Raw genomic sequence first — 110,990 nt, 5'->3', positions numbered from 1 at the left:
GCCACCCGAGCCATCCACGCAGGTCAGGCGCCTGACCCGACCACAGGGTCGATCATCCCGCCGATCTATCAGGCATCCACCCATGTGCAGGACGGCATCGGCGGGTTCCGCGACGGCTACGAGTACAACCGCGCGGGCAACCCGACGCGCTCGTCGCTCGAGACGCAGCTCGCGGCGCTCGAGGGCGGGGCGAACGCCCTGTCGTTCGCGTCCGGGCTCTCGGCAGAGGACGCGCTGCTGCGCGGCATCCTGAAGCCGGGCGACCATATCGTGCTCGGCAACGACGTCTACGGCGGCACGTACCGCCTGCTCACCAAGGTGCTCGCCCCGTGGGGCATCGAGACGACCACGGTCGAGCTGTCGGACGTCGACGAGCTGCGCGCGGCGATCCGCCCGGAGACGAAGATCGTCTGGGTCGAGACGCCCAGCAATCCGCTGCTGAAGATCGTCGACATCGCGCTCGTCGCCGAGATCGCGCACGCCGCCGGTGCCATCGCGGTCGTCGACAACACCTTCGCCTCGCCGGCGCTGCAGCAGCCGCTCTCGCTCGGTGCGGACCTCGTCGTGCATTCCACCACCAAGTACCTCGGCGGGCACTCCGACGTCCTCGGCGGTGCGGTGGTCTTCGGCGACGATCGCTTCTACGAGCAGATCAAGTTCCAGCAGTTCGCGGTCGGCGCGGTCTCGGCCCCGCTCGACGCCTGGCTCACGACTCGCGGCATCAAGACGCTCGCGGTGCGTGTGCGTCAGCACTCCGAGAACGCGCAGGCCATCGCCGAATGGGCCACGTCGCGCCCGGAGTTCGCGACCGTGTACTACCCGGGGCTCGTCTCGCACCCCGGGCACGAGGTCGCCGCACGCCAGATGAGCGGCTTCGGGGGGATGCTGTCACTCGGCCTTGCAGCGGGTGCGGATGCCGCGAAGGCGTTCGCCGAGTCGACCGAGCTCTTCCAGCTCGCCGAGTCGCTCGGCGGCGTCGAGTCGCTGATCGGCTATCCGCCGGACATGACCCACGCCTCGGTGCGGGGCACCGCGCTCGCCGTGCCCGAGAACGTCGTGCGCCTGTCGGTGGGCATCGAGGGTGTCGATGACCTCATCGCCGACCTCGAACAGGGGCTCGCGCGCCTCGGCTGAGTGCTCGACCGACGTCCGCGGCGAGAGACCGCACGGATGCATGCTCAGAAGACGGATGGATGCCGAGACCGCGTGTTTCGGCATCCATCCGTCTTCTCGGCATGCAGGTGTGTTCGTCGCGGACTGCGTCGGTGTCCGGCGGGGCTGTAGCATGGAGACTTCGCCCAGATCGAATCGATTCGACCTCGCTCGCCGATCCGACTGCCTCAGCGACTCGCCTGATCCCCTCGAACTCCGGAAGGACCGTCGTGCCCGACGCTCCACGCACTGACTCCATCTCGACGACACCCGCCCCCGAGCGGACGGCCACCGGCAGCATCCGCATCCCGTCGGCGACGGGCGCGATCCGCACCCTCGGGTCGAACCCCGCCACGGCGCCGATCATGCTGCACCCCGGCGACTCGATCTCGAACGGCCGCCGCGCGCTGTACATCGTGCTGCTCGGGGCCCTCACCGCCCTCGGACCGTTCACGATCGACCTGTACCTGCCGGCTTTCCCCGTGCTGGAGCAGGACTTCGAGACGACGGCGGCGGCGATCCAGCTGACCCTGACCGGCACGATGATCGGATTCGCGCTGGGGCAGCTCGTGGTGGGGCCGCTCAGCGACAAGGTGGGTCGACGCATTCCGCTGATCGTCGTCACCGCACTGCATGTGCTGGCCAGTGTCGCCGCAGCCTACGCCCCGACCCTTCCCCTGCTCAGCGGTGCTCGTGTGCTCATGGGCGTGGGAGCCGCGGCCGGTGGCGTCGTCGCGATGGCCATCGTGCGCGACCTGTTCGGCGGTCGACGGCTGGTCGTCATGCTGTCGAGGCTCGCGCTGGTCTCCGGAGTCGCACCGGTGATCGCCCCGCTGATCGGCTCGTGGCTGCTCACGCTCATGCCATGGCGCGGCATCTTCGTCGTGCTCGCCCTCTACGGCGTGCTGATGCTCGTCTCGACCGTGGTGTTCATCCCCGAGACGCTCCCGATCGCGCGCCGCCAGGAGAAGGGCGGTGCCACCGTCATGCAGCGCTATCGGTCGGTGTTCTCCGACCGTGTGTTCATCGGCGTGCTGATCATCGGCGGCATGACGTTCTCCGGCCTGTTCTCCTACCTGTCGGCGTCGCCCTTCCTGTTCCAGCAGACCCACGGGCTGGACGCGCAGCAGTACGGCCTGCTCTTCGCCGTCAACTCCCTCGGCGTCGTGGCCGGCGTCCAGACGGCTTCGCGACTCGCCGCACGATTCGGCCCCCAGTGGGTCATGGCGTACTCCACGGCGGTGCTGCTGCTCGCCGGCGTCGCGATCATCGTGACCGACCAGCTCGGCCTCGGGCTCTGGGGCACGGTCATCCCGCTGTTCTTCTTCATGACGGCCTGCGGCTTCACCTTCCCGAACGTGCAGGTGCTCGCCCTCGACCGCCACGGCAAGGCCGCGGGCACAGCGGCCTCCGTCATCGGCGCCACGAACTTCGGTGTCGCAGGACTCATCTCGCCGGTCGTGGGATGGATCTCTCACGGCACCGGAATCACCGCCACGAGCATGGCATCGGTCATGGTCGGGTGCGCGGCGATCGGCATCCTTTCGCTGTGGCTGATCGTGCGTCCCCGGACTGTCGGCATGCTCGCTCCCTGATATTCAGCTCCCGACCGGCAGAATGGTTCGATGAGATCACGAACGCTGCTGTGGTGGGGAATAGGGATGCTCGTCGCGGCGACGCTCCTCGGGGCGGCGATCGTGTTCGGGTACACCGAGCCGCCGGGGTTCGACACCTGGTGGAATGACACGGTCAGCGCATCGCGCTCGGACTGGATGCTGTCGTTCGCGCTGCTGCTCGATCACATCGGCGGGGGCTGGGTCGCGATCCTCCTCGTGCCGCTGCTCGTGATCGTCGGTCTGCTGATCGCGCGGCGATGGCAGGCGGCCGTGTTCGCCGCGGTGGCTTTCCTCGTGAGCGCCGGAGCGGTGCAGCTGCTCAAGCACCTGTTCGGCCGTGCACGCCCGGAGGACATGATCGTGGCGAGCGATTTCGGTTCATTCCCGTCGGGGCATGCGGCCAACGCGGCGACGATCGCGATGGTGCTGTGGCTCGTGTTCCCCCGGGTATGGACGGCGATTCTCGGAGTGGCCTGGGTCGTCGCAATGGCGATCTCGCGCACTCTGCTCTCGGTGCATTGGGCCACCGACACGCTCGGAGGGGCGCTGGTCGGGGCAGGCGTGGTGCTCGTGCTCGGGGCGTGGCTGCTGCCGTGGGTGACAACGTCTCGGCGAGACGATCCGGCGGTCACCTCGGTAGGCTGACAGCTCACCCCACTCATCGAGGAGCAGCTGTGTCGCGCATCCGTCCGTATCGACCGTCCGATCGTGATGCCCTCTACGAGATCTGCGTCCGGACAGCGGATGCCGGTGCAGACGCGACCGGGCTGTTCTCCGATGACTCGCTCTGGGGAGACCTGTTCGCGGTGCCGTATGTCGAACGGCATCCCGATCTCGCATGGGTCGTCGAGACCGATGACGAGCGCGTGATCGGCTACATCGTGGCGACCGACGACACCGACGCCTTCGCGACCTGGTTCCGAGACGAATGGTGGCCGACGCTGCAGGATCGGTATCCGCAGGCCGCCGAGCCGACGAGCCGCGAAGAGCGGATGATCGAGCACGGCTATGCGCAGGCTCCGGGGCGCAATGCCAACGCCGCAGAGTACCCGGCGCACCTGCACATCGACCTGCTGCCCGAGACGCAAGGTCAGGGGCTCGGACGTGCGCTCATCGAGACGCTGTTCGACGAGCTCACCCGCCGCGGAGTTCGCGGGTTGCACCTCGGCATGGACCCGAACAACACGGGAGCAGCCGCGTTCTACGAGCGTCTCGGTATGACGCCCCTGCCTGCAGAGCCGGGCGGGCAGAGCTTCGGCGTGAAGTTCGCCTGAGTCGCAGACCGTCCGTTGTGCCCCGTCGTGCTCCGTCGGGCTCCGTCGGGCGGAGTTCACCGTGAGGGGAGGACGGATGCCGTCCGCACCTCCGCCCTACCGGGAGAACTCCGCCTGACGGGGTGCGGATGCCGGTGACGGCGGGACTCCGATCCTCGCTTCGCTCGGTTCTCCCCGAATCCCCAGTGCTCGATAAAAAGCATGAAGGGCCCCCGCTGGCGCGGAGACCCTTCATGCTTTTTGGCGGTGACGGCGGGATTCGAACCCGCGGTTGCTTGCACAACACACGCTTTCCAAGCGTGCTCCTTCGGCCGCTCGGACACGTCACCAGGAACAACCTGAACAGTCTATCCGATCGCACGGGCGACCTAGACCAGGCATCTCCGACGCTCCCCATCGGCGCCCACCGAGCGGGATGCCGTTGCACCGATATGCGATGCGTCCTTGCCTTGCGCTCGCACCGACGTACTTCTTAGCCTCGGGAGCAGACGCAAAGTCGTCATACGAATGCACTCCTGCGTCGATCGGACGCTCTCGTCCCAGAAGGATCTTGATGACGACTGTCGAAACCACAGCCACGACCAGCACGGCCTTGCGTGTGGCACTGCGCACTGCTCACTCCCGTTCGCTCGCTGATCTCGGGCTCAACGCGATCGGCCGCGCCCGATTCGGATGGCGTGATCGGTCGATCGGCTCGGTGGTCGAACGCGCGGGTGGGCGGTACTGGCTGCGCGTCGTCTGGTCTGCGAGAGGCCGGGCGCGTGGCGCCTGGTGGACCGGCAATCAGGACGCCTCGCAGATCGACGGAGTGGCGAAGCCGCGTCTGCTCGACGCGCGGGCCTGGGAGGAAGGGCCGCTCGTCTACCGCGCCGAACTGATGACCCTGCTGCCTGGGCGGGTCTGCGCGCCGGACGCCGTGCTCACCGGCACGCCCGGTCTCGACGAATCGTGGTGGGGAGAGCTGGAAAGCAGCCTCGACACCCTGTCGGCCGCGAGAACGGATCGGATGGTGCTCGACCCCGAGATCATCCGACGGCGGATCAGCGTCTTCTTCGGGATCGAGATGGACGTCGACCGAGACGACTGGGTGGCCAGCCACGGCGACCTGCACTGGAACAACATCCACCGAGATCCGTTCGCGATCGCCGACTGGGAGGCGTGGGGGCTCGCCCCCCGCGGATACGATGCCGCGTTCCTGCTCGGACACTCCTTGGCCGTGCCTCACGTCGCCGAGCAGATAGCCCGACGCTTCCGGCGAGACCTGGAATCAGAGGGTGGCATCGTGTCGCAGCTGTACGTGATGACGAAGCTGCTGACCCGCGCCGACGCAGGCGAGCACGAGCATCTGGTGCCAGCGCTCCACCGCCATGTGGGGCGCCTTCTCGGCACCAGGGTTCCGCTCGTTCGCGCGTCGCGCACTGTCACCGCCTGAGTGTCGCCGGCGACTGCCGGCGTCGAGAAGTCGTCGACGAGGTGCCGAATCTCGCAGATTCGAAAGCGATCGGAATGACGATATCGGCTCGAAAAGAATATATTGCAGCACATTCGACACATATATAGCCTCATATGAGTACGCACATTCACTCGAACGCAATTCGATATCTCTGGGGAGAAATGCACACCAGCTCGACGCAGGCATCGCGTGAAAGTCAGCGCCTCCGGAAAGCGACTGCTTTCACGCCGAATGCGAGCGCGGCATATCTTCGCGCATTCGCGGCGCCGGGTGTCTGCACCGCGGGTCGGTGGGTCGGCGCATGATGCCCGACAGCGGCGCGATCGCCGAACCGGAGCTCGTCGGAGCCCGGGCGCTCCGTGAATGGATCACCGGCGAGCAGGAGGAATACTCGCGCGTGTTCTTCGTCGAGAACGGTGCGTCGGTCGAGAGCGTCGTCGCCGCCGCCGGCGAAGGCGACCTGGTCCTTCTGCACGCGCAGAGCGGAGCCTATGACGGGCCAGCCCACGCCGTTCGCTACACCGGCGCTCTGCGCGAGATCGGAGACGAGCTGTTCTTCGGCGAGCGAGGCGTCGAGCTCCAGGACTATGTCGCTGCGGCGTTCGTTCAGATCGTCCGTCCGACTGCGGTGGGATTCTTCGACCGGAACAGCTGGCAGGCGTTTCTCGACGACGCGGAACTCGCTCGTCGTACGGGTGTCTTTCCTTCGGCATTGATCGATGCGCGGGTGCTCCTCGCGAACCGCACCGCTCTGGGAGCACCGGATGAACTCGCGGCTCCGACCGCGATCAGGGTGGGCTCGGACGGCCGGGTCAGCGTCGGTGTGTGGGGCGAGGTGATCGGCCACGTCGTCGAGCTGAAGACGGTGATCGAGTCCCCTCTGCCCCGTGCCGCGGTGTGGGGAGAATCGGAACTGAGACAGGCCGCCGCCGCGGACCTGACCAGCCGCGGATGGATCGGTCGCTACGTGAACGCGACGGATCTCATCAAGATGCTCGGCTTGGAGAACGGCATCGCGAAGATCTCAGGATTCGGCTGGTGGCTCATCGACGATGACCGCGCGGACGCCGAACCGCTGGCGTCGGATCCCTTCCTGCTCGAGACCCCGGACGGCTTCGTGCTCGCCGACACCACCACGTTGCGACGCCAGCTGCTGTCGCCGCTGACGGCGAAGGTCGTCGCCGCCACACAGACCTCGAGCACGCTGGAGGTGGCGGTGGATCGCTTGGCTCTCGAATGCGGCTTGTCTGCGTCTGATGCGAGCGCCCTGTGTCGGGAAGCTGCCGCGGTGCTCGACATCCACTTCGGCACAACAGCTGACGGGGCGCGCCGGATGGCGTCGGGAAGCGCTCGATGAACGTTCCGCATGCGTTATGGACGTCGATGCTGCCCGCAGACGCCACGTTCACGCGCGACGAGGTCGCCGTCGGCGCCGCCGGAAATCGCATCGAATTCGCGGACGGATCGACACGCCTCAGTGCGACGAGCGGACTCTGGAACGTCCCTCTCGGTTTCGGAAACAAGGCGGTCGCTGATGCTGTGAGCAGAGCGACGCATGATGCGTCGTATCTGACTCTGTTCCGGGCGCCGCATCGGTACGCTGAGGCCGCGGCCGAAGCGCTCATCGAACTCGCCCACCCGATCCGGTACAGCCGGGTCATCTTCTGCACGTCGGGAGGGGCAGCGAACGACTCGGCGATGAAGCTCGCGAGACAGTACTGGGCACAACAGGGAGCCGGATCCCGCTCGCTGGTCGTGGGTCTCAACGGCAGCTATCACGGCACGATGTACGGCAGCCACGCGCTCAGCGGCGACGACCTCCTTCAATCGGTCTACTCCGTCGACCGCAGGTCGGTGCGTCATGTGTCTCACAGCGATGACGGGGAGGAACTGGAGACGCTGCTGAAGCGCGAAGGCTCCAGAGTCGCGTCGGTGGTTGTGGAGCCCGTCCTGGGCAGCGGCGCGCATGCGCTGTCCGATGGGTTCATATCGCGACTCCTCGAGCTGCGCGAGGAGTACGGATTCCTGATCGTCGCCGACGAGGTCGCGACGGGCTTCGGACGCACCGGAACGATGTTCGCCACGGACGAATGGGGTGCGCCACCAGACATCCTCGTTCTGTCGAAAGCGTTGACGAACGGCGCAGCGGGCGCTGCCGTGCTGCTCGTGGGGGCACGCGTCGCGTCAGAGTTCGCACGTGGGGGCTGGACGTTCGTCCACGGGGAGACCCAGGCGGGGACGCCGGCCTGCGCGGCGGCCGTCGTCGCGGTGATCGAAGAGTTGCACCGCATCGACGTGGAATCGACGACGCGAGCGTTGGCGACCGACTTGTGGCGTCTCGCGAGTCGGCTGAAGTCCGATGGCGTGGTCGCCGAGGTGACGGGGCGAGGCTGTTTCGTGGGGCTCGCCCTTCGAAACCTGGACGCGAGTCGGCTCTCCGGGGCTGAGGTTCTCCGAGTGGTGGCCGCCATCGCAGAGAACGGCGTGCTGGTGCAGCCCGGCCCCAGTGCGATCCAGCTGATTCCGGCGTATGGGTTCGACGCGAGTGAGCTTCTCGAGATGGATTCTGCTGTGCGCGCTGGCGTGGCGCAGGTGCGGGAGCGTCAGCATGAGATCTGACTTCGCTGCACGGGTTCCCACGCTCTGGCACGGCCGCGGCATCGCGCGGCAGACGATCGCGCGGCTCGCTGCCGATCGAGAGCCCCTCGTGATCGCGGATTCGTCGCTCGCCGCATCGATGCTCGCCGGCCGCTCGGCCAGAACCATAGAGGTGGACGCTCGCTCGGTCGACGTCGCGGCTCTCGTCGGCATCGCGGAGGAGATCGCTCGACGGCCCCCGAGCGTGATCGTCGCGGTAGGCGGCGGAACTGTTCTCGACGCCACCAAGATCGCATCGCTTGCGCTCGCTCCGGGGCGGTTGTTCGACTTCGCCATCGAACGTGCATCGAAGTCGGCGCTGACCTTCTTGCCCGATGCGCCACCACCCGTGGAGATCGTCGCGGTGCCGACGACGCTCGGCACCTCATCGGAGACGAACAGCGTCGGCATCCTCAAGAACGAAACCGGCTATCGGCTCATCGTCGGCCGCGCGTTGAGACCCCGGCACGCCATCATCGATCCCGGCAACCTGGTGACCCTCACGCCGGCATCCGTCAGAGAGGGAGCACTCGAGGCCTTCCTCCGGCTCGCAGGCGCGGCGACGAGCCCGCGGCGAAGCTCGAGGGGGAGACGCGACGCCGTCGCTCTCGGGGGTGCACTTCTCGAGACGGCCTCCGGCGACGCAGCCGCTGCCGCCGTGCGCCTGCGTCTCGCTCGCCTCAGCGCGGCGACGCAGCGCAGTGCGGCGCTGAGGGGGCAGGATCCCTACAGCGCCCGCCACTGGTATGTGGCCAACGAAGTGGCCTTCGCGCTGGACGTCCGCAAGATGGTGGCCACAGTGGCGGTCATCGCTGCGGTCTGGCGCCGAGTGTGCTCGGGGGACCAACGATGGGGCGATCGCGAGAGCCTCGAAGAGTTCTGGATGAGCGTGGCCGGCGGCGTCGCACTGCCGCTCGACCCGCCGACCGGCATCGCTGCCCTCATCGAGCGCTGGGGGATCCCACGTCCGTCGCGGCCGACGGCTCAGAACCTGCGCCGTATTGCCGGTGCCACGGAAACAGCGTGGGGAAACCGCTACCCGATGCTCGCGGGTCTTTTCGCAGAGGACTTCTGCGATGTGCTCCGCGACTCCTACTGGAACGAAGGAGGTGAATGACATGAACGAAAGTGTGGAACGAATCCAGTTCCAAGAACTGGAGGGGATGGATGCCCCCAGTTGGGAGAGCTTCTATCAGGGCGCGATCAGCGCCCTGGTGCTCATAGGAATCGGCGCTGCTGCTGCGACGTGACCTCGTCGAGCAGACACAGATGAATCGGAGAGAGGTAAGCATGCACGCAACAATGCCGACCCTTGAGTTCACCGAACTCGAGGCAATGGAAGCGCCGGATGACGCCCTTGATTGGACCCGCGGATTCGCCGTCGGCGTGATCATCGGAATTCTCGCGCTGACATAGGAGCACCTTCGCAAGGCGTACCTAGGAGGTATGAAATGCAGACACAGTCGCTCGAGTTCCTGGAGCTCGAACACATCGATGCACCACTCGAATGGTGGGAGCACGCGAGCTACATCATCGCCATCATCGGCGGTGCGGCCGCGATCGCGACCTGACCGAAGGGGTGCGGGCCTGACACGCCCGCACCCCACTGATCCCCGCTGAGAGGTGATGCGTGAATGTCCAGTTCTCTAACTGAGGCCGTGGTGGCGAGACTCGCCGTGGTCGGAGCACTGCCGAAGGAGCAGGATCTGTACGCGGGTGCGGGCACCGATTTCTACGACAGGCTGGTCGGGTCCGACCGCGCGGAGATCAGAGAAGTGCTGGCGCTCGCGAGAGGCACCGTGGGGCCGATCCTCGATGTGGCGGCAGGGAGCGGGCGGTTGACCATCCCTTTGGTGCGATCGGGCAAGCGGGTGACGGCGATAGATCTCTCCGACGACATGCTCTCCCGCCTCCGTCGAGCGCTGCCCGACCACACGATGCTGGAGTGCATCGTCGCGGACGTGCGGGACTTCTCACTGCGGCAGCAGTTCGGTCTTGTGATCATGGGCGCGACGTCGATCACGCTGCTCGACGGTGTCGGCAGGTCCCAGCTCTACGCGAACGTGCGACGTCACCTCGCTCCGCACGGTGTGTTCGCCCTGACCGTGGCCGGAGGAGCCTCAGCGGAGAGCCTCTCGGTGTCGAGAGATCGAGAGATCGCTGTCCCAGGACCGGGCGGAGACGAGACCTATCTGTTCTCGCAGCAAGTGGAAGAGGGCGGCGCGGCACGTGTGGTCAACTGGGTTCGTGTCGCCGACCTGGCAGAGGGCGGCGACGTGACAGTTCTCACGAGCCGTCTGCGAGTTCTCGACCACGAGGTCCTCTCGAGAGAGCTCATCAACGCGGGGTTCACCGCTCCCGCCGTCTCGCCTGTTCGGACGCTCGGCGGTGAGGACATCGTTCTTCTCACCACGACGTCTGCGGCAGACCCGGAAGCGATGGATGACGATGCTTCGCGGTAGTTTCCCTCGACGCCGAGCGACTCGGTCTGCGGAAGACGCGCTCGCTGCTGACGCGTGCCCTGTCCTCTCGTCCGGCGTCGACTTCGAACAGGTGGCCGAGGACGGGACGTGGATCGCGATGCTCCACGGTGTGCCGTCATCGAGAGTGTCTCTGGCGGTCGTCGATCTGCTGCGCGCGATGAACGGCGAAACCGCACTTCATGATCTGCACCGGCGCTTCGCTGCGTCCGAGCCATTGGAGCAGTTTCTGATGCTGGCCCAGCGCTTCCGCGCCTGTGGACTGCTCGAGGGCGACGAGAAGCTCCCTCCCGGTCGAGTGGTCTATCGGCCCCCTTTCACTCTTCAGCTCGCGACGCTGCGCGCACCTGCGATCTTCGGTCGTCTGGACCGACTGACCGTTCCTCTCCCGCACCGAGCGGTTCTCGTGTCGGTGGCGGTTCTGGTCTGCCTCGGCGTTCTCGCCGCATCCGTTCAGGCGGATGAGCTGCGGGAAGCCCTCACCACGCCGGTGCCGCTCTCGGCCCTCGTGTCTCTCGTGGCAGCGCTTTCGCTCATGACCCTGCTGCACGAGAGCGCCCATGGCCTCGCGCTGACCAGATTCGGCGGCAGCCCCCGCCGAGCGGGCTTCATGCTCTTCTACCTCAGCCCCGCATTCTTCGTGGACGTGACAGACGGGTGGCGGCTCCCGGAACGCCGGCACCGCGTCGCGATCGCGCTGGCGGGCCCTGCGGTGCACGCTGTCATCGGCGCGATCGCGCTCCTCGCAGCGCTCCTGCTTCCGCATCCCGTGGTGCACCAGACGATGTTGCTCCTCGCCGTCTCCTGCGGGGCCATCGTTCTCATCAATCTGATCCCCTTCGTGCGGTTCGACGGGTACATCGCGCTCATGAGCGCTCTGGATGAGCCGAACCTCAGGGGTCGTACGATCCGCGACGGCTCGGAGTTCCTGGCCCGTCTGCTGTTCGGCGGTCAACGGTCGGCCAAGAGCCTGAACACGTGGTGGAGCGTGCCGTTCGGTCTCGCGAGCCTCCTCACCCCGGTAGTGCTGGTGGTGTTCGCCGTCACCCGCGTGGCTCGAGCGCTCGCCGGGGGCGGACCGGTGCTCGGTGTGCTCATCGTCGCTCTGGAAGGCGCCGTGGTCCTGACCGGCGCCGTGCTGCTCATCACAGCTCTGCGCCGCGTGCATCGTTCCGGAGTCGCGCGGCTCCGATTCTGGTCGGTCGTCGCCGCTCTGGTCGCAAGCATCGTGATCGCCGGTGCTGTGATTCCCGTGCCCGCGACAACCACCTTCGGTTTCGCCGTGCACGGCGAGCGCGTGATCCTCCTGCACGCCGGCGAGACCGCCGAGGCGGACGTGCCCGAGGGGGCGTCGGTGGCTCTGATGAGCAACGGCATCCTCGTGAATGAGCAGGTCGCCGACGGCGCGGTCAGGCGGCAGCGTCCCGAGCCGACGACGGTGCCGCTCGACGCGCTGTTCCCGATCACCGCCGACGGTGTGACGGTCCCGGCGGTGATCGTCGCCGTGGTGGATGTGTCAGAGCGGAGCGGGCCCCTCCCTTCGACGGGGCAGGCGCGAGTCGAAAACGGCGTGAGAAGTCTGTGGCAGACGCTCTGGGTGACCGGCGTGGCAATGCCACTGTCGTCGCTCCACAGCGGAGAAGTGGGAAAGGAATGAAGATGAACGACCACGCAATCGAGGTTCGAGGACTCACGAAGAGGTACGGGGACAGGGTCGCAGTGGAAGGGCTGTCGTTCGCGGTGCCGCACGGGTCGATCGTCGGCCTCCTGGGTCCCAACGGGGCGGGCAAGTCGACGACTCTGCGAACCATCGTCGGGCTGCTGAAGCCGACGAGCGGTGACAGCCTCATCGACGGGCTGTCGTTCTCCGCGCTCGACAACCCGGCCTCTCACGTCGGTGTCCACATGGACGGATTCGGCTTCGAGGGTGGCATCACCGCCAGGCGGCACCTGGAGATCTGCCGGCTCGCGGCAGGGGCGCCTCGTGGTCGGGTCGACGAGGTGCTCGAGGAGGTCGGCCTCGAGACAGATGCCCGTCGCCGGGTGAAGACCTTCTCGACGGGGATGGCCCAACGACTCGGGCTGGCCGCTGCTCTCATCGGCTCGCCGCGGACGCTCATCCTCGACGAGCCGGCCAATGGGCTGGACCCCGACGGCATCCGCTGGCTTCGCAGGTTCCTGCGCGGCTTCTCGGAACGCGGCGGCACCGTCCTGATCGCCAGTCACCAGCTCGCCGAGCTGGAACAGGTCGTCGATGAGGTGGTCGTCATCAAACGGCGTGCTCTCTTCGCCGGAAGGTTGGGCGACCTCGTCTCGAGCGAAGCCGACTCGCTCGAGAGCAAGTACTTCGATCTCGTTGAAGGGGCATCCGCATGAGGCAGACAATCCGCAGCGAAGCCCTGCGAGCAGTGAGCGGGTCGTCCATCCTGGCGGTCTACCTGGTCGCGGTCCTCATGCCCGTCTTCGTGCTGGTCTCGGACGGTTCACGGTTCGACCTCGCCGGCCTCGATTCTGCCGCGGCTACGTCCCTTCTTCTGGAGCCGCTGGCCTGGTCCGCCATCTCAGCGGCGTTCGTCGGCGCCTATGGTGTCACCCGCGAGTGCTACTACGGCTCGATGGACAGGACGCTCACCGGGGTCGGCTTCCCGCGCGCCTTCGCCGCCAAACTCGTCGCCGGCGCCCTCGTCGCGGTCGCGCTGTCGGTGTGCATCTTCGTGATCTGGACGGTCGGAGCCTCCGTCTTCCTCGCTCAGGAAGGTCTGACGCTCGCGCTCGCCGGAGGGACGTGGCGCATCTACGCCGGCGCACTGCTCGGCGTGGTTCTCGGTGCGTTCATCGGTGGAGCAATCGGCTGGATCACCAGAAACTACTATGTGACCGCAGCGATCGTTCTTGTCCTTCCGATGGCCGTGGAGTTCGCGCTGTTGCGCACGGCACCGGAGCTGGCGAGATTCTCGCCGGGTTTGGCGCTGGCCGCTCTGGGTGTTCCCCGATACCAGGACAAGCTGCTCGAGTTCGCGCCCGCCCTCTGCATCGCGCTCGCGTGGGCCGTCGCGCTGGTCGCCGTCGCATGGGGCATGGGACGGAAGAGGGCCGCGTGATCGGCCGAGCGTTCCGTGCTCAAGCCCGCAGCTTCGCCGGCGATGCCGTGCTGTTCTGGGTGGCGGTTGCGGGATTCGTGTTGTCGCTTTCCGTGGCGACGAACATCCCGCCGGAGATGGCGGATGCACCCGCCGACGTCCGAGCCGCTTTCGCCGCACCGTACCGGGCGGTGCTCGCGACCTATGGAGCGGTTCTCGCGGCAGCCTACGGTTCCTTCCGATACACCGTCGACCGGCGAGACGGTGTCATCGCTCAGCGTCTGATGCTGCAGCCTCGATGGGCGACTCTTCTCGTGAGGGTGCCCGCCTCCGCTGTAGGGGGAGCGATCGTCGCCCTCGCCGGCGCCGTCGGCGGACACGTGGCGCTGACCGTCGCCATGGGCGGTCTCCCTCCGGAGTGGTCATCGGTCGGACCCACCCTGGGGCTCGGCGCGGTGGCGGGGCTGTGGGGGCTGGGCGTGGGAGTCGTCGTGCAGGCTCATCTCGTCGCCCTCTTCATCGCCCCGATGTCGATGAGCCTGGCAGTTCTCGTGGCGATCTTCTGGAGATCCGGAGCCGTCTACCTCCCTCTCCTCACGATGCTCGAAGCCTTGCGGTTCGACGTCTCCGCCCTGGGAATCCTGCCGCACGAGAGCATCGACTCCACGACGGCGGTGCTCATGACGGCTGCCTGGGTGCTCGCAGCCCTCCTCGCCGCGGGGCTGTCGTTCATGAACCGCGATGTGAAGTAGCGGCCTCGAGTCACCGCCGCGAGGGCGCGCAGTCAGGTGGCCGACGTAAAATCGCTGAGTGGCAACACCCAAGATCGTTCTCTTCTACGTGTTCACCCCGCTCGCCGATCCGGACGCGATCCGGGTGTGGCAGCGCGACCTCGGCGAAGCGCTCGGGCTGCGTGGCCGGCTCCTGATCTCGAAGGACGGAGTCAACGGCACCCTCGGCGGCGACCTGCCGGCGCTCAAGAAGTGGGCGCGCTCGTTCCGGTCCTACGCCCCTTTCTCGCACGCCGACATCAAGTGGAGCGAGGGCACCGGAGTCGACGCCGACGGTCGCAGCGTCGACTTTCCGAAGCTCAGCGTCAAAGTGCGCGACGAGATCGTGTCGTTCGGAGCGCCGGGTGAGCTGCGCGTCGACGAGCAGGGCGTCGTCGGAGGCGGCACCCGGCTGACCCCCGAGGAATTGCACGAGCTGATGGGGGAACGGGGTGACGACGTCGTCTTCTTCGATGGCCGCAACGCGCTCGAAGCGCAGATCGGCCGGTTCCGGGGAGCCGTCGTTCCCGACACCGAGACCACGCGCGACTTCGTGCAGCTGCTCGACTCCGGGGCATACGACGACCTCAAGGGCAAGCCGGTCGTCACCTACTGCACGGGCGGCATCCGCTGCGAGGTGCTCTCGAGTCTGATGACCGCGCGCGGGTTCGGCGAGGTCTACCAACTCGAGGGCGGCATCGTCCGCTACGGCGAGCAGTACGGCGACGACGGCCTCTGGGAGGGCTCTCTCTACGTGTTCGACAAGCGCGGGTCCGTCGAGTTCTCGGATCATGCAGCGGTCATCGGCCAGTGCGCGGGGTGCGGCACGGCGACCAAGCGCACGGCGAACTGCCCCGACCTCGCGTGCCGCACTCAGTTCGTGGTCTGCGAATCCTGCGACTCCGTGCGCTGCGCCCTGCACGCTGCCTGATCGCGTCGGCGCGAACTCTCGGGCAGCCCGTGGCGCAGGTGGAGCTCAGGTGAGCAGTGGCACGTCGGTGCGTCGGCTCGCGAAGAGCGATCGCGGAAGCAGGAACGCGTGCAGCCTCGTCCACCCGTCGACGCTCCGGCGGAGCTGCGCCGTCACCTCGACGAGCGCGACGTCGAGATCTCGCACGGCACCGGCCGAGGGGCGAGCGTAACTGGCCTGCTCGACCGCGGCGACGAGCACCCGCATCGCCTCGGCATCCGCCCGGCTGTCTCTGACCAGATCGTCGCCGCGCATGCGGGGTGATTCGGCATCCGACAGGGGCACGCGGAGATCCTGCATCGTCGCGCGCAGCTCGGTCCAGGCCGCCCCGGCGTCACCGCGGCTCGCGCGCCCGCGTCGGACGATGCGCAACGCGAGACGGGCGAACGCGGGCAGCAGCACCACCACCAGCACGCCGAGCGTCGTCAGCACGACGGGAGTGGGGTCCAAGCGCCGGAGCTCGCCGGTCGCGCCCGCGTTGTCGCCCGCGTCCTCACGCTCGAGCTCCGGTCCTGAGCTCTGCTCGGTGCTCGGGGCAGCGGTCGGAGCCGGGGTGGCCGAGCCGCCCGAACCGCCGCCGGCGGTCGCCGCAGCGCTGAATGCCGTCGGAACCCCCAGAGACGCCGTCGGCTCGAAGGGCACCCAGCCCACGCCGGGGAAGAGGACCTCGGGCCACGAGTGCAGCTGGTCGCTGGAGACGGAGTACACCGCTTCATCGCCGCGCGTGGTCTCGGTCAGAGCACCGGGAAGATAGCCGACGACGATGCGCACCTCCATGTCGAGGCTCTCGGCCATGAGAGCGAACGCTCCGGCGAAGTGGATGCAGTAGCCGGACCTCACATCGAGGAACCGCGCCACCGCATCCGCGCCTGTGCCGTCGAAACCCTCATCGACAGGGGTCTCCAGCGAGTAGGCGAACTGACTCCGGAACCAGGACTGCAGTGCGATGAGCCGGTCGTAGTCGTTGGTGGCGTCAGCGGTGACCTCGGCGGCAGTGTCGCCGATGATCTCAGGCAGCTCGACGGGCTGCGTATCGGGGTCGACGATGGGCGAAGCGGCGGGGAGCGCGCGGATCTGCTCGAGAGTCGGCGACACCTCCAGGGATCGCACCGTGTAGTCGTTGCCGACGGCTTCGGCGCTGCGAGACGCGAGCGTGCGGTTCTCGGGACTCACCCTCCAGGTCGAGGGAAGCCCCTGCACGCTCGTTGCCGGGTAAGGAACCGGGAGCCACGAACTCGACATCCGGATCACCCGGATGGAGGTGTTCTGGTCGGTGGTCTCGATGTCGTCCGCCCATTCGGCGGGGCCGAAACCCTCGCTCTGCGCCTGCAGGCCGCCGCGATCCGGCTCCCACACGTTGCCGTCGAACGCCGACAGCGTCGTGAGTCGCAGATAGGGCGCGGTGTCGGCCGTCGTCGCCACCGTGAGCACCTCGACCGGGTTCGGCTGCCGCAGGTCGTCACCGAGCCGCAGCGACGCATCGACGGTGACGCCGGTACCCGTGCCTGTGAGGCTCGCCGACACGGGGAGGATCGGTGCGACGATCACGGTCGCCGCCAGCGCCGCGACTCCGACGCCCGCGGCGACCGCCACCGACGTGCGCCGCGGCGACTCGGGGTTCTGCGCCGCCGTGAATCGGAGCAGGACGAGGATCAGGATGCCGAGCATCACGAACCATACGACGTTGACTCCGCCGAGGGTGACGATCATCGGCACGGATCCCACGACCGCCGTGAGGAGGCTGGCCAGAATGGCTCCGCGCTGTGCGACCAGCTGGTCGAGCAGGACGGCGACGACGCCGAAGCCGATGCCCATCACGGCTTCGAGTCCGGGGGAGGCCGCGATCGGTGCCGCGCCGAACGTGATCTCCTCCCACGCGGAGGCTACGAGCGCCTGGAAGGTGAAGAAGGTCGCATCGGTGGGGATCACGCCGAACACCGCGGTGTCGCCCGCGACGAGCAGGACCACGGTGCCCATCACCGCCAGGATCTGGACGACGATGGTGACGAGGTCGCGTGCCCAGGCCGCACGACCGCGCATCAGCGTGCGCGACGACATGCCCGCGAGCGCGGTGACGACGATCACCGCGAGGACGGCGAACGACCAGGGGCCGGGTTCGATCACCGAGGTGAAGGGCCACATCGCGACGAGACCGGCTGCGGCGGCGAGCACCGACGGCACGACCGTGCCGGCGGGAAGCTCGTGCTCGCGGTGCCACGACAGGCCGGGTCCACGTTCGGCCCTTCGCTCAGCTCGCGACATCGGTCGCTCCCCGCTGCTCCGCGGGGCCGCCCACGCGGTCGGGGAGCACGTCTTCCCACGCCTCCGCGACGTCGTCGCCCAGTCGTGCGAAGCGCCACCCGTGCTGCTCGGCTGCCGCTGCGGCACCGCGATGCGGCGCCGTCGCGAACAGCATCGGGGCCGCGGCACCGGAGGGCCGCAGCAGGGCGGCATCCTCTTCGTCGATCTCGCCGGTGATGTAGACGAGCGGCCCGGGAGGAGTGCCGCCCACCAGGGTCATGATGTCGCGGGCATCGCCGCGGGGTCCGACCAGCGCGAGGGCGACGAGCAGACCGTCGCGGTCGTCCTCGTGGCCGCGCAGAGTGCCCAGCAGCGTGCCGCTGCTGTCGATCACGTCGACGCCGTATCCCTCCTGCACGAGGTGCACGGCGACGGAGGCGCACATCGACACAGCGGTCTCGAACGCGTGATCCTCGTCATCGCCGGGGCGTTCCCACCGCGCAGCGCTGCGGTCGAGGATCACGAGAGCGTCGGGGCTGGACTCCTCTTCTTCCTGCCGCACCATCAGCTGACCGCGGTGCGCGGTCGCCCGCCAATGGATGCGACGCATCGAGTCGCCGGGGATGTAACGTCGCGGCGACAGGTTGTCGCTGCCCTGCCCGAGGCGGCTCGACGAGGTGTGCGCGGTGCCGCCGGCCGCGCCGACCTTGACGGTCAGCGGCGCGAGGGTGAACACCTCGGGCACGACTGTCACGGAGCGGGTCTCTCCGAACGACTGCTCGCGTTGGGCGAGGCCGAACGGATCGACCGTTCGGAGCACCAGGGGGCCGATCGGCCAGACGCCGCGCCGCACACCGGTGATCAGGTAGCTCAGCTGGCCGGTCTCCGAGGGGTACTCGCCGGCCGAATCGCCGGTGACCGCAGGTGGGAGCACATCGCGCCAGAGTCCTCGAGGAACCCGCAGGGCACGCAGGGTGAAGCGCAGCGTGACGCGAGAGGTCTCCGACACCGTCAGCAGGTCGGTCGAGACCTGCCGCGTGACCGACCCGGCACGGCGGGGCAGCCGCACGGCGAGCACCGAGAAAGCTGTCAGTGCGAGGAGGAGGACGCCGATGTAGAGGAGGATCGGCGCGCCGATCATGTTGGCCGCTATCAGGCAGCCGAGACCGGAGAGGAGCGCACCCGTGCCCCGGAGGGTGAGGGATCGACGGCGAGGCATGGGGATGGGGATGGGGAGCGAAGGATCAGGAGCGCGAAGTCACGGGCACCCGCACGCGCTCGACGATCTGTCGGAGGGCCGCCTCGACGGGCTGAGCTCCGGCGCGATGCGCCCCGCGGGCAGGAAGAAGACGGTGTGCGAGAACGGGGATGATCAGCGCAGTCACGTCGTCGGGGATCACGAAGTCGCGACCGTCGAGCGCCGCCCACACCTTCGCGGCGCGGATCAGCTGCAGGGTCGCCCTCGGACTCGCGCCGAGGTGCAGGTTGGGGTCTGCGCGGGTCGCCTGAGCCAGAGCGACCGTGTATTCCTCGAGCGCCGGGGCGACATGCACAGAACGGGCCCAGGCGATCAACCCGGAGATCGACGCGGCGTTCGCGACGGCTCGCACTGCGGCGAGCGGATTCACCGTGTCGCGCTGACGCAGCATCAGGGCCTCCGCGGCCGCATCCGGATAGCCCATCGAGATGCGCATCATGAAGCGGTCGCGCTGCGCTTCGGGCAACGCGTAGGTGCCCTCCATCTCGAGAGGATTCTGGGTCGCCACGACGAGGAAGGGGTCGGGCAGCATATGCGTCGATCCATCGACCGTCACCTGCCCCTCTTCCATGGCCTCGAGCAGGGCCGACTGCGTCTTGGGGGACGAGCGGTTGATCTCGTCGGCGATGACGATGTGCGCGAACACCGCGCCGCGCTTGAACTCGAACTCACGATCGACGGGGTTGTAGACGCTCACGCCCGTCACATCTCCCGGGAGCAGATCGGGGGTGAACTGGATGCGCCGGACCGTGGCGTCCACGCTCGCCGCCAGGGCGCGCGCCAGCACCGTCTTGCCCACTCCGGGCACATCCTCGATCAGCAGATGCCCCTCGGCGAGGAGGCACACCAGCGCGCTCCGCACGGCATCCGGCTTTCCGTCGATCACCCGTCCGACAGACTCGACGATCGCCGACGTCTGCGCGGCGAACTGCTCGGCGTTGACGACGGACGGGGTCAGGGGCGGGTTCTCTGGCATGCGTTCCCTCTCACGTGGGCGCTGCGGTGCGCGTGATCTGATCGTAACCCGGCTGTCTACGGATGGGGTGGGAACCGACGTCGGGCATCAGCCCCAGACGCGAGCCCGGGGTTCCGCGGGGTCCACGCGGCTGTCGGCGCTGCGCGCGACGCGCAGCAGGGCGAGTCCCTGCACCCCGCTCAGCTCGTGCAGTGAGCACGTGCCGATCAGGGCCTGCCAATGGTCGCGGAAGCGCTCGGCGTCTCCGCGCCGCCGGGCGATCAGTCGAGGCACCGCGAGAAGCGTGCGTCCGGGGGAGAGATGGTCGGCGAGGCGTTCGAGCACCGGGACCCGCGGCAGCCCGGCCGCGTCGATGCGCAGCAGGAATCGGGGTGTGCGCACCGGTGCGAAGAGCTCCTCGACGGCATCGGCGATCACGCGTGCGTCGGTGGCGGAGCCGCCGAGCTCGAGGCGGATGCGGGTGGGATCGGCGTCGTCCGGCCGCGCGGTGATCGTCGACTCGTCGATCCGCCCGACGCGTCCTGCCTCTTCCAGCGTGCGGGCGACGGCGACCGCCGCGGCCCGGTAGATCTCCGCCGGCCTCGAGCGATCGCGCAGAGAGTGGACGAGCATGCGCACAGCGGATGCCGCCGCGGCGACACCACCCCCGATCAGTGCGAGCGCGACCCCGAGGGCAGGAGCGAAGGAGACCCCGGAGAACGCGAGCACGGTGACGAGGGCGCCTGTCGTCGCGGTGCCGGCGAGGAAGCCGCCGACCGCTCCCGCCCTCGCCGTCTGTGCGGCACGAAGCAGTGGGGCTCGAGCGGTGCGGCGGATCGCCACCGTCTCCCGCTCGTGGGCGCGGTACGGCTCGCCGATCCGCCATTCCTCCCTCGTCCGACTCCGAGAGGGCCACCGCGCGCGCACGAGGGCGTCGAGATCCGCGATCGACGTCGACGGGTCCTTGCCGAGCACACGCGTCCAGGCCTCGACGGCGGGTGCGGTGAGTGCATGGCCCAGTCCGCTGACGATACGGCCGTCGCGCTCTGCGCTCAGCCCCCACAGATGCGAATGCCGACGACGGAGTCGCAGGGACTCGGACGCGTCGTCGAGGTCGACATGCGAGGGGATCAGGCAGACGACCGACCAGTTGTGTGCGACCTTCTCGGGCCACGCCGGATCGAGCCTCAGGGTGCGCCCCCGCAGCTGCTGGGTGCCCGACGACGTGGCCACGGTCGTGAGATCGACGAGGGTGTTCACCGACGGGCAGTCCCAGCCTTCGCCGAGCAGCCCCCGGGTGCCGACGAGCAGGCGCACATCCCCTCGGCGGATCAGCTCGGACACGGCCCCGACCACTCGTCCGCTTCCGGCGGCGCGCACCTGAAGGTCGCGCACGGGGCCGACGCCCTCCGCGATGCCGATCCGCTCGCCGAGCAGATCGCCGAGCGCGACCGCGATGTCGGCCGCATCGTCCGCTCGGACGCGCAGGTGCTGCGAGGTGAGCAGCACGGGGCGCAGTCGGGAGGTGACGGCGTCGACGGCGAGGAGGCCGAACGTGCGGAGCGCCCCGGCGGGTGTGTCACCGGCCAGACCGCGGTTGTTTCCATGCTCGACGAAATCGGTCACGACGACCGCCCGGATCCGATCGCCGTCGGCACCCGCGAGCTCTCGGTGGAGGATCTCGACGGCCGCGTGGTCCTTGGCGGCGGAGAACGCCAGAGTGGTCTCGATCGGGTTCCGACCGCGTCGGATACCCCGGTCGGTCAGCGCGTACCCGAAGTCCGCGAGCGAGCGCCGCACGTACTCCCACTGGCGCATGGCAGCGGGATCCGAGAGCAGTCGCGTCTGGGCGAACCGTGACAGGACCGTCAGCAGGTCGTCGGTCGTGCACCGGTCGAGCAGGGCCGGCGGGATCGAGGTGATCAGCGGATGCTGCGGCGAGACCTCGCGCAGCACGAGAGCGCACGATCGAGTGAGGGCGAAGTCCGTCGCGAAGGCCCGGTCGAGGCGTGCGAGGGGAGTCTCGGCGACAGAGCCGTCCTGCGGGTCTGCGGGTTGGAGGTGCTGTTCGAGGTACGACAGCGCGTCGGGGGTCGACAGCACCTGCGTGATCAGGTCGTGCAGCAGCGATTCGTGCCGTCGGATGAACGCGGCCTCTGCGGGCAGGGGCTCGGTGAACATCACATGATCGCGATACGGAGCCAGATGGCCTTCCTTGACCACGGCGGGAGTCGGCACCTCGTAGTCGACCTCGCCGAGCAGGTGGCTGTAATTCTCGAACTCGGTCTCGTCGTCGGGCGACGGCAGGGTCGCGGTGAGGCCGATCAGCGTCGGCTCCGCGCCGCTCTCTCGGATGCGGGCGACCAGATAGGCCACCACGATCGCCCAGTGGTCGAGCAGGTGATGGCATTCGTCGAGCACGATCGTGCGCACCCCCGCCTCGACGAGTCGATCGATGAGGGCGACGGCGTTCGGGTGGAGCACGCGCGCGAGCTCCGACGGGCGCTGACGGGTGAAGCGCGAACGCAGGCGGCGCGCACGACTGCGGATGCCGGAGCGGTGACGGGCGGGGTTGTCGACCGCCAGCTCGGCGAGCCACGTCGCGGCATCCGCCTCGGTGCGGCCGCTCGCGACGAGTTCCTCCGTCCAGATCGCCCGGGCGAGGTCGTCGAAGGGCGAGCCGTCTCCCGTCACGCTGAGCAGCTGATAGGTGAGCACCGTCAGGTCCCCGAGACGCTCGGGATCATCCGAGACGGCCTCCGCGTGCGGCGCCAGCTCCGAGGCGGTGCGCACCCACTGATGGCGGATGGTCACCGTCGGCGACAGCACGAGAGTGCGATGGCCTTCGCGTGCGGCGAGCAGCAGGCCCAGCAGCGTCTTCCCGGAGCCCGGCGGAGCGACGATGTGCAGCGGGGCCGCTCCTCCCGGAGGGATCCGGTCGAGGACCTCGGCCTGGTAGGTGCGCAGCGTGCCCGGAAAGTGCCACGTCGACAGAGGAGGGGCGGCGACGGGATCCATGACCTGCCCAGTCTGTCAAAGAGCAGGGGCAGACATCGGCTAGACTTGTCGACGGCTCTCCGCGTGGCGGCATCCAGGCCAATTCCCCCAGGGCGGAAACGCAGCAAGGGTAACCGGGCTCTGCTGGGTGCGCGGAGAGTCACTTTCTTTTTGTCAGCGTCCTCCGGGTCAGTCCTGACAGGATCGTGACGTGACAAGGCCAGACGTGATCAGCACCGTCGATTCCCCGCGCTCCAGTGTTCTCGGCCGTTTCGCGGCGCCTCTCGTGCTGGTCACCCTGATGTGGGTCGTGCAGATCGTCGATGCGATCCTTCCCGGATCCTTCACGGGCTTCGGGCTCCGCTCGTGGGATCTCTCGGGCCTCGGGGGCATCGTGCTCGGACCTCTCCTGCATGCGGATTGGGCCCATCTGATCGGCAACACCGTGCCGCTCCTCGTGCTCGGCTGCCTGGTCGCGGTCGACGGCGCGCGTCGGTTCTGGACCGTCACCGCGTTCGCCGCCGTGATCGGCGGCCTCGGCACATGGCTCGTGAACGCGCCAGGGGCATTGACCGTCGGGGCGTCCGGGCTCGTCTTCGGGTACTTCGGATACACGGTGATGCGGGTCTTCGCGCCTGGTCGGGTGGCGCACCGAGTGCTCTATGCGATCGTCGCTCTCCTCGTGATCGGCCTCTACGGCGGCTCCATGCTGGCCGGCGTCGTCGGCGTGCGCGAGGGCATCTCGTGGCAGGCGCACCTGTTCGGCGCGATCGGCGGCGGTCTCGCCGCGTTCGTCGGCAGAGGCAGCACCAAGACCAGGGGCGCATGAGCACGACGAGGAGCACCCGCGCTTCCGCGAGCCGGAAGAAGCCCGCAGGCAGAAAGCCAGCAGGGAAGAAGCCCGCAGGAAAGAAGCAGCCGAGCCGTCAGCGGTCCCGCACGCGCCGCGCGTCGCCCCGCCGACGGGCGCAGCGGCGGATGCAGCGCGTGAAGCTGCTGCGTCGCATCGCGCTGTCCGCAGCAGCAGTGATCGTCGTCGCGCTCGCCGCGGTGCTGATCCCGCTCGGGCTGGCTCACGAGAAGCCGTCGGCGATCTGCATCACCGACCCGACCACGTTCCCCGAATCGGGGGTCGAGGGCTGGCGGGGGGAGCAGCTCGAGAACGCCGCGACCATCATGCAGACGGCCACCGCGCTCGGTTTCGGTCGCGACGGCCAGATTCTCGGCGTCATGACGGCGATGGGCGAGAGCAGCCTGAACAACATCGACTACGGGGACTGGGAGACGAGCGGGTTCACCAACCCGGACGGCACCCGGACGACGAGCATCGGGCTCTTCCAGCAGCAGCACTGGTGGGGCTCGGCCGAGCAGCGCATGGACCCGGCGACCGCCGCGACGCTGTTCTACGAGCGTCTCGCGAGGGTGCAGGACTGGCAGTCGATGGACCCGTCGCTCGCGATCCACAGGGTGCAGATCAACCTCGACCCCACCTACTACACGCGCTACGCACCGGATGCCACGGCCGTGGTCGATGCGCTCTCCCGACCCTGCTGAGCGCATTTCGCACGGCTGTCAACCCAGCGAGATCATGGGGTCGTGCACCTAGGGTGGGACTGTGGCGCAGAGCATCTACATCACCTCGGCCGAAGGCCATACCGGTAAATCGACCATCGCACTCGGCGTGCTCGATGCGCTCATGCGCGTCACGCCCAGGGTCGGCGTCTTCCGGCCGATAGCGCGGTCGGTCACCGAGCGCGACGACGTGCTCGAACTGCTGCTCGCGCACGACGGCGTGCACCTCGACTACGAGGACTGCATCGGCGTGACCTACGACGATGTGCGCGACGATCCCGACCGGGCGCTGTCGACGATCGTCGCCCGGTTCAAGGCCGTCGAGGCCCAGTGCGACGCCGTGGTCATCATCGGCAGCGACTACACCGATGTCGCCAGCCCTGCAGAGCTCGGATACAACGCTCGGATCGCCGCCAATCTGGCGGCACCGGTGCTCCTCGTGCTGAGCGGTCGCGACCAGCAGCGTCAGGCCGAGCAGCTGGGCACCACCACCGCCCGCACGGCCTCGGCCGTCGGGCAGATCGGCGCTCTCGCTCTCTCCGAGCTCGACGTCGAGCGCGCTGAGCTCTTCGCGGTGGTCGTGAACCGCGCCGACCCCGAGGCGCTGGGCGACATCGAGGCCGCGGTGGCTGCGGTGCGGCCCCAGAAGACCACCCCGGTGTGGGCGATCCCGGAGGACCGCACGCTCGTCGCACCGTCGATCGACGGCATCCTCACCGCGGTCGACGGGCGCCTCATCAAGGGCGATCCCGATCGCCTGGCGCGGGAGGCGCTGACGATCGTCGTCGCCGGCATGTCGATGGTCAATGTGCTGCCGCGGCTGACCGAGGAATCGGTGGTGGTGATCCCCGCCGACCGCACCGAGGTGCTTCTCGCGACGCTGCTCGCCGATGCGTCCGGCACGTTCCCCCGCGTCGCCGGCATCATCCTGAACGGCCCCTTCCCGCTTCCCGAGCCGATCGTGCAGCTGCTCGACGGCTTCACCTCGACGGTGCCGATCATCGCGACGGACCTGGGCACCTACGACACCGCGGTGCGCGTGATGGGAGCGCGGGGTCGCATCTCGCCCGAGTCCCGTGGCCGCTACGACCGTGCGCTCGGGCTGTTCCAGACTCATGTCGACATCGCCGAGCTCACCACCCAGCTGGGCCTCGCCGAGTCGCGCGTCGTGACGCCGCTGATGTTCGAATACGGACTCATCGAGCGCGCGCGCTCCGACCGTCGACGCATCGTGCTGCCCGAGGGGGATGATGATCGCATCCTCCGCGCGGCCGCCACGCTGCTGGCGCGCGAGGTCGCAGACCTCACGATCCTCGGCGACGAGTCGGCGATCCGGTCCCGAGCGGTCGAGCTGGGAGTCGACATCACGGCCGCGCAGGTCATCAGCCCGACCGATCCCGAGATGGTCGAGCGCTTCGCGGCGGAGTATGCGCGACTGCGGGCGCACAAGGGCACCACGCTGGCGCAGGCGGCCGACACCGTCACCGACGTCTCGTACTTCGGAACGATGATGGTGCACCTCGGCCTCGCCGACGGCATGGTCTCGGGTGCCGCGCACACGACGGCGCACACCATCCGTCCGTCCTTCGAGATCATCAAGACGAAGCCGGGCGTGAACGTCGTCTCGAGCGTGTTCCTCATGGCGCTCGCCGATCGAGTGCTCGTCTACGGCGACTGCGCGGTGATCCCGGATCCGACGAGCGAGCAGCTGGCCGACATCGCGATCTCCTCGGCGGCGACCGCGCAGCAGTTCGGCATCGAACCCCGCATCGCGATGCTCTCGTACTCGACGGGGGAGTCGGGATCCGGCGCCGACGTCGACAAGGTCCGAGCAGCGACCGCCCTCGTGCACGAGCGCGCACCGGAGCTGCTCGTCGAGGGACCCATCCAGTACGACGCCGCCGCTGACGCCGCGGTGGCCAAGGCGAAGCTGCCCGACTCCGCGGTGGCCGGCCGGGCCACCGTCTTCGTGTTCCCGGATCTCAACACCGGCAACAACACCTACAAGGCCGTGCAGCGCTCGGCGGGTGCGGTCGCGATCGGTCCGGTGCTGCAGGGACTCAACAAGCCGATCAACGACCTGTCACGCGGCGCGCTGGTCGACGACATCGTCAACACCGTGGCGATCACGGCCATCCAGGCGCAGTCCGAAGGAGCGACCGCATGAGCGCCATCCTCGTCATCAACAGCGGATCCTCGTCGCTCAAATACAGCCTGATCGACATCGAGAACGAGAACGAGCTCGCCGCGGGGCTCATCGAGCGGATCGGGCAGGAACTCAGCGCGATCCGGCACACGGTCCGTCCTGACACCACCGCGGATGCCGTCGTGACGATGCTCGATGCCTCCTACGACTCCGAGCGCCCCGTCGCCGACCACGGCGCCGCCTTCACGGTGATGCTCGAGCAGTTCGCCGAGCACGGCCCGCTTCTCGACGAGCATCCTCCCGTCGCCGTCGGCCACCGCGTGGTGCACGGAGGGGCCCGGTTCTATGCGCCGACCCTCGTCACTCAGAACGTCGAGGAGCAGATCGAGGAGCTCGCGGTCCTCGCCCCGCTGCACAACCCCGCGAACCTGGCCGGGATCGTCGCGGCGAAGGCGGTGTTCTCGGGCGTCCCGCACGTGGCGGTGTTCGACACGGCATTCCATCAGACCCTGCCTCCGGCCGCCTACACCTACGCGATCGACGCCGAGCTCGCCGCCGAGCACCGGGTGCGCCGGTACGGATTCCACGGCACGAGCCATCAGTTCGTCAGCGAGTCGGCGGCCGCGTTCCTCGGACGCGACCTCGGCACGCTGCGGCAGCTCGTCTTCCACCTCGGCAACGGTGCATCGGTGACCGCGATCGAGGGTGGCCGGTCGGTCGAGACCTCGATGGGACTGACGCCGCTGGAAGGGCTCGTGATGGGAACCCGTTCGGGTGACCTCGACCCGGCGGCGCTGGTGCATCTGTCGCGGAGGGCCGGATACTCGATCGACGATCTCGACGCGCTCCTGAACACGCGCAGCGGTCTGAAGGGACTCGCCGGGCGCAGCGACATGCGCGACATCCTGGCAGGCAGAGACGCCGGAGATGCGGCGGCGACGCTGGCGTTCGACGTCTACATCCACAGGCTGCGCGCCTACGCGGGGTCGTACATCGCGCAGCTCGGCGGGGTCGACGTGATCTCCTTCACCGCAGGGGTCGGCGAGAACGCCGCCGCGGTGCGCGCAGAGGCGATGGCCACGCTCGGCTTCGCCGGGGTCGAGATCGATCACGGGCGCAATGTCGAGCGGCAGCGCGGCATCCGTCGCATCTCCACCGACGCCTCACGAGTCGCGGTGCTCGTCGTGCCGACGAACGAAGAGCTCGAGATCGCCAGACAGACCTCCCGTCTGCTCTGATCGACACACCTCGGGGGTTACCGCCCGGTGCCGAGCCGCACTACGCTTGCACAGTGGCACGGAGAGGTGCCGGAACCCCTCGTCCTTCTCCTGGAGGCTCCTGTGCCCGAAGCCCTGCCCGATCCGCTCCGCGCCGAAGGCGTCCTGTTCGACCTCGACGGGGTGCTGACGCCGACCGCCGAGGTGCACATGCGCGCCTGGAAGGTCGTGTTCGACGACGTGTTCGAACGCTGGGGCATCACGCCTCCGTACTCGGATGCCGACTACTTCGACTATGTCGACGGCAAGAAGCGCTATGACGGCGTGGCGAGCCTGCTGCGCAGCCGCAACGTCGAGATCCCATGGGGAGCGGTCGATGACCCGCCCGAGGCCGAGACCATCTGCGGCATCGGCAATCGCAAGAACGCCGCTTTCGCCGAGTCGCTGCGGGGCGAGGGCATCGCCCCGTTCCCCGGCTCGCTCGCGCTCGTCGAGAAGCTGTCCGCCGCCGGCATCCCGATCGGTGTCGTCTCGAGTTCCAAGAACGCGGAGGAGGTGCTCGCCGCGGCCGGCCTCCGCTCGTTCTTCCGCGTCGTGGTCGACGGTGTCGTCGCAGAACGCGACGACCTCGCCTCCAAGCCCGCCGCCGACATGTTCGCCGCCGGTGCTGTGGCGCTGGGCGTCGATCCCGCCCGCAGCATCGCCGTCGAGGATGCCACCTCGGGCGCGGCCTCCGCCGCCGCCGCAGGGTTCGCGGTCGTCGTCGGCGTCGATCGAGGCACCGGAGCGGATGCGCTGCGCGCTGCGGGTGCGACCGTCGTCGTCAGCGACCTCGACGTGTTCGTTCACGCCGCTGAAGAGGTCGCGAACTCCGATTCAGACTCCGCCGACCAGGACACCCGCTCAGACGACGAGGAGACCGCATGATCGACCGCGACCGCTTCCCCGTGGACCCCTGGCGACTCATCGAGACGCGATACTCCGAAGACGGAGTGGCCGAGACCCTCTTCGCCGTCGGCAACGGCTACCTCGGGCTCCGGGGCAACCACATCGAGGGCCGAGGCGCCCACGAGCACGGCACCTTCATCAACGGTCTGCACGAGACGTGGCCGATCAGGCACGCTGAGCAGGCGTACGGCTTCGCCGAGGTCGGGCAGACGATCGTCAACGCCCCGGATGCCAAGGTCATGCGGGTGTACGTCGACGACGAGCCGATCTCGTTCGACGAGGCCGACGTGCGCGAGTACCGACGCACCCTCGACATGCGCACCGGCGTGCTCGAGCGCACCGTGGTGTGGGAGACGCCGTCGGGCAAGCGCGTGCGGATGCGCGACGAGCGGATCGTCAGCTTCGAGGAGCGCCACCTCGCAGTGCTCCGTCTCGAGGTCGTCGTGGAGAACGCCGACGCCCCGGTCACCGTCAGCTGCCAGATGATCAACCGCCAGGACGGCGCCGGCGTGTACGCCGGCACCCCCAACCAGGCGAAGGGCGGATTCGATCCGCGCAAGGCGGAGAAGATCGCCGAGCGCGTGCTCGAGCCGGGGGAGTACTGGCAGGACGGATTGCGCTCCGCGCTGTCGTACAGCGTCGCCGATTCCGGCATGACGGTCGCCGTCGTCGCCGATCACATCATCGAGACGGAGAACGACTACACGTCGCGCACGCTGATCGAGGCCGACATCTCGAAGAACGTGTTCCGAGTGCAGGCGAAGGCCGGGGTGCCCATCACGGTCACCAAGCTCGTCAGCTACCACACCTCCCGAGGCGTGCCGGCCCGCGAGCTGGTCGACCGGTGCCGTCGGTCCCTCGACCGTGTCGCGTTCGAGGGCGTCCAGGCGCAGTTCGACCGACAGGCCGAATGGCTCGCCGCGTTCTGGGGCCGCAGCGACGTGCAGATCGGCGGGCACGACGACATCCAGCAGGCGACCCGCTGGTGCCTGCTGCAGCTCGCTCAGGCCTCGGCGCGCGCCGACGGCACGGGAGTGCCCGCGAAGGGCGTCTCGGGGTCCGGGTACAGCGGCCATTACTTCTGGGACACCGAGATCTATGTGCTCCCGTTCCTCACGTACACGTCGCCGCAGTGGGCGCGCAACGCGCTTCGCGCGCGAGCTCTCATGCTCCCGGCGGCTCGTCGCCGGGCCGCGCAGCTCAATGAAGCGGGCGCACTGTTCCCCTGGCGCACGATCAACGGTGAAGAGGCGTCGGCCTATTACGCGGCCGGCACCGCTCAGTACCACATCAACGCCGACGTCAGCTTCGCGCTCGGCAAGTACGTGCGGGCGACCGGTGACGACGACTTCCTGCGACGTGAGGGAATCGATATCGCCATCGAGACGGCTCGCCTGTGGGCCACGCTCGGCTTCTGGCGCACCTCGCGGCTCGTCGCCGACACGAGGGACGACGACGGCGTCGAGACCTTCCACATCCACGGCGTGACCGGGCCAGACGAGTACACGACCGTCGTCAACGACAACCTGTACACGAACGTCATGGCGCGCTACAACCTCCGCTACGCGGCGAGGGTCGTGCGGGAGGCGCAGGAGGCCAACGGCGAGGAGTTCGCCAGGGTCGTCGAGCGCACCGGCCTCGCCGAGGGCGAGGCCGAGGGATGGGAGCGCGCCGCCGACGCGATGTTCATCCCGTTCAGCGAGAGCCTGGGCATCCATCCGCAGGATTCGCTGTTCCTCGAGCGCGAGGTCTGGGATCTGGCCCACACGCCGAAGGAGCAGCGGCCGCTGCTGCTGCACTTCCACCCGCTCGTCATCTACCGGTTCCAGGTGCTCAAGCAGGCGGATGTCGTGCTCGCGCTGTTCCTGCAGGGAAACCACTTCACGCCGGAGGAGAAGAAGGCGGACTTCGACTACTACGACCCGCTGACGACAGGCGACTCGACGCTGTCGGCCGTGGTGCAGTCGATCCTCGCCGCCGAGGTCGGGTACCAGGATCTGGCTCTGCAGTACTTCCGGCAGTCGCTGTTCGTCGACCTGCACGACCTGCACCACAACGCTGCCGACGGCGTGCACGTCGCGTCCGCCGGCGGCGTGTGGACGGCTCTGGTGTGCGGCTTCGGCGGCATGCGCGACTACGCCGGCGAGCTCAGCTTCGATCCGCGGCTGCCCGCCGACTGGCCGTCGCTGTCGTACCCGCTGCAGTGGCAGGGGTCTGAGCTGCAGATCACACTCACGACGGGCGAGCTGCGCGTCCGCGTGCTCACCGGAGACCCGGTGGCGTTCACTGTGCGCGATGCCGCGTACATCGCCACGGCCGAGCAGGAGGTCGTCGTGCCGCTCGCCGATCAGGGACCGCTGATCCCGGGGCGCCCGTCGCTGCGGCAGTTCGCGGACGCTCTTCGCGAAGACGGCACGCGCCTGTCGGCATCCGTTCCCGTGATCACGACCGCGATCCCCATCATCGAAACGATCGACTGAGTGTGCTGATCACCGCAGCGCTGTTCGGGCTCGCGCCCGCGCTGCTCCTTCTCGCGCTCGCCGTCGTCGAGCGGGCGCGATCGGTGCAGCGCGTCGCCTCCCCCGGGGCGCGGTTCGCCCCGGCTGAGGGCGCGACCGTGCTGTACGACGCACTGCTGCTGAACGCGGATCGAAAGGCGGTCGCCGCCGCGCTGATCGACCTGGCCGTGCGTCGCAAGGTGCGGCTGCTGGTCGATGCCGACGCGGCGAGGCAGGGCGGGTCGCGCAAGCGAGCGCCGGTCGGCTTGGAGATCGTCGAGGGAGCGACGTTCACCCCCGAGGAGCTCAGCGTCCTCGAGGCGCTCTTCGGCCCGGATCACACGCCGGGGCGCGTGCGGCGCTTCAGCTCGGATGCTCGGGCGCTGCACCGCCGAGTGCACGGCGTCATCGATGAGGCCGAGAAGCGGCTCGCGTCGGCGGGCCTCATCGGTCGAGGGCGCCGCGGATGGGCCACGTTCCTGATCCGCGTCGCCGCGGTGCTGGTGATCGGCGTCTGTCTCCTCCTGCTGGTCGCCGCCTGGTCGGTGAGCGAACCGGGCGCTGCGCTCTACGTGGTGCTGGTCGCCGGCCTGGTCGTCGCGATCGCCGCCATCGTGGTCGCACCGAGGCCCTGGCGCCGATTCCGTTCGGCTGCGCAGCCGATGCGCGCCCACCTCGCCGGCATGCGCGAGTACATCGCCCTCGCGGAGGCGGAGCCGCTGCGGTTCTCGCAATCCACCGAGGGAGCGGATCTGAGGGCGGACGTATCGCCTGAGGCGTCGAACGCACGACTGCAGAGATTCCTGCTGAACGAACGGCTGCTGCCCTACGCCGTGCTCTTCGGTCTCGAGCGATCATGGACAGCTGCCCTGCAGACCGAGTCGCGCGAGCTGCGCGTCGCCGAGGGCATCGACGGCGCCATGGAGGTGGCGGGGGCCGTGATCGAGGTGATCGAGCTGGTGGGCGGCGTCGTGCATCTCGTGACCGCGGTCGGCGAGCTCGTCGATGCGACCGGTGGGGTCGTCGAGGTCGTGGGCGGCGTCTTCGAGGCCGTGTCGTCGTGATTTCTCCGCACCCCTCGACGGTCAGGACGGCGCGTCGGGGATCACCCGCCCGATCGACGGCGCCCGTCTGCCGGAACGTCCGTGGCACGCCGTAGGCTGTTCTGGTGACCACAGCCCTCTACCGCCGCTACCGCCCCGAGTCGTTCGGCGAGATGATCGGGCAGTCCCAGGTGACCGAACCCCTGATGACAGCTCTCCGAGGCGACCGTGTCGGCCACGCATATCTGTTCTCCGGGCCCCGCGGGTGCGGAAAGACGACGTCTGCCCGCATCCTCGCCCGCTGCCTCAACTGCGCGGAGGGTCCGACCGATGTGCCCTGCGGCACGTGCCCGAGCTGCGTCGAGCTGTCGCGCGCCGGCGGAGGTTCGCTCGATGTCGTCGAGATCGATGCGGCCAGTCACAACGGCGTCGACGACGCCCGAGACCTGCGCGAGCGGGCGACGTTCGCCCCCAGCCGCGATCGCTACAAGATCTTCATCCTCGACGAGGCGCACATGGTGACGCCGCAGGGGTTCAACGCCCTCCTCAAACTCGTCGAAGAGCCGCCCGAGCACGTCAAGTTCATCTTCGCGACGACCGAGCCCGAGAAGGTGCTCGGCACGATCCGCTCGCGCACGCATCACTACCCGTTCCGTCTGGTCCCGCCGGCCGCGATGCTCGAGTACGTCGAGAAGCTCTGCGTCGAGGAGGGCGTGGTCGCCGAGCGCGGCGTCCTGCCGCTCGTCGTCCGTGCCGGAGGCGGGTCGCCGCGTGACACCCTCTCGCTTCTCGACCAGCTGATCGCCGGTTCGGATTCTCCCGCAGGATCGGAGACCGTGACCGTCGCGTACGAGCGTGCGGTGGCGCTGCTCGGCTACACGCACGCGGCGCTGCTCGATGAGATCGTCGATGCGCTCGCCGCCGCCGACGCCGCTTCGGCGTTCCCCGCCATCGACCGCGTCGTGCAGACCGGCCAGGATCCGCGCCGGTTCGTCGACGACCTGCTCGAACGCCTGCGCGACCTCATCGTGATCGCTGCCGTCGGAGCCGGGGCGTCCTCCGTGCTCCGCGGCATCGCGGCCGACGAGCTCGCTCGCATGCGCACTCAGGCAGAGTCCTTCGGTTCCGCTCGGCTGTCGCGCACAGCCGACATCGTGAGCGCCGCTCTCGACGACATGTCGGGCGCGACGTCTCCCCGACTGCACCTCGAGCTGATGGTCGCTCGAGTGCTCGCAGCGGGAGCGGATGCTGTCGCCCCGTCGGCGCAGGTCGGGTCCGCAGCGCCCGCTCGCGCGACGGGTCCTGCGTCGGCTGCGCCTCAGCCCTCTGCCGCTCCGCCCGCTGCGGCCACTCAACCCGCTGCGGCCGTTCCGGCCGCCGCTGCCACCCAGGCCGCTGAGGCAGCTGCGCCCGTCGCCGCGGCCGAGAACGTCGACGCCGAGACGGCTCACGCCGGGCCGGTCGAGGTCGAAGCCCCCGCGGCGGCGGATGCCGCGCCCGAGGCATCCGACGACGCGACGTCGAGCACGCCGCCCACCGCACCGGCCTCCGACGGCGCCGCGCCCTCGGGTCCGGTCGCGTTCGAGCACATCACGGCGGCTTGGCCGGCCGTGCTCAAGCGGCTCGAGAGCGTCAGCCGCACGTCCTGGCTGCTGGCCACCGCCGTGCAGCCGCTCGCGTTCGTCACCGAGACGGAGGTGCTGACCCTCGGGTTCGCCAGCCAGCACGACGTGGCGAAGTTCAAGGGGACGACGCCGGGCTCCGGTCCGTCCGATCATCTTCGCGGAGCGATCGAGCAGGAACTCGGCGTGCGGGTCAAGTACCTGCCTGCCCCGATGCCCGCGGGCGGCGCGCCTCGCCAGCCCTCGTCGCCCTCTGCGGCGCGCCCGTCAGACGACGCGCCCGCATCGGAGCCTGCGTCAGCGGGTTCACAGCGCGCTCAGTCATCAGGTGCACAGACGTCGCGCGCTGAGACGCCGACTGCTCGGACCACGCGTCCTCAGACGGGTGGCGCCCCCGCGGCACCGGTGACGGAGTGGGCGGTGGCATCGATTCCGGCATCCGAGGTCGCGGCGCCCGCCCCGGTGACTGTCGCGGTGCCGGCCCCTGTGTCCACCGCGGTGCCGGCCGCGGTGACGAGCCTGCCGACGACGGCCCCTGCCGATGCGCCGATACAGACGCCCTCGACTCCGAGAGATGATCGGACCGACGGGGGAGACCAGCCGCCTCCTCCTCTCGACGACGAGCCGCCGTATTTCGACGACGAGCCGCCCTACGACCCGTCCTACGAGCCTGCACCGACGTCGCAGGCCGCACCGACGGCCGCTCGCGCACAGGCCGCCCCCTCCGCATCCGCGCGGTCGACGCCCGTGCAGGCAGCCCCGGCGCGCAAGGTGGCTTCTGCCGCAGCAGCCCCGGTCATCACCGAGCGCGCCCCCGCAGGGGGAGTCCAGCGCTACGGCGAGGCCGTGATCCGCCAGGTGCTCGGCGCGACGTTCGTTCGCGAAGAGCCCTACGAGCCCCCGACGAGGTTCTCCTGATGTATGACGGAATCGTTCAGGAGCTGATCGACGAGTTCGGCCGGCTTCCCGGAATCGGCCCCAAGTCCGCGCAGCGCATCGCATTCCACATCCTGCAGACACCGACGTTCGACGTCGCACGGCTCGCCGAGCTGCTCGTCGAGGTTCGGGTGCGGGTGCGCTTCTGCGAGATCTGCGGCAACGTGTCAGAGCAGGAGCGCTGCGCGATCTGCCGCGACCCCAGACGCAATCCTGCTCTCATCTGCGTCGTCGAAGACGCGAAGGACGTCGCCGCGATCGAACGCACCCGGGAGTTCCGTGGTCTCTACCATGTGCTCGGCGGGGCGATCAGCCCGATCGCCGGCATCGGTCCAGACGACCTGCGCATCGCGCAGCTGATGACCCGTCTCGCCGACGCCACGGTGCAGGAGGTCATCCTCGCGACGAACCCCAACCTCGAGGGCGAGGCGACGGCCAGCTATCTCAGCCGTCTGCTCACCACCATGCAGATCACCGTGTCCCGCCTCGCCTCCGGCCTTCCGGTCGGCGGCGACCTCGAATACGCCGACGAGGTCACCCTCGGGCGCGCGTTCGAGGGCCGACGAGTGCTGTGAACACACAGGGCGGCTTCACGCGACGCGGCTGGCTGCTCTTCGGGGCCATGGCGCTGCTGTGGGGCGTGCCCTACCTGTTCATCAGCATCGCGGTCGAGTCGCTCTCACCACCGGCCATCGTCGCGGGGCGCACCCTCATCGCGGCTCTCCTGCTCCTGCCGTTCGCACTCCGAGGCGGCGCGCTGAGAGCGGCGTGGAAGCACTGGCCCTGGGTCCTCGCCTTCGGGCTCGTCGAGATGGCCGGCCCGTTCGTGCTGCTGGGCCACGCCGAGATGACCCTGCCCTCAGGCATGACCGGCCTGCTCGTCGCCACCGTGCCGCTGTTCGCCGCCCTCATAGCCCTGGGCGGAGGAGACCGGAGCGTCCTGCGTCCGACGCGCGGGATCGGACTTCTCATAGGCTTCATCGGTGTCGCGATCGTCGTCGCCGGCCCAGGACTCTTCGGAGGCGAGGTCAGTCTGCTCGCCGCCGGCGAGGTGCTGCTGGTCGCCATCCTCTATGCGATCGCCCCCTTCATCGTCGCGCGCAAGCTGAACGATGTCCCGTCGCTCGGCACCATCACGCTGTCGCTGCTCATGATCGGCGTGATCTATCTGCCCATCGGCCTGCTCACACAGCACCAGATGCCGACACTTCCCTCGATCTTCGCGCTTCTGGCGCTGGCCGTCATCTGCACCGCCGTCGCGTTCCTGGCGTTCTTCGCGCTCATCCGCGAGGTCGGCCCGGTGCGCGCGCCGCTGTTCACCTACGTCAACCCGGTCGTGGCGATCATCCTCGGCGCGCTCGTGCTCGCCGAGCCCCTGACGCCAGGGCTGCTCATCGGGTTCCCTCTCATCATCGCCGGGTGCTGGTTCGCCGCCACCGGCGGGCGCCTGCGCCCACCGGCATCGACTGCCTCCGACCTGGTCCCCGCACCGCTCCCGCCTGCTCCCTGACACCCCCTTCCTGGCCGAGCACGACTTCGGATGCCGTGGGCGCCGCGCCCCGGAGTGGCACCGGTGACCGGCGCGTCCGTCACCGGGTCCGAGTCGTCCCGCCCGGAGCCGACCTCCACGCGAGAGCGTCACATGCGAAGAAGCGCATATGCGCCGCTCGTAGAATGAGGGTGGGCGGATCCGCCCGACATCCCAGGGAGTGAACGTGGCCCTCATCGTGCAGAAGTACGGCGGCTCTTCCGTCGCCGACGCAGAGAGCATCAAGCGCGTCGCCAAGCGCATCGTCGACACGCGTCGCGCAGGGCACGACGTCGTCGTCGCCGTGAGCGCGATGGGCGACACGACCGACGAGCTGCTCGACCTCGCCAACGAGGTCGCGCCGATCCCCGCTCCACGCGAGCTCGACATGCTCCTCTCCAGCGGTGAGCGCATCTCGATGGCGCTGCTCGCCATGGCGATCCACTCGATGGGGTTCGAGGCGCGTTCGTTCACCGGCAGCCAGGCCGGAATGATCACCGACTCCCAGCACGGAGCGGCGCGCATCGTCGACGTCACGCCCGTGCGTCTGCGTGAGGCCCTCGACGAGGGTGCGATCGTCATCGTCGCCGGGTTCCAGGGTTTCAACCGCGACACCCGCGACATCACCACACTCGGTCGTGGCGGCTCCGACACGACGGCCGTCGCGTTGGCTGCGGCGCTCGATGCCGATGTCTGCGAGATCTACAGCGACGTCGACGGCATCTTCACGGCTGATCCCCGCGTCATCCCGAAGGCGCAGAAGCTCGACCACATCGGCAGCGAGGAGATGCTCGAGCTCGCCGCCAACGGCGCCAAGGTGCTCTACATCCGCGCCGTCGAGTACGCACGCCGTCACGGCGTCCTGATCCACGCCCGTTCGACGTTTTCGTCGTCCGAAGGCACATACGTTCTGGGCGAGGGCATGAAGAACCCTCGCGAAGCCGAGGGAGCAGAAGCCATGGAAGAACCGATCGTCGCCGGTGTCGCCACCGATTTCGGCCAGGCCAAGATCACTGTCGCCGGTGTGCCCGACGTTCCGGGCAAGGCCGCGGAGATCTTCAAGATCGTCGCCAGGTCCGGCGCGAACGTCGACATGATCGTGCAGAACGTGTCGGCCACCGGTCGCACCGACATCTCCTTCACGGTTCCCAAGGCCGACTCCGCTGCGGCGCTCAAGGCACTCGCGGGAGAGCAGACCGAGGTCGGCTTCCAGAACCTCGTGCACGACGACCAGATCGGCAAGCTCTCGGTCGTGGGCGCCGGAATGCGCACGCACTCCGGGGTCTCGGCGGTGCTGTTCGAGGCGCTCTCGGCCGGCGGCATCAACATCGAGATGATCTCGACGTCCGAGATCCGCATCTCGGTCGTGCTCCGCGACACCGACCTCGCCGAGGCCGCCCGCACCGTGCACACCGCGTATGGACTCGACGGCGACGCCGAGGCGACCGTCCACGCCGGCACCGGCCGCTGACCTCGACACGAACGGCTGGGGTCTCCCCGCCTGGCTGACGGTCCGACCGGATGCCGACCGCCGGGCGGGAATCCTCCAGCCAGACGGACGGCCTCCCCTCGAACGGGTCGACGTCGAGGCCCGGTCCTCGAGCATCGGCCGACACGATAGACTCACCGAAACCCTGACATCGGCGCCAGGCGCGGCATCCGCACCCCGACGTCGCGCCCGAAGCCTCGCATGCAGCACTGCACGACGCCAAGGAACATCATGACCCGCATCTCCGACTCAGGACTCTCCGTCGCCATCGTTGGCGCCACCGGCCAGGTGGGCACCGTGATGCGCGAGATTCTCATCGAGCGATCCTTCCCGATCCGCGAGCTGCGCCTGTTCTCGTCTTCGCGCTCTGCAGGCACGGCGATCGAGTTCGGCGGAGCGACGGTCATCGTCGAGGACGTCGAGACCGCGGATGCCGGGGGCATCGACATCGCCCTCTTCTCGGCCGGCGCGACCGCCAGCCGCGCCTACGCTCCTCGTTTCGCCGAGGCCGGGGCCGTCGTGGTCGACAACTCCAGTGCGTGGCGCAACGACCCCGAGGTGCCGCTCGTCGTCAGCGAGGTCAACCCGCATGCGATCGATGACCGCCCGCGCGGCATCATCGCGAACCCGAACTGCACGACGATGGCCGCGATGCCGGCGCTGAAGGCGCTGGATGCCGAAGCGGGCCTCGAGCGCCTCATCGTCTCGACCTACCAGGCCGTCTCGGGTTCCGGCCTCGCCGGAGCGCAGGAACTGCTCGGCCAGGTCGAAGGCGTGCTCGCCCAGGGAGACACGCTGCGTCTCGTTCACGACGGGTCATCGATCGACTTCCCCGAGCCCGAGAAGTACGTCGCTCCGATCGCCTTCGACGTCATCCCGTTCGCGGGCAACCTCGTCGACGACGGCCAGAACGAGACCGACGAAGAGAAGAAGCTGCGCAACGAGAGCCGCAAGATCCTCGAGCTTCCCGATCTGCGCGTCGCGGGCACCTGCGTGCGCGTGCCGGTCTTCACGGGGCACTCGCTCTCGATCAACGTCGAGTTCGCCAGGGACATCACTCCCGAGCGCGCCGCCGAGGTGCTCTCCGCGGCGCCGGGCGTCGTGCTCGACGAGGTGCCCACCCCGCTGCAGGCCGCGGGCAAGGACCCGAGTTTCGTCGGCCGCATCCGCGCCGACCAGTCCGCCCCCGAGAACAAGGGCCTCGTGCTGTTCATCAGCAACGACAACCTGCGCAAGGGAGCGGCGCTCAACGCCGTGCAGATCGCCGAGATCCTCGCCGAGCGCCTGGTCGCCATAGCCTGACGGCATCCCCGCCATGCGGATCCGGTCTGACGAGACCGGCCCCGTTGGTCAGTTGTGCTGTGCCCGCGAACTAGACTGTCCTGGTGACCGAAACCGTCGATGTCGTCTTGATCGGTGGTGGCATCATGAGCGCCACCCTGGGTACCCTGCTGCACGAATTGCAGCCGGATTGGAAGATCGTCGCCTTCGAGCGACTCTCCGATGTGGCTCAGGAGTCGTCGAACCCCTGGAACAATGCGGGCACCGGGCACGCAGCGCTCTGCGAGCTGAACTACATGCCGCAGCAGAAGGGCGCTCCGCTCGACCCGGCGAAGGCCGTCTCGATCAACGAGCAGTTCCAGCAGAGCCGCCAGTTCTGGTCGTCGCTGGTCGACAGGGGAGTGCTCGATGCTCCATCGACCTTCATCAACGCGACCCCGCACATGACGTTCGTCCGCGGTGAGAAGGATGTCAAGTACCTCAAGGACCGCTACGAGGTGCTGAAGAAGCAGCCCCTGTTCGACGGCATCGAGTACAGCGAGGACTCGCGTGTCATCAACAAGTGGGCGCCGCTGCTCATGCAGCAGCGACGCAAGGGAGAGCCGTTCGCCGCCACCCGTGTGCCGGCGGGCACCGACGTCGACTTCGGTGCGCTCACGCATCAGCTCTTCGACCACCTCACCGCGTCGGGCGTCGAGCTGCGCACCAACCACGAGGTCAAGAGCCTGAAGAAGCAGAAGGACGGCACCTGGCTCATCACCTACCGCACGACCATCGGGCGCACCCCGAACCAGGTCAAGGCGCGCTTCGTGTTCGTGGGCGCCGGCGGCTGGGCGCTGAAGCTGCTGCAGCGCTCTGGCATCCCCGAGATCAAGGGCTACGGCGTCTTCCCGATCGGCGGCCAGTTCCTCAAGACCTCGAACCCGAAGATCGTCTCGCAGCACAAGGCCAAGGTGTACTCGCAGGCCTCTGTGGGCGCTCCGCCCATGTCCGTGCCGCACCTCGACACGCGCGTGGTCGACGGCGAGGCCTCGCTGATGTTCGGCCCGTTCGCGACGTTCAGCCCCAAGTTCCTCAAGAACGGCTCGATGCTCGACATCGTGTCGCAGGTGCGCACGCACAACCTGTGGCCGATGCTGCGCGTCGCCTTCGCGAACCCCGACCTCATCACGTACCTCGTCGGCGAACTGCTGAAGAACCACGCCAAGAAGGTCGACAGCCTGCGCACGTTCATGCCGACCGCGAAGGACGAGGACTGGACCCTCATCGATGCAGGTCAGCGCGCCCAGGTCATGAAGAAGGATCCCAAGAAGGGCGGCATCCTGCAGTTCGGCACCGAGGTGGTGTCTGCGGCCGACGGCTCGATCGCCGGTCTGCTCGGCGCGTCACCCGGCGCCTCCACCGCCGTGCCGATCATGCTCGATCTGCTCAAGAAGTGCTTTCCCGACGAGTACCCCGGTTGGGAGTCCGAGCTGCGTGAGCTCATCCCCACGTTCGGCGAGCAGCTGAACAAGGATCCCGAGCTGGCGGCGAAGTCCACCGCGGCGACGGCGGCCGTACTCGGCATCAACGAGTAGCGCGCCGGTGGCGAAGCTCTATTTCCGCTACGGGGCGATGAACTCGGGCAAGTCCACCTCGCTGCTCCAGGCCGCGTACAACTACGAGGAGCGCGGTCAGCACGTGCTGCTCGCGAAGCCGGCGATCGACACCAAGGGCGCGTCTGAGATCGCGAGCCGTCTCGGGGTCACCCGAGAGGTCGATTTCCTCATCGCCCCGGATGCCGACGCTCGTGTGCTGTTCGGAGAGCAGCGAGAGGCCGTGCGCAGCGCGGCTGCGGGGGAGCACCTCGCCGGCGGAGCGCTCGACGTCGCGTGCCTTCTGATCGATGAGGCGCAGTTCCTGACCGCTGAGCAGGTCGACGACCTCTTCCGCATCGCGATCGAAGACGGCATCCCCGTGATCGCCTACGGGATCCGCAACGACTTCCTCACACATGCGTTTCCCGGTTCCGCACGGCTGCTCGCCATCGCGCATTCGCTCGAAGAGCTGAAGACCATCTGCCGGTGCGGACGAAAGGCCGTCTTCAACGGCCGGGTGATCGGCGGGCGCTTCGTCTTCGACGGCGATCAGGTGGCCATCGACGAGGGCGCAGACGGATCGGCGGCACCCGAGATCACCACGTACGAGTCGCTGTGCGGTGCGTGCTACCTCGAAGAATCCGGCGGTCGCCTGGGCTGAGAGCCCCGCATCCTGCTTTCGCCTTCGGGCGGTGTCTCGGCGTGCACGGATTGCGTGGTCTGACCACACGCGCTACTGTGGTCAGACCACACGCGGCGCGCCGATGACGCAGCCGAACGCGAACGACGAGGAGAGCGGATGCCGGAGCAGCCTGCGCGCGCTTGGCGCCTCGTGCTCGAGCACGTCGAGCGAGACCTTCTCGACGGTCGGATCGGCCCTGGCGACCGCCTCGCCTCCGAACGGGATCTCGCCGCAGACCTCGGCGTCGGCCGCTCCAGCGTGCGCGAGGCTCTGCGCGTGCTCGAGGTGATGGGTCTGATCCGCACATCAGCCGGCTCAGGGCCACAGTCGGGAGCGATCGTGATCGCCACGCCGACCGGCGGCATGTCGACGTTGCTGCGTCTCCAGGTGGCGGCCCAGGGGTTCCCGCTCGCGGACGTGGTGCAGACGCGACTGCTGCTCGAAGATGCCGTAGCCGCAGCGCTGGCCGGTCAGGTCGCCCCCGATCTCTCTGCGGCGCACCGAGTGCTCGAGGCGATGGATGCCGACTCTCTCACGCCCGCCGAGTTTCTCGCCCTCGACGCTCAGCTGCACCTCGCACTCGCGGAGTCGAGCGGCAACACCGTCGTCGCAGCGATCATGGCAGGGCTGCGCACAGCGATCGAGTCGTATGTGCAGCAGGGTGCGGCCGCGATCGACGACTGGGATGCGATGGCAGACCTGCTCCGCGCAGAGCACCGAGCAATCGTCGAGGCCATCGCCGCAGGCGACGCCGCGACGGCCCAGGCGCTCGTCCGAGCGCACATCACCGGCTATTACACCGCGGCGGGGCTGACCCGCAGCGCCCGACCCACCGACTGAGAGGAATGACATGGTCCAGCGCCAGGTCCCCAACCCCGCAGAGCTTCTCGATCTGATGAAGTTCAAGAAGCCCGAGTTCAACGGCAAGAAGCGTCGTCTCGATTCGGCGCTCACGATCGACGACCTGCGCACGATCGCGAAGCGCCGCACGCCGAAGGCCGCCTTCGACTACACCGACGGCGCGGCCGAGGGCGAGCTGTCGCTCACGCGTGCCCGGCAGGCGTTCCAGGATGTGGAGTTCCACCCCGGCATCCTCCGGCCGGCCCCTTCGGTCGACACCTCGGTCGACATCCTCGGCGGCCCGTCGGCGCTGCCGTTCGGCATCGCCCCGACCGGGTTCACCCGCCTCATGCAGACCGAGGGCGAGGTCGCCGGTGCGGGCGCCGCCGCCGCCGCCGGCATCCCGTTCACGCTGTCGACCCTCGGCACGACGTCGATCGAGGGCGTGAAGGCCGCCAACCCGCAGGGGCGCAACTGGTTCCAGCTCTACGTCATGCGCGATCGCGAGATCTCCTACGAGCTCACCCGACGTGCGGCGGCAGCGGGCTTCGACACCCTGCAGTTCACGGTCGACACACCGGTGGCGGGCGCGCGCCTGCGAGACAAGCGCAACGGCTTCAGCATCCCGCCGCAGCTCACTCTCGGCACCATCATCAACGCGATCCCTCGTCCGTGGTGGTGGTACGACTTCCTCACGACGCCCAAGCTCGAGTTCGCGTCGCTGAGCACCACCGGGGGCACCGTCGGCGAGCTGCTCGACGCCGCCATGGACCCGACGATCAGCTACGACGATCTCGCCGTGATCCGCGACATCTGGCCCGGGAAGATCGTGATCAAGGGAGTGCAGAACGTCGAGGACTCGCTGCGGCTGCGCGACGCCGGCGTCGACGGCATCGTGCTGTCCAACCACGGTGGGCGTCAGCTCGACCGCGCGCCCATCCCGTTCCACCTTCTCCCCGAGGTCCGCAGGGCTGTGGGCGACGACTTCACGGTCATGGTCGACACCGGGATCATGAACGGGGCGGACATCGTGGCGGCCGTGGCGCTCGGCGCGGACTTCACCCTGATCGGCCGCGCCTACCTCTACGGCCTCATGGCGGGTGGACGGGCCGGCGTCGACCGCGCGATCGAGATCCTTCGCACCGAGATCGAGCGCACCATGCGGCTCCTCGGTGTCGCCTCGCTCGCCGAGCTCGAACCGTCGCACGTCACCCAGCTCACGCGCCTCGTGCCGGTCTCCCGCCCCGCGACGGAGGCAGTGGTCCTCTGACGGGGCCTTCGGTCACGCCGCGGGCGCTGCGACAGGCCGCGCCCGCGGCGGCCAGGGGATGAGCATCGACGTCCTACGGCGGTACTCGGCGTAGGCCGGGTACTTCTGTGCGGTGATCGACTCGGTGAAGATCGTCGACCCGACGAACAGGATGCTGAGCAGGAACGGGCCGATGATCGTCCAGTTGATCGCGCCGCCGAGCAACCCGGCTCCCGACGCCACGGCGGCGCTCGCCCCGATCGCGTAGAGGACCCACCACTGGCTCTGCTCGAAGAAGAAGTTGGGGTGTCGGCTGTAGCGGAACAGCCCTTCCGTGGCGAAGCCCGGGGGCAACGAGCCGCCGGCCTGCTTCTTTCGCCGGTGGAACTCCCACTGCTCGCGGTCGGCGAGCGTCTCCCCGACGAGCAGCACGAGGAAGAGAGCGGCGAAGACGAGGTCCCACGCGTTCAGCGGGGCGGGGTTCTGCAGTGCGATCTCGGCGGGGAGGGTGATCAGCACGAGCAGCGTCATCTGGTACCCGACGATGAACAGCAGATTGAAGATCTGGAACTGCCAGGGCTTCATCCGGCCCCGAAGGATCGCCCACCGGTAGTCCTCCAAGCCGGTGTATCCGCCTTTGCGAGCGAAGTTGAAGGTCAGCCGCACACCCCATGCGGTCACGAGAGATGCCATGAGCACCAGGCGGCCCGCATCCCCGCCGCTCGCGATCATCGATCCGGCGAAGATCCAGAGGTACACGACGGGCACGATCGACCATGCGCGGTCGACCCAGGAGGTATCGCGGGTCGCGAGCGAGAGCAGCCAGCATGCCGCGCTCGCGACGGCCGCGGTCAGGACGACGATCAGCAGCGGTTCCATACCGACATGCTAGAACTCCGGTGCGGTGGTGCGGCGGCTCTTTCTGGTGTCAGAGAGTCAGGAGGAGTGCGTCGAGCTTGTCGGCGGTGTCTTCCCAACCCTCCACGGCCACGGAGGGCACACCGATCGCGAGGACGGGGTAGTCATTGCCGCCCTCATCGAGCCGGTCGCCGTAGAAGAGCATGGAGGTGAGCGGGATGCTCGTGTGCTCGGCGAGCTGCTTCATCCCGAAGGCCTTGTCGATGCCGGCCAGGGTGATGTCGATCGAGGTCGAGCCTCCGGATCGCACCTCGAGGTCGGGCAGTCGCACGGCCACGGCGTCTCGCAGAGCCTCGCGCTTCGCACCGGACGGGTCCCAGTCGTGCTTCGCGTCTCGTGGGGCCTTCTGCCCGAGCGCCGAGAAGGTGATCTGAGATCCGCGGTCCTCGAGGATCTCGCCCCAGGGCTGCGCCTCCCAGAGCCCCAGGCGCTCCGCCTCTTCGCGCAGGGCGGCGAAGGCATCCGACTTCTGCTCCGCGCTGAGGTCGTGCGCGTAGAGCGGCGAGAAGTCGGTGCCGTCGTGCCGCAGGTACCGGGTGCCGCAGGTCGGGAGCAGGTGCAGTCGCGCGGCCGACTCGTCGTCGATGCTTCCGAGCCGGGCGATCACCTGTGCGCGGAACTGGGTCTCGTTGCCACCCGAGATGATCGCGACATCGACCCTCTGCAGTAGCGCGAGCAGCAGCGCGGCCATGCGAGCATCGATGGGCTCCTTCGACGGGGCGAGAGTGTCGTCGAGATCGAAGGCGACGAGTGCAGGCGCGGTCATGATGCCTCCAGGGTAGACGGGCGTTGCTGAGAGAAGCGCGGTGCGAAGAGCAGCGTGCCGGCGATCGCGAGGGCGACTCCGATCAGTGCGCCGCCGGAGTTCGCGACCACGTCGGTGAGGGTGGCTGCCCGATGGGGCAGCACGAGGCGCTGGACCACCTCGATCGAGAGTGACAGAGCCGGTCCGAGCACGATCGCCAGCGGCCACATGCGGCGCGGCACGAGGAGGAACGCGAGGATGCCGATGGGCACGAACACGAGCACGTTGGCGATGACCTCCAGGCGGGTGAAGTCGAGAGACTCCCACCCCAGGCGGTGCGCCGCCGACAGCACGAGGTCGAGCAGGTTCGGCAGCGACCGCTCGACGCGCTCCGGCGTGAGTGTGAGCAGCGCCAGGCCGACGAAGAACGGGATGCCGAGAGCGAGTGCGATACCGCGGGTCAGTCGGCGCGGGGGAGGGAGTAGGCGGCTCACAGCGTGCCTTTCACCTCGGAGCGGATACAGAGAAGGCCGCCCGTGAGGACGGCCTTCCGGTGTTACTTGTCGGGGTGACAGGATTTGAACCTGCGACCTCTTCGTCCCGAACGAAGCGCGCTACCAAGCTGCGCCACACCCCGTTTTGCAACCCTCCGAGTCTACAGCGAAATGCTCTCAGCACCGAATCGAGGAGTCAGCCGCGCGCCGTCAGCGTGAGCAGCGTCGCCTCGGGTCGGCACGCGAAGCGCACCGGTGCGTAGATCGAGTGTCCACACCCGGCGCTGACGTTGAGGGGGACCGTACGGTCTCCCTGAGTCCACGTGCTGAGGCCCTTCGCCTGCTTCAGAGGGATGTCGCAGTTCGCGACGAGAGCGCCGAAGCCCGGCAGACAGACCTGACCGCCGTGCGTATGGCCTCCGAAGACCGCATCGGCGCCGAGGTCGACGAAGCCGTTCAGCACCCGCTGATACGGCGCGTGGGTGACGCCGAGCACGGTCGTGTCGGCGTTCCGTGGTCCGAGGGCCTCGATGGCACCCGGCAGATCTTCAAGGCGATCCCAGTCGCAGTGCGCATCGCTCACCCCGAAGAGGTCGAGCGGGTTGCCGGCGACCGTGAGTCGCGCAGCGGCGTTGTTCAGACTCGTCCATCCGAGTTCGTCGGTGAAGTAGGCGTCCATCGCGTCCGTGTCGAGGAAGTTCAGCTCTCGGGGTCGCTGCGACGGGCCGGCGAAGTACCGGATCGGATTCCGCGGCGACGGGCCGATCACGTCGTTCGAGCCGTGCACGAAGACACCCGGGATTCCCGCAAGAGGCTCGAAGGCTCGGCGGATGCCCGCGAGGCCGTCCCGATGCCCGAGGTTGTCGCCCGTGTTGATGATGAGATCGGGTTTCAGCTGCGCGAGCGATGCGAGCCAGTCCTGTTTGCGGTGCTGCCACGGAGCCATGTGCGCGTCCGAGATGTGCAGCACGCGCAGCGGGGCTGAGCCGGGCGCGAGCGCGGATGCCGTCGCCTCCCGCACGGTGAACAGGTAGCGCTCGATGCCGATGCCCCAGACGGCTGCCGCAGCACCAGCGGCCCCCACCGCGCCGAGCGCGATGAGGGCCGGATGCGCCGCATGGCGAGACGTCACTTGCAGCTGACCTTGATGGACGTGCTCTTGGTGGTCGCCGTGTTCGCTGCCGGGTCGGTCGACGTCACTGTGGCGTTCTGCCCGTTGCACGATCCGTCGAAGGCGATCGACGAGAACCCTGCACCGAACAGGGCACTCTGCGCTTCGGACTTCGACTGCCCGGTGATGTCCGGCACGGTCGCCCCCTGACCGTTGCTCGGAGAGATCGTGATGGTCGCACCGCTCGGGGCCTGCCCGGACGGATCCTGAGCCATGACGATGTCACCGGCGGGGCCGTCGACGGCCGGGCCGACGGCCGCGGTGAAGCCTGCTGCGTCGATGAGGGAGCTTGCCTCTCCGACTGACTTGCCCACGACATCGGGAACGTCCGTCAACACCTGGCGGACCAGTTTGTCGTCGGGCCGGGGGAAGTCGCCAGCGGGGTACGCGGCGTTCGCGGCTCCCTGGATGGCCCGGGCGAGACCATAGCGGATGTCGCCCAGTCGAGTCCCCTCGCCGTTGCGGAAGTCGTTCAGCGGCACGCGGCCGTCGATGTTTCCCACCCACACAGCGGTCGTGACCCTGGTGCTCGATTCGACGAGCATCGTGTGTTCCTTCTCGGCGGTACCGGTCTTGCCGATGAGCTGGGTACCATCGCTCGGGTTCGCCCGTGTTCCCGTGCCGTTGCCCTCCATCACGCCGCGCAGTGCGAATGCGGCGGTGGCGGCCACCTCGGGGGTGAGCTGCTGGGAGCAGTTCTGCGCGGGAGGCGTGATCTCCTCGCCGTTCTCACCGACGACCCGGTCGATCACCCGCGGCTCGCAGTAGACGCCGCCGTTCGCGACTGTCGCGTAGGCGCCGGCCATCTGCAGCGGGGCCACGCTCTTCGAGCCGAGGACGGTGGGGAACGGATCGTTCGGGGCAGTGTTGGCGACGGTGCCGCCGACCGTGATGTCATCGCCGTTGCCGTAGTGGACGCCGAGTCTCTTGGCGACCTCGTTGATGTCGCAGAGGTCGAGCTGCTGGGCCATCGCGAGGAAACCGGTGTTCAGCGACTGCGCGGTGAACTGCCGCACACTGCCCACCGAACCGCCGGAGTTGCCGAAGTTGTTGATCTTGGCGCTGTTCGTCACGCGGTCCCCGCACTTCGTGAAAGGACTGAATGTCTTGAGGCGGCCGTCGAGCACCTGGTTGACCGAGTGGCCAGACTCCAGCCAGCTCAGAAGCGTGAACAGCTTGTACGTCGATCCGGTCTCGAACCCGTAGGTCGAGCCGCCGTGAGCCTTGTCGGCGGCGAAGACCTGCGAGGTCTCACCGGCGGCCAGGTTGGCTTCGGTCGTCTCGTTGAAGACGGTGTTCTGCGCCATGGCGAGGATGCGGCCGGTGGACGCCTCGACCGACACCCCGGCGCCGCCGACGAGGATCCCGGGCATCGCCTGCGGAACCTGCGACCTCACCGCGTCGATCGCGGTCTGCTGCACTCGCAGGTCGAGCGAGGTGTAGATCTCCATGCCGCCGCGGCGGAGGTTCGAGCGACGCTCCTCCTCGGTGGCGCCGAAGGCCTCGTCGTTCTCGATGACGGCCTTCACGTACTGGCAGAAGTAGGCGTTGTCGCCTGCGGCGCCGCAACCCTGCTGGGGCTCGCTCAGCAGCGGAGTGATCGGCGTGGCCACGGCCTCATCATGCGCAGCCTGCGTGATCTTGGCGTCGAGCAGCATGCGGTCGAGGACGTAGTCCCTGCGGTCCTTCGTGTCCTTGTACCCGTCGGCGTCTCCGTTGTGCGCCACTCCGGCGTCATCGGTCCAGATCCCGCCCGGGCGGTCGATGCGGAACCTGTTGGGCTCCTGGACCATGCCGGCGATCGTGGCCGCCTGAGCGAGGCTGAGGTTCGCCGCGGTGGTCGAGAAGTAGCGGTTCGCTGCGGCCTCGATGCCGTAGATGGTGCCGCCGAAGTTGGCGATGTTGAGGTAGCCGAGAAGGATCTCGTTCTTCGAGTACTCCTTCTCGATCTTCAACGCGTAGCGCATCTCCTGCAGCTTGCGCTCGACGCCCTCGCCGCCCTTCGCGACTGCCGCATCGAGGAAGCACTGCTCGATCTGCTTCGAGTAGTCCTCGGCCCCAGGATCGACGTCCTGTTCGCATTCCTGCACCTGGACGTTCTTCACGTACTGCTGGGTGATCGTGGAGGCGCCTCGATCGGTCGTGCCGGCGACGTTCCCGACCGCGGCCTTGATCGTCGCGCCGAGGTTGATTCCGCCGTGAGTGTAGAAGTTCTTGTCCTCGCTCGAGAGGATCGCGTCGTACATCACGGGCGCGACCTGGTCGTAGGCGACTGGGATGCGCTTCTGCTCGTAGAACGACGCCATCGCGACGGGGTTGCCGTCGAGACCTGTCACGTAGATCGTCGACTGCTGCATCGGGGCGCCGACCTGGAGGTTCTCGGGGAGGTCCTCGAAGATGGTGAGGGCCTGCGACCCGGCGATACCGGTCATGGCGAGCACCGGGGTGACGCTGGCCGCGACGAGGAGACCGGCGACGGTGCTCAGCCCGACGAGTCCAAGGACTCCGCCGAGCGCACCTTTCACCGTGCGATTCTTTTGAGGCATACGCTAGATCGTAGGGGAGTTCCCTGAATACCGCCTTTGACGCAGCCGCCGTCGCGGATGCCGCCAGACAGGAGAGCCATGACCACCTGGGAGTACCTCACCACCCCGCTGCTGATCCACAACACCGCCGCGATCCTCAACAACTGGGGTAAGCAGGGCTGGGAGCTCGTGCAGGTCATCCAGGGACCCGAAGGCGGTCTCGTGGCCTACTTCAAGCGTCCGGTGTCGGCGGATGCCGCAGGCAACGCCGGCCTCGCAGCCGCAGCCGAGGCGTCGCGCCAGTTCGAGGGGGGAGCGGCGTGAGCGTCTCCCAGCGTCTGGCGGAGCTCGGCATCGAGCTTCCCGCGGTGGCGGCGCCCGTCGCCGCTTACGTTCCGGCTGTCGTCCACGCCGGGCTCGTCCACACCTCCGGTCAGCTGCCGTTCACGGGAGGCGCACTGCCCGCGACGGGCAAGGTCGGCGCCGACGTCGCCCCTGAGGACGCGAACGACTACGCCCGCACCTGCGCCCTGAACGCCCTCGCAGCGGCCGCGGATGCCGCCGGCGGAGTGGACAGGATCGCAGGAGTGCTGCGACTCGGTGGCTTCGTGGCATCCACCCCTGATTTCACCGGCCAGCCCGGCGTCATCAACGGAGCCAGCGTCGTGCTCGGCGAGATCTTCGGCGACGCCGGTCGCCATGCGCGCGCGGCCGTCGGGGTGCCGGTGCTTCCTCTCGACAGCCCCGTCGAGGTCGAGGTCACCTTCATCCTCGCGTGATCTTCGGATGACGAACGCCCCCTCCCGGATCGGGAGGGGGCGTTCGTCATCCGGGCTACTTGACCTGAGCCGAGATGATGCTCATCACGGCTGTGTCTGCCAGCGTCGTGGTGTCGCCGACCTCGCGGCCTTCGGCCACGTCGCGCAGCAGGCGTCGCATGATCTTGCCCGAGCGGGTCTTCGGCAGCTCGCCGACGATGTACACGTCGCGGGGGCGTGCGATCGCACCGATCTGCTCGCCGACCCAGAGTCGCAGCTGCTGAGCGAGACCGGCGGGGTCGTGGGCCGAGAGGTAGCTCTCCTTGATGATCACGAACGCGACGACCGCCTGACCGGTGGTCTCGTCGGCGGCCCCGACGACGGCTGCCTCCGCCGTCGCCTCGTGAGCGACGAGCGAGGACTCGATCTCGGCGGTCGAGAGACGGTGGCCCGAGACGTTCATCACATCGTCCACTCGTCCGAGCAGCCAGAGGTCGCCGTCGTCGTCGAGGCGCGCGCCGTCGCCGGCGAAGTAGTACCCCTGCTTCTCGAACTTGTCCCAGTACGTCTCCTTGAAGCGCTCGGGGTCGCCCCAGATGCCGCGCAGCATGCTCGGCCACGGCTCGGTGACCACCAGGAGGCCTCCGTTGCCGTGGCCCACCTCGGCTCCGGTCTCGTCGACGACGTCGATCGAGATGCCCGGCAGAGGCACCTGAGCTGAACCCGGCTTGGTCGCGGTCACGCCGGGCAGTGCCGAGACCATGATCGCGCCCGTCTCGGTCTGCCACCAGGTGTCGACGATAGGGGTCTTGCCCGCACCGATCACGTCTCGATACCAGATCCAGGCCTCGGGGTTGATGGGTTCGCCGACCGAGCCGAGCAGTCGCAGCGAAGACAGGTCGAACTTCGCGGGCACGCTGCGGCCGATCTTCATGAACGAGCGGATCGCGGTCGGCGCCGTGTAGAAGATCGAGACCTTGTACTTCTCGATGATCTCCCACCAGCGGCCCGGATGCGGGGCGTCGGGGGTGCCCTCGTAGATCACCTGGGTCGCACCGTTCGCGAGCGGTCCGTAGGTGACGTAGCCGTGCCCGGTGATCCATCCGATGTCGGCCGTGCACCAGTAGACGTCGGTCTCGGGGTGCAGGTCGAACACGTACTTGTGCGAGTATGCGGCCTGGGTGAGGTATCCGCCCGAGGTGTGCAGGATGCCCTTGGGCTTTCCCGTCGTTCCCGAGGTGTAGAGGATGAAGAGCGGGTTCTCCGCAGGGAAGGCCTCGGCCGTGTGCTCGGGCGATGCGGCCGGAACCACCTCATGCCACCAGAGGTCGCGGCCATCCTGCCAGTCGACGTCGTTCTCGCCGCGCCTGACGACGAGCACGTGCTCGACGGTCTGCTGCTCGCCCTCGCCGCGGTCCGCGAGCGCCTGGTCGACAGCCGGCTTCAGCGCCGAGACGCGGCCCTTGCGGTATCCGCCGTCAGCGGTGATGACGAGCTTGGCGCCCGCATCGTCTATGCGGGAGCGCAGACTGTCGGCACTGAAACCCCCGAACACGACCGAGTGGATGGCCCCCACGCGGGCGACGGCGAGCATCGACGCGACCGCCTCGGGGATCATCGGCAGGTAGATCGCGACGCGGTCGCCGTGACCGACGCCGAGGCCCTCGAGCACATTGGCGACGCGCTTGACCTCGTCGGTGAGCTCGGCGTAGGTGATGGTGCGCGAGTCGCCCGGTTCGCCTTCCCAGTGCAGGGCGACGCGATCACCGTTCCCCGCTTCGACATGGCGGTCGAGGCAGTTGTAGGCCACGTTCAGCTCGCCGTCGTCGAACCACTTCGCGAACGGCGGCGTCGACCAGTCCAGCACGCGGGTGAACGGCTTGTGCCATTCGAGCAGCTCGGTGGCCTGCGTGGCCCAGAAGGCCTCGCGGTCGGCCGCCGCACTCTCGTACAGCTCGGGGGAGGAGACCGACTGGGCGACGAACTCCTCGGACGGCGGGAACTGGCGGGTCTCATCGAGAAGATGATCGATCTGGCTGCTCATCGGCAGGCGCTCCTTTGCGGCATGGCAGGTCGTGCGGGCATGAACGCGTCTCGACGCGATCAGGTCAGGGCGAATCTAGTCTCGGCCACAGACATCGCATACTGCCGAAAGTAGGTAGTCGCGCGGGTTTTGTCAGGACGGTCGCCTTGCGTACACTCGACGTCAGCCGAATTATCATTCTGGCCTTGGCGTGCCCGATTCCCCCATGAGGGACGCCGTGGGCGGCATCTCATTCCCCCCGTGAGGTGCCGCCCTCTCTTTTTCGGGAGCGCTCTCACGGCGGATCCGATCCTCGTCCCCGTCTGCGCGACCTCCTCTGCACGCGTGACCTCCCGATGCGGTTGCCCACAGGCATCGTCGGAGTCTCCTCATGCGGAGGACGTGCGTCGCGTGCGGAGCCTAGCTTCGGGTGATGCCCGATCCTTTCGTCATCCAGCCGCGCGGCACCTCGCTGCTCGCCCACGGCGCTCGCCCAGAAGGTCGCGCGCCGCTGCAGGTCGACCCCGTCTTCGGTCCGCTCGCCGAGCACTGTGCCGACGAGGAGGTCACCGACATCTTCGTCAACGGCGCCGCCGGGCTGTTCGTCGACCGAGGGCGGGGCACCGAATCCGTGCGAGGGTGGAGCGCATCCGAGCGAGAGGTCCGCGATCTCGCGGTCGCGCTCGTCGGACTCGGCGGCCGACATCTCGACGACCAGGCGCCGTGCGTCGACGTGAGGCTCGATTCCGGAATCCGAGTGCATGCCATACTCGCGCCGATCTCGACGTCGGGGACGGCCCTCTCGATCCGGGTGCCCAGAGTGCGCGCCGCCGACCTCGATGCGCTGGCAGCGCTCGGCGCCTTCGACGCCAGGCAGCACAGCTGGCTCCTCGGTCTCGTGGCTGATCGGGCGAACATCCTCATCACCGGCGGCACCGGCACAGGCAAGACGACTCTGCTGTCGGCGCTGCTGTCTGCTGCGCCGACCACCGAGCGCATCGTCACGATCGAGGACGTCGCCGAACTGCGCCCGCAGCACCCACACCATGTCGCTCTCGAGGCGCGGCAGTCGAACCTCGAAGGCGCCGGCGGCATCAATCTCGCGCGATTGGTCCGCGAGTCGCTGCGCATGCGCCCCGACCGTCTCGTGGTCGGCGAATGCCGAGGCGAAGAAGTGAGAGAACTGCTGACGGCGCTGAACACCGGACACGACGGAGGCGCAGGAACTCTCCATGCGAGTGGGCTGAGCGATGTGCCTGCCCGACTCGAAGCACTCGGAGCGCTGGCATCGATGGACGCCACCGCGCTCGCACGCCAGGCGGTGAGCGCGTTCACGATCGTCCTGCATCTCGACAGGGCGCCAGGTGGGCAGCGACGCATCGCGCAGGCGGGGGTGCTTGCGCTGGCCGGAGACCGGCTGGGCATCGAGGAGGTGCGACCGTGGTGATGCGGTGGCGACGAGGCGCCGCCGACTCGGGAGCAGACGCGGCGACCTCCGTGCAGACTCTCGCAGTGCTGCTGCAGGCTGGAGCGGTGCCGTTGGTCGCCTGGCGTCACCTCGCCTCGATCGGCGACGCGCACGCGGCATCGGTCGTGGATCGAGTGGACGGTGGCATCCCTCTCGTCGCCGCGATCGAGGCCGAGGGCGGGCCCTGGCAAGATCTCGCTGCCGCGTGGGAGGTGGCCACCACCGTCGGGGCGCCACTGGCCGAGGTGCTGCGCATGATCGCCGAGACCCTTCGAGACGCTGCATCCGCGGCCGACGATGTGCGAATCGCCCTGGCCGAACCGGCTGGCACCGCGCGGCTGCTGCTGTGGATGCCGTTCGCCGGTCTGCTGCTCGGCTTCGCCCTCGGCTTCGACACGCTCGGCGTCATCTTCGGGACGCCTGCCGGCGCCGCCTGCGTCGTGGCCGGGCTCCTGCTCGTCCTCGCTGCGCGGGGCTGGACGAACCGACTGCTTCGGGGCGCCCGGCCAGAGCCGGGCACGCCAGGGATGCAGGCGGAGCTCTTGGCAGTCGCCCTCTCCGGAGGCGCGTCCATAGATCGCGCGCTGCGCCTCGTCGCGGAGAGCCCGGCAGCCCGTCGCGGAGACGATGCCCGCATCCGTGCGGTGCTCGAGCTGTCCCACGCCGCGGGAGTGCCGGCCGGGGAGCTGCTTCGCGCTTCCGCAGGCCAGGAACGGCACGCGTCCCGTGTCGACGGACGGATGCGCGCGGCGAAGCTCTCGACCAAGCTGCTGATTCCGCTCGGCGTATGCACGCTGCCGGCCTTTCTCCTGCTGGGAGTCGCTCCGCTGCTCCTGAGCGTGCTCCTCTCGACCCCGCTGCCGCTGTGACGGCCGCCGACCACGGATGCACACGCATCCGTACACAGAAAGAAGGAACCCATGAACACCGTCCCTCCACTCACCCGGCGCCGGTCAGCGACGCTGTTCGGAGACGACAACGGCGCGGCCACCGCCGAGTACGCCATCACGACGATGGCGGCCGTGGGCAGCGAAAGACGTATTTCGTAAGACGACTGATCGCTGCGGGTGCAATCACTGCAACAGTCAATCCTCGCTAGGAGCTCGGGGTCGGGGCCCTGAGTTCTGACGCGTCGACGTCGAGAAGGTGGGTGCATGATCCTGCCAATCGAAGGCAGCTCACAGGCGGCGAGCGTATGGTTGCGTTTGTAACTGCAACGACGTATCTTCGACTCAAAGAACGAAATTGCAGACACGGAACAAGCAAACAAGCAACCAGAGAGCAACCAGAGAGCAGATCATGAAGGCCACGCTTCTCGCACAGTCCAGCTCACCTACCGAGCGACTCCTCTTCGATGAGCAGGTCAAGGAGGAAGCACGCGCAGTCGCAGCCGAGGCCCACGACCGCAAGCTGACTGGCGTCGTTTTGCAGCTTGAGGACGGTAGCCAGATTGAACTGCCCACCGAACTCTCTAGAGCGCTACTTTTCACAGTCCGAGGTCTGACCCAGGGCGATGTTTCGATGCGCGCCATTCCGGACGAACTCACTACCTCCACCGCGGCGTCGATTCTGGGCGTCTCGCGCCCCACCGTCATGAAGCTGATCGAGTCGCAGGCCCTCCCCTCTACAAAGGTGGGCAGCCACCATCGTCTGAACGCGCACGATGTGTTCGCGCTGCGGGAGCAGCGCGAAGCAGAGCGCGAGAGGGCGTTCAATCAACTGCGTGAGATGGACCTGGATCGCGATATCGACTGAGGCAGGCTGCGCCCCCGGCACGGTGTGTACATGCGGGGTCTATCCTCATGACATGGGCCTGGTCTTTGTCGACGCGAACGTCCTCCACAGCAAGACGCTGAGGGACTGGACGCTCCTACTAAGTAAGCACTGCAACCGCTTCGCAGTTGTCTCCTCACAGGACTGCATCGTCGAGGCTCTCGCAAGCATTCGCGAGCGTCACCCTCACCTCGACGGCGGCGCCATCCGACAGATCAGTGAATCCATCGATGGTGCACTCCACGACGTCATCGATAACTGGCCCGGTGGCGCGATCGAAGGTATGCCGGATGAAAAAGACTGGCACGTCGTCCACGCCGCCACTCACGCACAGGTCGAGATTCTCGTCACCGAGAACATGAAAGATTTCGCACCCATCGCGGAGACGCTGCCGTTCGACCTATACACTCCCGACGAGTTGTTTATGCTCATCGCCCACAATGATCCCGAAGCGGTCGAAAATACCACTCGGGAGCAGGTCGACTACTGGCATAAGACCGAGGCTCGTCGAGCTCTGGCGGGGGAGCCCGCGCCCAAGCGGATGAGCGAAGCGCTCCGCGATGCGAGGGCTCTCGAGTTTGCGGACGTGATCGATCAGACTCTCCGCAAGCTCGCCGGCATCCGAGAGGATGCACCGAGTGCAGGCTCCGATGAGTCCGGTACTCCGCGGGCAACAGACCGAGAAGGCGTAGGTATTGCGGGAGGGACTGCCTCTGCTTCGTAGGCCAATCGACCGCTACCTAGAGCGAAGACCTCGTTACGGTGGGTACGGCCACGCATCCCTGAACGGCTGACGATCACCCGCGATCGGCGTGGTCGACGTCCAGACCCTGAAGCTCTTCTTTTCCGGGAGCGTTCGGCGAGTAGCCCGTTATGTTCCCGTGTTTTTCGAGACACTCCATCGGGGGGTCGGGTTGGACGGCGCGAGCGATGGATATCGCTCCCCTATGCACTGCTGGAAAGCACCACCCTCGGCTCCGTGCGGTCGACCTACACTGCGCCCGGCGTATGTTGACGTTGTGGATCCATCAGCACCAAGCACGCTTCGCATGTCCCTTCTCGAGAACGCCTATGACTCATTCGCCGAATCGCTTGACTATGTCGAACGATCATCGTCGGATCTGTCGCGCTGGAAGTTCGCAGTGCTCAATCTTGTGCATGCAACTGAGCTAGTACTGAAGCAGAAGCTCCTAGATGAGCATCCTTTACTTCTCTGGCAAGACGTTGATCGGCCTGGTCGCACGACGGTAAGCCTCGAAAAGTCCATCGATCGGCTGCTGTCTGCGGGCGTTGGGCTTGAGGAGGAGGACACTCGAGCGATCAGGGTCGCGATCAAGTGGCGAAACAGCATCACCCATTACGAGGTCGACCTTGTTGCCTCCGAGGTGCGTGAGAACTACCTGCTCATCTTTGAGTTCCTGGACAAGTTCCATGAGGATCACTTCGATGGGTCGCTCTCGGAACACATACCTGACGCGCATGTTCAGACTGCCATGGACCTGGCGGAGTCGTTCAAGCGAGAGTTCATACAGTTTCGTGGTCGGAGAATGCACCGCATGTGGGCGCGAAAATTGGTCGCTGCTCAACGAGTACCCTCACTCTTTCTCCAAGAAGTCGAGTACCCGCGGTTGCGATGGGGTCACGAGCAGGTGTGGAGCGCAGAGTGGATGCGCGGTGTGTCGCCTTCGCAGTATTGCCGAGACTGCGGTGCAGCGATTGACGAGTATCACGGTCCGGGCTGCGTTCTAGAGGAATGCCCACGCCAAGGAGGGCAACTCTTCGGCTGCGAATGCGAGTGGGAGGCCAGCGAGCTATGGGGATTGGATGACGACGAGTGGCCGGAACAGGAGGATCTTGACTAGCGGCGGGCCACGGGGGCGGAACACCTCCAGGGTTCAATAGGAGCAGTTCCTTCTCCGCCCGGCCAAGCCTCCCGGCGAGAAGCCAAGATCCGCACGGCGTCAGGGGCGCGGCTGGCTTATCCGCTGCACTAGGAGGGGAGAGATGGCTTGCATTCTGGTGGGCGATCCGAACGGCACCATCTGGCGATCGCCCGGCTTAGTGGTTCGTACCGGTCAAAAGGCTTCTTGGGCGATGCGCCGAGCGAGCGTAGTGCTCGGGTCGCGCACCACGCGCACCGCAGAGGGTATGAGATTGGGAGTGTTGCCGTCGAGGTCGACAGCGCGCAGGCGGGCTGGGTATCGGCGCTACGAAAGTAGCGTTCTAGTCTGACGTCCCACGCCGGATAGATGCGATAAGTGGTCTAATCGTCGGTAACGGCCAGACAGGGAAGTAAGAAGGGACTGTGCTGGTGCGAGTGCGTTGCCGGCTCTAACTGGTTACTCTTCCGGAGTCTCAAGTACCTCATCGACGAGCGTGATGCCCCCGGAGCTGTTGGCCGAGTGCATAAGTGCTTCGACCCACTTCACGTTCAGGCGCGGAGCTTCCGGCTCGTCGAAGGTGAATCTCATCGGAATCGATGGGTGGAGCCAGATCGTGCTGCGACCCTCAGGATCGCCCTCCGGATGCCGCCACGACAGCGTGAAGGACTCCTGACGGCGCAGTTTCGTCGCGATGACGACTTTCAGGTGCGCAAGAGCGCGTTCCTCGATGTGGATGGGATCGTCGGATCCGCCGTAGTGAAGTGTGCCCATCTTGCAGGAGGTCCTTTGCTCGTTGAGCCGTACTGCGCGCAGCGCTCGCGCGGCTCGGCGTTGGGCGCCGCGATGTGTGCGACGGGGTTGGAGGTCAGCATCGTCGGCCCGCGGAGGAGAGGTTTACACCGTAAGTCTAGCTGTGGCAAGCCCCCTCACTGGCACACGATTGCGTCCTATAACGGTTGCCACCGGTCCGCTTGGGTCGGTCCGCGAAAAGGAGCACTCATGTCGGACAGTTTTGAGACGACCAGCCCGAGCGGCTCGGACGTGCCACCCCAGGGCTCGTCGGGAAAGGTCGATGCGGCGAAGCATGAAGCCGCCGATTTGAAAGACGCTGCGACCGGCCAGGCTAAGGATGTCCTGGGCACAGCGAAGGAGGAAGCGGCTACCGTTGCGACGGAGGCGAAGGCGCAGGCCAAAGACCTGTTCGCGCAGACACAGCGAGAGTTGACCGAGCAGGCTCACACCCAGCAACAGCGCCTCGCCGGAGGGCTGCGCTCCGTCAGTGACGAGCTCGACACGATGGCCGCGAACTCTGATGGATCAGGGATCGCTGGCGATCTCGTACAGCAGGTGTCCGGGCGTCTGTCCGCTGCAGCTGCCTGGCTGGGAGACCGCGACCCCGGCTCTGTACTGACCGAGGTCAAGCGCTTCGCGCGCCGCAAGCCCGGCACATTCATCCTGGCTGCTGCCGTCGCAGGAATCGTGGTCGGCAGGCTCACCCGCGCTCTTGCCGCGAACGCCTCCGACGCTAAGGACTCGACTTCAACCTCGACCCCAGCTCCCGCACCGAGGGAAGTGCATCCTGACCCCTCGATTCCGGTTCCGGTGGGTTCGATGACGAGTGACGTCAGTGCGACCCCGCTGTACGCCCAGACCGCGTCAACGCGACCGAACATTCTGGAGGGCGATGATGACCGATCCCACACCGTCTGAAGCGAAGGCCGCGTCGACGTCGCTCGGAGAGCTGCTCGGTGAGGTCTCGCGCGACATCTCGAACCTCATGCGACAGGAGGTGGCGCTCGCGAAGGCCGAGCTAAAGGATTCCGCAACGAAATCCGCCAAGGGCGCAGGCCTCATGGGAGCGGCGGGGTACGGCGCCTTGATGGCGGTGTTCTTCCTGTCCGTCGCACTGTGGTGGGCGCTCGGCACGCTGATGGGCGGCGGGTGGGCAGGCGTCGTCGTCGCGGTGCTGTGGGCGGTGATCGCGCTGATCCTGTTCCTGGTGGGTCGCGGTCAGTTCAAGCAGGTGAAAGGTGTTCCGCAGACGGTGGACACCGTGAAAGAGATTCCCGAAACGCTGAAGAGAAATGAGGAGAACCGATGAGTGATTCACCCGATGCGATTCGAGCCGACATCGAGCGGACGCGCGAAGATCTAGGACTCGACGTCGATGCGCTGGCAGACAAAGTATCCCCGTCCAAGATCGTGGATCGACAGATGGGCAAGGTCCGCGGCGTGTTCGGATCGGTCCGTGACCGAGTGATGGGGGCCGCTGATGACACCGGTTCCTCGTTCTCCGACGCGGGGTCTCATCTCGGCGACGTGAAGGATCGCGCAGTCGCGAAAGCCGAGGGCAACCCTCTCGCGGTCGGTCTGATCGCGTTCGGCATCGGCCTCGTGGCCGCGTCACTTGTGCCCGCGTCGACCAAGGAGAAAGACCTCGCGGCCACCGTGAAAGACCAGGCGCAGCCGCTCGTCGATGAGGTCACCGACGTCGCGAAAGAGGTTGGCGAGCACCTGAAAGAGCCTGCGCAGGCGTCCGTCGCGGCCGTGAAGGACTCGGCTCAGGACTCGGTCTCGGCAGTCAAGGACGAAGCGCAGACCGCAGCGCACGAGGTCAAGGATCAGGCGCAGCAGGCACGCGAGCACATCGCGGACAACTAACCCTCCCCAGGTCGGGCGGACCCATCCCGCGGGCAAATGGGGTGGGTCCGCCCTCACGATGAAGGAACCACCATGTCCCGTCCCGCATCCACCAGCGACCACCACGCCCCCGATCCCGAAGCGGCAGGCAAGCCGGATTCGCCGGACGATCTGCACAAGCGGTCCTGGAGGTACGTGCTGCAGAAGACGATCCGCGAGTTCTCGTCTGACCAGTGCACAGACATCGCCGCTGCACTGACGTACTACGCGGTGCTCTCGATCTTCCCCGGCCTCATCGCGATCTTCTCGCTCCTCGGCGTCTTCGGGCAGGGTCAGGCTGCAAGCGACGCCGTCCTCGGCATCGTCGAGCAGGTGGCTCCCGGCGACACCGCCGACACCATCCGCGGACCCATCGAGCAGATCTCGGGGTCACCGGCAGCGGGATTCGCGTTGATCACCGGAATCGTGCTGGCGATCTGGTCCGCATCCGGGTATGTGGCGGCGTTCAGCCGGGCGATGAACCGCATCTACGAGATCGAAGAGGGGCGGCCCTTCTGGAAGTTGAAGCCCGCTCAACTGCTGGTCACCATCATCGCCATCGTGCTGCTCGTGATCGCCGCCATCATCCTCGTCGTGTCGGGACCCGTCACCGAAGCACTGGGCAGCGCTCTCGGGCTCGGAGAGGTCCCCCAGACAATCTGGTCCATCGTGAAGTGGCCGGTGCTCGCGTTCATCGTCGTACTCATTGTGGCGATCCTCTACTACGCGACTCCCAACGCGAAGCAGCCGAAGTTCCGGTGGATCAGCATCGGCGCGCTCATCGCCATCGTCGTCCTCGTGCTGGGCACGGTCGGCTTCGGGCTGTATGTCGCCAACTTCTCCAACTACGACCGCACCTACGGGTCCCTCGCCGGCATCATCATCTTCCTGCTGTGGCTGTGGATCGCGAACCTCGCGCTGCTGTTCGGGGCGGAGTTCGACGCAGAACTCGAGCGTGGTCGTCAACTGCAGGCAGGTATCGCGGCGGAAGAGGACATCCAACTGCCCCCGCGCGACACTCGCAAGAGCGACAAGACGGCCAAGAAGGAGCAAGAGGACATCGAAGAAGGCCGCAAGATCCGCGCCGGCATGAGCGCCGAGAAGACGGACGACAGCGACTGACCCGGTGAGAAGCGGATCAGCGGCTGATGTCAGCGCTCAACCGGTCGAGGAGTGCCTCGAGGGAGACTTCGAACTCTTCCTCGCTCCGGTCCTCGCTCAGCAGAGGGCGAAGGCGAAGTACTTCCGGAGCGGTGGTCAGGCTGAGCTGTCCGTCGCGCTCGGGGATGTCGGCACCGCCCTCATCGAGCGGAGTCCCCACGGGGGCGGTCTCAGCCCCATGCACCGCAGACTCCAAGAGGAGCTGCCCGAGAAGGAAGCTGCTGAAGGAACGGTACGTGTCGACCGCCTGCTCGTCCGTGAACCCGAGGTCGATGAGCGTGCGCAGGAACATGTCTACGACCTCCACACTGCGCAACGGTGGCCGCAGCCACGGTGCCGCCGGGTGCCGGCTCGCCACGAGCGGAAACGCGCGTGGATGCTCGGTAGCGATCCGGCGCACCCGATGCGCGACGGTCTGCAAGAAGCCTTGCCAGTGCTCGGCCAACTCATCATCGAGGCTGGTGGTGAGTTTCCCCATCAGCGAGGCGATGATGCCCTCCAGCAAGTCTTCCCGGCCGTGAACGTACCGGTACAGGGACATCGCCTCGACCCCGAGGTCCTGGGCGAGTGAGCGCATCGACAGGCTGTCGGCGCCGGTGCGGTCGATCTGCTTCAGTGCCGTCTGGATGATGAGCTCGCGGCTCAGCCGCCCCGCGGACGAACCTGATGGGGTGTTCCGAGATCGCTCCGGCATGGTCACACGCTACTCGCATCTCCATCCACGAAGGCCACTAGCGGGCAGATGAGAAATGTAGGGGCTCAGGAACGGAGTTGGCGCCCGGCGTCGGATTCGAGCAGCTTCACGGCGAGTAGTTCGCCGAGCACGGGACCGAATCGGTCAAGGGCGGCGCGATGGAGTCGCGCGGAAGAGTCGAGTATCGGTGTCGTCACGTCCGCAGCCCGGCTCATCGTTTCGACCGTGTCGAGCTCCTCGACCACGCGGTCGATGCCGAAGCTCGCCATGTAGTCACCGCCGAGGAGACGCGAGAGGTGTTCGTCGAGAAATCGACTGCCTCCCGCGCTCTGCCGAAGCAGACCGTGCAGGTCGTCCACGCCGAGTCCCAGCCCCTGCCCGACGAGCATCGCTTCCGAGGCGGCAACGGCGTTCGCGAACCACAGGGCGTTGGCGAGCAACTTCACAATCTGACCATCCTCGGCTCTTGTGCCCGCTCGCCGCACACCATCGGCACGCGCCAGCATCTCGAGGATGAGGCGCGCTCGTTGGACAGCTTCGTCCGCGCCGCTGGCATAGAAAATGAGCTCGCCTGTCTTGGCTTCGGCGACGGAACCTCCCATCGGCGCGGACACAGGCTGCACTCCACGGCGGGTGGCCTGCGCGGCAAGCTCGCGCGTAGCGGCGGGGTCCCCCGACGTCAGATCGAGCCACAACGATCCTCTACGAAGCGCCGGAAGCGCCTCGGCCAGGCACTCGCGAAGTTCGGTCGGCCCCGGCAGAACCGTGATGAAGATGTCGGAGGTTGCGGCGAGGTCGCGTGCTGAGTTCACCCAGGCGGCGTCCGGCACGACTCCGTCCCGCGCTGCGTTGGTGTCGGAGACGGACACCGAGTACCGCTCGATTAGCCGTCTCGCTATCGGAGCGCCCATGCGCCCGACTCCTACGAGTCCGATGTGAGGATTCGCGTTCGCAGTTTCCATTGCCGCACTCTGCCACAGTCGCACTGCGAGGAACATCTCACGGGCTAACGTCGTCCGTCAGCGAGCTCATCCAAGCGAGAGCACGCTCGTCGCTAGCCGCTGCTCGCGACCGATGCAAGCCCCTCATTGACTCTCCAGCCGGACGCGTACTCTCGCCGGGGATCGGAGGCAGAGATGGTGAGAACACGGATCGAAATCGATGGGAGAGGTTTCGTATTGGGTGCTGGTCAGGACGTGAACGAGGTCATGTCCCAGATCAAAGCGGCGGCGGTGTCGCCTCCGGAATTTGTCTCGCTCTCCGGGGACAACCACACCGCGAGCGTACTCATCCAACCCACGACCCGTGTGGTCGTCGTGGTGGAGGAGGACGTCGTTGGTGCCACCGAGCTCGCCCCGCCGGAAGGAGTGGCTGACGACTGGGAGTTCTTCTAGGGAGCCACGCGTCACAGGCCTTCCTAACAGTCAGACACTGCCTGAGACGCCCACGCGGCGGACCGCCCTCGACGACGTATCTGGCGCGCGGCGGCACCACCGGAACACACGTATCCACTTGAGGCCAACTGCCCGTCGCGAGGGGCCCTTATGTGAGGCGTCGTGGCCGAGTACAGTCAGCGGTACGTTGCACCTTCCCCCTTGGGCTGCGACGTCTCGCGGGGTTGTCCGCTTCATCGGCAACATGAGAGGCCGCGGGGATCCGGCCTCTTCCGCCTGCGCCCCTATTGTTCCGTTACTTCGCGAAGTTTGCGGGTCAGGGGCAACGCCTGCGAGCCTGCCGTAGACGGCGGCTGGCACCTCGATATCGTTGCAATATGGCGACTCTTCACTACGGCGCGACGGGCGATCCGGTTCACATCGAGGACCGTGCGCTAGCTCACCTCAAGGTGGTTATCGCGACGAAGCTACGGACGACACGAGAGCTTCACGCTGTCGTGGAAGCACGGGTATGACGACCCTCGTGGTCGGTCGACGATCTGGCTTCATCCGTCGATTCCACTCCGGTTTACCTTCGAGGATCCGGAGGCGCCGCAGCTGAATGTGAAGTGGATTGATGAGCTGATGCAGTCAGCGAACTCAACCGGCGGCATCATGCTCGTCGACGAGGTGATAGACGCGCCCGAATCAGAATGATGCGGGTTCCCGTTTGCTCACAACGCGAGGTGCCTCTGGGTGATCTGCGAACCGGTCGCGGTTACGAATAGGCGTGAGCTGGTTGACCCGGCTCCACTTTCGTGGCGCCGTCCGGTTCGTGCACCACGTAGACCCTGTGGGCGAGTTCGCGGTGAACGTGAGGGCTTCGATCCAGTGGCCGGTTGAGGTCGGCCTGGCCCGGGCTGGAGTACTTGAACACGAGGTCGCTGACGGCCGATATCCACACGGAGCTGCGTCCGCCTCCGACGCTGACGTCCTCTCGCCACGTGAACAGGAATGGCTCCCCTCGGCGGAGTTTCGTCGTGATGACGACCTGGAGATGGTGCAGTGCGCGGTCCTCTATCTCGACCTTCTGATTACCGTCGTAGATGAACTTGCCCATTGTCCGCTGTCCTTTCTGGCTCAGCTCGGTCAGAACGGACGAGGGATCGGCCAGGTGCAACTACCGCAAGAGGCGAGTATAAAATCGCGGGCTGCTGGATAGCTACGGAGGCTTCTCTCGCCGGTGTCGCGGAAGGCGCCACCGGGTTCCGTCGCGAGGTCTAGGCAACGTATGGCCAGGCTACGGCCAACGGGAGGAAAATATCCCCACCTTCGTCTACGTTGCCACCTAGTTGGGCAGCGCTGCGCGATCTGCGGTGCCCCGAGCCTATTGTTGCGCGAGGGGCTGCGCCGGATAGCTGCGATAACTGGTCTTATCGTCCGTAAACGGCCAGACAGGGAAGTAAGAAGGGGCTGAGCAGGTGAGAGCGCGTTTCCAGTGATGGCGCGGGCTCTCGGGGCGACACGCGGACTTGATACCGAAGCTGAGAGCGAGCTAACGCGGAGTCGAAGGCGACCACCACGTGGGTGTGCCGATTGCGATCCTGCGCATAGGCTCTGCGCATGGAACCGAACCCGCTGCTGCCGTCGTTCCCCGACTTGCTGCTGATCGTCGGCATCGCTGTGGCCGTCATCGTGCTGCTCGGGGTCGTGCTCGGGGTGTGGCTGTCCAATCGCTCGCGGGCGCGAAGAGGCTCTGCCCGTGACGATACCCAGGATGGGAAAAATAATGCAGGCCAGTGATGGCGACGATCGGTCGTCCGAGGCCCAGCTGAGAGCTCAGCTTCGAAGTATCGAGGCCGAGCACGCAGACTTGCTGTCTACGACGATCGGAATGGTCAGCGTGGGAAACGCAGAGCTGGCGAGCGGGCCAACGAGCTAGAGCGCAAAGCTGATGTCGTTCGCGCTCGTCTTGGGGAGCCGACCCGGCATCCACCGGAGCCGCCTCGTCGCCGCGTGATTCTGGGGTGGGTCACCCTGTGCGTTGCCGTTGTGGCGATAGTGACGCTTGTGCTGCTCCTGCCTCACTGAACGCCGGGGACCGGGCAGCCGTTCTAGGAGTGCGCTGCGCAATCTTGGCTCTTGCGGGAATGGATCTCAGCGTGGAGCCTGAGGTTTCCAGAAGACGCCGGGGGGCGATCATCTGGCATCAGAGTGACGTCGGCGGGCATCGGCGTCGCTCCGGGGTGCCTCTCTTTGACTTTCCCTGCCTCGGGCGAGGCATCCCGCTTTCGCGCGCTGACGCAACGGGCAGGGCGGTTCGGACTCCGTGCTCGTGGCGCTGACTTGTCCGGTCGCAATTCTGGGAGTGTGTCGGCGAAGACGCGCGTACAGTGAGGGTGTCGGCCCGGACCCCGCTGGCGGTGGTGATGGGTCGGCGTAAGCTGGCCCATCATCTCGAAGCCACAACTCGAGGGCGGTCACAGGTCCCAGTCGGTCAAGTCCGTGGCGAGCGTGGGCTCGAACGTGAGCGTGTCTCGGGCTGGACCCGTACGCTTCGACGTCACGGTGATGGCGACCTTGGACTGACGGCCGACGAGCACACCCACCATCCCGTCGCCGTCGGAGAGATGGACGAATGAGGGGCCCGAGCGGGCGGCAGCTTCGATTTGGCTCATCAACTCGACGAGATCGTGATCCGCCGGCAGATGCCAGGACCATCCGTCGATGATGACCTGCGTGTTCGTCTCCACTCGTGTATCGGTCATCCCGCGAGGGTAGCTTTTGCGGCGAGGCTCGCACTTCGGGGTTGCATCCCAGGGCGGCGCGTTGTAGCGACCACCCACCGAAAGGCGCGCTGAGAGCCGGGGTGATCAGGCCTGCGCTGGGACCGCGACCCGGTCACCAGCCGTCTTCTCGGCCGGCTCGGGTACGAGGTAGAGACCGCTCGGCGAGTTCGCCGTGAACGCGAGAGCGTCCACCCATTCACGGTTGATCGCCGGCTGCCGGCTGCCGTGGAACTTGAACACGAGTGAGCTGCCCGCGTGGACCCACGCAGTCACCCGGCCACCGCCGACGCTGGTGTCTTCGCGCCAGGTGAACGGGAATGGTTCCCCGCGGCGCAGCTTGGCGGTGATGACCAGCTGGAGGTGCGTGAGTGCGCGATCCTCGATCTCGGTCTTGACACCGTTCTCGTAGATGAACTTGCCCATGAGGTGCCTTCTGCTCAGCCACGAGATCCTCGAGAGAGGTGCGGCTGACGATGCCGCACTGTGGTGGCTTCATTGTGACACGGGAGGATGTCTCACGACCTCGCTCATGGCCGTGAATATCCGCCTGACAGCCGCACGGTGAGCGTTCTCCTGTTGCTCGATAGGGTCCGAGGCATGGGAACCATCCAGTACGGCGGCGCCGGCGACGACATCCACATCGAAGATCGAGCTCTGGCGCACCTGAAGGTCGTCATCGCCACGAAGCTCCGCCGCAACGAGAGCTTCACCCTGTCGTGGAAGCACCACGACGGCGACGCGGACGGACGCTCGACAATCTGGCTGCACCCGTCGATCCCATTGCGCTTCACCTTCGAGGAGGCGGAAGCGCCTCAGCTCAATGTGAAGTGGATCGAGCAGCTCATGCACTCTGCGAGCTCGACTGGGGGCATCAGTCTCGTTGACGAGGTGCTGGAGACTCCCGCGGAGTAGGACCTCACCCGCATCGGGTGAGGTCCGGCGTCGGACGGTTTCAATGGTTGCTAGCTTCGGCTCCATTGGTGCACGACTCGATCGAGGAGAGACCCATGGCGGAGAAGCCGAACATCATCCTGTTCATGTCTGACGATGTGGGTTGGGGGGATCTCGGCTGTTACGGCGGTGGGGAGAACCGTGGGGCGCCGACTCCCAATCTCGACCGGCTCGCCGCCGAAGGCTTGCAGTTCATGTCGTTCTACGGGCAGCCCAGCTGCACCCCGGGTCGTGCCGCGGCCCTGACGGGGCGTCTGCCGATTCGCAGTGGAATGACGACTGTCGCGTTCCCCGGTGACGGGGGCGGGTTGCCTGCGCCGGAATGGACGCTCGCGAGTGTGCTGAAAAAGGCGGACTACAACACCTGCCACATCGGGAAGTGGCACCTCGGCGAAGCGGACTACGCGATGCCGATCGCGCACGGGTTCGACCAGATGTACAACACGACGCTCTACCACCTGAACGCGTACACGTACACGGACAAGGCTTTCAATCCCGACTTCCCGTTCGACGACGAGGCCACCATGAAGATGTGGGGCAACGTCATCGGCGCGCTCGACGGCAAGGCGGGTGAAGAGCCCACCGAGGTGGAGAAGCTGGATTCCGCGAACATCCCATTCATCGACGAGAAGTCCACCAACCGTGCGATCGACTACATCGAGTCACACGCCGACGACGACGAACCTTTCTTCCTCTACTTGAACACGGCCAAGCTGCACCAGCCGAATCTTCCTCACCCCGACTTCGAAGGAGCGTCGATGGGGAAGTCGAAGTTCCTCGACTCACTTGTCGAACTCGACCACCGCGTGGGAGAGGTCATCGACAAGATCCGCGAGCTCGGGATCGCCGAGAACACACTGGTCGTGTGGACGACGGACAACGGTGCATGGCAGGACGTGTATCCCGACTGCGGCTACACCCCGTATCGGGGCACGAAGGGGACCGACTACGAGGGCGGCAGCCGCGTTCCCGCCATTGCGTGGTGGCCCGGGACTATTGAAGCCGGCCGCCGCAACTCCGAGATCATCGGGTCTCTCGACCTCATGGCCACATTCGCGAACCTCGCCGGCGTCGACCTCCCCTCCGAAGACCGGGACGGCGAGCCGACCATCTTCGACAGCTTCGACCAGACCGCGCTACTGAAAGGCGAGGGCGGCTCAACCAGAGATCACTGGCTGTACATGACGGAGACCGAGATGATCCCCGGTGCCGTGCGAGTCGGTAAGTGGAAGGCGATCTGGAACGTCCGTGACCAATGGCGTGGGCCATCGTCGTACACGGCGATTGTGCCGGAGCTGTTCGACCTCTGGCAGGACCCCCAGGAACGCTACGACATTTTCATGACCAGCTTCGCGGAGAAGACCTGGCAGGCCCCGCAGATGGCCGCACGACTTCTGAGCGTGCTCCCGAGCTATAAGCAGTATCCGAACCGTCCGCTGCAATCCGCGGGCATCAGCTACGCCATGTTCGATGTCGAGGATGCGCAGGTCCAACAGCAGATCCAAAAGATGGTGCACGGCCTCACCTCGAGCGCCTGAGTGCAGCCCCTCCCGGTAGACGACTTCACACAGAAAGCAGGATGGACATGGCAGATCTCATCGTCATCGCATACGACTCCGAAGCAGACGCAGAGGCGGCCTACAATCGCGTCCAAGAGCTGCAGGGCGACCTCGTGGTCGAGCTCTCCGGCCTTGCGCTGGTGAAGGTCGACGGCGAAGGCAAGACCAAGGTCGAGTACCCCGGAACCACCGGCAAAGTCGGCGTCGGAGCAGCGAGCGGTGCGCTCTTCGGTGCTCTGATCGGGATCCTGTTTTTCGTGCCGTTCGCCGGCATGATCTTCGGGGGTCTGTTCGGGGCGCTGTTCGCAGGCCTGGACAAAACCGGCCTCGACGCCGAGTTCCGTGACAGAGTCAAGTCGACCGTGACCGCGGGCAAATCCGCGATCGTCATCTACGCCTCGAAACTCACTGAAGACAAGTTCGCGGCGGCCCTCGCGCCGTACAACGGCACGGTCGTGCAGACGTCCCTGTCGGAAGAAGACGAGCACGAACTGATCCACGACCTCCGCACCCACTGAACGCTCGCCACCGGTTCTTCAACCCCGGGGAACGAAAACCCGGTTCCTCGTGATCAGCACCCCGAGCACTCGGGGAAACAGACGCCCCGTCAACGTGCCACTCTGAGGCGTGCGCTTCGGATAGCGTGACCGAGTACGGTTCCACCGCCGTGCGCCGGGGGGTCACGATGGCAACGGACAAACTGAACGCTGAGCTGGATCGGATCTTCCGGGAGCGGGATCGCGAGAACATGGCGCCGACGATCGCGGCGCTTCGCCCGATCCTGGAGAAGCACCCGCACGATCCGCGCGTGCTCTACGAAGTCGGCGGCGCGTTCGACACCGCGGGCGAAGAGGTCATGGCGAAGGGCTACTACCGGCGCGCGCTCGAGAACGGACTCCACGGCGACATCCGCCGCCGGTGCTTCCTGCAGTACGGATCCACGCTGCGCAACCTCGGCGACCTGGACAGATCAGCCGAGGTGTTCCGCACGGCTCGCGAAGAGTTCCCGGACGACGTGGCGCTGGGCGCCTTCGAGGCGCTGACCCTACATGCGCAGGGTCACATGAGCGCCGCACTGGGTAGTCTGCTCACTCTGCTCGCGGATCACGTTCACACCGAGGAGCTCGAGCGATACAAGCCGGCGATGCGCGGCAACGCGGAGTACCTCGCGTCACTCGATGTCTAGCTGAGTCTTGCGGGAATGGATCCGAGCGAGGATCCTGAATCTGCCGGATGGCGCCGGGGGGCGATCATCTGGCCGGAGTGACTCCGGCGGGCATCGGTGTCACTCGGGACGCCTCGCATCAGCGTTCCTCCCTCGCGCGAGGCGTCCCGCACAGCCGCCCCCTGTTTCGGTTGGTGCAGCCGCGCTGCGGGGGTGGTCCCGACAGATCTGGGGTACCTTCGGGACCACCCTGCCGGTGTCGCGGGGGACTTCACCGGCCCGCGGATCGCGATGTGTTGCGATCGGCCCTCAAAGTAGCTTTCGGTCGTCACACCCGTAGGACCCTTGAGCGATTCTTCGTCGCGGTCAAGTATTCGGCGTCCCGGTGGTTATCTTCGGGTTCCCCGGAAAGAATCATCGCCGAGGAACCGAGCGCGTCCATCCGGTGTGCGATGGTCGCACCGGCCAAGAAGGTGCGGCTTTGGCCTTCCTGCGGTCGTTGAAACCCGTCACAGCTCCCAATCGACCATGTCGACCACGAGGAGCGGCTCGTCGTCGGCGCTTGTCCGGGCCCCACTCGGTCGATCAGGGTGCACAGTGATCACGACGTGAGACTGGCTTCCGACGAGGACGCGCACGGAGCTGTCACCATCGTCGAGATGCACGAACGAGGGTCCTGACCGCGCCGCAACCTCGATACGACCCATGAGGTCGTCGACGTCCTGGTCTCCGTGCAGACGGAAAGGGTGTCCGTCGATGATGACCTGCGTACTCATATGCACTCCGTCCCTGTCATCCCGCGAGGGTAACCTCTGCCGGAGAGCGGCGACTTCGGGGTTGCATCCCACACGTCGGCGATGTACAGCGCCGCGTCAGGGAGCGAGCCGGGCGGGGTGTGTCAGGCGCGAGCCGGCGTCTCGAGACGGTCTGCAGCGGTCTTCTCGGCTGGCTCGGGAACAAGGTAGAGCCCCGTCGGCGCATTCGCCGTGAATGCGAGAGCTTCAATCCATTCGCGGTTGATCGCGGGCTGGCGGCTGCCGTGGTACTTGAACACGAGGGAGCTGCCCGCATGAACCCACACTGATGTTCGTCCGCCACCTGTGCTGGTGTCTTCGCGCCACGAGAAGGTGAAGGGCTCACCGCGGCGAAGTTTGGCGGTGATGACGAGCTGGAGGTGTGTCAGTGCGCGGTCTTCGATCTCGGTCTTCACACCGTTCTCGTAGATAAACTTGCCCATCGGGTGCTTTCTGCTCAGCCACGAGGTCCTCGAGTGAGGTGCGGCTGACGATGTCCGCACCGTGGTGGCTTCATTGTGACACGAGACGATGTCGCACAATCTCGCTCACGACGGTGAATAACTCCGTGCCCGCGGCCGCGTTGGCCGTTCTCCTCTTCCCGGTATTGTTCGACTCATGGGAACTATCCAGTACGGCGGTGTCGGTGACGAGATCCACATCGAGGATCGTGCTCTCGCGCATCTGAAAGTCGTCATCGCCACAAAGCTCCGTCGCAACGAGAGCTTCACCCTGTCGTGGAAGCATCACGACGAGGACACCCTCGGCCGATCGACGATCTGGCTGCACCCGTCGATTCCGCTGCGGTTCACGTTCGAGGAGCCGGAGGCCCCTCAGTTGAACGTGAAGTGGATCGAGCAGCTCATGCAGTCTGCCAGCTCCACGGATGGCATCAGCCTCGTCGACGAGGTGCTGGAGACTCCTGCCGGGTAGGTGAGCGAGAGTGCAGGTGCGAGCCCTGCGAGGCGCTGTATGAGAATCGGCGAAGCATGCGAACCCCGGTTTCTCGACGAATGAGGTGTGAGATCCGGACAGTGCGGCTAGGCAGCTACGGCGGGTGCGGGGGCGTCGATGGCGAGCTTGACGCCGACCGCTCCGAGGATCGTGCCGGTGATCCATTTCTGCCAGCGTATCCATGAGGGCTTGCGCTGCAGGAACGCGGCGATGGAGCCGGCCGCGAGGACGATCACTCCGTTCACCGTCACTCCGACGAGGATCTGAATGGTGCCGAGCTGGAGGCCTTGAGAGACGACGTTTCCCCGCTCGGGGTCGATGAACTGCGGGATCAGCGCCAGGTAGAGGATGGCGACCTTCGGGTTCAGAAGGTTTGTCACCAACCCCATGCGGAACAGGGCGCCCGATGAGTGCCGACGCAGCTCGGTGGTCTGGAACAGTGTGCTGCCCCCGGGACGGAAGGTCTTGTACGCGAGCCACAGGAGGTACGCGGCGCCGACGACTTTCAGCGCGATGAACAGGCCTGGAACAACGACGAACACTGCGGCCAAGCCGAGATTCGCCATCAACATATAGACGACGAATCCGACCGCGGTGCCGGAGAGAGAGATCATGCCGGCGCGCCAGCCTTGTCCGATGCTCCGTGAGACGAGGTACATCATGTTGGGTCCTGGCGTGAGGGCGAGTCCCAGTTCGATGAGGGCAATTCCGGTCGCGGCGGCCAGCGAGATCATGGTGTCCCTTCGAGACGGGGAACATCACCGTTGATGTGAAGGCCGTCCACAGTCTGGCACAGGGATGTCGGCCGACCGGCACAAGCCGCACGATGAGTGAGCGCTCACCCGCGGATTTCGTTCAGGAACGCCCGTGCAGCAGCGCTCGGGTTCTCTCCCCACACGATCCCCAGACGGGATCGCGCCTGCGAGTCGTCGAACGGGATGCAGCGCAACCCCCACGTCGACGCGGTCGTTTCGCTGACGATTGCGACTCCGAGCCCGCGACCTGCGAGTTCCTTCACGAACGAGGGGCCAGCCACTTCCCAGCGCGGTGTGAGGGTGAGGGCGGTGCGCCTCATCATTGCGTCCAGAGCATCGCGTGATCCAGTCCCGGGTTCGAGGCTGATCACATCCACGTGGACCAGCTCAGCAGGCGTGATCGTCGACCGCGATGCCCACGGATGCGTCGTGCCGACGACAGCGACGAGCGGGTCATCCACGATGACGTGCCTGTGAAGGTCCGACGGCTCATTCTCTGCCCAGGTCGCAATCGCGACGTCGACTTCGCCCCGGCGCACCGCAGTCAACAGCGCGTGGGATGTCCCTTCCGACAGGCGCAGATCGACCCCGGGGTGATGGGTATGAAGCGATCGTCGATCGCCTCGAAGAGTCGTGGCCAGATCAGGTTCGCGACCGTCCCGACCTTGAGGGACCCGATCACGAGCCCGCGCAGATCGGCGGCAGATGCTGTGACTGCGTCGACGGCATTCACGGCGTTGCGCACGGCGGGGAGCAGAGCGAGCCCCTCATCGGTGAGGACCACTCTGCGCCCGACCCGGCGGAAGATGGCGACGCCCAGTTCTTTCTCGAGCTTGGCGAGCTGACTGCTCACGCCCGACTGAGCGACCTGCAGTTTCCTGGCGGCGTCGGTGACGGAGCCCTCGTCGACGACAGCGAGCAGGTACCTGAGCCGATGCAGTTCCATATCTCAGAATGCTAGATCTGTTCGCCGATAGATGTTGGACGGATGGATCGCTGGCACGGGAGGCTCGAGGTGGAAAGGACACACACCCATGGATTCAGCACTTGTCGGCATTCCGATCCGACTCGAGATCGACACCGTCGCGCCCTTGTTCTCGCGGGCGCTCGCCCAACTCGACGCCGCGACGACGAAGGAACTTGACTCGGCCGCGATAGACCCGTTCTTGCGGGAGCTGATCCGGCTCCGCGCCTCCCAGCTGAACGGCTGCGCGTATTGCGTCTCCGAGCACTCGAAGGACGCCCTGAACGCAGGAGAGCAGGTCGCGCGCCTCGTCGCGGTGAGCGTCTGGCGCGAATCGCCCTTCTTCACGCGACAAGAACGAGCAGCGTTGGCACTCACGGAAAGCATCACACTCGCGGCAGAGAGTCATGTTCCCGACGCCGATTGGCGCGACGCGGCTGCCGAGTTCACTCCGGCTGAGCTGGGAGCCCTAGTCGCGTTGATCGTGACCATCAACGCCTGGAACGCAGTTGGCGTCACCACGCGGGCCTGGACCCCGTCGCTGTGAACACTCAGCAAGAAGCCGGGCAGACGGAGCAGACGCGCACCGCGGTCGCCACCTACTTCGACGCGTGGCGTGCGCGCGACTTCGAGCGTCTGCGCTCCGTCCTGCACCCCGAGGTGACCTTCGTCGGAGTGATGGGCACGGCGAACGGTGTCGACGAGTGCGTAGCCGGTCTCGAGGGAATGGCGAAGGCAGTGATGACCGACCTGGTACTCCATACTCGAGTCGTCGAGAAATCCGATGCCGTCACGTGGTTCGACCTCATCAGTGGAGACGTCCACGTGCCGACGGCGAATTGGAGTCACGTCGAGGACGGGCTCATCACACGGATCCGAGTGACCTTCGACCCGCGACCACTGATTCGCTGAGCTGGCTGCTGCCCCGCCTGCGCCGCTCAGCGTGGGCAGGGGCAGGGGCAGGGGGCGATCCCGAGCAGCCTGAGTCGCCGTGAGGACCTGACGTCGTGGCGGCGACGGGTTAGAAGCTGCCGATACCCTTGCCGATCATCGAGACGCCGATCACGAGCAGAAGCACGGCCATAATGACAGCGTTCTCGTTCTCGAGCCATCCACGCAGAGCACCGAGGGGACCGCGGAGCTTGTCGGAGGCGATGAGGTAGCCGATTACCGGGACCGCGACGGTTGATGCGGCGATCACGGTGAACACGGTCACTGCGATGGTGGTCGATCCGCCGTCGAGCATCGCTGAACCGAGAGCGACGCCCGCCCCGGCCGCCATGATGAGGTTCTTCGGGTTGAGGGCGGACAGCAGGAACCCGAGCCCGGCCGCGGTGACGAAGGTGATCTTGTCGATCGCCTGCATCCATTTGGGCAGCGCTGGCGTCTGGCCGGCTTTAGCTCGCCCGCGCCACTGCTTGATCGCGAGCAACACGAGTCCCAAGCCGAGGAGCAGCTGGATAACACCCTTGACCGGTTTGGACGTGTCCCCGTCATCGTCGGGGAGGACCGATGACACGAGCGTGAAGACCACGACGGCGACGACGATGCCCACGATCCACCCGAGCAGGAAGCCAACGCTCGTCACCCGCGCTTTCGGGGACAGAAGCATGAGTATCGCCGCGATGATCGGAATCGGACTGATGGCGATGCCGAGCGCGAGGGGGAGCATCTCCCCGGTGACTTCTCCCACGTCACTCGATCGGGGTGATGTCACCGAGCTTCCAGCTGCGGTCGAAGTACGACTCCAGCGGCCCGTAGAGGCGGAAGTAGGAGAACCAGTGCTGGCCGGGAATCGTCTGCACCCAGTTCGACTCTCCGGCAGTCGGCGCAGATGGACCGAAGTAGAGGTCGACTGAGCCGTCATCGTTGCGAACCAGGTCCGGATCGCGCGAGCCGCGATCACCGCGCTGTTGCTCGTTGTCGATGAGGCACCGGGTGGCGACGTCGTACACGGTCGCCGACCAGAACAGCTTCGCGGGGACATCCGCGGGCACGTGCAACGTGTAGTCGCGGCCACCGTCGAGCCACTCTCCGGCGCCATCGGTGTACGAGCCGAGATAGGCCTGCCCGACGCCCGGAGTCTGACTCTTCATGGCCTCGGAGAAACTGACCGCCTCGTAGAACCAGGATGCGCGCTCGAGCAGTTCGTCGTATCCGTCGCCGCGCTGGGCGGAGTTGTCGAGCACGATCGCCTGCTCCCAGGCGCGATCGGGCCAATACGAGCCCTGCTCGAATCGCTTGGCGAACGTGTTCGCCTGCGCCATCAGCTCGCCTGCGGCCGCGCCCTGTTCGAGAATGCGGGTGAGACGCTCATCCGGGGCGAACGGCTTGCCCTTCTCGATGCCGAGCTGCTTGAGCATCGCGAGATAGAAGCGGTCCCGCTCATCGACGACCTCGCTCTGGTAGATGCTGTGAAGTGTCCGCCAATAGTCCAGGCCCTTCGGCTGGTCTCCCGTCCACGGCCGCCCGTCGGGTGACACGATGCGGGTGGGAGCGGGCTCGTCACGGTCGGCATAGGGGTAGATCCGCACACCGTGGACGAGTGCATCGGCGCGCGTCGGATCCGGGTCGAGAGTTCGGAAGCCGAACATGATGTTCACCCCCGAGGAACGAAGGATGCGGTAGTCCTCGCTCAGCTCGGCCGGTTCGTCGACGCCCGGCGCGAGGATCAGGTACTTGCCGCCCTCGCCGCGATCCGGACCCATCTCGCCCATCGCGCCGACCTCACGTTGCCAGAAGTCGGACACGCCGCCGGCCGTGGGCCCAGCGGGCAGCTCGATCACGAGCGGCCCGCTCTCGGACAGGTCGAAGAAGTTCAGGATGTAGGGCGTGGTGGCGTTCGCCGTGATGAGGCCGAGCCGGTCACGGTAACTGAGGTACCGCACGAGGTCACTGCCCGTGGCGCCGAAGACCTCATAGTGCTGCGTCTTCCACTGCGCATAGGAGACGAGCGGCAGCGCCCACAGGTATGCCTGACACGCGAACTGGTAGTCGAGCTCATCGAAGATCACAGGGATCGACGACCGAGCCGGCAGCTCCCCGTCCATCTCGACCTGTCCCAAGCGCCCAGTCTTCGTCACGTCGATTCCCACGGCTCGTCCCTCCACCTCGCCGATGACCGGGGCCCTTCGCCCGGACTTCCCGAACCCCAGATACTGGCGCGCGAATACCGCTGACGCTACTCACGGTGGGGCTACGGGACAAGGGTTGACTCACCCGATCGGTGCGAGGCAATCGGCTTGAACGCGCCCTGCACGATGCACCCGGTCAGATACCGCCCCATGACGCGGCGTCAGACGTGGGCGTCGAACCGCTGGAAGCCGACACCGTCGGGCTTGGGCGTCGCTTTCCCGCGGAAAGAGGAGTTCGCGCCCATAGTCCGGCCCGGCCGGGCCGGCGCACCGGTTCTCAACTCCGGGCGCCGTGGAGACGCGGTTCCTGGTGGTCAGCGCGCCGAATACGCGAGGTGTCGACGCCCCGTCGACGTCGCCATCTGAGACCGCTGCCTCAGGCGTTCCGCGCCGCCCACTGACGCACGCATGGTGCGCCACTGGCTGTTCGCCGTATTCTCGACGCATGGTGGGATCGAACGATCAGCGGAGCCTTCGGTTTCATCGCGCCATGCTCGGACTCAGCGCCGTCCTGTTCGGATACATGATCGGCCTGCTCACGAGGACAGTCCAACTCGGCACCGACTACTCGCCACTCCAATGGCTTGTCGTTGGGTTGCTCGTTTTCGGGTCTGCAGCGCTGCTCACGTTTCAGGTCGGGCAGGTTCGGCGACGTGGCGGTGGTCACGCCCGGGGCGTAGGGCCGGACCAACGTCTCAATGTCGCTGACGGCGGGAGTACCGATGTCACCCGGTGATGGCGACGCTCAGAGCGAGGACGAGCTGAGAAGCGAGGAGGTTCTGGAGACTCCCGGGGACTGATGCGGAGGCACAGCATCCGGGGGTTGTCGCAGTGGGGGTCTCAGTTCTCGTCCGCGCCCTTCTTCTCGAGATCGCGGACCTCTCGAAGTACTGAGACCAGGAAGACGGCGAAGGCGACGGCCGCGATGGCGAAGGCTGCTGTGGTATACGCCCGTGCTTCACCGCCCTGCATCCGCAGCACGCCGAACGAGACCACCGCAGCTCCCGAGAACCCGGACGTCAGTACGATCGCCCCTCCCGAGCTCGGTTGAATCTAGTCCGATTCACGCCAGGTGCCCATACAGCCTGGCATCGGCACGCCGTAGGCCAGACCCTGCACGTCACAGAAGGCACCGGCTACGTCCAGACCCGGGGTGAAGAACTCATCGAGCTACACCCCGGCGACACCGTCTACACGCCTCCCGGCGAGTGGCACTGGCACGGAGCGACGGCTGACAACTTCATGAGCCACCTCGCACTCTGGGAAGCGCCGGCCACCGACCAAGAGCCAGAAACCGAGTGGGGCCGGAAGGTCGACGCCACCGACTACCCCCGCCTGCCGTAAACGATCGTTTACGGCGGACTTGGGCGATGTCGCTGCGCGGAAGCGCGACACGCCGAAGCACGCTCCGCCGTAACCCCCTGCCGAAACCTAAAGGTGCCGAAACCGCTGGTGTAGGGTATCGGCGCGCGTTGTCGAGCTCATGAAACCATGCCTCCTGGACGTCGTCGTTCGAGCGTAAGCCGGGCGATCTGCGTCATCTGCCTCAGCTTGTCCTCGGCCGCTCCGATGCTGATCTCGATGCCGTTTACTTCTCCAAGCCAGCCCATCCATTTCGCTTCGGCGAGCCGTTCGTGGAGGTTGGCCAGGATGGATTCGAGGCGCTGGCGTTGTGCCGGGTCCGGTCGTAACATCGGGCAGCGGATGCCTGTTGGTAGACGCGCGACGCGGCGATGGGATTCATGTTGAAGCGCAAGAGGGGCTGGTGCGTCAGGTTCCGGATCGGCGTCACCTTCGAGCGGCGGAACTCGATTGATGGTGGTGGCGATACAGTCGTCGTACGCCCGATCGAGACTCGCGTTGGAAGGGTATCCAATGGAAGCTGTTCGACCTTTGAAGATCGACGATGCTGTTGATGCGACGCTCTCCGCTATCACTACCGAAGGTTTCGGCCCAGAGATCGCCGAGGTCCTACGGCTCGCGGCAAACGAGCTTCTGCGCGAGGCCGGCCCCGGCTCTCCTGGGCTCAGCGCGCAGGAGCGCGCATTCTTGATCGAGTCGGGCGAGTTCACACCGAAGGAGTTGGCGGAGACAGAAGCGAGCGTCGCGCGCGGTGATCTTCGAGAACTAGAGAATCGAACCTTGCTCGAAACGATCGCTGCCAGCTTCAGCGAGTCCGAGGCGGCCGAAAAACTTGGAGTCAGCCGCCACCGGGTTCGAGACCTTTGCGGTGCAGAGCAATTGTTCGGCTTCAAGGTTGGGGCGGTCACTGTCTATCCCAGATGGCAGTTCACCGACGCGAGGCCGCAGGGCATACTGCCCCACCTCGCACATCTACTTAGCGAACTTCTGCCCGATGAACGCGATCCTGCGAGCTTGCAAGCATTCATGACGGTACCCAAAGAGGATCTGACGTTCCGGGGTGAACAGCAGACACCGATTCAGTGGCTGCTCCGAGGGGGAAATCTCGATGCGATCGACGACATTGTCGACGGTGAGCGCTGGTACTAATCACGGCCCGAATCATCGAGAGGGCGGAGGTCGCAGTCAGACCTAGCCGGGTTCGGGAAAAATCGCGCTATGTGCTGGAGCATTCGAGCACGGGGCGCACCACGACGTCCACAAGAGGTCGCCGAGAGGTAGAGCGAGTTGTGGCCCACCGAGCAACACCATTTTTCCTCATAAACGAGTCTATCGTGTTGCATTCCGACGCTCGAGAGTGCTACTTTGAGCGGGATCCAACAGGATCGCACCCGACGGGAGCTACGGGGTTGGCCCCCCGCCCGTCGAACACTTGAGGCCCCGCCCGCGGCGAATGCGACACCAGCGCATGTTGACCCGAGGGTCAACGAACTGGTGAACACGGATCGCGATGGCGGTCCTGGCGGGAAAAGGCACCGGCAGGTGGCCCGTGAGACATGCGAGGTGCTCCTTCTCAAACGAGAGGAGTGGGCTTGCCTACTCACGCCACACCTCAAACAGTGTCTCGACTCACCCTTCAGGAAGCAGCGCACGCGCGGCGCATTGGCTACTCCACACTTCGCAAGCGCGTTGCTGATGGGAGCTTGCCTGCGGAGCGCATTGGTCGCCGCATCTATGTTGAGCCCGCCCACCTTGACGCGATGGCGGCTCCGGTCGTCGGCCGGCCGCGAGCGGCGGCGGAGATCGACTCAGCCGTTGCCCGTGTCGTCGCAGCCGCGCCGCGACTTACCGCCGAACAGCGCGAGCGCCTTGCCGTGATCATCGGAGGTGCGGCGTGAATACACCGTTCCACTCCGGCTGGAAAGCGCACGAAATTCGTGACGCCGGCGGCACGTTCCAGGTGTTGGTCCGGCGCATGCAGCGGCACGCTCAATCCGCTCACTTGAGCTCGATTACTGGGGGTCTCCAGAGAAGTGCCCCAGCAATCGAGCCGTCGGGAGCGCAGCGGTCCCTTGATTTTCCGGGGTTTTCGCCGCGGGGTCATAAGGCGCCCATGGGTCCCCGTGTTCATGACCCCGACCCCCTACTGCCCGCGGTGGGCTCCGCCGCCCCGCTCGCGGGCCGTGAAGTCGCATTCGGAGAACTTGCCTCTGTGCGATCGATGGGAACTGGTCGGCGCGCGATCGTCGTCGGGTTCGACTCCGAGTTCACCACTGTGAATGGTGTTCGGACGATCAACAGTTGGCAGTTCGCAACGCCCGATTTGGACGATTCGTCGACGATGGTCCAAGTGGTCATCCTTCCGCTCGATGGACGCAGGATCGGGATGCACACCGCTCTTTGGGAGGTTGTCCGGGCTGCGTCATTGTGGCGGTCACCTCTAGTGAGAGCAGAGGTAGATGACCGCGGAGTGCGGCGCAGCACGGTCATCGAGCAGGCCAGCGCGGGTCCCGCTGGTGACGCCGCTCGAAGCTGGGCGGCTAACCCCGGCGATTGGCAGGCCAGGGCTGCGGCCCTTGCGCCCTGGCGCGTCCCAATCGTCTTGGCCTGTCACTACGGTGCTGCCGATCTGACGTCGTTTCGTGGTGGCGCGAGAGTGACCGATCATCTGACGCGCCTCACGTCCGCTGCCGGCGGCCTTGTCACGCTGCTTCCGTTCCGCCTCCAGAGTGGCGACCAGCGGGGCGATGACTTCGGTTGGTGGCGGTCGTTGAGTGTTACGGTCCGCGACACGATGACGCACGCTCCTGCGGGCAAGCGGACGCTCGCCGCAATCGGCGCGGCCGCTGGCATTGAGAAGCTCGAGGTGCCAGGCGACCGCATCTCGCGAATGACGGATTACCGCCGCGAACAGTTGAACGATTTCCTCGACTATGGCGTCAACGACGCAGAGATCGTCGTCGAGTTCCTCGGCCGCATCTGGGGTGAGGGCGTGCTCCCGCCTGTGACTCTCGGCGGTGGTGCGGCGGCCTCGCTCGTGGCGTCGGGATCGGAGTACTTCGGGGTGGCGTCTCCTAAGGAGTTCAGGCTCGCGTTCTCCGGGCTCGTCGAGGACGAGGCCGTTGATGTTGTAGAAGAAGGTGATGAGTTGACGTTCTACTCAAAGCGTGGTCGCACGCCGTTGGACGGTGCCGCAGCGCAGCTGAGCAAGGCTTTTGCGTCCGCGTACCACGGCGGACTGAACGCGTGTCCCGCGCCCGGGTACTACCCGACGCGAACGATCGATATCGATGCGAAGAACGCCTACCCGACGGCTATGGCGCTCGTGCCTGATCTGGACTGGGAAACCGGTGCTATTCAGGAGGTCGTTCACGAACGGATACTGAGTACCCATGACGTGCCGGAGCCGACCACGTCCTTCGTGGGATTTGTCTCGTTCGAGTTCCCCGGTCACGTCTCGTACCCGACTCTCCCCATCGTGGCCGACGGCACGCTCATCTATCCGCGGTCGAGCGAGGGAACTGCGGGGACATGGGTTTGCGGGCCGGAGCTCTGGCTCGCGCTCCAGCTTGGCGCGAGGGTGTTTTGCCAGATCGGCTTTGCGGGGCGACCGGCTCACCGTGCAGATGGCTCGCTCAGCCTGTCGCTTCGTTATGGCGTGAAACAGCTGATCGAGGACCGCACTACTGCGAAGCGGCTCTTCGGAAAGGGGTCGCTTGAGGAGGAGACGTTGAAGACGGGCGTATGCACGATCTACGGGAAGACCGCACAAGACGTGGCTGAGCAGCGCTCGTGGGATGCCCACAAGCAGGAGATGGACAATGTCGGTGGCTCTGCGATCTCCAGTCCGTCACATGCGGCCACCACGACAAGCCTCGTGCGAGCTCAGCTCCTGGCGACGATGAATCAGATCACCGAACGAGGCGGCCAGGTCTTCTCGGTCACCACTGACGGATTCATCACGGACTGGTCCGTTACCGACGTTGAGAGTCTCGATCTCTATGGTCTCGCGGAGCATCTGCGCGAAGCTCGCACAGCGCTCACCGGGGATGCGACGATCTGGGAAGCCAAGCACGAACAAGATGATCTGGTGAACTTCACCACACGCGGTAACGTGTCGCTCCGCGTCGACGGCGTGTGCGCTCACAACGGCTTAAAGCCCTCCGCGGGAATCGACGCCGACAGTCTCGAGGATCGTGAAGAGCTGTTGGTCAACGTGGTTACTCGTGAAGGTCGGGTCGAGAATGCCTACCGTCGATTCCCGAGCTTCCAAGAGCTCTCTCGGAGAGAAGGGCGCAAGGACTTCATTCCGTCGGTTGTCGAGCGCGCACTCAGCATGGACTTCGACCTCAAGCGCCGGCCACTGATGGCATCTATGTCCGGCGAAAGCGTCCCGGTTCCAGACGGATCGAAGCACGAGATGGCGACGTTTGAGACCGCTCCGTGGGACTCCATCGAAGAGTGCCTGCGTGCGCGAGCGATCGCTCGCGAGATTGCGAAAACGGGTTGCCTGAGGACCGTCGACGAGTGGAAGGACTGGCACGTCCGATTCGCGCACGGAAAGGGGCACAGGATCGTCACCCCTCGTCGGGCTGTGCTGATGTCAATCGTCATGGCTCACCGCCAGGGAGTCGTCACCATTCCGACCCTGGCAGATCGCGATCTCAGCCTCCTCGAGCGTCTCGACTGGATCGCCCGATGGGATCTCGGCACGGTGAGCGAAGGTGACTGGAAGAACGCTCGTCGGCCCGAGCGAGCTTCGCAGATGTTGCCTCTATCGGAGCTCGAGCCGTGGCTCTCACGCATGCTGTCGGCGGCTCCGGGCACTTCGCCTTTTGAGCCATCGGGAGGCGCGTCGTGACGATCCGTCGACACAGTTGCCGTCTTGTCCGCACAGCGGCCCCCGGAGGGCACCAGGAGCTTCTGACGAGCGAAGCGTGCTCAGAAGTGTATGGGGCTACACCTTCTTCTGACGAGAAGGAGCATCGCACCCTCCAAAGGAAGCGCAGGGGTGGGTTGCGGATGAGCGGCAGGAGAAGCCCCTCGGGAGAGCCGCCGGAGGCTCCGTGGTCTGTTGCGTCGAGGACGGAACAGACCACGGACCACGTCGAGAGGAACGAGGCATGAGTTACACGATGACGTTCGACGTGTCTCACAAGGTGAAGCGTGGAGGGCATGCGAAGGCATTCTTCAGGCACATCGCGCGAGATGCTGACCAGAAAGCTGGTTTCATCTTCCCCCAGTCGAATGCGAACATCATCCCGGAGAGAACCGCTCTTAACATGACGATGGTCAATGACGGTTCCGGTAGCGTGAGGCGTCTTGAATCCGTCGATGGCCGGCCGCCTTCGGACGAGCTCGACGACTACCTCAAGCAGCGCCTTGAGTCGGTCGGAAGGGCCCTTCGCAAGGACGCGGTCTTGATTCGCGGCGTTGTCCTCCAGCTCGATCCGAAGTGGTTCGCCGAGCACGATGCCTCTTGGCGCGAGAAGGGGCCGAGCAAGGAGTCCTACGCGTACATGGGAGCGGCGCTGGATTGGGCCGTCGCCGAGTTCGGCGCTGACAACATCGTGGGGTTCTCCGTGCACCTAGATGAATTGCATCCGGGCCTGCAGGTGGCAGTTGTCCCCGTAACGGGCGACGGACGGCTCTCCCAGAAGGACTTCTTCAAGGGGCCGGCCGATCTGAGGCGCCAACACAAGGAGCTTCGTGCTGTGATGGCCGAAGCCGGGTACGACGTGGAGCACCGAGTTACGGAACGCTCGAGAGAGCATCTCAGCAGCAGCGAGTTTCAGAGAAAGGCAGATTGGCTCCGGGAGGCTACCGGTGAGTTGGAGAAGGAACGGGAGGCGAGCGATTCGGTGCGGCGGCGACTCGCGTCCAGGGATTCGGACCTTGACGATCGGGAGTCCATCGCTGTTAAGAGGGAGCGCGAGCTGGCGTCTCGCCGGGCGGCCGCGGAGCATGCAGTCCGGGACGCGAACGAGGCTCGGCGCCAGGCGCAGCTTGCGCAGCGAACAGCGGCGCAAGCGCGGGAGGACGCCGACGCAGAGAGCCAAAGGATGCGAGACATCAACGCGCGTCTGGAGAGCGTCCCCGCGGATGTTGACCGATGGCTGGACAAGGTGAAGGTTGGCGGTAAGCCTCTTCGCGAGCTCTTCGAAGCCGACATGGCGAAAGCACGCAACACCCGGAGGTCATTGGTCGAGATGATGGAGCGAGACATGCGGCCGGATGTCACGAGGTTCGATCGCGAGCGATAACGCGGACCCGCGGCTTGTGGGCGGCTGGTGTCCGCGGAGTGACCACTATGCGGTCACTCCGCGGACACGCTCGATCTAGATGCAATATCCCGCGCTTACTGACCCTGAACTGGCCATACTGTGACCACGAGGCGGTCACCTTGCGGCCACAACCAGCGGTGGCCGCAACCCTCGCTCGAGAGACTGTCCACAATATGGTCATCTGGCGCCCCATTCGCGGTCACTCGACGGTGCCTGATCCTCAAGCGAGGAGAACGGAATGACCTCGTCGAAGGCAACTCGGCCTTCCACGACGACATTGTCCCTCTCCCCGCCTACGATGACAGCCATGAACTCCCCCGAAGAGAAGTCCGTTCGTCATCGGTGGCAGGCTGAGCCGTCGGCCGTGTCGATGGCCGCACTCGCAGACGCGATCGCGCGACTCAACGCCGACGGCGATTACGTTGCGAGTGTCCTGACCGGTGCGCTCCTCGCGCAGCGACCGGTATCTGACGATGAGGATCCAACACCGCAAGAGGCCGGGTATCTAGTTAGCTCCGGAGCGACCACTCCAGAGGACTTCCAGGAAACCTCGAGCCGAGTGGCGCGCGGCAGTCTCCCCGCAGTTGCGGCAAGCACGCTTCTAACGAGCCTGCACCAAAGCATGTCTGCAGAGAGCGCAGCGTTGTTCCTGCACCTCGATGAAGCTTCACTGAATCGAGCAGTCGAGAACGGTGAGCTTTACGCCGTCGATGTCGCCGGGCACAGACGATTCCCGTCTTGGCAGTTCAGCTTGTCCTCGCCGGGGAAGCTTCTCCCGCACCTTGCGGAGATCATCGCGCTACTGAGGGAGAGGAACTGGATCTCGGTCTCCGGCCTGATGGCAACGCCCCAGACGGCCATGGTGGCCGAAGGGCGTCAGACGCCGGTTGAATGGTTTCGAAGCGGCGGCGGGATCGAGGCGCTTGAGCGCATCGTAGAGGGGCAGAAGTGGCGATGAGTCTGTTGGCGAGTCCGGACCGCGATGGGACAGCGGGGGGAGACGCTGATGAGTTTTGATTGGCGTTCAGAATTGTCCGCTTTCCAAGTTGCTCTCGTCCATGAGACGGCGAAGCGATACGCCGAGTGGTACGCCGGCATGGGCGATGATTGGGACCGATGGGAAGAATACGACCCGAAGCGCCGTGAGCGCCTCATCGATCAGATCGCAGAGATCTTTCTCGTGTCTGAAGAGGCTCGATTCGCCCTCCTCCGGTCCGGGCTCAAGCCCGCTCTCTCCGAGACCGAGCACGAGTCGGGCGCTGGCGCTCAATCCGCAGGAAAGCCATCCGACGCCAAGGCCGATCAGAAGACCTCGGAGGCCGCTGCCCGTTGATCATCGGCCCGCTTGAGCCCCGCAGATGAAGCGAAGCCCAGCCGATCTAGTGAGGCGCTAGCGGCCGGCCACCAACGGCTCTTAGCCGCGTCGCCATTCGATCTCGACGCTCGCCGCGGCCCCATCTGAGGTCATAACACGCTTACCGTGGCCCACAGGTTTGATTCGAACGACCATCAGCCCTTCAACGAGAAGCCGACGCCTAGCCAGGGTCGCTCTGTCCCACCAAGCTTCGACATCATCGACGACGGCCAACTCCGCGAAGGGATCTTCGCGAACAGCGAGAGCGATCTGGTCACTGATCGCCTGAAGTTCTCGCGAGATCTCCATAAGGCTGTCGTCCGCCTCGATGTCGGTCATCAGGCCGCGAGCGACAAAGCTTGCGATCGACTGGCGGCGCGCCGTAAGCGCTTCCCGCTTCGAGTTCAGCACAGCGATGTCGATCGAATCTGATCGCGGAGTGATCAGGTCGATGGCGTCTTCTTGCGACAGGCGAGCGACACAGATGTCTGAGACGTACTGGTCGATGATGTCGCCGTTGCGCATGAAATGCCCCTTCGGACACCGGTACGCGTGATATCGACGTGATGGTGCTGCACGGCCACCGTTTTTGCGGGCAGTGGGATGGGTCTCGCCGCTGGCGGATCTGACTGGATGTGAGCAGATCGCGCACACAGCGAGCCCTGAGAGCAACCACTTCCGTGCAGTCCCGCTGTGGTTCGCCCGGACGCCGATAAGTCGACCACGACTAGCGATGAGCTGATCCCGCTCGACAATCGCCTTCCAAGCGCCCGGCGTGCAGGCGTCAAGGTCGATCGAGGTCGCGTCATACTGGCCGGTTGGCTGCGCGGGGGGCAGAAGCGCTGCGTAGAGCGGGTTCAGGAGGACCCGCCGAACAGTGGTCGACTGCCAGCGGACGCCCCGTCGCGTCAGTCTGCCAGCGTCGCTGAGATCACGTGCAATCTGAGCGAGTGGTGCCCCAGCGAGGAACTCCCGAAAGATCTGCCGAACGTCCTCTGCTTCTGCCTCATCAATTCGGTACCGCGTGCCCGCGGCATCTCGTTCAATGCTCGGCACCCAGCTGTACCCATGAGGAGGTTTACCCGGCGTCGGGTGTCCTGCCAGACGCCGTCCCACGGCGTATCGGGCAGCTCTCTCTGTCTTGATCCGGACTTCTCGTTCGGCGAGGAGCACGAGTTGCTTGAGCATGAAGTCATCTAGTTGAGTGTCGATGCCCTCGCGAATAACTACCACGCGCATGTTCCGGCGCGGCGGCCGAATATCCAGCACGTCAATGAGGCTGCGGGTGATGCGCGATGTCTCTGTGACGATGACGGCGTCGAACTCGCCAGCATCGAAAGAGTTCAGCATCGCCGACCATGCGGTCTTCGGCCCTCGCTCTTTCGAGGCGGACGTGTCGTTATCCTGGTGTTCGGCTACGACGCGCCATCCGCGGCGGTGTATCTCCGCACGACAGTCTTCGAGCTGCTGGGTGATGCCCTGATCCTCGTCGACCGACTGTCTGGCATAGATCGCGACGCGCGGCACTCGAGAGTCGGTAGGGGTCATGCGGCCATCTTGTCAGAGTATGTCTCTAAGCGTCCACGGTGGCCGCCGTGGCGTTCGCCGGGCTGCTCGTCGTCATCATGAGGTCTGATGAGGTGCGCGGCATCCTCACCGACCTCGTGCGCCGGGCTCTCACGGTCTCGTGACGAGCGCCGAACGCGACGGCGAGCGGGGGTCCGTGGCAGCCGAGCTCGCACTCGCGCTGCCCGCCGTGGTCCTCACTCTTCTGCTCGGGGCCGGTGCGCTGGGCGCGGCCTCTCGTCAGGTCGCACTCCAGGACGCGTCGGCTGACGCTGCTCGCCTCCTCGGCCGAGGCGAGGATGCGGGCAGGGCATCGCATGCGGTGACGACCGCGGTCCCCGGTGCCGGAATGTCGAGCAGCTCGTCGGGAGACCTCGTCTGTGTGCACGCGCACTCCGACGTCGCGATCGGCGGCTTCATCCGGATCCCGCTGCAGGCGTCGAGTTGCGCGCTCGCCGGAGGGCTCTGATGTCGGCTTCCGCAGGGGAGGGGGGCTGATGGCGGGCTCGGCTCTCGCGGCCGGCGTCCTGTCGGTCGCGGCGGCGCTCTCGTTGGGGCTCGCCGCAGTCGGGGGAGCAGCGGTGACGGCGCAGCGGGCGGCCGGAGCTGCCGACGCCGCGGCCCTCGCCGCGGCCGACGCGGCCAGCGGTTCGATCGTGACGGCCGACGACCCGTGCGCGCTCGCTGCGCGGGTCGCGGCGGCCTCCGGTGCGACTCTCACCGATTGTGCCGTCGAGGGCTTCGTGGCGACCGTGCAGGTGAACGCGGCGTACGCTGGACTCGCTGCCGTCTCCCGAGCCCGTGCTGGGCCACCCGAGGGATCCTGACGGCGGCACGAGGCACTTTCCGGCGAAAATGCAGGCGACCACCGTGACCAACCCATCACGGCGGTGTGTATGGTGTGCTTCGAAGAAAGGACGCTCCCTTGGCTGAAGGCAAGAAGCTCGTCATCGTCGAGTCCCCGACGAAGATGCGGTCGATTCAGGGATATCTCGGCGATGGCTATGAGGTGCTCAGCTCCGTCGGCCATATCCGCGACCTCGCAGACAAGAAGGACATCCCCGCCGCCGACAAGCAGGCGTATGGCAAGTATTCGATCGACGTCGACAACGACTTCGACCCGTACTACGTCGTCTCCGATCGCAAGACGAAGACCGTCGCCGAGCTCAAGCGCGCGCTCAAGACCGCCGACGAGCTCCTGCTCGCCACTGATGAGGACCGCGAAGGCGAGGCCATCGCCTGGCACCTGCTCGAGACTCTGAAGCCGAAGGTCCCTGTCAAGCGCATGGTCTTCCACGAGATCACGAAGGACGCGATCCAGGCGGCCATCGGAAACACCCGTGAGCTCGACACCGACCTCGTCGACGCGCAGGAGACCCGCCGCATCCTCGACCGGCTGTACGGCTGGGACGTCTCGCCCGTGCTCTGGTACAAGGTCAAGACCGGGCTGTCCGCCGGACGCGTGCAGTCCGCCGCCACCCGCATGATCGTCGAGCGCGAACGCGAGCGCATGGCGTTCGTCTCCGCCGAGTACTGGGACGTCGAGGCGCTCGCTTCGTCGTCGTCCGGCTTCAAGGTGCGCCTGGTCCGCGTCGACGGCGGCCAGCTCGCCCGAGGCACCGACTTCGACGACAACGGAAAACTCAAGAAGGCCGTCGTCATCCTCGACGAGAAGCAGGCCGCAGAGCTCGCACTCGCCGTCGACGCCACCGGCGCGGGATCCGTCACCAAGGTCGAGGCGAAGCCCGGCACCCGCAGCCCCTACGCGCCGTTCACTACCTCCACCATGCAGCAGGAGGCGGGCCGCAAGCTCTCGATGAGCGCCAAGCAGGCGATGAGCGTCGCGCAGCGGCTGTACGAAAAGGGCTACATCACCTATATGCGAACCGACTCGGTCGCGTTGAGCACTCAGGCCGTGCAAGCCGCTCGCAGCCAGGCCGTCGCGCTCTACGGCGACACCGCGGTGCCGCTCAAGCCGCGTGCCTACAAGTCGAAGAGCAAGAACGCGCAGGAGGCGCACGAGGCGATCCGCCCCTCGGGAGAGACCTTCCGCACCCCGAAATCCGTCTCCTCGGAACTCGACCGCGAGGAGCACCGTCTCTACGACCTGATCTGGAAGCGCACCGTGGCCAGTCAGATGGCCGATGCGAAGTACGAGACCACGACCGTCACCATCGCTGTCGACGCCGCAGGGCGCAACGCCGAGTTCACCGCATCCGGCACCGTGTACACCTTCAAGGGGTTCCTCGAGGCATACGAGGAGGGGCGCGACGAGAAGCGCAACGACAAGGACGCCGACGAGAACCAGTCGCTGCCGATCGTCGCGGTCGGTGACGAGCTGCGCATGTCGGAGTCCGAGGCCAAGGGCCACCGCACGACGCCGAAGCCCCGCTTCACAGAAGCCTCGCTCGTCAAGGCGCTCGAGGAGCACGGCATCGGCCGACCGTCGACGTTCGCCAGCATCATCGGCACGGTGATCGACCGAGGCTACGCGACCAAGCGCGGCCAGGCGCTCGTTCCCACGTGGCTCGCCTTCAGTGTCGTGCGTCTCCTCGAGGAGCACTTCGCCGATCTCATCGACTACGACTTCACCGCCGCGCTCGAAGACGACCTCGACGCGATCGCGCGGGGCGAGCAGAAGCGCGTCGAGTGGCTCCGTTCCTTCTACTACGGCTCCGATTCGCATGTCGGGCTCCGCCAGACCGTCGACAACCTCGGCGAGATCGATGCGCGGGCGCTCAACTCCACGCCCATCACCGACAACGCGACGCTCCGGTTCGGCAAGTACGGCCCGTACCTCGAGGTCGCGAATCCCGATGCACCGGATGAGAAACCGCGCATCGTGAACGTGCCAGAAGATCTGGCGCCGGACGAGCTGACCGCTGCCAAGGCGCAGGAGCTCATCGACGCGCCGGTCGCCGGCGACCGGGTGCTGGGAACCAACCCGGACAACGGCAAGATCGTCGTCGTCAAGGACGGACGCTTCGGGCCCTACGTGCAGGAGAACGACCCGGTGTCCGAGGACGCCGCCGTCGACGAGGCGACCGGCGAGGTCGTCGAGGCCCCCAAGCCCAAGCGGGGAGCCAAGAAGGCTGCCGCGCCCAAGCAGCGCACCGCCTCGCTGTTCCGTTCGATGTCGGTCGACACGATCGACCTCGATACCGCTCTGCAGCTGCTCAGCCTGCCGCGCGTCGTCGGAGCCGACCCGGAGAGCGGCGAGGAGATCACCGCACAGAACGGCCGGTTCGGTCCGTACCTGAAGAAGGGGGCGGACTCCCGCTCGCTCGAGAGCGAGTCCGAGATCTTCGACGTGACTCTCGAGAAGGCGTTGGAGATCTACGCGCAGCCGAAGTACGGAGCGGGATCCCGCCGTGCGTCGAGTGCGCTCGCCGAGTTCGAGGCAGACCCGGTCAGCAACAAGCCGATCCGCATCCGCGACGGGCGCTTCGGTGCATATGTCACCGACGGCGAGACGAACGTGACGATCCCTCGCGGCCAGAAGGTCGAAGACATCACCTTCGAGATCGCCGTGCAGATGCTCGCCGACAAGCGCGCCAAGGGTCCGGCTCCCAAGCGTGGCGCAGCCGCGAAGAAGCCCGCAGCCAAGAAGCCCGCAGCCAAGAAGCCGGCGGCCAAGAAGACTGCGGCGAAGAAGGCCCCGGCCAAGGCGACTGCGACGGATGCCGAGAAGGCCGCCGCGCGGTCTGCAGCAGCCAAGAAGGCCGCGGCGACACGTGCCGCGAACGCCGCGAAGAAGGCCGGTTCGTGACATCAGGCCCGGGAATCTGGATCACCCTCGAGGGGGGAGACGGATCGGGGAAGACCACCCAGTCCAACCTCCTCGCCCAGTGGATGACGGATGAAGGAAGAACAGTCGTACGCACCCGCGAGCCGGGCGGATCCGAGGTCGGTCAGCTGATCCGCGACATCGTGCTTCACCACCGCGGGGACATCGCACCGCGCGCTGAGGCATTGCTGTACGCCGCCGACCGCGCGCACCACGTCGCGACGGTGGTGCGGCCCGCTCTCGCCCGCGGCGAGGTCGTGCTGCAGGACCGCTATCTCGACTCCTCCGTCGCCTACCAGGGCGCAGGGCGGGTGCTCGACGGGAACGAGATCCGCAACCTGTCACTGTGGGCCGCCGAGGGAGCGCTGCCGGATCTCACCGTGCTGCTCGACCTCGACCCCGAGTCGGCGCGCGTGCGACTCGACTCGGCGGACAAACCCTTCGACCGTCTCGAGGCCGAGAAGACCGAGTTCCACGCGCGGGTCCGCGATGCGTACCTCGCCCTGGCGCGATCCGAGCCGCAGCGGTTCCTGGTTCTCGATGCCGCAGCGACCCCCGAGATCATCGCCGAGCAGATCCGAGAGCGGGTCGCCCCGCTGATCGGCTGAGCCGCTCGCGCAGCCCATCGCAGGCATCCGGCGCTCCGGCATCCGGCACCCGGCACCCGGCACCCTGGCATCCGGCACCCCGCACCCAGGCGCCCCGGCATCCGCCGGCCCTCAGCCATCGCGTTCCTCCGGCGCCCGCCGAGCTGCTGCAGACCGCGGCGCCCCAGGACGGTTGCCGCTCACGTCGGAGCTCCCGATTAGGCTGAGGGCATGCCCCAGACTGTCGCCGCCCCTTTTCCGTGGGCCGATGTGTGGGGGCAGGACGCCGCGGTCGAGACGCTGCGCAACGCCGCCTCCGATCCTTCCGCGCTGTCGCACGCCTGGCTCATCACCGGTCCGCCCGGTTCGGGGCGCTCAACGCTCGCGCACGCCTTCGCCGCCGCGCTCGTAGCCGATCACCCCGATGACGAGGCGGCGATGCGTCAGGTCCTCGCGGGAACGCATCCTGATGTGACGGCATTGCGCACGGACAAGGTGATCATCACGATCGCGGAGGCCCGTGCGCTCGTCGAGCGCTCGTACTTCGCGCCGTCGGCCGGACGCTATCGAGTGATCGTGGTCGAGGACGCCGACCGGATGGTCGAGCGCACCTCGAACGTGCTGCTCAAGGCGCTCGAAGAGCCGCCGGAGCAGACCGTCTGGATACTCTGCGCCCCGAGCGAAGCAGACCTGCTGCCGACGATCCGCTCGCGGGTGCGCTCGTTGCGGCTGCGCGAGCCCGACGTCGCAGACGTGGCACGTCTGATCACCCTCCGCACCGGGGTCGATGAGGGCATCGCCGAGCAGGCCGCACGTCATGCGCAACGGCACATCGGAATGGCCCAGCGCCTCGCCACCGACGAGGCGGCTCGTCGCCGGCGCGACGAGACCCTGCGCTCGGTGCTGGGGGTTCGCGGTGTCAGCGACGCCGTCGAGGTCGCCGGCCGCATCATCCAGGCCGCGACCGATGACGCCAAGGCGCTCACGGCCGAGCGGGACGCGGCCGAACGCGCATCCCTGCTCCGCATGGTCGGCATCGCCGAGGGGCAAGCCGTCCCGCCAGCCCTCCGCACGCAGATCTCCGCCCTGGAGGACGACCAGAAGAAGCGCGCGACCCGAAGCCTCCGCGACGGGATCGACAGAGTGCTCACCGATCTGCAGTCGCTGTTCCGCGACGTCGTCATGCTGCAGTTCGGCCGAGAAGACGAGCTGATCAATCGCGAGCTCCGTGAAGATCTGGCCGCGCTGGCGGCGGCGTGGCCGCAGACCCGTACTCTTGTCGTACTCGACCATCTTGCCGACACACGCCAGTCGCTGGAGCGCAACGTCGCACCGCTGCTCGCCCTCGAGAGCTTGCTCGTGACTGTCACGAGCGGGAGGACACCGTGAACAATCGACCGACTTCCCGCATCCGACGCGCCGTCGTGGTGATCGCCGGCCTCGCCGCAGCCTCGGTCGCACTCTCCGGGTGTCTGTACTCCATGATCCCCGAGCAGGCCGAGCCGAAGCCGTCCACGACGAACGCGCCGGACACCGAAGGCGTGGCAGACGATCTGCTGCCGTTCTACGGGCAGACGCTCACCTGGAGCGAGTGCGGCACGGGCTTCGACTGCACCGAGGTGACCGCTCCACTGGACTGGGAGAACCCCGACGCCGGCGAGATCACCCTCTCCGTCGTGCGCCACCAGGCGACGGGAACAGCTCGGGGCTCGCTGCTGACGAACCCGGGTGGTCCCGGAGCCAGCGGTGTCGAGCTCATCCGCGACAGCCTCGACTTCGCGGTCGGCGCCGATCTGATCGAGAACTACGACGTGATCGGATTCGACCCTCGCGGCGTCGGAGAGTCGACCGCGGTGACGTGCTTCGATGCGGCCGGCATGGACGACTACCTCTACACGATCCCCGCAGGGAAGAGGGGGAGCGCGGAATGGGAGGCCGAGCTGCTCGAGGCGCACAAGGAGTTCGCCGATGCCTGCGAGGCGAACAGCGGCGGAATCCTGCCTTACATCACCACGATCAACGCCGCACGCGACATGGATCTGATCCGCGCGGTTCTCGGAGACAAGCAGCTGAACTACCTCGGCTATTCGTACGGCACATTCCTCGGCGCGACCTACGCCGACCTGTACCCCGAGAAGGCGGGGCGCCTCGTTCTCGACGGTGCGATCGACCCGGCAGTCTCGGGTCTCGATGTCGGCGCGACCCAGGCGCTCGGGTTCGAATCGGCCCTCCGTGCGTACATGCAGGACTGCCTCGACTCCGGCGAGTGCCCGTTCAACGGCACGGTCGATGAGGCGATGGCCGACCTCGGGGCGCTGCTCGCGAGCGTCGACGCCGCCCCGCTCGAGAACGGCGACGGACGCATGCTCGGCGCAGACGCGCTGATGACGGGCATCATCGCGGCCCTGTACTCGGCAGACAGCTGGCAGTACCTCACGCAGGCGCTCGACGAGGCTCTGCAGGGCGACCCGACCACGGCATTCTTCCTCGCCGACTTCTACAACGGGCGCGAGAACGGCAGCTACCTCGACAACTCGAGCGAAGCCTTCCGCGCCTACAACTGCATGGACTATCCGGTCGAGGACGACCCTGCGGCCGAGGCGGCGACCGAGAAGAAGATCGCTGACGGAGCGCCGACCATCGCCGCGTACTGGAACGGCCCCGACTCCTGCTCGGTGTGGCCCTACCCGCCGACCGGCACGCGCGGCGAGATCAACGCCGAGGGCGCAGGCCCGATCCTCGTCGTCGGCACCACGAACGACCCTGCGACCCCGTACGAGTGGTCTGAGTCGCTCGCGGAGCAGCTCGAAGAGGGCGTTCTGATCACCCGCGTGGGCGAAGGGCACACCGGATACAACAAGGGCAACACGTGCGTCGACAGCGCCGTCGAGGCGTTCCTCCTCGACGATGTCGTGCCCGAGAGCGACGTCCGCTGCGGGTGATCCCGGCTCGATTCGCGGTGCGGCTCCGGAACGGGTAATATCGTTGATCGCGCCGCTTTAGCTCAGTCGGCAGAGCATTTCACTCGTAATGAAAAGGTCGTCAGTTCGATTCTGACAAGCGGCTCCACCAGGCCCCGTGATGTGAACAACATCCCGGGGCCTTCTGGTTTCCTGCCTTGGGGTGACCGGTGGGGGCGGCGTACGCTCAGATCATGAGCAGAGCGCTTCTGATCGTCGATGTGCAGAACGACTTCACCGAGGGCGGTGCGTTGGCCGTCGTCGGAGGGGATGCCGTGGCCTCCGCCGTCTCCGCCTTCCTCGCCGCACACGCGGTGGACTACGACGTCATCGTCGCGTCGCGCGATTGGCATGACGCCGAGGGTGACAACGGTGGCCACTTCGGTGAGACGCCGGATTTCGTCGACACGTGGCCTGTGCACTGCGTCGCGGGCACACCCGGAGCCGAGTACGACCCGCTGCTGGTGACCGATGCCGTCACGCACCACGTGCACAAGGGGCAGGGACGCCCCGCATATTCGATGTTCGAGGGTGCCACCGAATCGGGTGAGACCGTCGGCGCGATCCTCACGGCAGCGGGTGTTCTGCTGGCCGATGTGGTCGGCATCGCCACCGACCACTGCGTGCGTGCCTCTGCGCTCGATGCGGTCGCGCACGGAGTGCGGGTGCGGGTCTTCACCGACCTGATCGCAGGCGTCGCGCACGAGCCGAGTGCGGCGGCTCTCGCAGAACTCGCTCATGCGGGTGCCGAGCTCGTCGAGAGCGATGCTGCGTGACCCGCAGCGTCCTGCTGCTGCGAGCGGTCAACGTCTCGGGGCGCAATCGAGTGCCGATGGCTCAGCTGCGCGAGGCGCTCGCTCCGGTTCTCGGCGAGGTGTCGACGTACATCGCGAGCGGGAACATCCTGTGCGAGCATCCGGACGATCCGGCGTGGGCGTGCGCTCGGGTCCGCGCGGTGATCGCCGGCAAGTTCGACGTCGACACCCCGGTGATCCTGCGGACGCATGATGCGCTCATACGAGCCCTGGATGCGCACCCGTTCGGCGGCTCGTCGGAGAAGCTGCTGCACGCGATGTTCCTCGAGGCGCCGGCCGCGTCCGGGGCCGTCGATGCGCTGCAGGAGAGGCTCGTACCGGGTGAGCGGATCGCGCTCGTGGGTGACGATCTGTGGATCGATTACGCCGAGGGCGGTGTGCACAGCACCAGACTCACCAAGGGCGTCCTCGACCGCGCGCTCGGCGTCGCGGGCACGGCGCGCAACCTCCGCACCATCTGGAAGCTCGCCGAGTTGACGGCCTGAACGGCTTCACAGTTCACGTCTCGCGGCTGATCGCGGCGGGAGGCGTCAGCGGGTGTACCTGCAGGTCGACGCGATGCGTGCCGCAACCGGCGCAGCGGACGTACACGACGATGCCCTCACTGGTCGGATGCCGTGAGCTGGCGACCCAGGCGTGCTCGTGCGCGGTGATGGTCTGGCGGGGGATCGGCAGGGTGTGCAACGTGGTCATGCATCCAGCGTGATGTAATGGCCTTATGCATCTCAACCCTTACGGTGAGTATGCGGTTCTCCTTGCCGCATCCCTCGCCGATGACTTCCCCGTCGATCGTGCGGGCATAGAGGAGCGCACCCTCGAGATGGGGATGACGATGACATTCCCGCCAGCCCCCGACGACCACGAAAGAGTCCGCGAGGTCGTCGACGACTGGTTGGAGATCGTCGACGCGGCGGATCCGGAGGCTCGGGCGGAGATCCTCAACGCCCAGATGGCTCACGCGGCGGCCTACCCGCGCCTGACGAACCACGACGGCGAGGGATGGCATCTCCACTACCGTGACGACGTGAGATCGCTGCCCTACGTGCTGCGGGCCGTCTTCGCCGTCGGTACATCGCTGCACCTCGTCACCCGCGGGATGGATCGGCTGGGTCGCTGCGAGGCCTCGCCCTGCACGAACGTGGTCGTCGACGTGACCCGCAACGGACGACAGCGGTTCTGCTCCGTGCGCTGTGCGAACAGAGCGGCGGTCCGGCGTCACAGGGCGCGCTCTGGCTCCTGACACCGGACCGCCGGATGCTCAGATCACGCGGTCTGCTCGGCGTGCTTCCCCTCGGCGACCTCTTCGATCAGCTTCGCGTTGAAGGCGGGGAGGTCGTCGGGCGTGCGGCTCGAGACGAGCCCTGCGTCGACCACCACTTCCTCGTCGACCCAGGTCGCTCCGGCGTTGCGGAGGTCGGTCGCGAGGCTCGGGTAGCTGGTCAGCGTGCGTCCGTCGACCACGCCGGCTTCGATCAGGATCCAGGCGCCGTGGCAGATGACCGCGACGGGCTTGTGCTGCTCGAAGAATGAGCGAGCGAGGTCGATCGATGCCTTGTCGAGCCGCAGATGGTCGGCGTTCACGACGCCACCCGGAAGCACGAGAGCGTCGAACTCGTCGGCCTTCGCTGTCTCGGAGGTGAGGTCGACGTGCTGCACGTGACCGTTCTTTCCAGTGATCTGCTGTCCGTCCGGTGCGATGAGCGTGGCGCTCGCGCCCTCGCCCTGCACCGCTTCCCACGGACTGGTCAGCTCGCTGTCCTCGAATCCGTCTGTCGCCAGGAATGCCACTCGGCTGTCGGTGAGAGTCGCCATGATGCGTCCTTTCGTGGGGGTGAATGTCCCGGATGGGGACGCCACGACTCTCTCGCAGGATGCAGATGCGGTGAAGGGGGTGGCCGGATCCGGCCTGTGGTGATAAACGGTGGGCCCCGTGGGGCTCGAACCCACGACCCGCGGATTAAAAGTCCGATGCTCTGCCAACTGAGCTAGAGGCCCGCCCCTCCAGTCTAGGGCGCAAAGAAGGAGCCGCTGACGACGTATCGTCAGCGGCTCCTTCTCCGTCCCACCGACCTCCCCCGAGAGGTGAGACGGCTTACCGAGTGTCCGTCTCGGCGTTCCCGGGCCTTACTCGGCCGGGGGCATCAGAACCGAGTCGATGAGGTACACGGTCGCGTTGGCGGTCTGGACTCCACCGCAGATCACGGTGGCGTCGTTGACCATCAGGTCGTCTCCGCTGCCGGTGACCTCGAGGTCAGCACCCTGGACCGTGGCGTGCGTGCCGGCGATCTCGTCAGGCGTGATCTGGCCGGGGACGACGTGGTAGGTCAGGATCGAGCTCAGCGTGGCGCTGTCGGTCTTGAGTGCCTCGATGGTGGCCGGGTCGATCTTCGCGAATGCGTCGTCGACCGGAGCGAAGACGGTGAACTCGTCGCCGTTCAGCGTGTCGACGAGGTTGACGTCGGGGTTGAGCTGGCCGCTGACTGCTGCGACGAGCGTGGTGAGCAGCGGGTTGTTGGATGCTGCGGTGGCGACCGGGTCAAGAGCCATGCCCTCGACCGAACCGGCACCGTCCGGCACTGCCTCTGCGTATGCGGCGCAACCGGCACCGACCAGGTTCGCGGCCGGGTCCATCGTCTCGGTCTCGGGAGCCATCGTCTCGGACGACTCGGGAGCTGTCGACTCTGCCGGCTCTTCGGTGGTGCCGCCCATGGAACATGCGGAGAGCAGGAATGCGCTCGCAAGGCCGAGGGTGATCGCTGCGGTGACCTTCTTCTTGGTGCTGAACATCTCAAGCTCCTTCAGAACAATGCCACGGCCTCTCCGTGGCGTTGACAGTCGTTCGGAGCCCCGCCGGGATCGGATGGGAGAATCCGCAAAGTTTTTTTCTCAGGACCGGATCCAATCCGTTTCGGAGGTCTGTGGCGAACAGCATTCGACGACGAGCACTTAAGAGGACTCGTTTACGTCACTTTCGGGTGGCGGCTGCACGGAAAAGCGAGGTGGATGCGGCATGCTGTTAGAGATGGTCATCGACGGAATGGACGTACCGGAAGACGGTGCGGCTCGGGATGCTGTCGCTGACCTGCTCGTTCGCATCGGCGACGGCGATCAGCGCGCGTTCGCAGAGCTCTACGACACTCTTTCCTCCCGCGTCTTCGGCCTCATCCTCAGAGTCCTCGTGAATCGCTCACAGAGCGAAGAGGTGCTCCAGGAGGTCTTCTTGGAGATCTGGCAATCCGCTACGAAGTTCGCTCCGAACAAGGGCCAGGGAAGAACCTGGGTGATGACGATCGCGCACCGCCGTGCGGTCGACCGGGTTCGGGCGTCCCAGTCCAGCGCGGACCGTGACGTACGAGCCGGGTTCAGGGACATCGGAGTCGCGCACGACAGTGTCGCGGAGACGGTGGAGCTGGGCATCGAGAGCGAGAAGGTGGTTCACGCACTCTCGGGCCTTCCTGAGGTGCAGCGAGAAGCTCTCGTTCTGGCCTATTACGGCGGTTACAGTCAAAACGAAGTGGCAGCGCTCGTAGGGGCACCACTGGGGACGATCAAGACACGGATGCGAGATGGACTCTCGCGTTTGCGGACAGCTATGGGGGTGACAGCATGAACGAAAAGGACTTCGCAGATCTGGCGGCAGGAGCAGCGCTCGACGCGCTGTCGCCCGACGACCAGCAGCGGTACCACGCCGCACTCGCAGCGCACCCGGAATGGCAGCGCATCGTGGATGCAGACACCGACAGTGCAGGGTTCCTCGCCGACGGTGTCACGCAGGTCGCCCCGTCGGCGGACATCCGTGCCGCCCTGCTCGCCCGAATCGCCGTCACGCCGCAGAACGGCGACGCCGTTCTCTCGGACTCGGTTCCCGGCGGTCCGACGGAAGAGTCGTCGGACGCTGAGGCGCCGGCCTCGTCGTCGACTGCGCTCGGCGACGAGACCCCCAAGGCTCCGGCACACCGGCTCCGCTTCCTCTTCGCACTCGCGGCATGCCTCGCATTGCTCGTGGGAGTAGGAGCAGGTGCCGTCGCGATCAACACCTACATCAACCGACCGGCGAGTGTCGTCGCTCTCGAGGACATCCAGTCGGCCGGCGACGCGCAGCAGGCCAGCGTGTCGCTCGAGAGCGGTGGCACTGCCACCGCACACTGGTCGGCATCGCTCGGCAAGTCCGTGCTCGTGACCGACGGCATCCCTTCGCTCGCCGAGGGCGAGACCTACGAGCTCTGGTACGTCCGGGGCGATACTCCGGTATCGGCCGGCGTGTTCGCGGCCGACGGCGGCGAAGCGACAGCGGTGCTCGCCGGCGAGATGCATGCGGGTGACGTGATCGCGGTCACGGTGGAGCAGGACGGAGGCTCGCCCTCGGGGCTGCCGACATCCGATCCCGTCGTCGTGATCCCGACAGCCTGAACCATCGGATCGCGCGTACCCTGGACTGATGCCTGAGCAGTTCTCCCGTCCGGTGCGCCGGCCCACCAGCGCCTTCGACAACATCGTGGGCAGCCACGATCCCGCCGAGGAGACGCGCGTCGCGCATGCGACAGCGTCCGCTCTGCTGACCCGTGTGCGCGCCGATGAGAGCGGTGTGAGCGCGGATCGGCTGGTCGCCTTCACCGACGAGCACGGCATCGACGAGATCGCCGAGCTCTGGTCGAAGGCGCCGTCTCGCACGCTGCCCGGCGCGCTCTGGCGGTTGTACATCCTGCAGCTGGCGATTCACGGCGACCCTCAGACCGCGGCCCTGCTGTATGGGCGCGGCAGGATGGAGCTCGCATCCGTCGACGTTGTGATCGCCGGAGCACCGGTGCCGGCGAATCCCGACGAGCTCGTCGCTCTGATCGACACGATCCTCCGCGGCGCGTTCCGCGGCGACTTCGCGGTCGCGCTCGATCGGGCTGCGGCGTTCTGCCGGGTCCAGGCCTCCGGAGCCACCCATACGGCGGACGACTACGAGTCGACCGAACCGTCGCGCGCCAGCGAGCTCACCACCCGCGCCCTGCGACTGAGCAGCTATGCGCAGGACCTGTCGGCCTCGGCCGTCCTGTGGCGTTCGGGAGCGCTGGCCTGAAGAGACGGAGCAGCGGTCTTCGGGTCGTCAGCGCCCGGGCATGAGAAGACCGGGCCGCAAAAACGCCTCTCGGCGGAAGGCCGCTCGCAGCGGCAAAAATTGGAGCCCGGGGTTATGCGGCCCGGCCACTCCAGTGTAACAAGATCACGCTGAAGCTATTCCCGTGGCTCTAGGCTCGGATCATGACACGGCGCTTTGCTCTGATGATCGATCCTGCGGCGGCTGACATCGACCGCTCCGACTTCGCAGACACGTTCACCCTCGTCGATGCCGCAGCTCCCGCGCTGAGCGTAGGGGAGCTGAGCACCCAACGCGGCGACGGGGTGTTCGAGTCGATCGGCGTGATCGACGGGCATGCGCAGGAGGTCGTTCCGCACCTCGAGCGGCTCGCGCACTCGGCGCAGCTGTGCGACCTGCCCCTCCCCAACCAGGCGCAGTGGCATCAGGCCATCGAGCGCGCCGCCGCTCACTGCGAGCAGGGCGAGTACGTCATCAAGCTCATCCTCAGCCGTGGGGTCGAACACGGCCCCACGCCGACCGCCTGGGTGACGGCTGCCCCGGCATCCGACTTCACAGCGGTGCGCGAGCAGGGAATCCGTGTGGTCACCCTCGACCGCGGCTACGACCTCGACGTGGCCGAGAAGGCACCGTGGCTGCTGCTCGGGGCGAAGACGCTCTCATATGCGGTGAACATGGCGGCGCTTCGCGAAGCGCACCGACGCGGAGCGGATGACGCGATCTTCCTGTCGCGCGACGGCTTCGTGCTCGAGGCGCCGACAGCCTCACTGATCCTGCGATTCGGCGAGCGTTTCGTGACACCGGCACCGAACGGCGGCATCCTGCACGGCACGACCCAGCTCAGCGTCTACGAGCACCTCGCCGCACGGGGGCTCCTCGCGGAGTACGCCCAGGTGCCGGCATCCGACCTGCCGCAGGCCGATGCTGCCTGGCTCGTCTCGAGCGTCCGCCTCGCCGCCCCGATCACCGCCGTCGACGGCGTCGAGCTGCCCGTCGATCATGCGCTCACGGCCGAGCTCAACGAGTACCTCCTCTCGCCCCGCGACTGAGGCGCGCCTTCGTCCCCTGCGCATCTGGAAAACACCGACGATCCGTTTCATCAGCGGCGCGTCCCTCCAACGGCACACTGCATAAGGCAGATCGGTCTGAGATTCCCCACTCATTGCCGAGTATCCCGACGGAGTGCACCCTCGATCGCGGCTGCCACCGCCTGCCAGTCGTGCACGATCATCGCGTAGGTGAAACGCAAGGTCTGGTAGCCGAGCGCTGCAGCAGCAGCGTCGCGGTGGAGGTCCTTCGCCCGCAGTCCGTCGCCCTCGTGATTGGCACGCCCGTCCGCTTCGATGATCAGGCGCTCTCCGACGACGAAGTCGACCTCGCCGACGCCTGTGATCCACACCTGCGTCCTCGCATCGATACCGAGTCTGTGCAGGCGGAGACGGATCAGCGACTCCAAGCCGCTATCCGCGTCAGACCTCGCGAAACCCACCAGCCAGCGCATCTGGACCGGAAGATGGTGCCACAGCCACGCAGTGTCTCGTGGTCCGATGAGTGTCTTACGCAGAGCTGATTCCAGTGCCGCGAAGAACGTGTCCTCCGCCGCGCACTGTGCGATTTGGAGCAGAACGTTCTTGACGGGAGGCAGCAAGCCGACAGCGACCTTTCCCTCATCCCAGTGGATCCTGCAGTCCTCACAGCAGACACGGGATGTTCCGGCCGTCCCCATCCAGACATGACGCTCTGGCGGTATCTCGAGCACCCACAGGCCATGCAGGACGCCGGCGGCGCAGCATCCGATGGTGCCACCGTGTTCAGCCGCGTGGACGAGATCGTGCGACTCGTCGGGAAGTGCGTACACCCCTCGGCGTGGACGCAGAACTTCGCCTGAACGCAGGGCCCTGGTGAGCTCGGCCTCTGTCACGCCGTGGCGTTTCAGCTCTGCTGTTCTGGCCATACGACCGAGCGTGCGCAGCGTGGCATCCGCTCGTGTGAAAGACATCCGAGAATGATCGACGCTTCGATCATCGGTGGACTCGCGAGAGACTGGGCATCGCCGAGATCTGTGCGCAACCCGACTGAGACGCTCGAAGTGCAGCCGTACTCAGGAACCGGAAAACCCAGACCATCGGTGCCTGGCGCCGCGCGTCGAGTGATCGACACGCGGCGAGGCGCCAGATGATCTGGGTTTTCCAGATAAGGAGAGGGAGTAACCGGATGCTTATCCGAAGCGCCCCGAGACGTAGTCCTCGGTGGCCTGCACCGACGGGGTGGTGAACATGGTGCGGGTGTCGTCGTACTCGATGAGCTTGCCGGGCTTGCCGGTGCCGGCGATGTTGAAGAACGCGGTCCGGTCGGACACGCGGCTCGCCTGCTGCATGTTGTGCGTCACGATGACGACGGTGTACTCCGACTTGATCTCGGCGATGAGCTCCTCGATCGCGAAGGTCGAGATGGGGTCGAGCGCCGAGCAGGGCTCGTCCATGAGGATCACGTCGGGGGAGACGGCGATGGCGCGCGCGATGCACAGACGCTGCTGCTGGCCGCCCGAGAGGCCGGAGCCGGGACGGTCGAGGCGGTCCTTGACCTCGTTCCAGAGGTTGGCGCCGCGCAGCGACTTCTCGACGAGACCGTCCTGATCGCTCTTCGACATGCGCGTGTTGTTGAGCTTCACGCCCGCGAGCACGTTCTCCTTGATCGACATGGTGGGGAACGGGTTCGGGCGCTGGAACACCATTCCGACCTGACGACGAACCAGCACGGGGTCGACGCCGGCACCGTAGAGGTTCTTGCCGTCGATCAGCACCTCGCCCTCGACGCGGGCGCCGGGGATGACCTCGTGCATGCGGTTGAGGGTGCGCAGGAACGTGGACTTGCCGCAGCCTGACGGGCCGATGAAGGCCGTGACGGTGTTGGGCTTGATGTCGATGCTGACGCCTTCGACGGCGAGGAAGTCGCTGTAGTAGACGTTGAGGTCGTTGACTTCGATGCTCTTGGACACGTGTGATCCTTCTTCTTCAGTCGGGAAAGACGGCTCAGCGGCCGTTGATCTTGGGGGCGAACACCTTGGCGATGATCCTGGCCAGCAGGTTCAGCACCATCACGATGACGATCAGGGTCAGGGCTGCGGCCCAGGCCCGCTCGAGGTAGGCATCGACGGGGATGCCGGGGTACTTGGCCTGCATGTACGAGAACACCGGTAGCGTCGCCATCTGCCCGCTGAACATGTTCAGGTTCATGCCCTGCACGATGCCGACGGTGAGCAGCAGCGGTGCGGTCTCGCCGATCACGCGCGAGATGGCGAGCATGATGCTGGTCAGGATGCCGGCGATGGCGGTCGGCAGGACGACCTTGATGATGGTCAGCCACTTCGGGACGCCGAGTGCGTAGGCGGCCTCGCGGAGCTCGTTCGGAACGATGCGCAGCAGCTCCTCGGAACCGCGGACGACGACCGGGATCATCAGCACCGAGAGCGCCAGCGAACCCATGATCCCCATCCGGGTGCCCGGTCCGACGATGAGTGCGAACACGGAGTAGATGAAGAGACCGGCGACGATCGACGGGATTCCGGTCATGACATCGACGAGGAAGGTGATGCCGCGGGCGAGCCTGCGTCCCTCTCCGTATTCGACGAGGTAGATCGAGGTCATCAGGCCGATGGGCACCGAGATGATCGTCGCACCGAGCGTGATGAGCAGCGTGCCGTAGATGGCATGGATCGCGCCGCCGCCCTCGCCCACGATGTTGCGCATCGAGAAGCTGAAGAACTCCCCGTCGAAGCGCATGAGGCCGTTGATCACCACGGTGTAGAGCAGCGAGATGAGGGGGAGGAGCGCGACCACGAAGGCGCCGGAGACCAGTGCGGTCATGAGGCGGTCGATCGCGTGACGGCGGCTCTCGACCACTGTGGAGATCACGAAGATGAGCACCATGTAGAACACGAGGCCGACCACGAGCGTCAGCGCGATGTTGAAGTCGGCCGGGTCGCCGCCGACGTTCATGAACGCGAAGATCGTCGCGGAGATGACGAACGCGACCAGCAGGAGCGCCCACGGTGCCCACTTGGGCAGGTGGCCCGCCGAGGTGGTGTGCACCGGAGCGACGACGGACGAGGGAGACGGCGAGGGGGTGAGGGTGGCGGTCATGTCAGTTGGCTCCCGAGAACTCGGCGCGGCGCGAGACGATCCAGCGGGCCACGAAGTTGACCGCGAAGGTGACGATGAAGAGGATCAGACCCGCCGCGATGAGCGTGTTGACGCCCTCGTCGTGGGCTTCGGGGAACCTCAGCGCGATGATCGCGGGGATCGTCGTGGGGTTCTCCGGGTTGATCAGGTTGAACGTGACGATCCCGAGGGGGGAGAGCACGAGTGTCACTGCCATGGTCTCGCCGAGCGCACGGCCCAGGCCGAGCATGGCGCCCGACACCATTCCGCTGCGTGCGAAGGGGAGCACAGCCATCCTGACCATCTCCCAGCGGGTCGCGCCGAGCGCGAGTGCCGCCTCCTCGTGCAGCTTCGGCGTCTGCAGGAAGACCTCGCGGCAGATCGCGGTCATGATCGGCAGGATCATCACGGCGAGCACGAGGGATGCGGTGAGGATCGTCTTTCCCGTGCCGGAGGGGGTGCCGCCGAAGAGCGGGATCCAGCCGAGGTTCGTGTTGAGCCACTTGTAGAAGGGCACGAGCATCGGAGCGAAGGTCAGCGCGCCCCACAGGCCGAAGACCACCGAGGGCACGGCCGCCAGCAGGTCGATGATGTATCCGAGGAAGCCGGCCAGACGACGCGGGGCGTAGTGCGAGATGAAGAGTGCGATGCCGATCGCGATCGGGGCGGCGATCACGAGAGCGATGAAGCTCGACCACAGCGTTCCGAAGACGAAGGGCCAGACCCAGGACAGGAACGACTGTCCCTCGAGGATGTGGTTGTTCGAGGTGTCGGACGACAGAGCGGGGATCGCCTGCACGATCAGGAAGACCGCGACCGCGGCGAGCGTGACGAGGATGATGATTCCCGCCGCCAGCGCGGTGCCGGAGAAGATGAGGTCACCCCGTCGGCGTGGGGTGGTGCGAGTCCCGGGGGAACGGGTGGTATCGGGACCCGTTGAGGTTGTGGTCATCGGAGCGACTCCAGGCTCTGAGGGACGTTCGGGGTTTTCATGCGGGTGCCCCCGCGGTGTCGGTCGAGTCCTACGACCGACACCACGGGGGCGTCGGGACCGGAGCTCAGCAGTGCGCTGAGCCTTCGGTCACTCCGTGACGATCGCGTCGATCGCCGTGTTGATCTGGTCGCGCAGGGTGTCCGAGATCGGGGCGCTGCCCGCAGCCTCTGCTGCAGCGTCCTGGCCCTCGGCCGATGCGACGTACTGGAAGTACGCCTTCACCAGGCCTGCGGTCTCGGCGTCGTCGTACTCGACGCAGCCGATGAGGTACGAGACGAGTGCGATCGGGTACGAGCCGGCGGGTGCTGCGGCCGGGTCGACGGCGTACGCGAGGTCGTGGTCGGAGCGGCCCTCTTCGAGCGGCGATGCCTCGACGAGCGCAGCTGCGGCCTCGGCGGAGTACGCGACGTACTCGCCCTCGACCTCGACGGCGACCTGGCCCAGGTCACCGGTGCGCGATGCGTCCGCGAAGCCGATGTAGCCCACGCCGTTGGTGATCGCGTCGACGACACCCGAGGTGCCATCGCCGGCCTCGCCGGTCTGGAGCGGCCACTCGTCGGCCGCCTCGTAGGTCCACACGTCCGGAGCGACGGCGCTGAGGTACTTGGTGAACGTCTCCTGCGTGCCCGACGCGTCTGCGCGGTGCACGGGGACGATCGCCTGGTCGGGCAGCTCGACGCCCTCGTTCTGCGAGGCGATGGCGGCGTCGTTCCAGTTGGTGATGGCGCCCGAGAAGATCTTGGCGATGGTCTCGCCATCGAGGTTCAGCTCGTCGATGCCCTCGAGGTTGAAGGCGACGGCGACCGGCGAGATGTAGACGGGGATCTCGACGATCTCATCGGAGGCGCAGGAGCCGAAGCCGCCGGCGGCGAGCTCGTCCGCGTCGAACGCGCGGTCGGAGCCGATGAAGTTCGACGAGCCGGCGATGAAGTTCTCGCGGCCGGTGCCCGAACCCGTGGCGGTGTAGTTCACCGTGGTGTCGGGGTTCGCGGTCTGGAAGGCGGCGACCCAGGACTGCTGGGCGGCTTCCTGCGAGGAGGCGCCGGTGGCCTCGATGGTGCCGCTGAGAGTGGATTCGCTCGGGGCGTCGGTGGAGCCGCCGGTTCCGCCTTCGTTCGCGGCACAGCCGGCGAGGGCGAGAGCGGCCACGGCGCCGACGGCGCCGATACGTGCGATTCGGGAGATCTTCACTGTGGATCCTTCGATCTTTGATGTGGTGGGGCCCGGTGCAGGGCACACAGTGACGCTATGTGCGGCGGTTAACGAGACTCTCCCGCGCAGGTGAACGGGAGGTGAACGGCACGCGTCTCTCTGGGGCGAGCAAAAGGCCGCATCCGTTGCCGGATGCGGCCTGCGCTGCTGTTCGGAGGGCCTAGATCTTGGGGATGTGGGTCTCGATCGCGATGATCCCGGACCCCGGATTGGATGCCGAGACGTGCACGACGGAGAACGCGGCGGGTTCGAGGTCGGCGGCGCTGTTGACGTACGAACCGCGGATGGTTCCGGTGGCGAGCGCGATCTCGGTCAGGATTCCCGGCAGCACGGGGCCGTGGCTGCAGATGACCGCCGGCTTGCCCGATCGCACCCGACGGCCGATCACCGAGCGCAGGTCGTCGTGTCCATCCTCCCAGGCGTCTTGGCTGATCTTCTCGGTCGTCACGATCTTTCGATCGAGCACCCTGCCGAGCGGTGCGACCGTCTGCACACAGCGCACCGCGTCGCTCGTGACGATCTTGCGCACGCCGAAGGCGCGCAGGGGGCCGACGATCGACTTCGCCTGCTCGAGTCCGCGTTCGGTCAACGGGCGCTCGGCATCGGCGCCGTCCCAGTCCGACCGCGACCGGGCCTTCGCATGGCGCAGAGCGATGAGGGGGAAGGTACGCAGGGCGCCGTCGTCGACGAGCTTCGTGAAGAAGTCGAGGATCTCCAGATCGACCGGATAGCTCAACCGGGAACGCGCCTTCTTGAGACTCGCCCATTCCACGGCCGCGATCTCCTTGTTCGGCACGAAGGTCGAGGCGCGGATGGCATCGACGGTCGCCTCCGCAGCCCAGTAGTGCACGACCTTCTGCTTGCTGGACGGCAGATGGTAGCGGCTCACGCCGACGGGCACGCCGAGTGAGACGCGGATGCCGGTCTCTTCGTGCACCTCGCGCACGGCGGTCTCGGCGAGCATCTCGCCGGGGTCGACCTTGCCCTTCGGCAGGGTGATGTCACGATACTTGGTGCGGTGGATCAGCAGGATCCGCAGCTTGCCGTCGATCACGCGCCAGACCACGGCACCGGCCGCGTACACGGCCTTGTCCGTCCACTTCGAGCGGGCCGCCTGGGCCGGGGACTGCGAGCTCATCGCACTGCCCGAGCGCGACGGCGCCGCTGGATCAACCCCATGGTCTTGTCCTGCAGGTCGATGAGGGGCTTGCCCTCGGCATCCTCCGAATGCCGCGTCCAGACGCCTTCGGCACCGAGATGCCACGAGGTGGTGCCGGGGTCCATGGCGAGGTCGAAGAAGTCCAGCAGGTCCTTCATGTGCCCGGGGTCGGTGACGCGCACCAGAGCCTCGACCCGGCGGTCGAGGTTGCGGTGCATCATGTCGGCGCTGCCGATGTACACCTGGGCATCGCCGTCGTTGTGGAACGCGAAGATGCGCGAGTGCTCGAGGTACCGGCCCAGGATGCTGCGCACGGTGATGTTGTCGCTGATGCCCTCGAGATCGGTGCGCAGACTGCAGATTCCGCGAACCCACACATCGACCTTCACGCCGGCCGCGCTGGCGCGGTACAGGGCGTCGATGACCTCTTCGTCGACCATCGAGTTCACCTTGATGCGGATGCCTGCCGGCTTGCCGTTCTCGGCGTTGCGGCGCTCGTGGTCGATCTGGCGGACGAGACCCTTGCGCAGGTGGAGCGGTGCGACGAGAAGGCGCTTGAACTTCTTCTCGATCGCGTATCCGCTCAGCTCGTTGAACAGGCGGGTGAGGTCCTTGCCGACCTGGGCATCGGTGGTGAACAGCCCGAAGTCCTCATAGATGCGGCTGGTCTTCGGGTTGTAGTTGCCCGTGCCGATGTGCGAATAGTGCCGCAGCACACCGTCTTCCTCTCGGATGACGAGTGCGAGCTTGCAGTGCGTCTTGAGCCCGACGAGGCCGTAGACGACGTGCACGCCCGCCTTCTCGAGCTTGCGGGCCCAGACGATGTTGTTGGCCTCGTCGAAACGGGCCTTGACCTCGACCAGCGCCAGCACCTGCTTGCCGGACTCGGCGGCGTTGATCAGCGCCTCGACGATCGGGCTGTCACCCGAGGTGCGATAGAGCGTCTGCTTGATCGCGAGCACGTGCGGGTCGCGCGCCGCCTGCTCGAGGAAGGACACGACGCTGGTGGTGAACGACTCGTACGGGTGGTGGACGAGCACGTCCGACTTGCGGATCGCCTTGAAGATGTCAGCCCGCGTGTTGCTCCCGGTGGGCTGGAAGGCGACAGCGGTGGTCGGCAGATGTGGGGGGTAGCGGAGGTCGGGGCGATCGATGCGCGACAGGTCGAACAGGCCGCGCAGATCGAGCGGCCCGGGGAGCCGGTAGATCTCCTGGTCGGTGATCTCCAGCTCGCGCACGAGGAGGTCCATCGTGACCTCGTCCATGTCGTCGGTGATCTCGAGGCGGATCGGCGGGCCGAAACGACGTCGGAGCAGCTCGGCCTCGAGAGCCTGGATGAGGTTCTCGCTCTCGTCCTCCTCGATCTCCACATCCTCGTTGCGGGTGAGGCGGAAGGCGTGGTGGTCGAGGACCTCCATGCCGGGGAAGAGGTCGCCGAGGTGGTTCGCGATGAGCTCCTCGAGGGTGAGGAAGCGCTTGATCTCACCGGAGCCCGGCACCTCGACGAAGCGAGGCAGCATGGGCGGCACCTTGAGACGCGCGAACTCCTGACGCCCGGTGCGGGCGTTGCGGATGCGGATGGCGAGGTTCAGCGACAACCCCGAGATGTACGGGAAAGGATGCGCGGGGTCGACCGCGAGAGGCATCAGCACGGGGAACACCTGTGCTCCGAAGTACTCGGAGAGCTTGGAGCGCTCCTCGTCGGTCAGCTCGGACCATTCGGTGATCTCGATGCCGGACTCGGCCAGAGCCGGACGGACGAGGGATCTCCAGGCGTCGGCGTGGCGCAGCTGCAGCGCATGCGCCTCGCGAGCGATGTCGGCGAGAGCGTCGGCGGGGGAGCGGCCGATGTTGGTGGGCACCGCGAGACCGGTCACGATGCGGCGCTTGAGGCCGGCGACGCGCACCATGAAGAACTCGTCGAGGTTGCTCGCGAAGATGGCGAGGAAGTTCGCGCGCTCGAGTTCGGGGAGCGAGGGATCCTCCGCGAGCTCGAGCACACGCTGGTTGAAGGCGAGCCAGCTCAGCTCACGATCGTGGTAGCGGTGGTCGGGGAGGAGTGCGTCCGGAGACTCGATGGCATCGAAGTCGTCATCTTCAGCGTCACCGAGACCTGCGTCGGCGAGTGCGGGATCGATCATGGGGTACATCTAAGCACCGAGAGGTGACGTGCGCGTGAACTGACGTCGCACGCGTCACCGCGATGCGGCCACCGTCTCCTCGTCGTAGACGTTGAATCGGTAGCCGACGTTCCGCACGGTGCCGATGATCTGCTCCTGGTCGCCCAGCTTCGCTCGCAGGCGCCGCACGTGCACGTCGACGGTTCTGGTGCCGCCGAAGTAGTCGTAGCCCCACACCTCGCTGAGCAGCTGCTCGCGGGTGAACACCCGCGAGGGGTGCGTGGCGAGGAAGTGCAGCAGCTGGAACTCCTTGTACGTGAGGTCCAGCGGGCGCCCTCTGAGCTTCGCCGAATACGACTGCTCGTCGATCGTGACACCGGAGGCCTGCACGCGCGTCGGCTCCGCGACCTCGTCGCGGCGGGCGAGGGCGAGCCGCACGCGCGCGTCGGTCTCGGCCGGTCCGGCGGTGGCGAGGAGCACGTCGTCGATGCCCCAGTCCCCGGACAGCGCGCTCATGCCGCCCTCGGTGACGACGAGCAGCAGCGGCGCATCCTGACCGGTGGCGCGCAGCAGACGACAGAGGGACTTCGCACCGACGAGGTCGAGACGCCCGTCGACGATCACGATGTCGTATTCGGGGGCGCTCACGAGTTGGGCGGGCTCGGCGGGGATCTGGCGCACACGATGGCTGAGCAGCTCGAGTGCGGGCAGGACCTGCTCCGAGACCGGAGCATTGGTCAACACCAGGACCTGGGCCACACGCACTCCTTCCGGACGGCGGGGTACGCCGTGCCGCAATGATACCGGGCGCTGATGGGTCACAATGGAGTCATGACGGATCCAGCGCTCGCACCGCGTAATGCTTTCGTCGGCGTGCTCATCGTCTGGGCGGTCGCGTTCGTCGCCTCCATCGGCGTGGGCATCTTCGTCGCCGAGGAGTGGCGAGTGCCGTGGCTCCTCGTGGTCTTCGGCGCGATAGTGCTCCTGTCCTTCGCCGTGCAGCTGCAGTACGGGCGCACGCAGGGCTTCATCTTCCGGGTCGGCGCGAGCACGATCGGCGCGCTGCTGCTGATGGGCGTCATCTCGGTCGGCTTCGGTCTCGCCGCCCTCGTCACCTGATCCACGAACGAGACACTCCGCCTGCTGGAGGGTAAAGTGGTCACCATGGACCTCATGGCGCTCGAACTCTTCTTCATCGGCCTCCTGGGCCTGGCGAGCCTCGCGATCGCATTCGTCTCGGTCGTCGTGCTGCGGAATCTCTTCCGCGGCCAGCGCTGAGCATCGTGCTCGAGCTGCCCACAGA

General features: G+C 66.7%; 114 protein-coding genes, 4 tRNA genes, 1 other RNA gene and 3 pseudogenes (2 of these 122 running past the window's edge). 81 read left to right on the top strand and 41 right to left on the bottom strand.

The window, feature by feature from the left end:
* The 4 genes from ACIP5T_RS16445 to ACIP5T_RS16430 form a co-directional block, all read left to right on the top strand.
* Positions 1-1,134, top strand: the 3' portion of a protein-coding gene (locus tag ACIP5T_RS16445; protein WP_400865802.1) for a cystathionine gamma-synthase. The gene continues 18 nt to the left of window position 1, outside the view; only the last 1,134 of its 1,152 coding nucleotides appear in the window; its start codon lies beyond the left edge, outside the window; its stop codon occupies positions 1,132-1,134.
* A gap of 248 nt (positions 1,135-1,382) precedes the next feature.
* Entirely contained in the window at positions 1,383-2,747 is a 1,365-nt protein-coding gene (locus ACIP5T_RS16440; RefSeq protein ID WP_400865798.1) for a multidrug effflux MFS transporter, read from the top strand.
* Positions 2,748-2,777: 30 nt separating this feature from the next.
* Positions 2,778-3,413, top strand: a complete 636-nt coding sequence (locus tag ACIP5T_RS16435; protein WP_400865795.1) for a phosphatase PAP2 family protein — start codon at positions 2,778-2,780, stop codon at positions 3,411-3,413.
* Between the two features lie 29 nt (positions 3,414-3,442).
* Positions 3,443-4,042 (top strand): GNAT family N-acetyltransferase, encoded by a 600-nt coding sequence (locus tag ACIP5T_RS16430; RefSeq protein ID WP_400865792.1) that lies wholly within the window; start codon positions 3,443-3,445, stop codon positions 4,040-4,042.
* A 241-nt stretch (positions 4,043-4,283) separates the two neighbouring features.
* Here the strand turns inward: ACIP5T_RS16430 and ACIP5T_RS16425 are convergent.
* A tRNA-Ser gene (locus ACIP5T_RS16425) sits at positions 4,284-4,371 on the bottom strand.
* Positions 4,372-4,595: 224 nt separating this feature from the next.
* On the opposite strand from ACIP5T_RS16425, the gene ACIP5T_RS16420 reads away from it, so the two are divergent.
* The 13 genes from ACIP5T_RS16420 to ACIP5T_RS16360 all read left to right on the top strand — a co-directional run bounded on the left by ACIP5T_RS16420 (position 4,596) and on the right by ACIP5T_RS16360 (position 15,393).
* Positions 4,596-5,474 (top strand): hypothetical protein, encoded by an 879-nt coding sequence (locus ACIP5T_RS16420; RefSeq protein ID WP_400865788.1) that lies wholly within the window; start codon positions 4,596-4,598, stop codon positions 5,472-5,474.
* 325 nt (positions 5,475-5,799) lie between these two features.
* Positions 5,800-6,852: a daptide biosynthesis RiPP recognition protein gene (gene mpaB, locus ACIP5T_RS16415; RefSeq protein WP_400866998.1), complete on the top strand. Its 1,053-nt coding sequence runs from the start codon at positions 5,800-5,802 to the stop codon at positions 6,850-6,852.
* Positions 6,849-8,114: a daptide-type RiPP biosynthesis aminotransferase gene (gene mpaD / locus ACIP5T_RS16410; RefSeq protein ID WP_400865785.1), complete on the top strand. Its 1,266-nt coding sequence runs from the start codon at positions 6,849-6,851 to the stop codon at positions 8,112-8,114. The genes mpaB and mpaD overlap by 4 nt, the downstream gene beginning before the upstream one ends.
* Entirely contained in the window at positions 8,104-9,249 is a 1,146-nt protein-coding gene (gene mpaC, locus ACIP5T_RS16405; RefSeq protein ID WP_400865782.1) for a daptide-type RiPP biosynthesis dehydogenase, read from the top strand. The genes mpaD and mpaC overlap by 11 nt, the downstream gene beginning before the upstream one ends.
* 1 nt (position 9,250) lies before the next feature.
* On the top strand, positions 9,251-9,382 hold the full coding sequence (gene mpaA1, locus ACIP5T_RS16400; RefSeq protein ID WP_400865779.1) for an MpaA1 family daptide-type RiPP: 132 nt from the start codon (positions 9,251-9,253) through the stop codon (positions 9,380-9,382).
* 19 nt (positions 9,383-9,401) lie between these two features.
* Positions 9,402-9,548: an MpaA2 family daptide-type RiPP gene (gene mpaA2 / locus ACIP5T_RS16395; protein WP_400865776.1), complete on the top strand. Its 147-nt coding sequence runs from the start codon at positions 9,402-9,404 to the stop codon at positions 9,546-9,548.
* A 35-nt stretch (positions 9,549-9,583) separates the two neighbouring features.
* Positions 9,584-9,703 (top strand): MpaA3 family daptide-type RiPP, encoded by a 120-nt coding sequence (gene mpaA3, locus ACIP5T_RS16390; protein ID WP_400865773.1) that lies wholly within the window; start codon positions 9,584-9,586, stop codon positions 9,701-9,703.
* A 63-nt stretch (positions 9,704-9,766) separates the two neighbouring features.
* Positions 9,767-10,594 carry a daptide-type RiPP biosynthesis methyltransferase gene (gene mpaM / locus ACIP5T_RS16385; protein WP_400865770.1) on the top strand — a complete coding sequence of 276 codons (828 nt, stop codon included), beginning with the start codon at positions 9,767-9,769 and terminating at the stop codon, positions 10,592-10,594.
* A complete protein-coding gene (gene mpaP, locus ACIP5T_RS16380) occupies positions 10,581-12,269 on the top strand; it encodes a daptide biosynthesis intramembrane metalloprotease (protein WP_400865767.1) in 1,689 nt (562 codons plus the stop codon). Before mpaM ends, mpaP begins: the two co-directional genes overlap by 14 nt.
* Before the next feature lie 2 nt (positions 12,270-12,271).
* On the top strand, positions 12,272-12,988 hold the full coding sequence (locus tag ACIP5T_RS16375; protein ID WP_400865764.1) for an ATP-binding cassette domain-containing protein: 717 nt from the start codon (positions 12,272-12,274) through the stop codon (positions 12,986-12,988).
* On the top strand, positions 12,985-13,713 hold the full coding sequence (locus tag ACIP5T_RS16370; protein ID WP_400865761.1) for an ABC transporter permease: 729 nt from the start codon (positions 12,985-12,987) through the stop codon (positions 13,711-13,713). Before ACIP5T_RS16375 ends, ACIP5T_RS16370 begins: the two co-directional genes overlap by 4 nt.
* On the top strand, positions 13,710-14,444 hold the full coding sequence (locus ACIP5T_RS16365) for a hypothetical protein (protein ID WP_400865758.1): 735 nt from the start codon (positions 13,710-13,712) through the stop codon (positions 14,442-14,444). The genes ACIP5T_RS16370 and ACIP5T_RS16365 overlap by 4 nt, the downstream gene beginning before the upstream one ends.
* Positions 14,445-14,502: 58 nt before the next feature.
* Entirely contained in the window at positions 14,503-15,393 is an 891-nt protein-coding gene (locus ACIP5T_RS16360; protein WP_400865755.1) for a rhodanese-related sulfurtransferase, read from the top strand.
* A gap of 45 nt (positions 15,394-15,438) precedes the next feature.
* On the opposite strand, the gene ACIP5T_RS16355 is transcribed toward ACIP5T_RS16360, so the two are convergent.
* The 4 genes from ACIP5T_RS16355 to ACIP5T_RS16340 form a co-directional block, all read right to left on the bottom strand.
* Positions 15,439-17,694: a transglutaminaseTgpA domain-containing protein gene (locus ACIP5T_RS16355; protein ID WP_400865752.1), complete on the bottom strand. Its 2,256-nt coding sequence runs from the start codon at positions 17,692-17,694 to the stop codon at positions 15,439-15,441.
* Entirely contained in the window at positions 17,681-18,892 is a 1,212-nt protein-coding gene (locus ACIP5T_RS16350) for a DUF58 domain-containing protein (protein WP_400865749.1), read from the bottom strand. Before ACIP5T_RS16350 ends, ACIP5T_RS16355 begins: the two co-directional genes overlap by 14 nt.
* Before the next feature lie 25 nt (positions 18,893-18,917).
* Positions 18,918-19,907, bottom strand: coding sequence for an AAA family ATPase (locus tag ACIP5T_RS16345; RefSeq protein WP_400865746.1), 990 nt, complete (start codon positions 19,905-19,907; stop codon positions 18,918-18,920).
* Between the two features lie 87 nt (positions 19,908-19,994).
* On the bottom strand, positions 19,995-22,904 hold the full coding sequence (locus ACIP5T_RS16340; RefSeq protein WP_400865743.1) for a hypothetical protein: 2,910 nt from the start codon (positions 22,902-22,904) through the stop codon (positions 19,995-19,997).
* 50 nt (positions 22,905-22,954) lie between these two features.
* On the opposite strand from ACIP5T_RS16340, the gene ffs reads away from it, so the two are divergent.
* The 17 genes from ffs (at position 22,955) to ACIP5T_RS16255 (ending at position 43,532) form a co-directional block, all read left to right on the top strand.
* Positions 22,955-23,051, top strand: an RNA gene (ffs, locus tag ACIP5T_RS16335) — signal recognition particle sRNA small type.
* 43 nt (positions 23,052-23,094) lie between these two features.
* Entirely contained in the window at positions 23,095-23,712 is a 618-nt protein-coding gene (locus ACIP5T_RS16330) for a rhomboid family intramembrane serine protease (protein ID WP_400865740.1), read from the top strand.
* 149 nt (positions 23,713-23,861) lie between these two features.
* Positions 23,862-24,437 (top strand): hypothetical protein, encoded by a 576-nt coding sequence (locus ACIP5T_RS16325; protein ID WP_400865737.1) that lies wholly within the window; start codon positions 23,862-23,864, stop codon positions 24,435-24,437.
* Between the two features lie 61 nt (positions 24,438-24,498).
* The gene (gene pta, locus ACIP5T_RS16320) at positions 24,499-26,622 is read left to right on the top strand and encodes a phosphate acetyltransferase (protein WP_400865734.1); all 2,124 of its coding nucleotides are present in this window, start codon (positions 24,499-24,501) and stop codon (positions 26,620-26,622) included.
* Positions 26,619-27,839, top strand: coding sequence for an acetate/propionate family kinase (locus ACIP5T_RS16315; protein ID WP_400865731.1), 1,221 nt, complete (start codon positions 26,619-26,621; stop codon positions 27,837-27,839). Before pta ends, ACIP5T_RS16315 begins: the two co-directional genes overlap by 4 nt.
* Before the next feature lie 102 nt (positions 27,840-27,941).
* The gene (locus ACIP5T_RS16310; RefSeq protein WP_400865728.1) at positions 27,942-28,745 is read left to right on the top strand and encodes an HAD family hydrolase; all 804 of its coding nucleotides are present in this window, start codon (positions 27,942-27,944) and stop codon (positions 28,743-28,745) included.
* The gene (locus ACIP5T_RS16305) at positions 28,742-31,246 is read left to right on the top strand and encodes a glycoside hydrolase family 65 protein (RefSeq protein WP_400865725.1); all 2,505 of its coding nucleotides are present in this window, start codon (positions 28,742-28,744) and stop codon (positions 31,244-31,246) included. The genes ACIP5T_RS16310 and ACIP5T_RS16305 overlap by 4 nt, the downstream gene beginning before the upstream one ends.
* A 2-nt stretch (positions 31,247-31,248) precedes the next feature.
* Entirely contained in the window at positions 31,249-32,328 is a 1,080-nt protein-coding gene (locus ACIP5T_RS16300) for a DUF2207 family protein (protein ID WP_400865723.1), read from the top strand.
* Between the two features lie 104 nt (positions 32,329-32,432).
* Positions 32,433-34,847, top strand: a complete 2,415-nt coding sequence (locus tag ACIP5T_RS16295) for a DNA polymerase III subunit gamma and tau (RefSeq protein WP_400865720.1) — start codon at positions 32,433-32,435, stop codon at positions 34,845-34,847.
* Positions 34,847-35,440, top strand: coding sequence for a recombination mediator RecR (gene recR, locus ACIP5T_RS16290; RefSeq protein WP_400865717.1), 594 nt, complete (start codon positions 34,847-34,849; stop codon positions 35,438-35,440). Before ACIP5T_RS16295 ends, recR begins: the two co-directional genes overlap by 1 nt.
* Positions 35,437-36,375 (top strand): DMT family transporter, encoded by a 939-nt coding sequence (locus tag ACIP5T_RS16285; RefSeq protein WP_400865714.1) that lies wholly within the window; start codon positions 35,437-35,439, stop codon positions 36,373-36,375. The genes recR and ACIP5T_RS16285 overlap by 4 nt, the downstream gene beginning before the upstream one ends.
* 205 nt (positions 36,376-36,580) lie before the next feature.
* Entirely contained in the window at positions 36,581-37,864 is a 1,284-nt protein-coding gene (locus ACIP5T_RS16280; RefSeq protein ID WP_400865711.1) for an aspartate kinase, read from the top strand.
* Positions 37,865-38,113: 249 nt separating this feature from the next.
* Positions 38,114-39,184 (top strand): aspartate-semialdehyde dehydrogenase, encoded by a 1,071-nt coding sequence (locus tag ACIP5T_RS16275; RefSeq protein WP_400865708.1) that lies wholly within the window; start codon positions 38,114-38,116, stop codon positions 39,182-39,184.
* An 83-nt stretch (positions 39,185-39,267) separates the two neighbouring features.
* Complete coding sequence (locus ACIP5T_RS16270) at positions 39,268-40,740, top strand: malate:quinone oxidoreductase (protein ID WP_400865705.1); 1,473 nt, start codon at positions 39,268-39,270, stop codon at positions 40,738-40,740.
* Between the two features lie 7 nt (positions 40,741-40,747).
* Positions 40,748-41,401, top strand: a complete 654-nt coding sequence (locus ACIP5T_RS16265) for a thymidine kinase (protein ID WP_400865702.1) — start codon at positions 40,748-40,750, stop codon at positions 41,399-41,401.
* A gap of 138 nt (positions 41,402-41,539) precedes the next feature.
* Complete coding sequence (locus ACIP5T_RS16260) at positions 41,540-42,262, top strand: FadR/GntR family transcriptional regulator (RefSeq protein WP_400865700.1); 723 nt, start codon at positions 41,540-41,542, stop codon at positions 42,260-42,262.
* Between the two features lie 10 nt (positions 42,263-42,272).
* Positions 42,273-43,532: an alpha-hydroxy-acid oxidizing protein gene (locus ACIP5T_RS16255; RefSeq protein WP_400865697.1), complete on the top strand. Its 1,260-nt coding sequence runs from the start codon at positions 42,273-42,275 to the stop codon at positions 43,530-43,532.
* Between the two features lie 12 nt (positions 43,533-43,544).
* On the opposite strand, the gene ACIP5T_RS16250 is transcribed toward ACIP5T_RS16255, so the two are convergent.
* The 6 genes from ACIP5T_RS16250 to ACIP5T_RS16225 form a co-directional block, all read right to left on the bottom strand.
* Positions 43,545-44,390 (bottom strand): DUF1295 domain-containing protein, encoded by an 846-nt coding sequence (locus ACIP5T_RS16250; protein WP_400865694.1) that lies wholly within the window; start codon positions 44,388-44,390, stop codon positions 43,545-43,547.
* A gap of 49 nt (positions 44,391-44,439) precedes the next feature.
* Positions 44,440-45,195: an HAD-IIB family hydrolase gene (locus ACIP5T_RS16245; protein WP_400865691.1), complete on the bottom strand. Its 756-nt coding sequence runs from the start codon at positions 45,193-45,195 to the stop codon at positions 44,440-44,442.
* Positions 45,192-45,668, bottom strand: a complete 477-nt coding sequence (locus tag ACIP5T_RS16240; RefSeq protein ID WP_400865689.1) for a VanZ family protein — start codon at positions 45,666-45,668, stop codon at positions 45,192-45,194. The genes ACIP5T_RS16245 and ACIP5T_RS16240 overlap by 4 nt, the downstream gene beginning before the upstream one ends.
* Before the next feature lie 69 nt (positions 45,669-45,737).
* Positions 45,738-45,811 (bottom strand) — tRNA-Pro (locus ACIP5T_RS16235).
* Positions 45,812-45,864: 53 nt separating this feature from the next.
* The gene (locus ACIP5T_RS16230; RefSeq protein WP_400865686.1) at positions 45,865-46,800 is read right to left on the bottom strand and encodes a metallophosphoesterase; all 936 of its coding nucleotides are present in this window, start codon (positions 46,798-46,800) and stop codon (positions 45,865-45,867) included.
* A complete protein-coding gene (locus ACIP5T_RS16225; protein WP_400865683.1) occupies positions 46,797-49,385 on the bottom strand; it encodes a transglycosylase domain-containing protein in 2,589 nt (862 codons plus the stop codon). Before ACIP5T_RS16225 ends, ACIP5T_RS16230 begins: the two co-directional genes overlap by 4 nt.
* A 78-nt stretch (positions 49,386-49,463) precedes the next feature.
* Here ACIP5T_RS16225 and ACIP5T_RS16220 point away from each other — a divergent pair, with 78 nt between their 5' ends.
* Positions 49,464-49,688 (top strand): hypothetical protein, encoded by a 225-nt coding sequence (locus ACIP5T_RS16220; protein WP_042539664.1) that lies wholly within the window; start codon positions 49,464-49,466, stop codon positions 49,686-49,688.
* Complete coding sequence (locus ACIP5T_RS16215) at positions 49,685-50,143, top strand: RidA family protein (protein WP_400865680.1); 459 nt, start codon at positions 49,685-49,687, stop codon at positions 50,141-50,143. The genes ACIP5T_RS16220 and ACIP5T_RS16215 overlap by 4 nt, the downstream gene beginning before the upstream one ends.
* A gap of 55 nt (positions 50,144-50,198) precedes the next feature.
* Here ACIP5T_RS16215 and acs read toward each other — a convergent pair whose 3' ends face one another.
* Positions 50,199-52,166, bottom strand: coding sequence for an acetate--CoA ligase (gene acs / locus ACIP5T_RS16210; protein WP_400865678.1), 1,968 nt, complete (start codon positions 52,164-52,166; stop codon positions 50,199-50,201).
* A gap of 412 nt (positions 52,167-52,578) precedes the next feature.
* Between acs and ACIP5T_RS16205 the strand changes: the two genes are divergently transcribed.
* From ACIP5T_RS16205 to ACIP5T_RS16180, 6 genes are all read left to right on the top strand, one after another.
* Positions 52,579-53,592, top strand: a complete 1,014-nt coding sequence (locus ACIP5T_RS16205; RefSeq protein ID WP_400865675.1) for a TadA family conjugal transfer-associated ATPase — start codon at positions 52,579-52,581, stop codon at positions 53,590-53,592.
* Positions 53,592-54,482 carry a type II secretion system F family protein gene (locus ACIP5T_RS16200; RefSeq protein WP_400865672.1) on the top strand — a complete coding sequence of 297 codons (891 nt, stop codon included), beginning with the start codon at positions 53,592-53,594 and terminating at the stop codon, positions 54,480-54,482. The genes ACIP5T_RS16205 and ACIP5T_RS16200 overlap by 1 nt, the downstream gene beginning before the upstream one ends.
* 51 nt (positions 54,483-54,533) lie before the next feature.
* Positions 54,534-54,662, top strand: a complete 129-nt coding sequence (locus tag ACIP5T_RS16195) for a DUF4244 domain-containing protein (RefSeq protein ID WP_400865669.1) — start codon at positions 54,534-54,536, stop codon at positions 54,660-54,662.
* Positions 54,663-54,912: 250 nt separating this feature from the next.
* Entirely contained in the window at positions 54,913-55,368 is a 456-nt protein-coding gene (locus ACIP5T_RS16190) for an excisionase family DNA-binding protein (protein ID WP_400865666.1), read from the top strand.
* Between the two features lie 52 nt (positions 55,369-55,420).
* A complete protein-coding gene (locus tag ACIP5T_RS16185) occupies positions 55,421-56,110 on the top strand; it encodes a hypothetical protein (RefSeq protein ID WP_400865663.1) in 690 nt (229 codons plus the stop codon).
* A gap of 325 nt (positions 56,111-56,435) precedes the next feature.
* Complete coding sequence (locus ACIP5T_RS16180; protein WP_400865660.1) at positions 56,436-57,248, top strand: hypothetical protein; 813 nt, start codon at positions 56,436-56,438, stop codon at positions 57,246-57,248.
* 477 nt (positions 57,249-57,725) lie between these two features.
* On the opposite strand, the gene ACIP5T_RS16175 is transcribed toward ACIP5T_RS16180, so the two are convergent.
* Complete coding sequence (locus tag ACIP5T_RS16175; protein WP_230101250.1) at positions 57,726-58,040, bottom strand: hypothetical protein; 315 nt, start codon at positions 58,038-58,040, stop codon at positions 57,726-57,728.
* Between the two features lie 228 nt (positions 58,041-58,268).
* Between ACIP5T_RS16175 and ACIP5T_RS16170 the strand changes: the two genes are divergently transcribed.
* The 4 genes from ACIP5T_RS16170 (at position 58,269) to ACIP5T_RS16155 (ending at position 61,070) form a co-directional block, all read left to right on the top strand.
* Positions 58,269-58,979, top strand: coding sequence for a hypothetical protein (locus tag ACIP5T_RS16170; protein ID WP_400865657.1), 711 nt, complete (start codon positions 58,269-58,271; stop codon positions 58,977-58,979).
* The gene (locus ACIP5T_RS16165) at positions 58,957-59,370 is read left to right on the top strand and encodes a phage holin family protein (RefSeq protein WP_400865654.1); all 414 of its coding nucleotides are present in this window, start codon (positions 58,957-58,959) and stop codon (positions 59,368-59,370) included. The genes ACIP5T_RS16170 and ACIP5T_RS16165 overlap by 23 nt, the downstream gene beginning before the upstream one ends.
* On the top strand, positions 59,367-59,930 hold the full coding sequence (locus tag ACIP5T_RS16160; RefSeq protein WP_400865651.1) for a DUF3618 domain-containing protein: 564 nt from the start codon (positions 59,367-59,369) through the stop codon (positions 59,928-59,930). Before ACIP5T_RS16165 ends, ACIP5T_RS16160 begins: the two co-directional genes overlap by 4 nt.
* A gap of 72 nt (positions 59,931-60,002) precedes the next feature.
* Complete coding sequence (locus ACIP5T_RS16155) at positions 60,003-61,070, top strand: YihY/virulence factor BrkB family protein (RefSeq protein ID WP_400865649.1); 1,068 nt, start codon at positions 60,003-60,005, stop codon at positions 61,068-61,070.
* 16 nt (positions 61,071-61,086) lie between these two features.
* Here the strand turns inward: ACIP5T_RS16155 and ACIP5T_RS16150 are convergent, their stop codons facing one another.
* Together ACIP5T_RS16150 and ACIP5T_RS16145 are read right to left on the bottom strand one after the other, a co-directional pair.
* A complete protein-coding gene (locus ACIP5T_RS16150) occupies positions 61,087-61,803 on the bottom strand; it encodes a TetR/AcrR family transcriptional regulator C-terminal domain-containing protein (RefSeq protein ID WP_400865646.1) in 717 nt (238 codons plus the stop codon).
* Between the two features lie 65 nt (positions 61,804-61,868).
* Entirely contained in the window at positions 61,869-62,765 is an 897-nt protein-coding gene (locus tag ACIP5T_RS16145; protein ID WP_400865643.1) for an NAD(P)-dependent oxidoreductase, read from the bottom strand.
* A gap of 246 nt (positions 62,766-63,011) precedes the next feature.
* Here ACIP5T_RS16145 and ACIP5T_RS16140 point away from each other — a divergent pair, with 246 nt between their 5' ends.
* Together ACIP5T_RS16140 and ACIP5T_RS16135 are read left to right on the top strand one after the other, a co-directional pair.
* On the top strand, positions 63,012-63,197 hold the full coding sequence (locus tag ACIP5T_RS16140) for a hypothetical protein (RefSeq protein ID WP_400865640.1): 186 nt from the start codon (positions 63,012-63,014) through the stop codon (positions 63,195-63,197).
* Between the two features lie 377 nt (positions 63,198-63,574).
* Positions 63,575-63,893: pseudogene (locus ACIP5T_RS16135) on the top strand (hypothetical protein).
* 61 nt (positions 63,894-63,954) lie between these two features.
* Here ACIP5T_RS16135 and ACIP5T_RS16130 read toward each other — a convergent pair.
* A complete protein-coding gene (locus tag ACIP5T_RS16130; protein WP_400865638.1) occupies positions 63,955-64,296 on the bottom strand; it encodes an ATP-dependent DNA ligase in 342 nt (113 codons plus the stop codon).
* A gap of 503 nt (positions 64,297-64,799) precedes the next feature.
* Between ACIP5T_RS16130 and ACIP5T_RS16125 the strand changes: the two genes are divergently transcribed.
* Positions 64,800-64,979, top strand: a complete 180-nt coding sequence (locus tag ACIP5T_RS16125) for a hypothetical protein (RefSeq protein WP_400865635.1) — start codon at positions 64,800-64,802, stop codon at positions 64,977-64,979.
* A 677-nt stretch (positions 64,980-65,656) separates the two neighbouring features.
* On the opposite strand, the gene ACIP5T_RS16120 is transcribed toward ACIP5T_RS16125, so the two are convergent.
* Both ACIP5T_RS16120 and ACIP5T_RS16115 read right to left on the bottom strand, forming a co-directional pair.
* Positions 65,657-65,944, bottom strand: coding sequence for a hypothetical protein (locus tag ACIP5T_RS16120; protein WP_400865632.1), 288 nt, complete (start codon positions 65,942-65,944; stop codon positions 65,657-65,659).
* Positions 65,945-66,049: 105 nt separating this feature from the next.
* Positions 66,050-66,388: an ATP-dependent DNA ligase gene (locus tag ACIP5T_RS16115; protein ID WP_400865629.1), complete on the bottom strand. Its 339-nt coding sequence runs from the start codon at positions 66,386-66,388 to the stop codon at positions 66,050-66,052.
* 174 nt (positions 66,389-66,562) lie between these two features.
* Between ACIP5T_RS16115 and ACIP5T_RS16110 the strand changes: the two genes are divergently transcribed.
* The 4 genes from ACIP5T_RS16110 (at position 66,563) to ACIP5T_RS16095 (ending at position 69,661) form a co-directional block, all read left to right on the top strand.
* Entirely contained in the window at positions 66,563-66,877 is a 315-nt protein-coding gene (locus ACIP5T_RS16110) for a hypothetical protein (protein WP_400865626.1), read from the top strand.
* A 95-nt stretch (positions 66,878-66,972) separates the two neighbouring features.
* Positions 66,973-68,454 (top strand): arylsulfatase, encoded by a 1,482-nt coding sequence (locus ACIP5T_RS16105; protein ID WP_400865623.1) that lies wholly within the window; start codon positions 66,973-66,975, stop codon positions 68,452-68,454.
* Positions 68,455-68,501: 47 nt separating this feature from the next.
* Positions 68,502-68,993: a DUF1269 domain-containing protein gene (locus ACIP5T_RS16100; protein ID WP_400865620.1), complete on the top strand. Its 492-nt coding sequence runs from the start codon at positions 68,502-68,504 to the stop codon at positions 68,991-68,993.
* Positions 68,994-69,160: 167 nt separating this feature from the next.
* A complete protein-coding gene (locus tag ACIP5T_RS16095; RefSeq protein ID WP_400865617.1) occupies positions 69,161-69,661 on the top strand; it encodes a tetratricopeptide repeat protein in 501 nt (166 codons plus the stop codon).
* Positions 69,662-70,149: 488 nt separating this feature from the next.
* Here ACIP5T_RS16095 and ACIP5T_RS16090 read toward each other — a convergent pair whose 3' ends face one another.
* Both ACIP5T_RS16090 and ACIP5T_RS16085 read right to left on the bottom strand, forming a co-directional pair.
* Entirely contained in the window at positions 70,150-70,416 is a 267-nt protein-coding gene (locus ACIP5T_RS16090; protein WP_400865614.1) for a hypothetical protein, read from the bottom strand.
* Positions 70,417-70,538: 122 nt separating this feature from the next.
* Positions 70,539-70,877 (bottom strand): ATP-dependent DNA ligase, encoded by a 339-nt coding sequence (locus tag ACIP5T_RS16085; protein ID WP_400865612.1) that lies wholly within the window; start codon positions 70,875-70,877, stop codon positions 70,539-70,541.
* A 175-nt stretch (positions 70,878-71,052) separates the two neighbouring features.
* On the opposite strand from ACIP5T_RS16085, the gene ACIP5T_RS16080 reads away from it, so the two are divergent.
* Positions 71,053-71,367 carry a hypothetical protein gene (locus ACIP5T_RS16080; RefSeq protein WP_400865610.1) on the top strand — a complete coding sequence of 105 codons (315 nt, stop codon included), beginning with the start codon at positions 71,053-71,055 and terminating at the stop codon, positions 71,365-71,367.
* Between the two features lie 107 nt (positions 71,368-71,474).
* Here ACIP5T_RS16080 and ACIP5T_RS16075 read toward each other — a convergent pair whose 3' ends face one another.
* From ACIP5T_RS16075 to ACIP5T_RS16065, 3 genes are all read right to left on the bottom strand, one after another.
* Positions 71,475-72,122 (bottom strand): LysE family translocator, encoded by a 648-nt coding sequence (locus ACIP5T_RS16075; protein WP_400865607.1) that lies wholly within the window; start codon positions 72,120-72,122, stop codon positions 71,475-71,477.
* 104 nt (positions 72,123-72,226) lie between these two features.
* Positions 72,227-72,694, bottom strand: a complete 468-nt coding sequence (locus tag ACIP5T_RS16070; protein ID WP_400866995.1) for a LysR substrate-binding domain-containing protein — start codon at positions 72,692-72,694, stop codon at positions 72,227-72,229.
* Complete coding sequence (locus ACIP5T_RS16065; RefSeq protein ID WP_400865604.1) at positions 72,688-73,089, bottom strand: LysR family transcriptional regulator; 402 nt, start codon at positions 73,087-73,089, stop codon at positions 72,688-72,690. The genes ACIP5T_RS16070 and ACIP5T_RS16065 overlap by 7 nt, the downstream gene beginning before the upstream one ends.
* Positions 73,090-73,177: 88 nt before the next feature.
* On the opposite strand from ACIP5T_RS16065, the gene ACIP5T_RS16060 reads away from it, so the two are divergent.
* Positions 73,178-73,654 (top strand): carboxymuconolactone decarboxylase family protein, encoded by a 477-nt coding sequence (locus ACIP5T_RS16060; RefSeq protein WP_400865601.1) that lies wholly within the window; start codon positions 73,178-73,180, stop codon positions 73,652-73,654.
* The gene (locus ACIP5T_RS16055) at positions 73,651-74,019 is read left to right on the top strand and encodes a nuclear transport factor 2 family protein (protein WP_400865598.1); all 369 of its coding nucleotides are present in this window, start codon (positions 73,651-73,653) and stop codon (positions 74,017-74,019) included. The genes ACIP5T_RS16060 and ACIP5T_RS16055 overlap by 4 nt, the downstream gene beginning before the upstream one ends.
* Positions 74,020-74,128: 109 nt before the next feature.
* On the opposite strand, the gene ACIP5T_RS16050 is transcribed toward ACIP5T_RS16055, so the two are convergent.
* The 3 genes from ACIP5T_RS16050 to ACIP5T_RS16040 all read right to left on the bottom strand — a co-directional run bounded on the left by ACIP5T_RS16050 (position 74,129) and on the right by ACIP5T_RS16040 (position 77,237).
* Positions 74,129-74,800 (bottom strand): GAP family protein, encoded by a 672-nt coding sequence (locus ACIP5T_RS16050; protein WP_400865595.1) that lies wholly within the window; start codon positions 74,798-74,800, stop codon positions 74,129-74,131.
* A 1-nt stretch (position 74,801) separates the two neighbouring features.
* Positions 74,802-76,172, bottom strand: coding sequence for a DUF1254 domain-containing protein (locus tag ACIP5T_RS16045; RefSeq protein ID WP_400865594.1), 1,371 nt, complete (start codon positions 76,170-76,172; stop codon positions 74,802-74,804).
* 909 nt (positions 76,173-77,081) lie between these two features.
* Positions 77,082-77,237, bottom strand: coding sequence for a hypothetical protein (locus ACIP5T_RS16040; protein ID WP_400865592.1), 156 nt, complete (start codon positions 77,235-77,237; stop codon positions 77,082-77,084).
* A 51-nt stretch (positions 77,238-77,288) separates the two neighbouring features.
* On the opposite strand from ACIP5T_RS16040, the gene ACIP5T_RS16035 reads away from it, so the two are divergent.
* Positions 77,289-77,585 carry a cupin domain-containing protein gene (locus ACIP5T_RS16035; protein WP_400865589.1) on the top strand — a complete coding sequence of 99 codons (297 nt, stop codon included), beginning with the start codon at positions 77,289-77,291 and terminating at the stop codon, positions 77,583-77,585.
* 137 nt (positions 77,586-77,722) lie between these two features.
* Here the strand turns inward: ACIP5T_RS16035 and ACIP5T_RS16030 are convergent, their stop codons facing one another.
* Positions 77,723-77,935 (bottom strand): hypothetical protein, encoded by a 213-nt coding sequence (locus tag ACIP5T_RS16030; RefSeq protein WP_400865586.1) that lies wholly within the window; start codon positions 77,933-77,935, stop codon positions 77,723-77,725.
* 181 nt (positions 77,936-78,116) lie between these two features.
* Here ACIP5T_RS16030 and ACIP5T_RS16025 point away from each other — a divergent pair, with 181 nt between their 5' ends.
* The 6 genes from ACIP5T_RS16025 to ACIP5T_RS16000 all read left to right on the top strand — a co-directional run bounded on the left by ACIP5T_RS16025 (position 78,117) and on the right by ACIP5T_RS16000 (position 85,220).
* Positions 78,117-78,752, top strand: coding sequence for a hypothetical protein (locus ACIP5T_RS16025; RefSeq protein ID WP_400865583.1), 636 nt, complete (start codon positions 78,117-78,119; stop codon positions 78,750-78,752).
* Positions 78,753-79,159: 407 nt separating this feature from the next.
* Positions 79,160-79,501 (top strand): helix-turn-helix domain-containing protein, encoded by a 342-nt coding sequence (locus ACIP5T_RS16020; protein ID WP_400865580.1) that lies wholly within the window; start codon positions 79,160-79,162, stop codon positions 79,499-79,501.
* A 572-nt stretch (positions 79,502-80,073) separates the two neighbouring features.
* Positions 80,074-82,464 (top strand): hypothetical protein, encoded by a 2,391-nt coding sequence (locus ACIP5T_RS16015; RefSeq protein WP_400865578.1) that lies wholly within the window; start codon positions 80,074-80,076, stop codon positions 82,462-82,464.
* A 262-nt stretch (positions 82,465-82,726) separates the two neighbouring features.
* On the top strand, positions 82,727-83,866 hold the full coding sequence (locus tag ACIP5T_RS16010; RefSeq protein WP_400865575.1) for a plasmid recombination protein: 1,140 nt from the start codon (positions 82,727-82,729) through the stop codon (positions 83,864-83,866).
* Between the two features lie 328 nt (positions 83,867-84,194).
* Positions 84,195-84,845 (top strand): hypothetical protein, encoded by a 651-nt coding sequence (locus ACIP5T_RS16005; protein WP_400865572.1) that lies wholly within the window; start codon positions 84,195-84,197, stop codon positions 84,843-84,845.
* Positions 84,846-84,893: 48 nt separating this feature from the next.
* Positions 84,894-85,220 carry a hypothetical protein gene (locus ACIP5T_RS16000; protein ID WP_400865569.1) on the top strand — a complete coding sequence of 109 codons (327 nt, stop codon included), beginning with the start codon at positions 84,894-84,896 and terminating at the stop codon, positions 85,218-85,220.
* Between the two features lie 81 nt (positions 85,221-85,301).
* On the opposite strand, the gene ACIP5T_RS15995 is transcribed toward ACIP5T_RS16000, so the two are convergent.
* Positions 85,302-86,789, bottom strand: coding sequence for a recombinase family protein (locus ACIP5T_RS15995; RefSeq protein WP_400865566.1), 1,488 nt, complete (start codon positions 86,787-86,789; stop codon positions 85,302-85,304).
* Positions 86,790-86,821: 32 nt separating this feature from the next.
* On the opposite strand from ACIP5T_RS15995, the pseudogene ACIP5T_RS15990 reads away from it, so the two are divergent.
* The 10 genes and pseudogenes from ACIP5T_RS15990 to ACIP5T_RS15945 all read left to right on the top strand — a co-directional run.
* Positions 86,822-86,932 (top strand): annotated as a pseudogene (locus tag ACIP5T_RS15990) (DUF4244 domain-containing protein); the annotation flags it as partial.
* Between the two features lie 32 nt (positions 86,933-86,964).
* Entirely contained in the window at positions 86,965-87,276 is a 312-nt protein-coding gene (locus ACIP5T_RS15985; protein WP_400865563.1) for a TadE family type IV pilus minor pilin, read from the top strand.
* A 28-nt stretch (positions 87,277-87,304) separates the two neighbouring features.
* Positions 87,305-87,634 carry a helicase gene (locus ACIP5T_RS15980; protein WP_400865560.1) on the top strand — a complete coding sequence of 110 codons (330 nt, stop codon included), beginning with the start codon at positions 87,305-87,307 and terminating at the stop codon, positions 87,632-87,634.
* A gap of 98 nt (positions 87,635-87,732) precedes the next feature.
* Positions 87,733-90,576, top strand: coding sequence for a type I DNA topoisomerase (gene topA, locus ACIP5T_RS15975; RefSeq protein WP_400865557.1), 2,844 nt, complete (start codon positions 87,733-87,735; stop codon positions 90,574-90,576).
* A complete protein-coding gene (tmk, locus tag ACIP5T_RS15970; protein ID WP_400865555.1) occupies positions 90,573-91,202 on the top strand; it encodes a dTMP kinase in 630 nt (209 codons plus the stop codon). Before topA ends, tmk begins: the two co-directional genes overlap by 4 nt.
* Before the next feature lie 210 nt (positions 91,203-91,412).
* The gene (locus tag ACIP5T_RS15965; RefSeq protein ID WP_400865552.1) at positions 91,413-92,570 is read left to right on the top strand and encodes a DNA polymerase III subunit delta'; all 1,158 of its coding nucleotides are present in this window, start codon (positions 91,413-91,415) and stop codon (positions 92,568-92,570) included.
* Positions 92,567-94,123 (top strand): alpha/beta hydrolase, encoded by a 1,557-nt coding sequence (locus tag ACIP5T_RS15960; RefSeq protein WP_400865549.1) that lies wholly within the window; start codon positions 92,567-92,569, stop codon positions 94,121-94,123. Before ACIP5T_RS15965 ends, ACIP5T_RS15960 begins: the two co-directional genes overlap by 4 nt.
* 51 nt (positions 94,124-94,174) lie before the next feature.
* A tRNA-Thr gene (locus tag ACIP5T_RS15955) sits at positions 94,175-94,250 on the top strand.
* 85 nt (positions 94,251-94,335) lie between these two features.
* Positions 94,336-94,917, top strand: coding sequence for an isochorismatase family protein (locus ACIP5T_RS15950; RefSeq protein ID WP_400865546.1), 582 nt, complete (start codon positions 94,336-94,338; stop codon positions 94,915-94,917).
* Positions 94,914-95,441 carry a DUF1697 domain-containing protein gene (locus ACIP5T_RS15945; protein WP_400865544.1) on the top strand — a complete coding sequence of 176 codons (528 nt, stop codon included), beginning with the start codon at positions 94,914-94,916 and terminating at the stop codon, positions 95,439-95,441. Before ACIP5T_RS15950 ends, ACIP5T_RS15945 begins: the two co-directional genes overlap by 4 nt.
* A gap of 13 nt (positions 95,442-95,454) precedes the next feature.
* On the opposite strand, the gene ACIP5T_RS15940 is transcribed toward ACIP5T_RS15945, so the two are convergent.
* Positions 95,455-95,649 (bottom strand): hypothetical protein, encoded by a 195-nt coding sequence (locus ACIP5T_RS15940; protein WP_400865541.1) that lies wholly within the window; start codon positions 95,647-95,649, stop codon positions 95,455-95,457.
* Between the two features lie 25 nt (positions 95,650-95,674).
* Here ACIP5T_RS15940 and ACIP5T_RS15935 point away from each other — a divergent pair, with 25 nt between their 5' ends.
* Positions 95,675-96,196 carry a CGNR zinc finger domain-containing protein gene (locus tag ACIP5T_RS15935; protein WP_400865538.1) on the top strand — a complete coding sequence of 174 codons (522 nt, stop codon included), beginning with the start codon at positions 95,675-95,677 and terminating at the stop codon, positions 96,194-96,196.
* A gap of 23 nt (positions 96,197-96,219) precedes the next feature.
* Here the strand turns inward: ACIP5T_RS15935 and ACIP5T_RS15930 are convergent, their stop codons facing one another.
* The 3 genes from ACIP5T_RS15930 to ACIP5T_RS15920 all read right to left on the bottom strand — a co-directional run bounded on the left by ACIP5T_RS15930 (position 96,220) and on the right by ACIP5T_RS15920 (position 97,743).
* Complete coding sequence (locus ACIP5T_RS15930) at positions 96,220-96,768, bottom strand: type 1 glutamine amidotransferase domain-containing protein (RefSeq protein ID WP_056373649.1); 549 nt, start codon at positions 96,766-96,768, stop codon at positions 96,220-96,222.
* 110 nt (positions 96,769-96,878) lie between these two features.
* Positions 96,879-96,951, bottom strand: a tRNA-Lys gene (locus tag ACIP5T_RS15925).
* A 129-nt stretch (positions 96,952-97,080) separates the two neighbouring features.
* The gene (locus tag ACIP5T_RS15920) at positions 97,081-97,743 is read right to left on the bottom strand and encodes a fasciclin domain-containing protein (protein WP_400865535.1); all 663 of its coding nucleotides are present in this window, start codon (positions 97,741-97,743) and stop codon (positions 97,081-97,083) included.
* 223 nt (positions 97,744-97,966) lie between these two features.
* Between ACIP5T_RS15920 and sigK the strand changes: the two genes are divergently transcribed.
* The 4 genes from sigK to ACIP5T_RS15900 all read left to right on the top strand — a co-directional run bounded on the left by sigK (position 97,967) and on the right by ACIP5T_RS15900 (position 101,091).
* A complete protein-coding gene (gene sigK, locus ACIP5T_RS15915; RefSeq protein WP_400865532.1) occupies positions 97,967-98,566 on the top strand; it encodes an ECF RNA polymerase sigma factor SigK in 600 nt (199 codons plus the stop codon).
* On the top strand, positions 98,563-99,366 hold the full coding sequence (locus tag ACIP5T_RS15910) for an anti-sigma factor domain-containing protein (RefSeq protein ID WP_400865529.1): 804 nt from the start codon (positions 98,563-98,565) through the stop codon (positions 99,364-99,366). Before sigK ends, ACIP5T_RS15910 begins: the two co-directional genes overlap by 4 nt.
* 28 nt (positions 99,367-99,394) lie before the next feature.
* Positions 99,395-100,024 (top strand): DNA-directed RNA polymerase subunit beta, encoded by a 630-nt coding sequence (locus tag ACIP5T_RS15905; protein ID WP_400865527.1) that lies wholly within the window; start codon positions 99,395-99,397, stop codon positions 100,022-100,024.
* Between the two features lie 182 nt (positions 100,025-100,206).
* Positions 100,207-101,091 (top strand): aminodeoxychorismate lyase, encoded by an 885-nt coding sequence (locus ACIP5T_RS15900; RefSeq protein ID WP_400865524.1) that lies wholly within the window; start codon positions 100,207-100,209, stop codon positions 101,089-101,091.
* A 110-nt stretch (positions 101,092-101,201) separates the two neighbouring features.
* Here the strand turns inward: ACIP5T_RS15900 and ACIP5T_RS15895 are convergent, their stop codons facing one another.
* Positions 101,202-101,498 carry an endonuclease domain-containing protein gene (locus ACIP5T_RS15895; RefSeq protein WP_400866992.1) on the bottom strand — a complete coding sequence of 99 codons (297 nt, stop codon included), beginning with the start codon at positions 101,496-101,498 and terminating at the stop codon, positions 101,202-101,204.
* A 276-nt stretch (positions 101,499-101,774) separates the two neighbouring features.
* Here ACIP5T_RS15895 and ACIP5T_RS15890 point away from each other — a divergent pair, with 276 nt between their 5' ends.
* Positions 101,775-101,930 (top strand): hypothetical protein, encoded by a 156-nt coding sequence (locus ACIP5T_RS15890; RefSeq protein ID WP_400867028.1) that lies wholly within the window; start codon positions 101,775-101,777, stop codon positions 101,928-101,930.
* A 12-nt stretch (positions 101,931-101,942) separates the two neighbouring features.
* Here the strand turns inward: ACIP5T_RS15890 and ACIP5T_RS15885 are convergent.
* From ACIP5T_RS15885 to ACIP5T_RS15850, 8 genes and pseudogenes are all read right to left on the bottom strand, one after another.
* Positions 101,943-101,996, bottom strand: a pseudogene (locus tag ACIP5T_RS15885) (hypothetical protein); the annotation flags it as partial.
* A 264-nt stretch (positions 101,997-102,260) separates the two neighbouring features.
* A complete protein-coding gene (pstB, locus tag ACIP5T_RS15880) occupies positions 102,261-103,040 on the bottom strand; it encodes a phosphate ABC transporter ATP-binding protein PstB (protein WP_400865521.1) in 780 nt (259 codons plus the stop codon).
* Positions 103,041-103,074: 34 nt separating this feature from the next.
* Positions 103,075-104,184 (bottom strand): phosphate ABC transporter permease PstA, encoded by a 1,110-nt coding sequence (pstA, locus tag ACIP5T_RS15875; RefSeq protein ID WP_400865519.1) that lies wholly within the window; start codon positions 104,182-104,184, stop codon positions 103,075-103,077.
* A 1-nt stretch (position 104,185) separates the two neighbouring features.
* Positions 104,186-105,154, bottom strand: a complete 969-nt coding sequence (pstC, locus tag ACIP5T_RS15870) for a phosphate ABC transporter permease subunit PstC (protein WP_400865517.1) — start codon at positions 105,152-105,154, stop codon at positions 104,186-104,188.
* A gap of 129 nt (positions 105,155-105,283) precedes the next feature.
* A complete protein-coding gene (gene pstS, locus ACIP5T_RS15865; protein ID WP_400865514.1) occupies positions 105,284-106,387 on the bottom strand; it encodes a phosphate ABC transporter substrate-binding protein PstS in 1,104 nt (367 codons plus the stop codon).
* Positions 106,388-106,568: 181 nt separating this feature from the next.
* Positions 106,569-107,546: an NUDIX domain-containing protein gene (locus tag ACIP5T_RS15860; RefSeq protein ID WP_400865512.1), complete on the bottom strand. Its 978-nt coding sequence runs from the start codon at positions 107,544-107,546 to the stop codon at positions 106,569-106,571.
* Positions 107,543-109,708, bottom strand: coding sequence for an RNA degradosome polyphosphate kinase (locus tag ACIP5T_RS15855; protein ID WP_400865509.1), 2,166 nt, complete (start codon positions 109,706-109,708; stop codon positions 107,543-107,545). Before ACIP5T_RS15855 ends, ACIP5T_RS15860 begins: the two co-directional genes overlap by 4 nt.
* 54 nt (positions 109,709-109,762) lie before the next feature.
* On the bottom strand, positions 109,763-110,446 hold the full coding sequence (locus tag ACIP5T_RS15850; protein ID WP_042539745.1) for a response regulator transcription factor: 684 nt from the start codon (positions 110,444-110,446) through the stop codon (positions 109,763-109,765).
* 72 nt (positions 110,447-110,518) lie between these two features.
* On the opposite strand from ACIP5T_RS15850, the gene ACIP5T_RS15845 reads away from it, so the two are divergent.
* Entirely contained in the window at positions 110,519-110,806 is a 288-nt protein-coding gene (locus ACIP5T_RS15845) for a hypothetical protein (protein WP_042539747.1), read from the top strand.
* A 164-nt stretch (positions 110,807-110,970) separates the two neighbouring features.
* Positions 110,971-110,990 carry the start of an FABP family protein gene (locus tag ACIP5T_RS15840; RefSeq protein WP_400865507.1) on the top strand. Its footprint extends 583 nt past the window's final position, so only the first 20 of its 603 coding nucleotides appear in the window; it begins with the start codon at positions 110,971-110,973; its stop codon lies beyond the right edge, outside the window.

Source organism: Microbacterium sp. NPDC088619, assembly GCF_044752825.1.
Classification (GTDB): Bacteria; Actinomycetota; Actinomycetes; order Actinomycetales; family Microbacteriaceae; genus Microbacterium.
The sequence above is the reverse complement of the archived record's forward strand: the minus strand, read 5'-3'. Positions and strand labels throughout refer to the sequence as shown.

What these genes read in the sequence shown, in the direction of transcription:
- ACIP5T_RS16435 (WP_400865795.1), top strand. Translation starts at nt 2,778, where the DNA reads ATGAGATCACGAACGCTGCTGTGGTGGGGAATAGGGATGCTCGTCGCG.
- ACIP5T_RS16420 (WP_400865788.1), top strand. Translation starts at nt 4,596, where the DNA reads ATGACGACTGTCGAAACCACAGCCACGACCAGCACGGCCTTGCGTGTG.
- mpaB (WP_400866998.1), top strand. Translation starts at nt 5,800, where the DNA reads ATGCCCGACAGCGGCGCGATCGCCGAACCGGAGCTCGTCGGAGCCCGG.
- mpaD (WP_400865785.1), top strand. Translation starts at nt 6,849, where the DNA reads ATGAACGTTCCGCATGCGTTATGGACGTCGATGCTGCCCGCAGACGCC.
- mpaC (WP_400865782.1), top strand. Translation starts at nt 8,104, where the DNA reads ATGAGATCTGACTTCGCTGCACGGGTTCCCACGCTCTGGCACGGCCGC.
- mpaA1 (WP_400865779.1), top strand. Translation starts at nt 9,251, where the DNA reads ATGAACGAAAGTGTGGAACGAATCCAGTTCCAAGAACTGGAGGGGATG.
- mpaA2 (WP_400865776.1), top strand. Translation starts at nt 9,402, where the DNA reads ATGAATCGGAGAGAGGTAAGCATGCACGCAACAATGCCGACCCTTGAG.
- mpaA3 (WP_400865773.1), top strand. Translation starts at nt 9,584, where the DNA reads ATGCAGACACAGTCGCTCGAGTTCCTGGAGCTCGAACACATCGATGCA.
- mpaM (WP_400865770.1), top strand. Translation starts at nt 9,767, where the DNA reads ATGTCCAGTTCTCTAACTGAGGCCGTGGTGGCGAGACTCGCCGTGGTC.
- mpaP (WP_400865767.1), top strand. Translation starts at nt 10,581, where the DNA reads ATGCTTCGCGGTAGTTTCCCTCGACGCCGAGCGACTCGGTCTGCGGAA.
- ACIP5T_RS16375 (WP_400865764.1), top strand. Translation starts at nt 12,272, where the DNA reads ATGAACGACCACGCAATCGAGGTTCGAGGACTCACGAAGAGGTACGGG.
- ACIP5T_RS16370 (WP_400865761.1), top strand. Translation starts at nt 12,985, where the DNA reads ATGAGGCAGACAATCCGCAGCGAAGCCCTGCGAGCAGTGAGCGGGTCG.
- ACIP5T_RS16355 (WP_400865752.1), bottom strand. Translation starts at nt 17,694, where the DNA reads ATGTCGCGAGCTGAGCGAAGGGCCGAACGTGGACCCGGCCTGTCGTGG.
- ACIP5T_RS16350 (WP_400865749.1), bottom strand. Translation starts at nt 18,892, where the DNA reads ATGCCTCGCCGTCGATCCCTCACCCTCCGGGGCACGGGTGCGCTCCTC.
- ACIP5T_RS16345 (WP_400865746.1), bottom strand. Translation starts at nt 19,907, where the DNA reads ATGCCAGAGAACCCGCCCCTGACCCCGTCCGTCGTCAACGCCGAGCAG.
- ACIP5T_RS16340 (WP_400865743.1), bottom strand. Translation starts at nt 22,904, where the DNA reads ATGGATCCCGTCGCCGCCCCTCCTCTGTCGACGTGGCACTTTCCGGGC.
- ACIP5T_RS16325 (WP_400865737.1), top strand. Translation starts at nt 23,862, where the DNA reads ATGCAGCGCGTGAAGCTGCTGCGTCGCATCGCGCTGTCCGCAGCAGCA.
- ACIP5T_RS16315 (WP_400865731.1), top strand. Translation starts at nt 26,619, where the DNA reads ATGAGCGCCATCCTCGTCATCAACAGCGGATCCTCGTCGCTCAAATAC.
- ACIP5T_RS16305 (WP_400865725.1), top strand. Translation starts at nt 28,742, where the DNA reads ATGATCGACCGCGACCGCTTCCCCGTGGACCCCTGGCGACTCATCGAG.
- recR (WP_400865717.1), top strand. Translation starts at nt 34,847, where the DNA reads ATGTATGACGGAATCGTTCAGGAGCTGATCGACGAGTTCGGCCGGCTT.
- ACIP5T_RS16275 (WP_400865708.1), top strand. Translation starts at nt 38,114, where the DNA reads ATGACCCGCATCTCCGACTCAGGACTCTCCGTCGCCATCGTTGGCGCC.
- ACIP5T_RS16260 (WP_400865700.1), top strand. Translation starts at nt 41,540, where the DNA reads ATGCCGGAGCAGCCTGCGCGCGCTTGGCGCCTCGTGCTCGAGCACGTC.
- ACIP5T_RS16255 (WP_400865697.1), top strand. Translation starts at nt 42,273, where the DNA reads ATGGTCCAGCGCCAGGTCCCCAACCCCGCAGAGCTTCTCGATCTGATG.
- ACIP5T_RS16250 (WP_400865694.1), bottom strand. Translation starts at nt 44,390, where the DNA reads ATGGAACCGCTGCTGATCGTCGTCCTGACCGCGGCCGTCGCGAGCGCG.
- ACIP5T_RS16245 (WP_400865691.1), bottom strand. Translation starts at nt 45,195, where the DNA reads ATGACCGCGCCTGCACTCGTCGCCTTCGATCTCGACGACACTCTCGCC.
- ACIP5T_RS16225 (WP_400865683.1), bottom strand. Translation starts at nt 49,385, where the DNA reads ATGCCTCAAAAGAATCGCACGGTGAAAGGTGCGCTCGGCGGAGTCCTT.
- ACIP5T_RS16220 (WP_042539664.1), top strand. Translation starts at nt 49,464, where the DNA reads ATGACCACCTGGGAGTACCTCACCACCCCGCTGCTGATCCACAACACC.
- acs (WP_400865678.1), bottom strand. Translation starts at nt 52,166, where the DNA reads ATGAGCAGCCAGATCGATCATCTTCTCGATGAGACCCGCCAGTTCCCG.
- ACIP5T_RS16205 (WP_400865675.1), top strand. Translation starts at nt 52,579, where the DNA reads ATGCCCGATCCTTTCGTCATCCAGCCGCGCGGCACCTCGCTGCTCGCC.
- ACIP5T_RS16200 (WP_400865672.1), top strand. Translation starts at nt 53,592, where the DNA reads ATGCGGTGGCGACGAGGCGCCGCCGACTCGGGAGCAGACGCGGCGACC.
- ACIP5T_RS16195 (WP_400865669.1), top strand. Translation starts at nt 54,534, where the DNA reads ATGAACACCGTCCCTCCACTCACCCGGCGCCGGTCAGCGACGCTGTTC.
- ACIP5T_RS16190 (WP_400865666.1), top strand. Translation starts at nt 54,913, where the DNA reads ATGAAGGCCACGCTTCTCGCACAGTCCAGCTCACCTACCGAGCGACTC.
- ACIP5T_RS16185 (WP_400865663.1), top strand. Translation starts at nt 55,421, where the DNA reads ATGGGCCTGGTCTTTGTCGACGCGAACGTCCTCCACAGCAAGACGCTG.
- ACIP5T_RS16180 (WP_400865660.1), top strand. Translation starts at nt 56,436, where the DNA reads ATGTCCCTTCTCGAGAACGCCTATGACTCATTCGCCGAATCGCTTGAC.
- ACIP5T_RS16175 (WP_230101250.1), bottom strand. Translation starts at nt 58,040, where the DNA reads ATGGGCACACTTCACTACGGCGGATCCGACGATCCCATCCACATCGAG.
- ACIP5T_RS16170 (WP_400865657.1), top strand. Translation starts at nt 58,269, where the DNA reads ATGTCGGACAGTTTTGAGACGACCAGCCCGAGCGGCTCGGACGTGCCA.
- ACIP5T_RS16165 (WP_400865654.1), top strand. Translation starts at nt 58,957, where the DNA reads ATGACCGATCCCACACCGTCTGAAGCGAAGGCCGCGTCGACGTCGCTC.
- ACIP5T_RS16160 (WP_400865651.1), top strand. Translation starts at nt 59,367, where the DNA reads ATGAGTGATTCACCCGATGCGATTCGAGCCGACATCGAGCGGACGCGC.
- ACIP5T_RS16155 (WP_400865649.1), top strand. Translation starts at nt 60,003, where the DNA reads ATGTCCCGTCCCGCATCCACCAGCGACCACCACGCCCCCGATCCCGAA.
- ACIP5T_RS16150 (WP_400865646.1), bottom strand. Translation starts at nt 61,803, where the DNA reads ATGCCGGAGCGATCTCGGAACACCCCATCAGGTTCGTCCGCGGGGCGG.
- ACIP5T_RS16145 (WP_400865643.1), bottom strand. Translation starts at nt 62,765, where the DNA reads ATGGAAACTGCGAACGCGAATCCTCACATCGGACTCGTAGGAGTCGGG.
- ACIP5T_RS16140 (WP_400865640.1), top strand. Translation starts at nt 63,012, where the DNA reads ATGTCCCAGATCAAAGCGGCGGCGGTGTCGCCTCCGGAATTTGTCTCG.
- ACIP5T_RS16130 (WP_400865638.1), bottom strand. Translation starts at nt 64,296, where the DNA reads ATGGGCAAGTTCATCTACGACGGTAATCAGAAGGTCGAGATAGAGGAC.
- ACIP5T_RS16125 (WP_400865635.1), top strand. Translation starts at nt 64,800, where the DNA reads ATGGAACCGAACCCGCTGCTGCCGTCGTTCCCCGACTTGCTGCTGATC.
- ACIP5T_RS16120 (WP_400865632.1), bottom strand. Translation starts at nt 65,944, where the DNA reads ATGACCGATACACGAGTGGAGACGAACACGCAGGTCATCATCGACGGA.
- ACIP5T_RS16115 (WP_400865629.1), bottom strand. Translation starts at nt 66,388, where the DNA reads ATGGGCAAGTTCATCTACGAGAACGGTGTCAAGACCGAGATCGAGGAT.
- ACIP5T_RS16110 (WP_400865626.1), top strand. Translation starts at nt 66,563, where the DNA reads ATGGGAACCATCCAGTACGGCGGCGCCGGCGACGACATCCACATCGAA.
- ACIP5T_RS16105 (WP_400865623.1), top strand. Translation starts at nt 66,973, where the DNA reads ATGGCGGAGAAGCCGAACATCATCCTGTTCATGTCTGACGATGTGGGT.
- ACIP5T_RS16100 (WP_400865620.1), top strand. Translation starts at nt 68,502, where the DNA reads ATGGCAGATCTCATCGTCATCGCATACGACTCCGAAGCAGACGCAGAG.
- ACIP5T_RS16095 (WP_400865617.1), top strand. Translation starts at nt 69,161, where the DNA reads ATGGCAACGGACAAACTGAACGCTGAGCTGGATCGGATCTTCCGGGAG.
- ACIP5T_RS16090 (WP_400865614.1), bottom strand. Translation starts at nt 70,416, where the DNA reads ATGAGTACGCAGGTCATCATCGACGGACACCCTTTCCGTCTGCACGGA.
- ACIP5T_RS16085 (WP_400865612.1), bottom strand. Translation starts at nt 70,877, where the DNA reads ATGGGCAAGTTTATCTACGAGAACGGTGTGAAGACCGAGATCGAAGAC.
- ACIP5T_RS16080 (WP_400865610.1), top strand. Translation starts at nt 71,053, where the DNA reads ATGGGAACTATCCAGTACGGCGGTGTCGGTGACGAGATCCACATCGAG.
- ACIP5T_RS16075 (WP_400865607.1), bottom strand. Translation starts at nt 72,122, where the DNA reads ATGATCTCGCTGGCCGCCGCGACCGGAATTGCCCTCATCGAACTGGGA.
- ACIP5T_RS16065 (WP_400865604.1), bottom strand. Translation starts at nt 73,089, where the DNA reads ATGGAACTGCATCGGCTCAGGTACCTGCTCGCTGTCGTCGACGAGGGC.
- ACIP5T_RS16060 (WP_400865601.1), top strand. Translation starts at nt 73,178, where the DNA reads ATGGATTCAGCACTTGTCGGCATTCCGATCCGACTCGAGATCGACACC.
- ACIP5T_RS16030 (WP_400865586.1), bottom strand. Translation starts at nt 77,935, where the DNA reads ATGTTACGACCGGACCCGGCACAACGCCAGCGCCTCGAATCCATCCTG.
- ACIP5T_RS16025 (WP_400865583.1), top strand. Translation starts at nt 78,117, where the DNA reads ATGGAAGCTGTTCGACCTTTGAAGATCGACGATGCTGTTGATGCGACG.
- ACIP5T_RS16020 (WP_400865580.1), top strand. Translation starts at nt 79,160, where the DNA reads ATGCGAGGTGCTCCTTCTCAAACGAGAGGAGTGGGCTTGCCTACTCAC.
- ACIP5T_RS16010 (WP_400865575.1), top strand. Translation starts at nt 82,727, where the DNA reads ATGAGTTACACGATGACGTTCGACGTGTCTCACAAGGTGAAGCGTGGA.
- ACIP5T_RS16005 (WP_400865572.1), top strand. Translation starts at nt 84,195, where the DNA reads ATGAACTCCCCCGAAGAGAAGTCCGTTCGTCATCGGTGGCAGGCTGAG.
- ACIP5T_RS16000 (WP_400865569.1), top strand. Translation starts at nt 84,894, where the DNA reads ATGAGTTTTGATTGGCGTTCAGAATTGTCCGCTTTCCAAGTTGCTCTC.
- ACIP5T_RS15995 (WP_400865566.1), bottom strand. Translation starts at nt 86,789, where the DNA reads ATGACCCCTACCGACTCTCGAGTGCCGCGCGTCGCGATCTATGCCAGA.
- ACIP5T_RS15980 (WP_400865560.1), top strand. Translation starts at nt 87,305, where the DNA reads ATGGCGGGCTCGGCTCTCGCGGCCGGCGTCCTGTCGGTCGCGGCGGCG.
- ACIP5T_RS15965 (WP_400865552.1), top strand. Translation starts at nt 91,413, where the DNA reads ATGCCCCAGACTGTCGCCGCCCCTTTTCCGTGGGCCGATGTGTGGGGG.
- ACIP5T_RS15950 (WP_400865546.1), top strand. Translation starts at nt 94,336, where the DNA reads ATGAGCAGAGCGCTTCTGATCGTCGATGTGCAGAACGACTTCACCGAG.
- ACIP5T_RS15940 (WP_400865541.1), bottom strand. Translation starts at nt 95,649, where the DNA reads ATGACCACGTTGCACACCCTGCCGATCCCCCGCCAGACCATCACCGCG.
- ACIP5T_RS15935 (WP_400865538.1), top strand. Translation starts at nt 95,675, where the DNA reads ATGCATCTCAACCCTTACGGTGAGTATGCGGTTCTCCTTGCCGCATCC.
- ACIP5T_RS15930 (WP_056373649.1), bottom strand. Translation starts at nt 96,768, where the DNA reads ATGGCGACTCTCACCGACAGCCGAGTGGCATTCCTGGCGACAGACGGA.
- ACIP5T_RS15920 (WP_400865535.1), bottom strand. Translation starts at nt 97,743, where the DNA reads ATGTTCAGCACCAAGAAGAAGGTCACCGCAGCGATCACCCTCGGCCTT.
- sigK (WP_400865532.1), top strand. Translation starts at nt 97,967, where the DNA reads ATGCTGTTAGAGATGGTCATCGACGGAATGGACGTACCGGAAGACGGT.
- ACIP5T_RS15910 (WP_400865529.1), top strand. Translation starts at nt 98,563, where the DNA reads ATGAACGAAAAGGACTTCGCAGATCTGGCGGCAGGAGCAGCGCTCGAC.
- ACIP5T_RS15905 (WP_400865527.1), top strand. Translation starts at nt 99,395, where the DNA reads ATGCCTGAGCAGTTCTCCCGTCCGGTGCGCCGGCCCACCAGCGCCTTC.
- ACIP5T_RS15900 (WP_400865524.1), top strand. Translation starts at nt 100,207, where the DNA reads ATGACACGGCGCTTTGCTCTGATGATCGATCCTGCGGCGGCTGACATC.
- ACIP5T_RS15890 (WP_400867028.1), top strand. Translation starts at nt 101,775, where the DNA reads ATGACGCTCTGGCGGTATCTCGAGCACCCACAGGCCATGCAGGACGCC.
- pstA (WP_400865519.1), bottom strand. Translation starts at nt 104,184, where the DNA reads ATGACCGCCACCCTCACCCCCTCGCCGTCTCCCTCGTCCGTCGTCGCT.
- pstC (WP_400865517.1), bottom strand. Translation starts at nt 105,154, where the DNA reads ATGACCACAACCTCAACGGGTCCCGATACCACCCGTTCCCCCGGGACT.
- ACIP5T_RS15860 (WP_400865512.1), bottom strand. Translation starts at nt 107,546, where the DNA reads ATGAGCTCGCAGTCCCCGGCCCAGGCGGCCCGCTCGAAGTGGACGGAC.
- ACIP5T_RS15855 (WP_400865509.1), bottom strand. Translation starts at nt 109,708, where the DNA reads ATGATCGATCCCGCACTCGCCGACGCAGGTCTCGGTGACGCTGAAGAT.
- ACIP5T_RS15845 (WP_042539747.1), top strand. Translation starts at nt 110,519, where the DNA reads ATGACGGATCCAGCGCTCGCACCGCGTAATGCTTTCGTCGGCGTGCTC.